Origin of the sequence: Tepidimonas fonticaldi, assembly GCF_001675355.1 — a bacterium.
GTDB classification, from domain to species: domain Bacteria; phylum Pseudomonadota; class Gammaproteobacteria; order Burkholderiales; family Burkholderiaceae_C; genus Tepidimonas; species Tepidimonas fonticaldi.
This window is the reverse complement of the sequence record NZ_LZDH01000045.1, coordinates 1-112,056: the sequence shown is the minus strand read 5'-3', so window position 1 is coordinate 112,056 and position 112,056 is coordinate 1. Positions and strand designations below refer to the sequence as shown.

Annotated in this window: 98 protein-coding genes and 4 pseudogenes; 58 read left to right on the top strand and 44 right to left on the bottom strand. The window is 70.9% G+C overall.

All coding sequences use genetic code 11. The annotated features are described in order from the left end of the window. Window positions 1–58: 58 nt before the first annotated feature. Window positions 59–2,467 (bottom strand): adenosylcobalamin-dependent ribonucleoside-diphosphate reductase, encoded by a 2,409-nt coding sequence (locus tag A9O67_RS04665; protein ID WP_068607836.1) that lies wholly within the window; start codon window positions 2,465–2,467, stop codon window positions 59–61. A gap of 134 nt (window positions 2,468–2,601) precedes the next feature. After that, window positions 2,602–3,588, bottom strand: coding sequence for a magnesium/cobalt transporter CorA (gene corA, locus A9O67_RS04660; RefSeq protein WP_068607835.1), 987 nt, complete (start codon window positions 3,586–3,588; stop codon window positions 2,602–2,604). Between the two features lie 363 nt (window positions 3,589–3,951). Between corA and hpf the strand changes: the two genes are divergently transcribed. The 3 genes from hpf (at window position 3,952) to hprK (ending at window position 5,875) form a co-directional block, all read left to right on the top strand. Further along, a complete protein-coding gene (hpf, locus tag A9O67_RS04655) occupies window positions 3,952–4,284 on the top strand; it encodes a ribosome hibernation-promoting factor, HPF/YfiA family (protein WP_068607832.1) in 333 nt (110 codons plus the stop codon). 132 nt (window positions 4,285–4,416) lie between these two features. Further along, window positions 4,417–4,887 carry a PTS IIA-like nitrogen regulatory protein PtsN gene (gene ptsN, locus A9O67_RS04650; RefSeq protein ID WP_068607829.1) on the top strand — a complete coding sequence of 157 codons (471 nt, stop codon included), beginning with the start codon at window positions 4,417–4,419 and terminating at the stop codon, window positions 4,885–4,887. Window positions 4,888–4,924: 37 nt separating this feature from the next. Then, window positions 4,925–5,875 carry an HPr(Ser) kinase/phosphatase gene (hprK, locus tag A9O67_RS04645; protein WP_068607827.1) on the top strand — a complete coding sequence of 317 codons (951 nt, stop codon included), beginning with the start codon at window positions 4,925–4,927 and terminating at the stop codon, window positions 5,873–5,875. Window positions 5,876–5,902: 27 nt separating this feature from the next. On the opposite strand, the gene fur is transcribed toward hprK, so the two are convergent. Next, window positions 5,903–6,343, bottom strand: a complete 441-nt coding sequence (gene fur / locus A9O67_RS04640; protein WP_068607825.1) for a ferric iron uptake transcriptional regulator — start codon at window positions 6,341–6,343, stop codon at window positions 5,903–5,905. A gap of 132 nt (window positions 6,344–6,475) precedes the next feature. Between fur and A9O67_RS13740 the strand changes: the two genes are divergently transcribed. From A9O67_RS13740 to A9O67_RS04620, 4 genes are all read left to right on the top strand, one after another. Beyond that, window positions 6,476–7,057, top strand: coding sequence for an outer membrane protein assembly factor BamE (locus tag A9O67_RS13740; RefSeq protein ID WP_068607823.1), 582 nt, complete (start codon window positions 6,476–6,478; stop codon window positions 7,055–7,057). A gap of 18 nt (window positions 7,058–7,075) precedes the next feature. Further along, a complete protein-coding gene (gene dapB, locus A9O67_RS13735; RefSeq protein ID WP_231960212.1) occupies window positions 7,076–7,891 on the top strand; it encodes a 4-hydroxy-tetrahydrodipicolinate reductase in 816 nt (271 codons plus the stop codon). A 99-nt stretch (window positions 7,892–7,990) separates the two neighbouring features. After that, window positions 7,991–10,693 carry a leucine--tRNA ligase gene (gene leuS, locus A9O67_RS04625; RefSeq protein ID WP_068607814.1) on the top strand — a complete coding sequence of 901 codons (2,703 nt, stop codon included), beginning with the start codon at window positions 7,991–7,993 and terminating at the stop codon, window positions 10,691–10,693. A gap of 2 nt (window positions 10,694–10,695) precedes the next feature. Beyond that, window positions 10,696–11,235, top strand: a complete 540-nt coding sequence (locus tag A9O67_RS04620) for an LPS-assembly lipoprotein LptE (protein ID WP_331711353.1) — start codon at window positions 10,696–10,698, stop codon at window positions 11,233–11,235. A 65-nt stretch (window positions 11,236–11,300) separates the two neighbouring features. Here A9O67_RS04620 and A9O67_RS14035 read toward each other — a convergent pair. Beyond that, a pseudogene (locus A9O67_RS14035) lies at window positions 11,301–12,113 on the bottom strand (ATP-binding protein); the annotation flags it as partial. 37 nt (window positions 12,114–12,150) lie between these two features. Then, window positions 12,151–13,107 carry an arginase gene (gene rocF, locus A9O67_RS04610; protein WP_068607808.1) on the bottom strand — a complete coding sequence of 319 codons (957 nt, stop codon included), beginning with the start codon at window positions 13,105–13,107 and terminating at the stop codon, window positions 12,151–12,153. A gap of 60 nt (window positions 13,108–13,167) precedes the next feature. On the opposite strand from rocF, the gene holA reads away from it, so the two are divergent. Together holA and A9O67_RS04600 are read left to right on the top strand one after the other, a co-directional pair. After that, window positions 13,168–14,223 (top strand): DNA polymerase III subunit delta, encoded by a 1,056-nt coding sequence (gene holA / locus A9O67_RS04605; protein ID WP_068607806.1) that lies wholly within the window; start codon window positions 13,168–13,170, stop codon window positions 14,221–14,223. A gap of 50 nt (window positions 14,224–14,273) precedes the next feature. Next, window positions 14,274–14,825 carry a C40 family peptidase gene (locus A9O67_RS04600; RefSeq protein WP_068607804.1) on the top strand — a complete coding sequence of 184 codons (552 nt, stop codon included), beginning with the start codon at window positions 14,274–14,276 and terminating at the stop codon, window positions 14,823–14,825. Window positions 14,826–14,831: 6 nt separating this feature from the next. Here A9O67_RS04600 and A9O67_RS04595 read toward each other — a convergent pair whose 3' ends face one another. Then, the gene (locus A9O67_RS04595) at window positions 14,832–15,425 is read right to left on the bottom strand and encodes a glutathione peroxidase (RefSeq protein WP_068607801.1); all 594 of its coding nucleotides are present in this window, start codon (window positions 15,423–15,425) and stop codon (window positions 14,832–14,834) included. 39 nt (window positions 15,426–15,464) lie between these two features. Then, window positions 15,465–18,254, bottom strand: a complete 2,790-nt coding sequence (glnE, locus tag A9O67_RS04590; protein ID WP_068607799.1) for a bifunctional [glutamate--ammonia ligase]-adenylyl-L-tyrosine phosphorylase/[glutamate--ammonia-ligase] adenylyltransferase — start codon at window positions 18,252–18,254, stop codon at window positions 15,465–15,467. An 11-nt stretch (window positions 18,255–18,265) separates the two neighbouring features. Between glnE and A9O67_RS04585 the strand changes: the two genes are divergently transcribed. Together A9O67_RS04585 and A9O67_RS04580 are read left to right on the top strand one after the other, a co-directional pair. Next, on the top strand, window positions 18,266–22,408 hold the full coding sequence (locus tag A9O67_RS04585; protein ID WP_082955366.1) for a YhdP family protein: 4,143 nt from the start codon (window positions 18,266–18,268) through the stop codon (window positions 22,406–22,408). Beyond that, window positions 22,405–23,211: a carbon-nitrogen hydrolase family protein gene (locus A9O67_RS04580; RefSeq protein ID WP_068607796.1), complete on the top strand. Its 807-nt coding sequence runs from the start codon at window positions 22,405–22,407 to the stop codon at window positions 23,209–23,211. Before A9O67_RS04585 ends, A9O67_RS04580 begins: the two co-directional genes overlap by 4 nt. A 30-nt stretch (window positions 23,212–23,241) precedes the next feature. On the opposite strand, the gene A9O67_RS13555 is transcribed toward A9O67_RS04580, so the two are convergent. Then, complete coding sequence (locus A9O67_RS13555; RefSeq protein WP_082955365.1) at window positions 23,242–23,430, bottom strand: hypothetical protein; 189 nt, start codon at window positions 23,428–23,430, stop codon at window positions 23,242–23,244. Between the two features lie 211 nt (window positions 23,431–23,641). Between A9O67_RS13555 and mltA the strand changes: the two genes are divergently transcribed. The 7 genes from mltA (at window position 23,642) to A9O67_RS04545 (ending at window position 31,678) form a co-directional block, all read left to right on the top strand. Then, a complete protein-coding gene (mltA, locus tag A9O67_RS04575; RefSeq protein ID WP_331711352.1) occupies window positions 23,642–24,739 on the top strand; it encodes a murein transglycosylase A in 1,098 nt (365 codons plus the stop codon). Between the two features lie 27 nt (window positions 24,740–24,766). Then, the gene (locus A9O67_RS04570; RefSeq protein WP_068608271.1) at window positions 24,767–25,873 is read left to right on the top strand and encodes a 6-phosphofructokinase; all 1,107 of its coding nucleotides are present in this window, start codon (window positions 24,767–24,769) and stop codon (window positions 25,871–25,873) included. Window positions 25,874–26,001: 128 nt separating this feature from the next. Continuing rightward, entirely contained in the window at window positions 26,002–27,573 is a 1,572-nt protein-coding gene (locus A9O67_RS04565) for an ABC transporter substrate-binding protein (RefSeq protein ID WP_068607792.1), read from the top strand. Between the two features lie 103 nt (window positions 27,574–27,676). Then, window positions 27,677–28,657, top strand: a complete 981-nt coding sequence (locus tag A9O67_RS04560) for an ABC transporter permease (protein ID WP_068607784.1) — start codon at window positions 27,677–27,679, stop codon at window positions 28,655–28,657. 36 nt (window positions 28,658–28,693) lie between these two features. Continuing rightward, complete coding sequence (locus A9O67_RS04555) at window positions 28,694–29,605, top strand: ABC transporter permease (RefSeq protein WP_068607780.1); 912 nt, start codon at window positions 28,694–28,696, stop codon at window positions 29,603–29,605. A gap of 16 nt (window positions 29,606–29,621) precedes the next feature. Beyond that, window positions 29,622–30,626, top strand: a complete 1,005-nt coding sequence (locus tag A9O67_RS04550) for an ABC transporter ATP-binding protein (protein WP_068607777.1) — start codon at window positions 29,622–29,624, stop codon at window positions 30,624–30,626. Further along, a complete protein-coding gene (locus A9O67_RS04545) occupies window positions 30,623–31,678 on the top strand; it encodes an ABC transporter ATP-binding protein (RefSeq protein ID WP_082955363.1) in 1,056 nt (351 codons plus the stop codon). The genes A9O67_RS04550 and A9O67_RS04545 overlap by 4 nt, the downstream gene beginning before the upstream one ends. 6 nt (window positions 31,679–31,684) lie before the next feature. On the opposite strand, the gene A9O67_RS04540 is transcribed toward A9O67_RS04545, so the two are convergent. From A9O67_RS04540 to tsaB, 3 genes are read right to left on the bottom strand one after another with little or no spacing between them, the layout of a single operon-like run. Next, window positions 31,685–32,578, bottom strand: coding sequence for a uracil-DNA glycosylase (locus tag A9O67_RS04540; protein WP_068607775.1), 894 nt, complete (start codon window positions 32,576–32,578; stop codon window positions 31,685–31,687). After that, the gene (locus tag A9O67_RS04535) at window positions 32,575–33,159 is read right to left on the bottom strand and encodes a GNAT family N-acetyltransferase (protein ID WP_082955362.1); all 585 of its coding nucleotides are present in this window, start codon (window positions 33,157–33,159) and stop codon (window positions 32,575–32,577) included. Before A9O67_RS04535 ends, A9O67_RS04540 begins: the two co-directional genes overlap by 4 nt. 11 nt (window positions 33,160–33,170) lie before the next feature. Continuing rightward, complete coding sequence (tsaB, locus tag A9O67_RS04530) at window positions 33,171–33,941, bottom strand: tRNA (adenosine(37)-N6)-threonylcarbamoyltransferase complex dimerization subunit type 1 TsaB (protein ID WP_068607774.1); 771 nt, start codon at window positions 33,939–33,941, stop codon at window positions 33,171–33,173. A 126-nt stretch (window positions 33,942–34,067) separates the two neighbouring features. Here tsaB and A9O67_RS04525 point away from each other — a divergent pair, with 126 nt between their 5' ends. The 5 genes from A9O67_RS04525 to dacB all read left to right on the top strand — a co-directional run bounded on the left by A9O67_RS04525 (window position 34,068) and on the right by dacB (window position 37,875). Beyond that, on the top strand, window positions 34,068–34,391 hold the full coding sequence (locus A9O67_RS04525; RefSeq protein ID WP_068607771.1) for a type II toxin-antitoxin system RelE/ParE family toxin: 324 nt from the start codon (window positions 34,068–34,070) through the stop codon (window positions 34,389–34,391). Then, a complete protein-coding gene (locus tag A9O67_RS04520) occupies window positions 34,384–34,674 on the top strand; it encodes a helix-turn-helix domain-containing protein (protein WP_068607768.1) in 291 nt (96 codons plus the stop codon). The genes A9O67_RS04525 and A9O67_RS04520 overlap by 8 nt, the downstream gene beginning before the upstream one ends. A gap of 135 nt (window positions 34,675–34,809) precedes the next feature. After that, window positions 34,810–35,271, top strand: a complete 462-nt coding sequence (locus tag A9O67_RS04515; RefSeq protein ID WP_390612501.1) for a phosphate-starvation-inducible PsiE family protein — start codon at window positions 34,810–34,812, stop codon at window positions 35,269–35,271. After that, the gene (locus A9O67_RS04510; protein ID WP_068607763.1) at window positions 35,261–36,427 is read left to right on the top strand and encodes a S1C family serine protease; all 1,167 of its coding nucleotides are present in this window, start codon (window positions 35,261–35,263) and stop codon (window positions 36,425–36,427) included. Before A9O67_RS04515 ends, A9O67_RS04510 begins: the two co-directional genes overlap by 11 nt. 5 nt (window positions 36,428–36,432) lie before the next feature. Beyond that, entirely contained in the window at window positions 36,433–37,875 is a 1,443-nt protein-coding gene (gene dacB, locus A9O67_RS04505) for a D-alanyl-D-alanine carboxypeptidase/D-alanyl-D-alanine endopeptidase (protein WP_068608266.1), read from the top strand. Between the two features lie 60 nt (window positions 37,876–37,935). Here the strand turns inward: dacB and A9O67_RS04500 are convergent, their stop codons facing one another. The 4 genes from A9O67_RS04500 to A9O67_RS04485 all read right to left on the bottom strand — a co-directional run bounded on the left by A9O67_RS04500 (window position 37,936) and on the right by A9O67_RS04485 (window position 41,728). After that, window positions 37,936–38,541 carry a diguanylate cyclase gene (locus tag A9O67_RS04500; protein WP_068607760.1) on the bottom strand — a complete coding sequence of 202 codons (606 nt, stop codon included), beginning with the start codon at window positions 38,539–38,541 and terminating at the stop codon, window positions 37,936–37,938. Window positions 38,542–38,626: 85 nt separating this feature from the next. Next, complete coding sequence (locus tag A9O67_RS04495) at window positions 38,627–39,346, bottom strand: fumarylacetoacetate hydrolase family protein (protein ID WP_068607757.1); 720 nt, start codon at window positions 39,344–39,346, stop codon at window positions 38,627–38,629. A 32-nt stretch (window positions 39,347–39,378) separates the two neighbouring features. After that, window positions 39,379–40,494: a cupin domain-containing protein gene (locus tag A9O67_RS04490; RefSeq protein WP_068607754.1), complete on the bottom strand. Its 1,116-nt coding sequence runs from the start codon at window positions 40,492–40,494 to the stop codon at window positions 39,379–39,381. A gap of 28 nt (window positions 40,495–40,522) precedes the next feature. After that, window positions 40,523–41,728 carry a 3-hydroxybenzoate 6-monooxygenase gene (locus A9O67_RS04485; protein WP_068607751.1) on the bottom strand — a complete coding sequence of 402 codons (1,206 nt, stop codon included), beginning with the start codon at window positions 41,726–41,728 and terminating at the stop codon, window positions 40,523–40,525. A 136-nt stretch (window positions 41,729–41,864) separates the two neighbouring features. Between A9O67_RS04485 and A9O67_RS04480 the strand changes: the two genes are divergently transcribed. From A9O67_RS04480 to mnmA, 3 genes are read left to right on the top strand one after another with little or no spacing between them, the layout of a single operon-like run. Next, window positions 41,865–42,347 (top strand): MarR family winged helix-turn-helix transcriptional regulator, encoded by a 483-nt coding sequence (locus tag A9O67_RS04480; protein ID WP_068607750.1) that lies wholly within the window; start codon window positions 41,865–41,867, stop codon window positions 42,345–42,347. Next, on the top strand, window positions 42,344–43,624 hold the full coding sequence (locus A9O67_RS04475; RefSeq protein ID WP_068607749.1) for a glutamate-5-semialdehyde dehydrogenase: 1,281 nt from the start codon (window positions 42,344–42,346) through the stop codon (window positions 43,622–43,624). The genes A9O67_RS04480 and A9O67_RS04475 overlap by 4 nt, the downstream gene beginning before the upstream one ends. Window positions 43,625–43,629: 5 nt before the next feature. Next, window positions 43,630–44,907, top strand: a complete 1,278-nt coding sequence (gene mnmA / locus A9O67_RS04470) for a tRNA 2-thiouridine(34) synthase MnmA (RefSeq protein ID WP_082955361.1) — start codon at window positions 43,630–43,632, stop codon at window positions 44,905–44,907. Between the two features lie 3 nt (window positions 44,908–44,910). Here the strand turns inward: mnmA and A9O67_RS04465 are convergent, their stop codons facing one another. The 5 genes from A9O67_RS04465 to rpe all read right to left on the bottom strand — a co-directional run bounded on the left by A9O67_RS04465 (window position 44,911) and on the right by rpe (window position 51,259). Beyond that, the gene (locus A9O67_RS04465; RefSeq protein ID WP_231960211.1) at window positions 44,911–46,128 is read right to left on the bottom strand and encodes a glycerophosphodiester phosphodiesterase; all 1,218 of its coding nucleotides are present in this window, start codon (window positions 46,126–46,128) and stop codon (window positions 44,911–44,913) included. Between the two features lie 53 nt (window positions 46,129–46,181). After that, complete coding sequence (locus tag A9O67_RS04460; RefSeq protein ID WP_068607745.1) at window positions 46,182–46,679, bottom strand: single-stranded DNA-binding protein; 498 nt, start codon at window positions 46,677–46,679, stop codon at window positions 46,182–46,184. Window positions 46,680–46,774: 95 nt separating this feature from the next. Further along, entirely contained in the window at window positions 46,775–47,968 is a 1,194-nt protein-coding gene (locus A9O67_RS04455; protein WP_068607744.1) for an MFS transporter, read from the bottom strand. A 138-nt stretch (window positions 47,969–48,106) separates the two neighbouring features. Next, entirely contained in the window at window positions 48,107–50,482 is a 2,376-nt protein-coding gene (locus tag A9O67_RS04450; RefSeq protein WP_082955360.1) for a methyl-accepting chemotaxis protein, read from the bottom strand. Window positions 50,483–50,581: 99 nt separating this feature from the next. Continuing rightward, window positions 50,582–51,259, bottom strand: coding sequence for a ribulose-phosphate 3-epimerase (gene rpe, locus A9O67_RS04445; RefSeq protein ID WP_068607740.1), 678 nt, complete (start codon window positions 51,257–51,259; stop codon window positions 50,582–50,584). A gap of 90 nt (window positions 51,260–51,349) precedes the next feature. Here rpe and A9O67_RS04440 point away from each other — a divergent pair, with 90 nt between their 5' ends. The 5 genes from A9O67_RS04440 to A9O67_RS04420 all read left to right on the top strand — a co-directional run bounded on the left by A9O67_RS04440 (window position 51,350) and on the right by A9O67_RS04420 (window position 56,382). Then, complete coding sequence (locus tag A9O67_RS04440; RefSeq protein WP_068607738.1) at window positions 51,350–53,353, top strand: site-specific recombinase; 2,004 nt, start codon at window positions 51,350–51,352, stop codon at window positions 53,351–53,353. Window positions 53,354–53,392: 39 nt separating this feature from the next. Beyond that, on the top strand, window positions 53,393–54,427 hold the full coding sequence (gene thiL, locus A9O67_RS04435) for a thiamine-phosphate kinase (protein WP_082955359.1): 1,035 nt from the start codon (window positions 53,393–53,395) through the stop codon (window positions 54,425–54,427). Further along, on the top strand, window positions 54,424–55,308 hold the full coding sequence (locus tag A9O67_RS04430) for an NUDIX hydrolase (protein ID WP_068607736.1): 885 nt from the start codon (window positions 54,424–54,426) through the stop codon (window positions 55,306–55,308). Before thiL ends, A9O67_RS04430 begins: the two co-directional genes overlap by 4 nt. 53 nt (window positions 55,309–55,361) lie before the next feature. After that, complete coding sequence (locus A9O67_RS04425; RefSeq protein WP_082955358.1) at window positions 55,362–55,847, top strand: phosphatidylglycerophosphatase A family protein; 486 nt, start codon at window positions 55,362–55,364, stop codon at window positions 55,845–55,847. A gap of 64 nt (window positions 55,848–55,911) precedes the next feature. Beyond that, complete coding sequence (locus tag A9O67_RS04420) at window positions 55,912–56,382, top strand: CinA family protein (RefSeq protein WP_408033409.1); 471 nt, start codon at window positions 55,912–55,914, stop codon at window positions 56,380–56,382. A gap of 15 nt (window positions 56,383–56,397) precedes the next feature. On the opposite strand, the gene A9O67_RS04415 is transcribed toward A9O67_RS04420, so the two are convergent. Further along, the gene (locus A9O67_RS04415; protein ID WP_068607731.1) at window positions 56,398–57,225 is read right to left on the bottom strand and encodes a YecA/YgfB family protein; all 828 of its coding nucleotides are present in this window, start codon (window positions 57,223–57,225) and stop codon (window positions 56,398–56,400) included. 699 nt (window positions 57,226–57,924) lie between these two features. On the opposite strand from A9O67_RS04415, the gene A9O67_RS04410 reads away from it, so the two are divergent. Continuing rightward, window positions 57,925–60,420 (top strand): Lon protease family protein, encoded by a 2,496-nt coding sequence (locus A9O67_RS04410; RefSeq protein ID WP_082955357.1) that lies wholly within the window; start codon window positions 57,925–57,927, stop codon window positions 60,418–60,420. Between the two features lie 34 nt (window positions 60,421–60,454). On the opposite strand, the gene A9O67_RS04405 is transcribed toward A9O67_RS04410, so the two are convergent. Next, window positions 60,455–61,588 (bottom strand): SGNH/GDSL hydrolase family protein, encoded by a 1,134-nt coding sequence (locus A9O67_RS04405; protein ID WP_068607729.1) that lies wholly within the window; start codon window positions 61,586–61,588, stop codon window positions 60,455–60,457. Window positions 61,589–62,040: 452 nt separating this feature from the next. Between A9O67_RS04405 and A9O67_RS04400 the strand changes: the two genes are divergently transcribed. The 4 genes from A9O67_RS04400 to A9O67_RS04385 all read left to right on the top strand — a co-directional run bounded on the left by A9O67_RS04400 (window position 62,041) and on the right by A9O67_RS04385 (window position 65,501). Continuing rightward, complete coding sequence (locus A9O67_RS04400; RefSeq protein WP_068608260.1) at window positions 62,041–63,546, top strand: methyl-accepting chemotaxis protein; 1,506 nt, start codon at window positions 62,041–62,043, stop codon at window positions 63,544–63,546. Window positions 63,547–63,715: 169 nt separating this feature from the next. Further along, the gene (locus tag A9O67_RS04395; protein ID WP_197484435.1) at window positions 63,716–64,411 is read left to right on the top strand and encodes a CsgG/HfaB family protein; all 696 of its coding nucleotides are present in this window, start codon (window positions 63,716–63,718) and stop codon (window positions 64,409–64,411) included. Window positions 64,412–64,423: 12 nt separating this feature from the next. Then, a complete protein-coding gene (locus A9O67_RS04390; protein ID WP_068607727.1) occupies window positions 64,424–64,801 on the top strand; it encodes a DUF4810 domain-containing protein in 378 nt (125 codons plus the stop codon). Between the two features lie 19 nt (window positions 64,802–64,820). Continuing rightward, entirely contained in the window at window positions 64,821–65,501 is a 681-nt protein-coding gene (locus A9O67_RS04385) for a GNA1162 family protein (protein ID WP_068607726.1), read from the top strand. A gap of 48 nt (window positions 65,502–65,549) precedes the next feature. Here the strand turns inward: A9O67_RS04385 and A9O67_RS04380 are convergent, their stop codons facing one another. Next, a complete protein-coding gene (locus A9O67_RS04380) occupies window positions 65,550–66,950 on the bottom strand; it encodes an aminopeptidase P N-terminal domain-containing protein (RefSeq protein ID WP_068607724.1) in 1,401 nt (466 codons plus the stop codon). 70 nt (window positions 66,951–67,020) lie between these two features. Continuing rightward, window positions 67,021–67,821, bottom strand: a complete 801-nt coding sequence (locus tag A9O67_RS04375) for a nucleotidyltransferase family protein (protein ID WP_068607722.1) — start codon at window positions 67,819–67,821, stop codon at window positions 67,021–67,023. 123 nt (window positions 67,822–67,944) lie between these two features. On the opposite strand from A9O67_RS04375, the gene A9O67_RS13550 reads away from it, so the two are divergent. Both A9O67_RS13550 and A9O67_RS04370 read left to right on the top strand, forming a co-directional pair. Beyond that, the gene (locus A9O67_RS13550) at window positions 67,945–68,088 is read left to right on the top strand and encodes a hypothetical protein (RefSeq protein WP_197484434.1); all 144 of its coding nucleotides are present in this window, start codon (window positions 67,945–67,947) and stop codon (window positions 68,086–68,088) included. A 416-nt stretch (window positions 68,089–68,504) separates the two neighbouring features. Beyond that, window positions 68,505–70,376, top strand: a complete 1,872-nt coding sequence (locus A9O67_RS04370) for a phosphoenolpyruvate carboxykinase (GTP) (protein WP_068607720.1) — start codon at window positions 68,505–68,507, stop codon at window positions 70,374–70,376. Between the two features lie 87 nt (window positions 70,377–70,463). Here A9O67_RS04370 and A9O67_RS04365 read toward each other — a convergent pair whose 3' ends face one another. Continuing rightward, window positions 70,464–71,009 carry a hypothetical protein gene (locus A9O67_RS04365; protein ID WP_068607717.1) on the bottom strand — a complete coding sequence of 182 codons (546 nt, stop codon included), beginning with the start codon at window positions 71,007–71,009 and terminating at the stop codon, window positions 70,464–70,466. Window positions 71,010–71,117: 108 nt separating this feature from the next. On the opposite strand from A9O67_RS04365, the gene A9O67_RS04360 reads away from it, so the two are divergent. From A9O67_RS04360 to A9O67_RS04350, 3 genes and pseudogenes are all read left to right on the top strand, one after another. After that, window positions 71,118–72,086, top strand: coding sequence for a LysR family transcriptional regulator (locus A9O67_RS04360; RefSeq protein ID WP_082955392.1), 969 nt, complete (start codon window positions 71,118–71,120; stop codon window positions 72,084–72,086). After that, window positions 72,086–73,012, top strand: coding sequence for a metallophosphoesterase (locus A9O67_RS04355; protein ID WP_068608256.1), 927 nt, complete (start codon window positions 72,086–72,088; stop codon window positions 73,010–73,012). Before A9O67_RS04360 ends, A9O67_RS04355 begins: the two co-directional genes overlap by 1 nt. Beyond that, window positions 73,006–74,243 (top strand): annotated as a pseudogene (locus A9O67_RS04350) (HD-GYP domain-containing protein). Before A9O67_RS04355 ends, A9O67_RS04350 begins: the two are co-directional and overlap by 7 nt. A gap of 23 nt (window positions 74,244–74,266) precedes the next feature. Here A9O67_RS04350 and A9O67_RS04345 read toward each other — a convergent pair. Further along, complete coding sequence (locus tag A9O67_RS04345; protein WP_068607714.1) at window positions 74,267–75,187, bottom strand: LysR family transcriptional regulator ArgP; 921 nt, start codon at window positions 75,185–75,187, stop codon at window positions 74,267–74,269. A gap of 143 nt (window positions 75,188–75,330) precedes the next feature. On the opposite strand from A9O67_RS04345, the gene A9O67_RS04340 reads away from it, so the two are divergent. The 3 genes from A9O67_RS04340 to A9O67_RS04330 all read left to right on the top strand — a co-directional run bounded on the left by A9O67_RS04340 (window position 75,331) and on the right by A9O67_RS04330 (window position 78,183). Continuing rightward, window positions 75,331–76,671, top strand: a complete 1,341-nt coding sequence (locus tag A9O67_RS04340) for a D-amino acid dehydrogenase (protein ID WP_068607711.1) — start codon at window positions 75,331–75,333, stop codon at window positions 76,669–76,671. Between the two features lie 121 nt (window positions 76,672–76,792). Continuing rightward, window positions 76,793–77,278: a flavin reductase family protein gene (locus A9O67_RS04335; protein ID WP_068607709.1), complete on the top strand. Its 486-nt coding sequence runs from the start codon at window positions 76,793–76,795 to the stop codon at window positions 77,276–77,278. Between the two features lie 14 nt (window positions 77,279–77,292). Continuing rightward, entirely contained in the window at window positions 77,293–78,183 is an 891-nt protein-coding gene (locus A9O67_RS04330) for a DMT family transporter (RefSeq protein WP_068608250.1), read from the top strand. Window positions 78,184–78,202: 19 nt separating this feature from the next. Here A9O67_RS04330 and A9O67_RS04325 read toward each other — a convergent pair whose 3' ends face one another. Both A9O67_RS04325 and A9O67_RS04320 read right to left on the bottom strand, forming a co-directional pair. Beyond that, window positions 78,203–79,072: an HDOD domain-containing protein gene (locus tag A9O67_RS04325; protein ID WP_068607707.1), complete on the bottom strand. Its 870-nt coding sequence runs from the start codon at window positions 79,070–79,072 to the stop codon at window positions 78,203–78,205. A gap of 45 nt (window positions 79,073–79,117) precedes the next feature. Beyond that, complete coding sequence (locus tag A9O67_RS04320; RefSeq protein ID WP_068607704.1) at window positions 79,118–81,211, bottom strand: acetoacetate--CoA ligase; 2,094 nt, start codon at window positions 81,209–81,211, stop codon at window positions 79,118–79,120. A gap of 229 nt (window positions 81,212–81,440) precedes the next feature. On the opposite strand from A9O67_RS04320, the gene A9O67_RS04315 reads away from it, so the two are divergent. Both A9O67_RS04315 and A9O67_RS04310 read left to right on the top strand, forming a co-directional pair. Beyond that, the gene (locus A9O67_RS04315) at window positions 81,441–82,727 is read left to right on the top strand and encodes a solute carrier family 23 protein (RefSeq protein ID WP_068607703.1); all 1,287 of its coding nucleotides are present in this window, start codon (window positions 81,441–81,443) and stop codon (window positions 82,725–82,727) included. Window positions 82,728–82,800: 73 nt separating this feature from the next. Beyond that, a complete protein-coding gene (locus A9O67_RS04310) occupies window positions 82,801–83,109 on the top strand; it encodes a flagellar basal body protein (RefSeq protein ID WP_068607701.1) in 309 nt (102 codons plus the stop codon). 265 nt (window positions 83,110–83,374) lie between these two features. Here the strand turns inward: A9O67_RS04310 and A9O67_RS04305 are convergent, their stop codons facing one another. Together A9O67_RS04305 and A9O67_RS04300 are read right to left on the bottom strand one after the other, a co-directional pair. Next, window positions 83,375–85,045, bottom strand: a complete 1,671-nt coding sequence (locus A9O67_RS04305) for a GMC family oxidoreductase (RefSeq protein WP_231960210.1) — start codon at window positions 85,043–85,045, stop codon at window positions 83,375–83,377. Beyond that, window positions 85,042–86,559, bottom strand: coding sequence for a CoA-acylating methylmalonate-semialdehyde dehydrogenase (locus A9O67_RS04300; RefSeq protein ID WP_068607699.1), 1,518 nt, complete (start codon window positions 86,557–86,559; stop codon window positions 85,042–85,044). The genes A9O67_RS04305 and A9O67_RS04300 overlap by 4 nt, the downstream gene beginning before the upstream one ends. Window positions 86,560–86,662: 103 nt before the next feature. Between A9O67_RS04300 and A9O67_RS04295 the strand changes: the two genes are divergently transcribed. Continuing rightward, window positions 86,663–87,571 carry a LysR family transcriptional regulator gene (locus A9O67_RS04295; RefSeq protein WP_068607697.1) on the top strand — a complete coding sequence of 303 codons (909 nt, stop codon included), beginning with the start codon at window positions 86,663–86,665 and terminating at the stop codon, window positions 87,569–87,571. Window positions 87,572–87,614: 43 nt separating this feature from the next. Here the strand turns inward: A9O67_RS04295 and A9O67_RS13420 are convergent, their stop codons facing one another. The 9 genes from A9O67_RS13420 to alr all read right to left on the bottom strand — a co-directional run bounded on the left by A9O67_RS13420 (window position 87,615) and on the right by alr (window position 97,394). Continuing rightward, window positions 87,615–87,782, bottom strand: coding sequence for a hypothetical protein (locus tag A9O67_RS13420; RefSeq protein ID WP_197484433.1), 168 nt, complete (start codon window positions 87,780–87,782; stop codon window positions 87,615–87,617). Window positions 87,783–87,839: 57 nt separating this feature from the next. Beyond that, the gene (locus A9O67_RS04290) at window positions 87,840–88,598 is read right to left on the bottom strand and encodes a sulfite exporter TauE/SafE family protein (RefSeq protein ID WP_082955354.1); all 759 of its coding nucleotides are present in this window, start codon (window positions 88,596–88,598) and stop codon (window positions 87,840–87,842) included. Further along, entirely contained in the window at window positions 88,595–89,011 is a 417-nt protein-coding gene (locus A9O67_RS04285; protein WP_068607693.1) for an EAL domain-containing protein, read from the bottom strand. Before A9O67_RS04285 ends, A9O67_RS04290 begins: the two co-directional genes overlap by 4 nt. 317 nt (window positions 89,012–89,328) lie before the next feature. After that, the gene (locus tag A9O67_RS04280; protein WP_068607691.1) at window positions 89,329–90,321 is read right to left on the bottom strand and encodes an EAL and HDOD domain-containing protein; all 993 of its coding nucleotides are present in this window, start codon (window positions 90,319–90,321) and stop codon (window positions 89,329–89,331) included. Window positions 90,322–90,410: 89 nt separating this feature from the next. Beyond that, window positions 90,411–91,430: an SLAC1 anion channel family protein gene (locus A9O67_RS04275; RefSeq protein WP_068607689.1), complete on the bottom strand. Its 1,020-nt coding sequence runs from the start codon at window positions 91,428–91,430 to the stop codon at window positions 90,411–90,413. Window positions 91,431–91,450: 20 nt separating this feature from the next. Beyond that, window positions 91,451–91,678 carry a YgaP family membrane protein gene (locus A9O67_RS04270; RefSeq protein ID WP_068607687.1) on the bottom strand — a complete coding sequence of 76 codons (228 nt, stop codon included), beginning with the start codon at window positions 91,676–91,678 and terminating at the stop codon, window positions 91,451–91,453. A 53-nt stretch (window positions 91,679–91,731) separates the two neighbouring features. Beyond that, window positions 91,732–95,028: an efflux RND transporter permease subunit gene (locus A9O67_RS04265; protein WP_068607685.1), complete on the bottom strand. Its 3,297-nt coding sequence runs from the start codon at window positions 95,026–95,028 to the stop codon at window positions 91,732–91,734. A gap of 40 nt (window positions 95,029–95,068) precedes the next feature. Further along, entirely contained in the window at window positions 95,069–96,172 is a 1,104-nt protein-coding gene (locus tag A9O67_RS04260; RefSeq protein ID WP_082955391.1) for an efflux RND transporter periplasmic adaptor subunit, read from the bottom strand. 55 nt (window positions 96,173–96,227) lie between these two features. Continuing rightward, window positions 96,228–97,394, bottom strand: coding sequence for an alanine racemase (gene alr, locus A9O67_RS04255; RefSeq protein WP_068607683.1), 1,167 nt, complete (start codon window positions 97,392–97,394; stop codon window positions 96,228–96,230). A gap of 148 nt (window positions 97,395–97,542) precedes the next feature. On the opposite strand from alr, the gene lplT reads away from it, so the two are divergent. Together lplT and A9O67_RS04245 are read left to right on the top strand one after the other, a co-directional pair. Continuing rightward, on the top strand, window positions 97,543–98,826 hold the full coding sequence (gene lplT, locus A9O67_RS04250) for a lysophospholipid transporter LplT (RefSeq protein WP_068607681.1): 1,284 nt from the start codon (window positions 97,543–97,545) through the stop codon (window positions 98,824–98,826). Window positions 98,827–98,879: 53 nt separating this feature from the next. Beyond that, the gene (locus tag A9O67_RS04245) at window positions 98,880–99,896 is read left to right on the top strand and encodes a Bug family tripartite tricarboxylate transporter substrate binding protein (protein ID WP_068607678.1); all 1,017 of its coding nucleotides are present in this window, start codon (window positions 98,880–98,882) and stop codon (window positions 99,894–99,896) included. Window positions 99,897–99,941: 45 nt separating this feature from the next. On the opposite strand, the pseudogene A9O67_RS13020 reads toward A9O67_RS04245, so the two are convergent. The 5 genes and pseudogenes from A9O67_RS13020 to A9O67_RS04220 all read right to left on the bottom strand — a co-directional run. Further along, window positions 99,942–100,542: pseudogene (locus A9O67_RS13020) on the bottom strand (LrgB family protein); the annotation flags it as partial. 97 nt (window positions 100,543–100,639) lie between these two features. After that, window positions 100,640–100,732: pseudogene (locus tag A9O67_RS13730) on the bottom strand (CidA/LrgA family protein); the annotation flags it as partial. Window positions 100,733–100,805: 73 nt separating this feature from the next. Next, window positions 100,806–102,080 (bottom strand): glycolate oxidase subunit GlcF, encoded by a 1,275-nt coding sequence (gene glcF / locus A9O67_RS04230; protein ID WP_068607672.1) that lies wholly within the window; start codon window positions 102,078–102,080, stop codon window positions 100,806–100,808. A 3-nt stretch (window positions 102,081–102,083) separates the two neighbouring features. Further along, window positions 102,084–103,235, bottom strand: a complete 1,152-nt coding sequence (gene glcE, locus A9O67_RS04225; RefSeq protein WP_082955353.1) for a glycolate oxidase subunit GlcE — start codon at window positions 103,233–103,235, stop codon at window positions 102,084–102,086. A gap of 111 nt (window positions 103,236–103,346) precedes the next feature. Continuing rightward, window positions 103,347–104,327: an SMP-30/gluconolactonase/LRE family protein gene (locus A9O67_RS04220; protein WP_231960208.1), complete on the bottom strand. Its 981-nt coding sequence runs from the start codon at window positions 104,325–104,327 to the stop codon at window positions 103,347–103,349. A gap of 58 nt (window positions 104,328–104,385) precedes the next feature. Here A9O67_RS04220 and A9O67_RS04215 point away from each other — a divergent pair, with 58 nt between their 5' ends. From A9O67_RS04215 to A9O67_RS04175, 9 genes are all read left to right on the top strand, one after another. Continuing rightward, window positions 104,386–104,814: a CopD family protein gene (locus A9O67_RS04215; RefSeq protein ID WP_068608240.1), complete on the top strand. Its 429-nt coding sequence runs from the start codon at window positions 104,386–104,388 to the stop codon at window positions 104,812–104,814. Between the two features lie 11 nt (window positions 104,815–104,825). Beyond that, window positions 104,826–105,968 carry a VanZ family protein gene (locus A9O67_RS04210; RefSeq protein WP_231960207.1) on the top strand — a complete coding sequence of 381 codons (1,143 nt, stop codon included), beginning with the start codon at window positions 104,826–104,828 and terminating at the stop codon, window positions 105,966–105,968. After that, entirely contained in the window at window positions 105,965–106,321 is a 357-nt protein-coding gene (locus A9O67_RS04205) for a (2Fe-2S) ferredoxin domain-containing protein (protein ID WP_068607668.1), read from the top strand. The genes A9O67_RS04210 and A9O67_RS04205 overlap by 4 nt, the downstream gene beginning before the upstream one ends. Before the next feature lie 21 nt (window positions 106,322–106,342). Then, window positions 106,343–106,978, top strand: coding sequence for an alpha/beta hydrolase (locus tag A9O67_RS04200; protein WP_068607666.1), 636 nt, complete (start codon window positions 106,343–106,345; stop codon window positions 106,976–106,978). A gap of 107 nt (window positions 106,979–107,085) precedes the next feature. After that, window positions 107,086–108,258 carry a D-alanyl-D-alanine carboxypeptidase family protein gene (locus A9O67_RS04195; RefSeq protein WP_185974476.1) on the top strand — a complete coding sequence of 391 codons (1,173 nt, stop codon included), beginning with the start codon at window positions 107,086–107,088 and terminating at the stop codon, window positions 108,256–108,258. Between the two features lie 104 nt (window positions 108,259–108,362). Then, window positions 108,363–108,740: a 30S ribosomal protein S12 gene (gene rpsL, locus A9O67_RS04190; RefSeq protein ID WP_068607664.1), complete on the top strand. Its 378-nt coding sequence runs from the start codon at window positions 108,363–108,365 to the stop codon at window positions 108,738–108,740. Between the two features lie 183 nt (window positions 108,741–108,923). Further along, the gene (rpsG, locus tag A9O67_RS04185) at window positions 108,924–109,394 is read left to right on the top strand and encodes a 30S ribosomal protein S7 (protein ID WP_068607662.1); all 471 of its coding nucleotides are present in this window, start codon (window positions 108,924–108,926) and stop codon (window positions 109,392–109,394) included. 96 nt (window positions 109,395–109,490) lie between these two features. Then, window positions 109,491–111,593: an elongation factor G gene (gene fusA, locus A9O67_RS04180; RefSeq protein WP_068607659.1), complete on the top strand. Its 2,103-nt coding sequence runs from the start codon at window positions 109,491–109,493 to the stop codon at window positions 111,591–111,593. Between the two features lie 117 nt (window positions 111,594–111,710). Beyond that, a partial coding sequence (locus A9O67_RS04175) for a GTP-binding protein (RefSeq protein ID WP_197484432.1) occupies window positions 111,711–112,056 on the top strand: 346 nt, incomplete at its 3' end.

Here is a 112,056-nt window from a genome sequence, read left to right as displayed (position 1 = left end):
GCTGTCAGTCGCCTATGTCACGGTCGGCAAAATGAAGTGGCAGGCTGAAGCCTCGCCCTCAACCGCACGCACCCAAATGCCCGCAGGCGGTGCAGTGGTCGCAACCATCGCGCCGGATGACGGCGCGCGCTCCGCACTCGGGGCATTTGCGGGCGGGCAGGGGTGCAGGCGCAGTGTCGGTTGCTGCGGGTATATCCGAAGGGATGGCCGGGCTGGCTTTGCGCTCGATGATCTGCTGGATCGCGTAGGCGATGGCGGCCACCTCCGAGTCGTGCCACAGGGGCACGCGGGCGCCGTCCTCGCGCACGCGCTCGCCCAGGCGCACCGGGCCGCGGTCCCACACCACTTTGCGCATGTCGGCCAGCGCCCGCTCCAGGAAGCCCCCGCGCGCCGCCAGCGACAGCAGCCGCATGCTGGCCGAGATCCACTGTTGCGACTCGCCGCTTTGGCCCACCGGCATGAAGAACTCGATGGCCCGGCTGCGCGGGGTGCCATCGGCCTGCGTCACCGGCAGGAACGACACCACCAGATACAGCGTCTTGGGGCCCTCGGCGGTCCAGTATTCGACTTTTTCGGCCACGGCCTCCAGCGCGCCGCGCGGACGTTTCTCGATCACCGCGCGCATCGGGTCGGTCGCCGTGGTCGCCGGTGCCGTCGCGGCGGGTTCTCCAGAGGTGCTCAGCACGGCGCCGACGATGGCGTTGGGCCGGTAGGTGGTCAGCCCCTTCAGCCCGGCGCGCCAGGCGTGCAGATACAGGTCGCGAAACGCCTCGTAGGGGCAGTCGGCCGGGACGTTGACGGTCTTGGAAATGGCCGAGTCGATGTAGGGCTGCACCGCCTCCATCATCGCCACATGGTCGGTGGGCGCGATCTCCAAGGCGCTGACGAAGGCCTCGGTCAAGGGGGTCTGCGGTCCATGCAGCGCCCGGTACAGACGCCAGGCGTGGTCCTGCACCTCGTAGACGCGCACGCTGCCGTCGGCCTCGCGCTTGCGGCGCGTGTAGGTCCACGCGAAGGCCGGCTCGACGCCGTTGGAGGCGTTGTCGGCGAACGCCAGGCTGACGGTGCCGGTGGGCGCGATCGACAGCAGGTGGCTGTTGCGCAGGCCATGGGCGCGGATGGCCGCCTTCAATTCGTCGGGCAAGCGGCTGGCGAAGGTGCCTTCGGCCAGCACGGCATCGGCGTCGAACAGGGGGTAGGCCCCTTTTTCGCGCGCCAGCGCCACCGAGGCGCGGTAGGCCGCGTCGCGCATCGTGCGCGCGATGCGGCTGGCCATCGCGCGGCCTTCGTCACGGTCATAGCGCAGCCCGAGCATGATCAGCGCATCGCCCAGCCCGGTGAAGCCGACGCCGATGCGGCGCTTGGCGCGCGCCTCGGCCTGCTGCTGCGGCAGCGGCCAGTGCGTCACGTCCAGCACATTGTCCAGCAGCCGCACCTGCACCGCCACCGCTTGCGCAAAAGCGTCGAAGTCGAACCGCGCCGACCCACCGTGTCCGAACGGCTGGCGCACGAAGCGCGGCAGGATCAGCGGCCCCAGGCAGCAGCAGCCGTAGGCGGGCAGGGGTTGCTCGCCGCAGGGATTGGTCGCCTCGATGTGCTCGACCGCACGCAAGTTGTTGTCGCGCTGGATGGTGTCGAGGAACAGAACGCCCGGCTCGGCAAAGTCGTAGGCCGAGCGCATGACGGTGTCCCACAGCTCGCGCGCCGGCAGGCGGCGGTACACCCACAGGCCATCGGCCTTTCGCGCCGCCCCGGCGGCTTTGAGTTCGTCGGACGGCTCGGCGCGGTGCACCAGCTCCCACTCGGCGTCGGCCTGCACGGCCTGGATGAAGGCATCCGGCACCGCGACCGAGACGTTGAAGTTGTTCCACCGACCCGGCGTGCGTTTGGCGGTGATGAAGTCGAGCACGTCGGGGTGGTCGATGCGCAACACCGCCATCTGCGCGCCGCGGCGGGCGCCGGCGCTTTCCACCGTTGCGCACGACTGGTCGAACACGTTGATGTAGCTGCACGGGCCGCTGGCGGTGGAGGCGGTGCCGCGCACCCGCGCCCCGCGCGGGCGAATGCGCGAGAAGTCGTACCCCACACCGCCGCCGCGGCGCATGGTCTCGGCCGCCTCGCGCAGCGCCTCGTAAATGCCGGGGTAGCCGTCGTCGTCCATGCCCTGGATGCAGTCGCCCACGGGCTGCACGAAGCAGTTGATGAGGGTGGCCTGGATGCCGGTGCCGGCGGCGCTCATGATGCGCCCGGCGCCAACCGCCCCCTGCGCCAGATGCTGACGAAAGCGCGCAGCCCACTGCGCCTGCTGCTCGGGAGCTTCGGGGGTGGCCAGGGCGTGCGCCACGCGGTCGAGCAGATCGTCCAGTCCCCGTTCGCCGGGCTTGAGGTATTTCTCCCGCAGCACGTCCTGGCTGATGGGCTGGGGCGGCAGCGGCGGCGTGGGGTCGGGGGGCAGACAGCGGTCCATGGCGATCGGGCGAGGTGCCGGTTGACGACAGGCCCTATTGGACACCCGCCGGCACGATCTGGCCACGCCGGCGCATCCTTCCGTTGGCCTACTTCCAACGGTGGATAGCGGCGGCGCCCGGCCCCCTCACCCGCTCACTTGAGCCAGCCGCGCTTGCGGAAGTACAGCATCGGCCCCACGGCGCTGGCCACCATCAGCACCAGCGCGGCCGGGTAGCCCCAGGGCTGGTTCAGCTCGGGCATGTACTGGAAGTTCATGCCGTAGATGCTGGCGATCAGCGTCGGCGGCAGCAGCGCGACCGACGCCACCGAGAAGATCTTGATGATCTTGTTCTGGTTGATGTTGATGAAGCCGATCGTGGCATCCATCAGGAAGTTGATCTTCTCGAACAGAAAGGCGGTGTGGCTGTCCAGCGAATCCAGGTCGCGCAGAATCTGGCGGGCGTCCTCGAACTGCTCGGCCGACAGCATGCGCGAGCGCATCATGAAGCTGACCGCGCGCCGCGTGTCCATCATGTTGCGGCGGATGCGGCCCGACATGTCCTCGTGGCGGGCGATGGCCGCCAGCACCTCGGTTGCGATGTCGTCCGTCACCTGCCCGGACAGCACTTTGGTGCTGATGCGCTCCAGGTCCTCGTAAATGTCCTCGAGCGTGTCGGCGCAGTACTCCGCGTCGGTGTCGTACAGGCTCAGCAGCACGTCCTTGGCGTCGTCGATCAGGCCCGGCATGCGCCGCGCCCGCAGCCGCAGCAGGCGAAAGACCGGCACGTCCTCGTCGTGGATGGAAAACAGCACCCCGTGGCTTTTGAGGTCCGGATTGCGGTCGTTCAGAATGAAGGCCACCCGCACATGGCGCGGATCGTCCTCGTCGTCGATGAGGAAGTCCGAGCGCACATGCAGCTCGCCGTTGTCCTCCTCGAAGAAGCGGGCCGACTCCTCGATGTCGTCGTCGATGGCGTCTTCGGGGATGGACAGGCCGAAGTGCTGCCGCACCCAGCGGCGCTCCTCGGAGGTGGGCGACTCCATGTCGACCCAGATGGGTTTGAAGCGGGCCAGATCCTCCAGGGAATCGATTTCTTCCTGGAACAGGCGGCCGTTGACGAGCGTGAAGACGTTGAGCATGGGGCGCTTCCGGCTGGGGGGTGGGGCGACGATGATCGGGGGGTGCTTTCGATCACCGGCCGCCGGCCCCGGTGCGGGCGCCCGTGCCACACAGGGTGGGGCGGTGCCTCAGGCCTGGCGCTCCGGCGTCGAAAGCACGCGACTAGGGCTGCTTTCCACGGCGGGGACTCCAACAAAAAAGTACGGCCCGGATTATCGCACCGTGCGCGCGGTGGGGACGGTGGCGGCGCGCTCGCAGGCCGGGAACTGCGCTTGTCACGCCCGCTTCAAACAGGCATAGTAGAGGCGAGGGGTCGGCCCGTCCGGCCCCGCCGTTCGGCCCTCGGCAGCCGAACCATCCCCCGGAGCGAAAGGAGGCTCTTCATGAACCTGACCATCAGCGGACACCACCTCGACGTCACCCCGGCACTGCGCAGCTACGTGGCGAGCAAGCTGGAGCGCATCTCGCGCCATTTCGATCAGGTGGTGGACATCCGCGTCCTGCTCACCGTCGACAAAATCAAGGACAAGGATCACCGTCAGAAGGCCGAGTGCAACATTCACGTCAAGGGCAAGGACATTTACGCCGAAAGCACGCACGCCGACCTGTACGCAGCGGTCGATGAGCTGGCCGACAAGCTCGATCGCCAGGTGCTGCGCTACAAGGACAAGGCGCAGGAGCATCACCACCTGCCGCTCAAGCGCGAAGTCGTCTGAGTGTTTTCCGGGCAGCCGCTGCTGCCCCGCCGCAAACCGCTTGGCTGCCGTCAAGCGGTTTGTCGTTTTCGGGCCACGGCAGTGCGGCGGCGATGGGGGCATAATGGCCCCCTCGTTTCGAGGCATACCCCGATGAACCGACTCTCTGCGATCCTGCCGCCCGAACACGTGCTCGTGGCCGTCGAGGCCACGAGCAAGAAGCGCGCGTTCGAGGAGGCCGGTCTGCTGTTCGAATCCCTGCACGGCCTCAACCGCGCGCTCGTCACCGACAGCCTGTTTGCCCGCGAGCGGCTGGGCTCCACCGGGCTGGGGCATGGCGTGGCCATCCCGCACGGGCGCATCAAGGGCCTGAAGCAACCCATGGCGGCGGTGTTTCAGCTGGCCCAGCCCATCGGCTTCGACGCGCCGGATGAGCAGCCCGTCAACCTGCTGATCTTTTTGCTCGTGCCCGAGGCGGCCACCCAGAAGCATCTGGAGATCCTGTCCGAAATCGCCGAGCTGTTGAGCGACGCCGCGTTGCGCGAGAAGCTGCGCAGCGCCGACAACGCCGCCACCTTGCACGGCCTGATCGCGGGCTGGCAGTCCGCGCACGCGGCCGCCTGATCGCGCGCGGCGGCCGCGCGCCGCCGGCAAGCCAACCATGAAGCCCAGCGCCGTCAGCGCCGACGTCCTGTTCGAGGACCACCGCGAGACCCTCAAATGGCAGTGGGTCGCGGGGCAGACGGCGTCCGAGCGGCGCTTTCACGACAAGGCGGTGTCCGAGGCCCGCTCGGGCGCCGATCTGGTCGGCCACCTCAACTACATCCACCCCTACCGCGCCCAGGTGCTGGGCGTGCGCGAGGTCGCCTACCTGCTCAATTCCACGGCGGAGGACTGCCGCCGCCGTGTCGCGCGCATCGTCACGCTGGAGCCGCCGCTGCTCGTCGTCGCCGACGACCAGACGCCGCCGGCCGAGCTGGTGGCGATGTGCGAGCGCGCGCACATCCCGCTGTTCGCCACGGCGGCGTCGGCGGCGTTCGTGATCGACGTGCTGCGCGCCTACCTGTCGCGCCACTTCGCCGAGCGGGCGACGATGCACGGCGTCTTCATGGACATTCTGGGGCTGGGCGTGCTGATCACCGGCGAATCCGGCCTGGGCAAGAGCGAGCTGGGCCTGGAGCTGATCTCGCGCGGCCACGGCTTGGTGGCCGATGACGCGGTCGATGTCTACCGCGTCAACCAGACCATCGTCGAAGGCCGCTGCCCCGATCTGCTGCAAAACCTGCTGGAAGTGCGCGGCATCGGCCTGCTGGACATCAAGGCCATCTTTGGCGAAACGGCGGTGCGCCGCAAGATGCGGCTGCGCCTGATCGTCCACCTGGTGCGCCAGGCGACGCTGGAGCGCGACTACGAGCGCCTGCCCAGCGAGCCCATCTACCAGGACGTGCTCGGTGTCGCCATCCGCAAGGCTGTCATTCCGGTGGTGGCGGGGCGCAACATCGCCGTGCTGGTCGAGGCCGCCGTGCGCAACGCCATTTTGCAGTTGCGCGGCATCGACACCTACCAGGAATTCGTGCAGCGCCAGCGCGCCGCCATGCTGCGCGACGATTGATCCAGGGGGGGCTGCCCGGTTGCCCCGTCAACCCCGCCGTGGCCGGCTGCGGTGGGGGCAGTCGGTCCGCTGGCAGTGGGCGTACAGCGACAGCGCGTGCTCCTGCAGGGCAAAGCCGCGTTCCTGCGCGATGGCCTGCTGGCGCCGCTCGATCTCGGCGTCGTAAAACTCCTCCACCCGGCCGCAATCCAGGCACACCAAATGGTCGTGGTGCTGGCCTTCGTTGAGCTCGTAGACCGCCTTGCCAGACTCGAAGTTGCTGCGCACCAGAATGCCGGCCTGCTCGAACTGCATCAACACCCGGTACACGGTGGCCAGGCCAATGTCGGACTGCTCGTCCAGCAGCACCTTGAAGACGTCCTCGGCCGTCATGTGGCGCTGGCGCCCCGACTGGAAGATCTCCAGGATCTTCAGTCGCGGCAACGTGGCCTTGAGCCCCGTGTTCTTGAGTTCTTCGATGCCGGTCATGCGTGCGGGGGGGGGGATGCGGGCGGCCCGGGGCGCGCGCCACTACAATGGGCCCGATGATATAACCTCGCGCCGAGTCCTGCGCGCCCGTGTGCCCATTCGTCCCACGCCATGAAACCTGCCGCCCCCCCGATGCCCTCGACCCCGCGGCGCCTGGTGCGCCGGGCTGTCTGGCTCGCCCCGCTGCTGGCCCTGGCCGGCTGCAGCGCCCTGGACGGGGCCGCGTCGCGGCTGTCCACCATCGGCGGTCTGGTCACCCCCTATCGCATGGACATCCTGCAGGGCAACGTGGTCGTGCGCGAGCAGGTGCAAGCCCTGCAGCCCGGCATGACGCGCGAGCAGGTGCAGGCCATTCTTGGCACGCCGCTGGTGGCCAGCGTCTTCCACGCGAACCGCTGGGATTACGTCTTCACCTTCCAGCGCCAGGGCCAGGCCCCGCAGCGCCGCGTGGTCAGCGTGTTCTTCCAGGGCGACCGGCTGGAGCGGGTGCAGGCCGATGAATTGCCCACCGAGGAGGAGTTCGTCTCTTCCCTGGACGTGCGCCGCAAGGCCGCACAGCCCCCGGTGCTCGAGGCGACCGAGGAGCAGCTCAAGGCCTTCGAGGCCAAGGCGCCCGCCCCCCGCACCGCCAGCCCCGTGCCCGCTGCCGCCGAACCCGCCGCCAGCCCCGCCCCCGCCGCGGCGCCGAGCTATCCGCCGCTCGAGCCGCGCTGAACGCCCCCGCCCGTTGCCATGACCGTTTCCACCCCCCACCGCGTTGCCATTGCCGGTGCCAGCGGCCGCATGGGCCGCATGCTGATCGAGGCCGTGCAAGCCGCCGACGACTGCGTGCTGTCCGCCGCGCTCGACCGCCCCGACAGCCCGGCCCTGGGGCAAGACGCCGCCGCTTTTTTGGGGCAGCCCGCGGGTGTGGCCATCGGGGCCGACGTGGATGCTGCCGTGGCCGCCAGCGATGTGTTGATCGACTTCACCCGCCCGGAGGGCACCCTGGCCCACCTGGCCGCGTGCGTGCGCCACGGCACGGCCATGGTCATCGGCACCACCGGGTTTACCGAGGCGCAAAAGACCACCATCGCCGAGGCCGCGCAGCGCATTCCCATCGTGCTGGCGCCCAACATGAGTGTTGGCGTCAACGTCACGCTCAAGCTGCTGGAGATGGCCGCGCGCGCCCTGTCCACCGGCTACGACATCGAAATCGTCGAGGCCCACCACCGCCACAAGGTGGATGCCCCCAGCGGCACGGCCCTGAAGATGGGTGAAGTCATCGCCCAGGCCCTGGGGCGGGACCTCAAGGACTGCGCCGTCTACGAGCGCCATGGCCACACCGGCGAGCGCGACCCGTCCACCATCGGTTTTGCCACGGTGCGCGGTGGCGACGTCGTGGGCGACCACACGGTGATGTTCCTGGGCACGGGCGAGCGCATCGAGATCACCCACAAATCCAGCAGCCGCGCCACCTACGCCCAGGGCAGCCTGCGCGCGGTGCGCTTCCTGGCCGGGCGGCGCCAGGGGCTGTTCGACATGGCGGACGTGCTCGGCTTGCGCTGAAGTGGCGCGGGCGCCGGCGGGGGCGCTCCACCTACAATGTCGCGCAACATTGGGCCGCGCACCGGGCGCGGTCCGCCCCCTCGTTGTCGATCCTGCGCCATGCAAGACACCTACTCCCCCCGCGACGTCGAGGCCGCCGCCCAGGCCCACTGGGCCGCGCGCGACGCCTACCGCGTTACCGAAGACGCGACCAAGCCCAAGTTCTACGCCTGCTCCATGCTGCCCTACCCCAGCGGCAAGCTGCACATGGGGCATGTGCGCAACTACACCATCAACGACATGATGGCGCGTCAGTTGCGCATGAAGGGCTGGAACGTCCTCATGCCGATGGGCTGGGACGCCTTCGGCCTGCCGGCCGAGAACGCCGCCATCAAAAACGGCGTGCCGCCGGCGCGCTGGACCTACGACAACATCGCCTATATGAAGCGGCAGATGCAGGCGATGGGGTTGGCCATCGACTGGAGCCGCGAAGTCGCCACCTGCGCGCCCGAGTACTACAAGTGGAACCAGTGGCTGTTCCTGAAGATGCTGGAAAAGGGCATCGCCTACCGCAAGACGCAGGTGGTCAACTGGGACCCGGTCGACCAGACCGTGCTGGCCAACGAGCAGGTCATCGACGGGCGCGGCTGGCGCACCGGCGCGCTGGTGGAAAAGCGCGAGATCCCCGGCTACTACCTGGCGATCACGAAGTACGCGGAGGAGCTGCTGTCGGCGGTGGCCAACCCGGACGATCCGAATTTCCTCGCCGGCTGGCCCGAGCGCGTGCGGCTGATGCAGGAGAACTGGATCGGCAAGAGCGAGGGCGTGCGCTTCGCCTTTCCGCACGACATCCGCGACGAGCAGGGTCAGCCGATCCAGGACGGGCGGCTGTGGGTGTTCACCACCCGCGCCGACACCATCATGGGCGTGACCTTCTGCGCCGTGGCGCCGGAGCACCCGCTGGCGGCGCACGCCGCGCGCGGCAACCCGGCGCTGGCGGCCTTCATCGAGCGCTGCAAGCTCGGCGGCACCACCGAGGCCGAGCTGGCGCTCAAAGAAAAGGAAGGCATGCCGACGGGCCTGACCGTCACGCATCCGCTCACCGGCGAGGCGGTGCCGGTGTGGGTCGGCAACTACGTGCTGATGGGCTACGGCGACGGCGCGGTGATGGGCGTGCCGGCGCACGACGAGCGCGACTTCGCGTTCGCCAAGAAGTACGGCCTGCCGATCAAGCCGGTCATTGCGGTGGAGGGGGAGACGTTCTCCGCCGACGCCTGGGCCGAGTGGTACGCCGACAAGCAACGGGGCCGCTGCGTCAACTCTGGCCCGCTCAACGGCTTGCCCTACCAGGCTGCGGTGGACAAAGCAGCCGAGCTGCTGGCTGCCCAGGGCCTGGGCGAGAAAAAAGTCACTTACCGCCTGCGCGACTGGGGCATCAGCCGCCAGCGCTACTGGGGCACGCCGATCCCGATCATCCACTGCGACGACTGCGGCCCGGTGCCGGTGCCCTATGAGGACCTGCCGGTCGTGCTGCCGGAAGACCTGATCCCCGACGGCAGCGGCAACCCGCTGGCCAAGTGCGAGGCGTTCCTGAAGGTCGATTGCCCGAAGTGCGGCAAGCCCGCGCGGCGCGAAACCGACACCATGGACACCTTCGTCGATTCGTCCTGGTACTTCATGCGCTATTGCGACCCGACCAATGCCGATGCGATGGTGGCCGACGGGACCCGCTACTGGATGCCGATGGACCAGTACATCGGCGGCATCGAGCACGCGATCCTGCACCTGCTGTACGCGCGCTTCTGGACCAAGGTGATGCGCGACCTGGGGCTGGTGCAGGTGGACGAGCCGTTCCAGCGCCTGCTCACACAGGGCATGGTGCTCAACCACATCTACAGCCGCCGCACCGCCAAGGGGGCCAAGGAGTACTTCTGGCCGCACGATGTGGAACATGTGCTGGATGAGGGCGGCAAGATCGTCGGCGCGCGCCTCAAGCGCGACGTGGCGAGCAGCGACGGCGTGCTGCCAGCCGGCACGCCGATCGACTACGAGGGCGTCGGCACGATGTCCAAGTCCAAGAACAACGGCGTCGACCCGCAGGACCTGATCGAGCGCTACGGCGCCGACACCGCGCGGCTCTACACCATGTTCACCGCGCCGCCGGAGGCGACGCTGGAGTGGAACGACGCCGCGGTGGAGGGCAGCTACCGCTTCCTCAAGCGCGTCTGGGCGTTTGGCCAGCGGCTCGCGCAGGCCGATTGGGCCGGCGCGGCACAGGCCGCGCAGGGCGCAGCATCGCTGGCTGATGTGGCCTATGGCAAGCGCGCCAAGGCGCTGCGCCACGAGATCCACACCGTGCTCAAGCAGGTGGACTACGACTACCAGCGCATGCAGTACAACACCGTGGTGTCGGGCTGCATGAAGATGCTCAACGCGCTGGAGGCGTTCGACCCGGCGGACGAGCCCGGCGGCGGCGTGGCGCTGATCGAGGGCTTCGGCATCTTGCTGCGCTGCCTGTACCCGGCCACGCCGCACCTGACGCACGCCCTGTGGCAGTCGCTGGGCTACGCCGGCGCGCTGGGTGATCTGCTGGATGCGCCGTGGCCACAGGCGGACGAGGCGGCGCTGCGCCGCGACGAGGTGGAGCTGGTGCTGCAGATCAACGGCAAGCTGCGCGGCAGCCTGACCGTCCCGGCCGATGCCGACCGGGCGGCCATCGAGGCGGCGGCGCTGGCCTCGCCGGAATTTGCCCGATTCAGCGACGGTCAGCCCGCCCGCAAGGTGGTGGTGGTGCCGGGCCGCCTGGTCAACGTGGTGGTCTGAGCGTGGCGACGCGGCGTGCCTGGATGCGCGGGCTGGCGGTCGGGGCCTTGGCGGCCACGGCCCTGGCTGGCTGCGGCTTCCAACTGCGGGGGACGGGCCTGCGCTTTGCGTTCCGCACGCTGCGGCTGCAGGCGGCCGCCGACTCCGACGTGCTGGAGAGCCTGCGCGCCCAGCTCCAGGCGGCCGGCGTGGGGGTGCTGGACACCTTGGTGCCATCCGCACCGGGGCCTGGGCCGGCGCTGGCTGCGGAGGTGGTGTTGCAGGTGCTGCAGGACCAGCGCGAGCGGGTCGTGGTCGGCACCACGGCCGCCGGCCAGGTGCGCGAGCTGGCGTTGCGGCGGCGTTTCCGGTTCGCCCTGCGCACACCGAGCGGGCGCGAGCTGATCCCCCCCACCGAGCTGTTGCAGGAGCGCGAGCTGAGTTTCTCCGAAACCGTGGTGCTCGGCAAAGAGGCCGAAGAGGCTTTGCTGTTCGACGATATGCGCGCGGCCGTCGTGCGCCAGTTGCTGGTGCGGTTGGCGGCCGTGGCGTCGCTGAACTGAGGGCGACCCGGATATCTGGCCAAGTCCGTCCAGGACCGGTCAGGCCGCCATGTGATTTCCGCCCCCTGCAGCCCGTCGGCGGTCTCCCAGACGAGGTCGACTTCCAGCCCGGTGCTGTCGCGCCAGAAGAACAGCGGCGTGGACCGGCCGCAGTGGGCGAACGCCTTGACGACCTCGGAGACGACCCAGGTCTCGAACAGCGCGCCGCGCAGCGCGTGGGTGTGCAGCTGGGCCGGCGCGCGGATGCCCGCCAGCCACGCCGCCAGCCCGGCGTCCAGAAAGTAGAGCTTGGGCGTCTTGACCAGCCGCTTGCCGATGTTCTGGTGGTAGGGCGGCAGCCGCAGCACCAGGTAGCTGGCCTCCAGCGCCGACAGTCACTGCCGCGCCGTGGTGGCCGACACGCCGCAGTCGGCCGCCAGCGCCGTCAGGTTGAGCGGCTGCCCGGTGCGCGCGGCGCACATGCGCACGAAGCGCTGGAACAGCGTCAGGTCGCGCACCTCCAGCCACTGGCGCACGTCGCGCTCGACGTAGGTGGCGACGTAGGCGGGCAGCCAGTCGGTCGGCTCCACCGGCCGGTCGTACAGGGGCGGGTATCCGCCGCGCCACAGCAGTTCCTCCAGCGACGCCGGCAGCCGGCCGGCCTGCCGCAGCTCGCCGGCCGACAGCGGCAGCAGCAGCTCCAGCCGGCCGACGCGCCCGGCCAGCGTCTGCGTCAGGCCGTGGGCCAGCTCGAACTGCCGCGAGCCGGTCAGGACGAAGTCGCCCATGCGCCGGCGCTCGTCCACCAGCCCCTGCAACCACGACAGCAGGGCCGGGCAGCGCTGGATCTCATCCAGCACCGCGCCGTCGGGAAAGCGGGCCAGAAAGCCGCGCGCCAGCCGCAGCAGCGTGGAGTGGGCGTTGCGCGGGATCAGTTTACGTTTGAAACGTGGATTTGCGCACCTGGTGCTCGCGCATCAAGGTGCTTTTGCCAAACAGGCTCTCGATCAAATCCACCGCCAGCAGCGCGGTGCGGTTGCGCACATCCAGCGCCGGGTTCAGCTCCATCACGTCCAGGCTGGCCAGGCGGCCGGTGTCCGCGATCATCTCCATGCACAGCTGGGCTTCGCGGTAGGTGGGGCCGCCGGGCACGGTCGTGCCTACGCCGGGCGCAATGTCGGGGTCCAGAAAATCGACGTCGAAGCTGACATGCAAGTGGGTGTCGGCGTCCAGGCCCGCCAGGGCTTGCTCCATCGTGTGGCGCATGCCCATTTCGTCGATGTAGCGCATGTCGTACACCTCCAGGCCCTGCTCGTGGACGAAGCGCTTCTCCCCCGCATCGACGCTGCGGATGCCAATCTGGCGCACCTGCTGCGGGTGCAGCGCCGGGCCCTCGCCACCCAGGCGCACCAGCGCCTCGGGGCCAAAGCCGCAGAGGCACGCCACCGGCATGCCGTGCAAATTGCCGCTGGGGGTGAGCGCCGAGGTGTTGAAGTCCGCGTGCGCGTCCAGCCAGAGCACGCGCAGCTTGCGGCCGGTGGCGCGGCAGTGGCGCGCCACGGCGCTGATGGAGCCCATGGCCAAGCAATGGTCGCCGCCCAGCAGGATGGGCAGGCGGCCCTTCGTCAGCTCGGCATACACGGCGTCGTGCACCGCGCGGTTCCACGCCACCACCTCGTCCAGGTGGCGGTAGCCGTCCACGGCGGGGCGCCAGGGGTTGGCCGGGCCGCTCAGGTTGCCGCGGTCTTCCACCTGCAGGCCGTGGGACTCGAGCGCCGCTTGCAGGCCGGCGACTCGCAGCGCTTCCGGGCCCATGGACGCGCCGCGCGCGCCGGCGCCAATGTCGGTGGGGGCGCCCACGAGGGCGACGGTGGGAAACGAAGTCGTGCTCATGGCGGGCGGTGTGGGTGGTGACGAAGCGAATAGTGTGGCATGCCGCCTAGAATCCCCGCCATGCAGATCGGCGCCGCCCAATTGCCCGCCCAGCTCCAGCGTGCGCTGGCGCCCTTGTATGTGGTGCATGGCGACGAGGCCCTGCTGGTGCAGGAGGCGGCGGACGCCATCCGCGCGGCCGCGCGCGCGGCGGGGCACGTCGAGCGCAGCGTGTTCACCGTGGCGGGCGCGCACACCGACTGGAGCGGCATCCTGGCTGCCGGCGGGGCCCTGAGCCTGTTTGCCGACAAGCGCCTGATCGAAGTGCGCATTCCGTCGGGCAAACCGGGCAAGGACGGGGCCGAGGCGCTGCAGCGCCTGGCCGAGTCCGCCGCCGCCTCGGCGGACACCGTCACCCTGGTGCTGCTGCCCCGGCTGGACGGTACCGCCCTCAAGAGCGCGTGGTGGGCGGCGCTATCGGCGCATGGCGTCGTGGTCCGCGTGGACGCGGTGGAGCGCGCGCAACTGCCTGACTGGATCGCGCAGCGCCTGCGGCAGCAGGGGCAGCATGTCGCTGCGGGGGAGGAGGGGCAGCGCACCCTCGCCTTCATGGCCGATCGGGTGGAGGGGAACCTGCTCGCGGCGCATCAGGAGGTCGCCAAGCTGGGCCTGCTGTATCCGCCGGGCGAGCTGTCGTTCGAGCAGGTGCGCACGGCGGTGCTGGACGTGGCGCGCTACGACCCCTTCCGGCTGCCCGAGGCGGTGCTGGACGGGGCGCTGCCGCGCGTGCAGCGCATGTTGGAAGGGCTGCGCGCCGAAGGGGTGGCGCCCGTGCCTGTGCACTGGGCGTTGGCCGAGGAGCTGCGCACCCTGCACCGGGTGCGGCTGGCGATGGACCGCCGGCAACCCCTGCCGCTGGTGCTGCGCGAACAGCGCGTCTGGGGCCCGCGCGAGAAGCGCTACGAGCGCCTGCTGCCCCGGCTGCGGGCGGCGCAGACCGGGCGCTGGCTGGCCGAGGCGCAGACGGTGGATGGCATCGTCAAGGGGTTGACCGCCCCCGACTGGCCGGCCGATCCGTGGCTGGCGTTGCAACGCCTGGCGTTTGCCGTGGCGGCCGGGTGTGCCGCCGCACGCTAAGCCGTGCGGTGCTCGGGGGGCGGTCGCGGCTTCTGTTAGCATCCGCGGTTATGCGTCGAATCGCCGCCTTCGTTCTGTCTGCGCTGCTGACCGTGGCCGCCCATGCCGCGCCCCCGGCGCCGGGCGCTCCCTTGGTCGGTGCGCCGGCCGCGGAGGGCCTGTTGGGCCAGCTGCAATCGGTCGGCACCGAAACGGGCCTGATGGCCAGCCAGCTGATGAACACCGCGCTGGGCCTGATCGGCGTGCCCTACCGCATGGGGGGCAGCACCGCCGAGACCGGTTTCGACTGCAGCGGCTTCGTGCGCTATGTGTATGCCAACACGCTCGGGCTGGTGCTGCCGCGGCGCGCGGCCGAGCAGGCGCAGGCCACCACCCCCATCGCCAAGGACGACCTGCGCCCCGGCGATCTGGTGTTTTTCAACACCATGCGCCGGGCGTTCAGCCATGTGGGCGTCTACCTGGGGGATGGCAAGTTCATCCACTCCCCCAGCAAGGGCGACAGCGTCAAGATCAGCGACATGAACGACCGCTACTGGGCGCGGCGCTTCAACGGCGCGCGCCGGGTGGATGCCGCGGAAACGTCGCTGCCGCTGGTCCGCTGATTCCGCTCAGGAGCCGAGCAGCCGCTCGATGTCCCGCCGCAGCGAGCCGCTGTCCGGCGCGGTGAGGCTGTTGTAGGCCAGCACGGTGCGGCCGTCGCGGCTGATCAGGTACTTGTAGAAGTTCCACTTCGGCGTCGTGCCGGTGCGTTCGGCCAGCTGCCGGAACAGGGCATTGGCCTGCGGGCCGCGCACGTGGCTCTTGGCAAACATCGGGAACTGCACGCCAAAGGTGTTCTCGCAGAACTCGGCGATCTGCTGGTTGCTGCCGGGCTCCTGTTGGCCAAAGTCGTTGGACGGAAAGCCCAGCACCACCAGCCCGCGGTCGCGGTAGCGGCGGTAGAGCTCTTCCAGCCCCTTGTACTGCTGCGTGAAGCCGCAGTAGCTGGCGGTGTTGACCACCAGCACCACCTGGCCGGCGTACTGGCACAGATCCTGCGGTTTTTCGTCCTGCAGCCGGTCGAAGCGGTGTTGCAGGATGGCGGGGCAGGAGGCGGTGGCGGGCGTGGCCGGGGCGGCGTGGCTGGGGGTGTTCATGGGTGCGAGGGCCGCGACGGCGAGCGCCGCGGCGGCCAGGGTGTGCAGGCGGGACCGGGTTTTCATGGGCGTCAGAGGCGTGGGTGGATCGGTGTGTTCCCCGGCCTAGCCCAGCACCTGCGCCCACAGCGCCAGCACGGCATCGCGCTCGCCGGCCACGTCTGCGGGGTCGATCTGGGTGCTGGCCTCGTCCAGCCGCGCGCGGTGCTGCAGCTGGCGCAGGTGGCGGTAGGCGTCGGCGGCGGCGTGGCCGACGCCCGCGGGCAGCAGGCCGGCGGCCTCGGCGCGTTGCAGCAGGGCGATGTTGCCGGCGTTGGCGCGCAGCGGCGGGTGCGCCGCGCTGTGCGCGAGCACCAGGTACTGCACGGCAAACTCCACGTCGATCATGCCGCCGGGGCTGTGCTTCAGGTCGAAGCGGCCGGCGCGCACCGGGTGCGCGCCGTAGAGGCGCTGGCGCATGGCGCGGATCTCGGCCGCGAGCGCCGCGGGGTCGCGCGGGGCGGTGATGACGGCCTCGCGCACGGCGTCGAAGCGCGCGCGCAGATCGGGGCTGCCGACCACGAAGCGCGCGCGCGTCATCGCCTGGTGCTCCCACGTCCAGGCGGTGTTGCTGCCGCGGTTTTGCTGGTAGTCGGCGTAGGCCTGGAAGGTGGTGACCAGCAGCCCGGAGTTGCCGTTGGGCCGCAGCGCGGTGTCGATCTCGAAAAGGTCGCCCTCGCCCGTCTTGACGGTGAGCCAGTTGATCAGCTTGCGCACGAAGGCGGCGTAGGCCTCGGGTGCGCGTTCGTCGTCGTCGTCGTAGACGAAGACGATGTCGAGATCGCTGCCGTAGCCGAGCTCCTTGCCGCCGAGCTTGCCGTAGCCGATGATGGCGTGGCGCGGCTCGTCACGGTGGCGCTGCTTCAAGCGCTGCCAGCACCAGCGACCGGTGACGTCCAGTACCGCGTCGGCCAGGGCGCTCAGGTCGTCGGCGACCTGCTCCACCGTCAGCAGCCCCTCGACGTCACGCGCCAGCGTGCGGAACACCTCGGCGTGGTGGGCGCGGCGCAGCAGGTCCAGCAGCGCCTCGTCGTCGTCCTCGCCGGTCTTGTGCAGCGACCAGCGCCGCGCCTCCAGCTCGGCGCTGAAGGCCGCGGGGTCGAAGCGGGTCTCGTACAGCTCGGCGCTGGCCAGCTCGTCGATCACGCCGGGGTGGCGCATCAGGTAGCGCGCCGGCCAGCGCGCCGCGCCCAGCACGCGCAGCAGCCGCTCGTGCACGGCGGGGCGCTCCTGCAGCAGCGCCAGGTAGCTCTCGCGGCGCAGCAGCGCCTCGATCCAGTCCGCCAGCCGCACGGCGGCGGTTTCGCTCACGCGGCCCGCCTCGATCCACGCCCCGGTGCGCTCCACCAGCCGCGCCAGGCGCACCCGCGCGTCCTCACGCAGCGCCAGCACGCGCGGATGGTCGCACCAAGTCGCCACGCGCTCGGCAAACCCGGCCGGCAACTGCGGCAGCACGGCCTGCAAATCTTCCACCGCCGAGCGGGACTGCCCGTGGCAGCCTTTGCCGTTGCAGCCCGTGCCGTGGCCGTCGCCGCCCAGCAGGGTGTCGAACTCCTGCGCCACCACCTCGCGGTGCGCATCCAGCGCGCGCAGAAAAGCCGGCGCGCCGTCGAAGCCCAGCGTCGCGGCGATCCAGGCCAGGTCGTCGTCGCGCGTGGGCAGCACATGGGTCTGCTGGTCGTCCAGGTACTGGATGCGGTGCTCCACCCGGCGCAAAAAGACGTAGGCGTCGGCGAGCTGCCGCGCCTTGTCGGCCGGCATCAGACCGGCCTGGGCCACGCGCTGCAAGGCCTGCAGCGTCGGGCGGGTGCGCAGCTCCGGAAACTGCCCGCCGCGCACCACCTGCAGCAGTTGCACGATGAACTCGATCTCGCGGATGCCGCCGCGCGAGAGCTTGACGTCGTTGGCGCGCTCCGGGTGACCGGCGGCGCGCCGCGCCGCATGTTCGCGGATCTGGCGGTGCAGCCGCCGCAGCGCCTCGAACACGCCGTAGTCCAGATAGCGGCGGAAGACGAACGGCAACACGATGGGCCGCAGCCACTGGCCGGTGCCATCGCGGCGCGCACCTTCGGCCGGGGCGACCACGCGGCTTTTCAGCCAGGCAAACCGCTCCCACTCCCGGCCCTGGACCTGGAAATAATCCTCCAGCGCGCCCAGCGACACGGCGGGCGGCCCGGAATTGCCGTTGGGCCGCAAGGCCAGATCCACCCGGAACACCTGGCCGTGCTCCGTCACGTCGCCCACCAGCGTGTGGATGCGTTTGACGACCTTGCCGAAATACTCGTGGTTGCTGATGCGGTTGCGCCCTTCGGCATTGCCGGCGGTCTCGCCCTCGCCTTCGTACACGTAGATCAGGTCGATGTCGCTGGAGACGTTGAGCTCGCGCGCGCCGAACTTGCCCATGCCGACGATCCACCACGCGCAGCGCCGCCCCTCGGGGGCCGCGCCCCCTTCGCTCCCGTCGCTCCCTTCGCCGGGAGGCAGGGGCCCTGGGGGCTCGCCGGGCGGTGCCATGGGCCGGCCGTGCAGTGCGTCCAGCTCGGCGCAGGCGGCCCGGGCGGCTTCGTCCAGCGCCAGTTCGGCCAGGGCGGTGACGCCGCGCGTGACCGCTTCCAGCGGGGCGGCCTGCTCGCAGTCCAGCACGGCCAGTCGTTCGAGCGTCAGGTGGCGCAGCACCCGCAGCGCGGCATCCAGCGCGTATCCGCGTTCGCGCAGGGCGCCCAGGGCCGTGCGCAAGGTGTCGGCGGTGGGGGCGCCCGGGGGCAGCAAGGCACGCTCGCCGTCGTAGCGGCGGCGCACGCGTTGCACGAAGCGGCTGTGGTCGGCGCGGGCCGAACCAACGCAAACGCTCGACATCATAATTTCGTGTGGCTCCAACCCCGACCCCTTCCCGCCCCCCGTGGCACCTGCGCACGCTGACGCTGGCGTCCCGTGTCGCGCTCGGGCTGGCGGTGGCGGTCTGGGCGTTGCTGATCGTGGCGTGGGGGGCTCTCCAATTCTGGATTGTGCCGCGCGCCGAAGCCTGGCGGCCGACCCTCGAATCGGTGGCCACACGCGCGCTGGGGGTGCGCGTGACTGTCGGAGCCATCGAGGCCGCGACCGCCGCCGGGGTCGCCACGTTGACCCTGCGCGATGTGCGCCTGCACGACGCGCGCGGCCACGAAGCCCTGCACCTGCCCCAAGTGCTGGCGGCGCTGTCGGTGACCTCGCTGTGGCGGCTGGGCTTCGACCAGATCGTGATCGACGGCCCGACGCTTGAGGTGCGCCGGCTGGCCGACGGGCGTCTGCAGGTCGCCGGGCTGGAGCTGGCGAGCACGGGCGGCCACAGTCCCGCGGCCGATTGGTTCTTTGGCCAGCGCGAATTTGCCCTGCGTGCCGGGGTGTTGCGCTGGATCGACGAGCAACGCCCGAACGCCCCCCCGTTGGCGCTCACGGCGGTGGATCTTGTGGTGCGCAACCCCGGCCTGCGGCACGAGTTTCGGCTCGACGCCACGCCCCCGGCGGAGTGGGGCGACCGTTTCAGCGTGCGGGGCCGCTTTGCCCGGCCGTTCTGGCAGACCCACCCTGGGCGCTGGCGCGAGTGGTCGGGCGAATTGTTCGTGCTGGCGCCGCGGCTGGATGCGCAGCGCCTGGGGGCGTATGTGGACACCGCCGCCCTGTGGGGGGTGCACGAGCTGCGCGCCACCGGCGCCCTGCGGCTGTGGGCCGATGTGCGCCGCGCGCAATGGCGCGCCGCCACCGCGGATGTGCAGTGGAGCGATGTCCATGTCGTCTGGGCGCCGAGTGCGCAGGCGCGGGTCGAGCCCTTGCGCGTCGCCCACCTGGGCGGGCGGCTGGGGCTGGAGCGCGATGGCGACACCACCGTCTGGACTACCCAGGGGCTGGCCATCACCACGGGCGACGGCAGCGACTGGCCGCGTGGGGATGTGCGTTTCGAGTACGCCCTGGCGCCGGACGGGGCGCTGCGGAGCTGGGCCTTGTCCTCCGACCGGCTGGACTTGGGCGTGGTCCAGCGCCTGGCGCGGGTGCTGCCCGTGGGCGAGGCGGTCAACCACTGGGCGGAGCAGACACAGCCGGCCGGCGTGGCCGAGGGGCTGGCGGTGCGCTGGAGCGCCCCGCCCAAGCCCGGCGCGTCCGAGCACTGGGAGGCGCGCGGGCGGGTGCGCGGGCTGGGCCTGCGGGCCGGCGCGGTGCCGGGGGAGACGGCTTTCGGCCGCCCGGGGCTGGAGGGGGCCGACGTCGAGTTTGCGCTGGATGAGCGGGGCGGCCGGGCGACGCTGGCGCTGCGCCACGGGGCGCTGGTCTTTCCCGGGGTGTTCGAAGACCCGCGCCTGACCTTCGACGAACTGTCGGCCGACGCCCGCTGGACTATCGAGGGCCCGGAGATCACGCTGGACGTCAGCCGCCTGAGCTTTGCCAATGCCGACGCCGCGGGCAGCGGCAGCGTGCGCTGGCGCACGGCCGACCCCGCCCACAGCGCCGCGCGCGACCGCTTCCCCGGGCGCATGACGCTGGACGTGCGCTTGACCCGTGCCGACGGCGCGCGCGTGGCACGCTACCTGCCGGTCACGGTGGGCGCCAGCGCGCGGCAGTATCTGCAGACCGCCATTCGCGCCGGGCGGGCGAGCAGCGCCACCTTCCGCATCGACGGGGATTTGTGGGACTTTCCCTTTGCCGACGCCCAGCAGGGCACGTTCGAGGTGCGGGCCCAGTTGCACGACGTGGCCTTCGACTACGCCCCGCGGCACCTGCTGCCGGCGGGCAGCGCCCCCTGGCCGGCGCTGGAGCGGGTGGCGGGCGAGCTGCTGATCGAGCGGCGACGCCTGCAAATCCTGCGCGCCGGGGGCAGTGTCGTGGGGCAGCCGGCGCTGCGGGCGCTGCAGGCCGAGGCCGTCATTCCCGACTACATGGCCGACGAGCCGCAGTTGCAGGTCAAGGGGCTGATCCGGGGGGCGGGCGACGATGCGCTGCGTTTCGTGGCCGCATCGCCGCTGCGCGACTTCACCGGTGGGGTGCTCGACACCGCGCGGGCGACCGGTGCGCTGGACGTGGCGTTGGATCTGCGCATGCCCCTGAACCACACCGACCGCACCCAGGTGCGCGGACAGGTGCGTTTTGCCGGCAACGATGTGCAGATGCGCCCGGACGTGCCCCCCCTGCAGGGCGTGCGCGGGACACTCGACTTCACGGAACAGGGCTTCGAGCTGGCGCAGGCGAGCGCGCGCGTGCTGGGCGGCGAGCTGCGCTTCAGCGGCGGCATGGGCCGGCGCGACGGTGCCGCGGTGGTGCGTTTTCAGGGGCAGGGGACGGTGAGCGCCGCCGGGCTGGCGGCCAGTCGCGAATGGGGCTGGGCCCGCTGGCTGGGCGCGCGCGCCCAGGGGGCCACCCGGTATGCGCTGGGCCTGGCGTTTGGGCCGGACGGCATGGATCTGCAGTTCGACAGCGATTTGCGGGGCTTGGGGGTGGCGCTGCCCGCGCCGCTGGCCAAGCCGGCGGACGCCGCCTGGCGCGTCCAGGTGGCGGTGGAGACCCGGCCGCGCCCCGACCCAGCGGCCGACGTCACCCGCGACCGCCTGCGCCTCACCGTCGAGCCCTCGGGCGACGCAGTGCCGCTGCGCGCCGAATACGAGCGCGAACACACTGGCCCGCGCACCGCCGTGCGCCGCGGGCGATTGGCGCTGGGCGCCGAGCTGCCGGACTGGCCCGCCGCCGGCGTGGCCGGCGTGGCGCGCCTGCGCGCGCTCGATGCCGATGCGTGGCTGGCCCTGCTGGAGCCGGACCCCACGCCGGTGAACCCGCGCGCCAGTGGCGCCAGTGGTGCCAGCGCGGCGGCGGGGCTGGACTGGCGCGGCAGCGACGCCTACTGGCCCAGCCGGCTGGGGGTCACGCTGGATCGGCTGGTGGTCGGGGGCCGATCGTTCGATGCGCTGACTGCCGGCGGCTCGCGCGAGGGCGATCTGTGGCGGCTGACGGTGGCGGCCCGCCAGTTGGATGGCTATCTGGAGTACCGGGGCGGCGCGCAGGAGCGGCTGCTGGCCCGGCTGGCCCGGCTGGAGCTGCCGCGCAGCGCTGCGGCCGATGTCGAGCGGCTGGCCAGCCAGCCCCGCTCGGTCCCCGCGCTGGATGTGGAGGTGGACGCCTTCGAGCTGGCCGGCCGCCCGCTGGGGCGGCTGGAGGTCCAGGCGGTCAACCGCGACGCCGGGCAGGGGGGCGAGGTGCTGCGCGAATGGCGGCTGCAATCGCTGCGCCTGACCGTGCCGGAGGCGCGCTTGAGCGCGTCGGGCAACTGGGCCCCCACCGCGGCCGTGACCGGCCCCGGGCAGGCGGCCAGCGCCCGCCGCACCGCCTTGCAAGTGCGGCTGGACATCGACGACGCGGGCGCGCTGCTGGAGCGTTTTGGGTTTGCCGGCACGCTGCGCGGCGGACGGGGGCGTCTGGAAGGCACGCTGGGCTGGCTGGGCTCGCCCCTGGGGTTGCACATGCCCAGCCTGTCGGGCGAGCTGCTGCTGGACGTGCAGCGCGGGCAGTTCCTCAAGGCCGACCCGGGCATCGCCAAGCTGCTCGGGGTGCTGAGCCTGCAATCCCTGCCGCGGCGGCTGACGCTGGATTTTCGCGATGTGTTCAGCGAGGGGTTCGCGTTCGATTTCGTGCGCGGCAACGCCCGCATCGCGCGCGGCGTGGCCAGCACCAACAACCTGCAAATGAAGGGTGTCAGCGCGGCCGTGCTCATCGAAGGTCAGGCCGATCTGGTGCGCGAGACCCAGGACCTGACGGTCGTGGTGGTGCCCGAGCTGAACGCGGGCACCGCCTCGCTGGTGGCGACCATGATCAACCCCGTCACCGGGCTGGGCACCTTTTTGGCGCAATGGCTGCTGCGCGAGCCGCTGCAGGCGGCGGCCACGCAGACCTTTCGCATCACCGGTGCGTGGGCCGACCCCCAGGTCGAGCGCATCCGGCGTACGATACCTGCCTCCGACCCTTCCGACGTCAACCCGGACCGCACCCCATGAAAGTCGCCGCCATTCAGATGGTGTCGGGCGCCAGCCTCGACTCCAACCTTGCCCAGGCCCACGCGCTGCTGGACCAGGCGCGCCACGCCGGCGCCGAGCTGGCGGTGTTACCGGAGTACTTCTGCCTGATGGGCCGGCGTGACACCGACAAGCTGCTGATCGCCGAGCCGCCGGGCCTGGGCACGATGCAGGACTTTCTGTCCGACACCGCGCGCGAGCTGGGGATGTGGATCGTCGGCGGCACCGTGCCGCTGGCCACCGACGATCCGCAGCATGCCGCCAACGCCTCGCTGGTCTACGACCCGCAGGGCCGCTGCGTGGCGCGCTACGACAAGATCCACCTGTTCCGCTTCCACGACGGCCAGCAGGGCTACGACGAGGCCGCGGTGCTCAAGGCCGGCGAGCAGCCGGTGACCTTCACGCTGACCGATCGCAGCGGCACCGCGTGGCGCGTGGGCCTGAGCGTGTGCTACGACCTGCGCTTTCCGGAGCTGTACCGCCAGCTGGCGGCCGACGTGCTGGTGGTGCCGGCGGCCTTCACCCACGTCACCGGCCAGGCGCACTGGGAGGTGCTGCTGCGCGCGCGCGCCATCGAGAACCAGGCCTACGTCATCGCCAGCGCGCAGGGCGGCGTGCACGAGAACGGCCGCCAGACCTGGGGCCAGAGCATGGTGATCGACCCCTGGGGCGTGGTGCTGGCGCAGCAGGCCACCGGCGCCGGTGTCGTCGTGGCCGAGCTGGACCGCGCCCGGCTGGAGGAGGTGCGCCGCCGCCTGCCGGCGCTGCAGCACCGCCGCCTGTGACGCGATGCGCGGGTGGGTGCGCGGGAGGGCTCAGCGCGGCGGTTCGCCCGGGCGGGGGGTGTCCGTGGCCGAGTGGGTGGGGCCGGCCGTGTCGCTGGGGGACGCGGGCTGGTCCGCATCCGCCGGTTCGCCGCGCTTGCGGCCGGCGAACATGGTCCACCACACGATGAAGACGAACAGCAGCAGCGCACCGAGCGCTTCGAGCAGCAACAGGGTCATGACGGCAACGAAATCGACGGGGATGGGATGGGGCGCCGGTCGGGTGGCCCGGCTGCTGGCCTGGGGGATTCTAGGCGCGCTGGCGGGTTGCGGCAGCGCGCCGCCAGCCGTACCCACGGGGGGCAGTTCGCCCGGTGCGCCTGTGGCCATGGAGGCGCCGGCACCCGCGCCGGTTCCCCCGGCCCCGCCATCGGGCTCGGTTGCCGCCCCGGTGCCCCTGGTCGACGGGCAGGGCCCGGCGGTGCTGACGCCCAGCGACGCCGCCTGGCAGGCGGCCGATGCCGCGCCGCTGCCCGCACCGGTGCGCCGAGGCGGGGCCTTGTGGCAGCCGGTGCGCTGGAGCGAGCTGCCCGGCTGGGGCCGGGACGCCTTGCACGAAGCCTGGAACGCCTGGCTGCGCAGTTGCGAGCGTCCGGCGCCGCCCTGGGGCCCCGTGTGTGCCGAGGTGCGCCGGTTGACCCTGGCCGACGCGCTGGAGCGCCACACCTGGATGATGCGGCGCCTGCAACCCTACCGGGTGCTGTCCCCCGACGGGGGCAACCGCCCGGGTCTGCTCACCGGCTACTACGAGCCGGAGCTGCAGGCCAGCCGCGTGCGCCAGGGGGCCTACCGCGTGCCGCTGTACGCCCCGCCGCCCGCCCTGGCGGCCGCGCCCGGCCGTCCCTGGTTCAGCCGCCAGCAGATCGACAGCGACCCCCAGGTCCAGGGCCATCTGGAGGGGCGTGTGCTGGTCTGGCTGGCCGATCCGCTGGACGCTTTGCTGTTGCAAATCCAGGGTTCGGGGCGGCTGCGCATCCTCGAGCCGGACGGGCGCATCACCCTGGCGCGGCTGGCCTATGCCGCGCACAACGGCCATCCGTACCAGAGCGTCGGGCGCTGGCTGCTGGAGCGGCGCGAGATCCGCGAGGGCACCTGGGAAGCGATCCGCGCCTGGGCGGCGGCCAATCCCCAGCGCATCGACGAGCTGCTGTGGACCAATCCGCGCGTGGTGTTCTTTCGCGAGGAGGCGCTGTCCGCCCTCGACACCCAGTTCGGCCCGCGGGGGGCGCAGGGGGTGGCGCTCACGCCGGCGCGCTCCGTCGCGGTGGACCGCGAGGCCATCCCCTACGGCACCCCGCTGTGGCTGGCCTCCAGCGGGCCGGTGGCGCAGTTGCAGCGCTTGGTGCTGGCGCAGGATACCGGCAACGCCATCGTCGGGGCGGTGCGGGCGGATTTTTTTGCGGGTTGGGGCGAAGGCGCCTATGCCTTGGCCGCCGGTCTGAAGCAGCCGCTGCAGCTCTGGGCGCTGTGGCCGCGCGAGCAGCCCTGAACCGATGAAGGAATGCGATCCATGAGTCTGCGCATCGGCATCCTGACCGGCGGGGGCGATTGCCCCGGCCTGAACGCCGTCATCCGCGCCGTCGTCAAGTCGCTGCTGCGGCAGTGCGGGGCGGAGGTGATCGGCATCCAAGACGGCTTTGGCGGCCTGATGGGCGAGGCGCCGCGCGTGCGCCCGCTGGATTGGGCGAGCGTGAGCGGCATCCTGATGCAGGGGGGGACGATCCTGGGCACCAGCAACCGGGCCAACCCCCTGCGCAGCGAGGCCGAGGCCGCGCGCGCCCTGGCCCACGCCCGGGCATTGGGGTTGCAGGCGCTGGTGGTGATCGGCGGCGACGGCAGCATGGCCATCGCGCACGGCCTCAGCCAGCGCGGCCTGCCCATCGTCGGCGTGCCCAAGACCATCGACAACGACATCCCCGGCTGTGAGCGCAGCTTCGGCTTCGACACCGCGGTGGCCACCGTCACCGAGGCGATCGAGCGTCTGCAGACCACCGCCCAGAGCCATGGGCGCGTGATGATCGTCGAGACCATGGGCCGCTATGCGGGCTGGATTGCGTTGGAGGCCGGGCTGGCCGGGGCGGCGGACGTCATCCTGCTGCCCGAGATCGACTTCGACATCGAGGCCGTCGCCGCGGTCTGCCGCGAGCGCGAGCGGCGCCAGCGCTACACTATCGTCTGCATCGGGGAGGGGGCCAAGCCCATCGGCGGCACGCTGACGGTGCAGCAGCGCATCGCGGACAGCCCCGACCCGATCCGGCTGGGCGGCGTCGCCCATGCGCTGGCGGCGGCGCTGCAGCCGCGGCTGGCGTCGGAGGTGCGGGCCACCGTGCTCGGCCATGTGCAGCGCGGCGGTTCACCCACGCCGTTCGACCGCGTGCTCGCCACCCAGTTTGGCAACGAGGCGGCCCAGCTCGTCATGCGCGGGGCGTTCGATCGCATGGTCACGTTGCAGGACGGGCGGCTGGGCAGCATTGCGCTGGCGGAGGTGGTGCACGGCAGCCGCCGCGTGCCGCTGGACCATCCCTTGCTGCGCGCCGCGCGGCAGATCGGCGTCTCGCTGGGCGAGGCGGGCCGCGTCGGCGGGACCGATGCCGGGGCGGGTATTGGGTCAGGTGTCGGCTGACCGACAGGTCCGTCGGCGGTTCGGCGCGCATCCCCCCATCGGCACCACGGTTGCGGGTAAACCCCGGCCGGAGGGCTGGCACGACTCGTGCATAGTTACGGCACGTTCCATCTTTTTAGGTGTCAAGCATGAAACTCAAGCTTCTCGCGCTCGGTGCAGTGCTCGCCCTCGGGGTGTCGGTGGCCCAGGCCAAGCCGTTCAAATGGGCCAGCGCCGGCGAAATCTCCACCTGGGACATTCACTCCCAAAACAACGCGCTGCAAAACGGCATCCATGCGGCGGTTTACGAGTCGCTGGTCTACTACAACAGCCGCACGTTCAAGATCGAGCCGGTGCTGGCCACGGCCTGGCGCGAGATCAGCCCGACCCAGTTGCGCATCACGCTGCGCGAAGGGGTCAAGTTCCACGACGGCACGCCGTTCACGGCCGACGACGCGGTCTTCTCCATCCAGCGCGCGATGGCCAAGACCTCCAACTTTGCCATCTACACGCAGGGCATCGACCGCGTGGTCAAGGTCAACGCCAACACGATCGACATCTTCACCAAGGGGCCCAACCCGGTGCTGCTCAACCAGCTCACCGAGCTGCGCATGATGAGCAAGGCTTGGGCGGAGAAGAACAAGTCGGTCGAGCCCAAGGACATCAAGGCCACCGAAGAAACGTTCGCCCACCGCAACGCGATGGGCACCGGCCCCTACATCCTCAAGGAATGGGTGCCCGACCAGCGCATGGTGTTCGAGCGCAACCCCAACTACTGGGGCAAGATCAACAGCAACGTCACCCAGATCGTCTACACCCCGATCAAGGCCGACGCCACCCGCATGGCCGCGCTGCTGTCGGGCGAGGTGGACTTCGTGCTCGACCCCACCCCGCAGGACCTGCCGCGCCTGCGCAACAACCCCAACCTGAAGGTCGTCGACGGGGTCGAAAACCGCACCATCTTCCTGGGCATGGACCAGCACCGCGACGAGCTGGTCGGCAGCAACATCAAGGGCAAGAACCCGCTGAAGGACGTGCGGGTGCGCAAGGCGCTGTACCAGGCGATCGACATCGACACCATCCACCGCGTCACCATGCGGGGGCTGAGCCAGCCCACCGGCGCGCTGGTGGCGCCGCAGGTCGCGGGCTGGAGCGAGTCGGTGCATAAGCGCTACCCGTATGACGTCGAGGCCGCCAAGCGGCTGCTGGCCGAAGCCGGCTACAAGGACGGCTTCGAGGTGGACTTCGCCTGCCCGAACAACCGCTACATCAACGACGAGCAGATCTGCCAGGCCATCACGTCCATGTGGGCCAAGGTGGGCGTCAAGGCCAAGCTGCGCACCCTGCCGCTGGTGACGTACTTCCCCATGATCCAGCGCTACGAGGCGAGCATCTACATGCTGGGCTGGGGCGTGCCGACGTTCGACGCGCTCTACAGCCTGCAGTCGCTGGTGCGCACCGTCGGCCAGGGCGGTGACGGCAACTACAATCTCGGCCGCTACAGCAACCCCAAGATGGACGCGATCATCGATCGCGCCAAGACCGAGACCGATCCCTTCATCCGTCCGCGGCTGTTGACCGAGGCGCTGCAGCTGCAAAACGACGATGTGGTGCACATCCCGCTGCACAACCAGATCATCCCCTGGGCGATGAAGAAGTCGATCGACGTGGTGCACCGCGCCGACAACCGCATCGACTGGCGTCTGGTCAAGGTCAACTGATCGTCCCCGGCGAGCGGCCCACGGCCTGACGCCGAGCGGTCGTGTCCGACGACAACCTGTGATGCGCGGGCGGCACGGCAGTGCCGCCCGCAGGAGTTTTTGCATGCTTGCCTTCATCTTGCGACGCCTGGCGCAGGCGGCGCTGGTCATGCTGGCCGTGGCCTTCGTCGCTTTCATGCTGTTCCAGTACGTGGGCGATCCGGTGCTGCAGATCCTGGGGCAGGACGCCACGCCCGAGCAGGTCGCCGCCGTGCGGGCCGAACTGGGGCTGGACCAACCCTTTTTCGTGCAGTTCTGGCAGTTCGTGGTGCACGCCGTGCAGGGCAACTTCGGCATGAGCATCCACCAGGGCGTGCCGGTGGCGCGGCTGATCGCCGAGCGCTTCCCCGCCACGCTGGAGCTGGCCTTGGTGGCGGCGGCGCTGGCGCTCGCGGTGGGCATCCCCATGGGGGTGTATGCCGCGCTGCGCCGCGGGACGTGGCTGGCCCAGGTGTTCATGACGCTGTCGCTGCTGGGCGTGTCGTTGCCGACCTTTCTGATCGGCATCGTGCTGATCCTGGTGTTTGCGGTGCATCTGGGGTGGTTCCCCAGCTTCGGCCGGGGGGAGGTGACGCATCTGGGCGGCTGGACCACGGGGCTGCTGACCGCCAAGGGCTGGCACCACCTGGTGCTGCCGGCGGTGACGCTGGCGATCTTCCAGCTCACGCTCATCATGCGCTTGGTGCGCGCCGAGATGCTGGAGGTGCTGCGCACCGACTACATCAAGTTCGCGCGCGCGCGCGGCCTGAGCGATCGCGTGGTGCACTTCGGCCATGCGCTGAAGAACACGCTGGTGCCGGTGATGACGATCACCGGGCTGCAGCTCGGCGGCCTGATCGCCTTTGCCATCATCACCGAGACGGTCTTTCAGTGGCCCGGCATGGGGCTGCTGTTCATCCAGGCCGTGACGTTTGCCGACATCCCCGTGATGGCGGCGTACCTGTGCCTGACCGCGCTGATCTTCGTGGTCATCAACCTGATCGTCGATCTGCTGTATTTCGCCGTCGATCCGCGCCTGCGCCTCGACAAGGCCGGCGGCCATTGACGGCGGACCCGTTCCCCAAAAAGGAAGGACACGCTCATGAAATCCTGGTGGATGCGCTGGTGGGACAGCGACATCGGCTACAGCTTTCGCGCGTCGCCCACGGCGATCGTCGCGGCGCTGATCGCGCTGGTGTGCGCGCTCGCCGCCCTGTTGGCGCCGTGGGTGGCGCCGCACAATCCGTTCGATCTGGCCAGCCTGGAGCTGGGCAATGCCCGGCTGCCGCCCGCGTGGTACGACGAGGGCCGATGGGCCTTTCCCCTGGGCACCGACGACCAGGGGCGCGACATTCTGTCGGCGCTGATCTACGGGGCCCGCATTTCGCTGTTCGTCGGGCTGGCGTCGGTGGTGCTGTCGGTGCTGCTGGGCGTCACGCTGGGGCTGCTGGCGGGCTTTCTGGGGGGCTGGGTGGACGCCCTGCTGATGCGCCTGTGCGACGTGATGCTGTCGTTTCCGGCCATTCTGATCGCGCTGCTGATCGCGGGCGTGGGGCGGGCGCTGTTCCCCAATGCGCACGAGACGCTGGCCTTCGGCGTGCTGATTTTGTCCATCACGCTGACCGGCTGGGTGCAGTATGCGCGCACGGTGCGCGGCTCCACGCTGGTGGAGCGGCAAAAGGAGTATGTGCAGGCCGCGCGCGTGATCGGCGTGGCGCCGCTGCGCATCATGCGCCGGCATGTGCTGCCCAATGTGCTGGGGCCGGTGCTGGTGCTGGCCACCATCCAAGTGGCCACCGCCATCATCACCGAGGCGACGCTGAGCTTTCTTGGCGTGGGGGCGCCGCCCACCTCGCCCTCGCTGGGCACGCTGATTCGCATCGGCAACGACTACCTGTTCTCCGGCGAGTGGTGGATCACCATCTTCCCCGGGGTGATGCTGGTCATCATCGCCCTGTCGGTCAACCTGTTGGGCGACTGGCTGCGCGACGCCCTCAACCCGCGCTTGCGCTGACCGAAAGGCCCCACCCATGGACAAACTGCTCGAAGTCAAGGACCTGGTGGTGGAGTTTCCCACCCGCCGCGGCGTGCTGCGCGCGCTCGACGGCGTCTCGTTCGACATCGCCCCCGGCGAGGTGCTGGGCGTGGTGGGCGAGTCGGGGGCCGGCAAGTCGCTCACCGGCGCGGCCATCATCGGCCTGCTGGAGCCCCCGGGGCGCATCGCCGGCGGCGAGATCCGCCTGCAGGGCGAGCGCATCGACCACCTGCCGCCGGCGCAGATGCGCCGCATCCGCGGCCGGCGCATCGGCGCGATCTTTCAGGATCCGCTGACCTCGCTCAACCCGCTGTACTCGATCGGTCGCCAGTTGACCGAGACCATCCTGACGCACCTGGACGTCTCGCCGGCCGAGGCGCGGCAGCGCGCCATCCAGTTGCTCAAGGACACCGGCATTCCGGCCGCGGAAGAGCGCATCGACCACTATCCGCACCAGTTCTCGGGCGGCATGCGCCAGCGCGTCGTCATCGCCTTGGCGCTGGCGGCCGAGCCGCAGCTGGTGGTGGCCGACGAGCCGACGACGGCGCTGGACGTCTCGATCCAGGCGCAGATCATCACGCTGCTCAAGCGCATCTGCCGCCAGCGCGGCGCGGCGGTGATGCTGGTCACGCACGACATGGGCGTGATCGCCGAGACCTGCGACCGCGTGGCCGTCATGTACGCGGGGCGGGTCGCTGAGATCGGTCCGGTGCACGAGGTCATCCACCGCCCCGCGCACCCCTACACCGCCGGTCTGATGAGCTGCATCCCCGACATGGAGATGGAGCGCGAGCGGCTGCACCAGATCGACGGCGCCATGCCGCGCCTCAACGAGATTCCGCGCGGTTGCGCCTTCCACCCGCGCTGCGAAAAAGTCATGCTGCGCTGCCACGACCAGCGCCCCGAACTGATGCCCGCCGGCGCCACCCGCGCCGCCTGCTGGCTGCATGCCGAGGCCCCCATCGCGCAGGTGCCGGCCACGGCGGAGGTCCCCCGATGAGTACCCCGGTCATCGACCCGGCGCGCACGGCGCCGTCCCACGCCGCGTCCCCGACCCCGGCCACCCCGCTGGTGGTGGTGGAAGATCTGGCCCGAACATTCGACGTGTCGGCGCCGTGGCTCAACCGCGTGCTGGAGCGCAAGCCGCGCCAATGGCTGCACGCCGTGGACGGGGTGAGCTTCGACATCCCGCGCGGTCAGACGCTGGCCCTGGTGGGCGAGTCGGGCTGTGGCAAGAGCACGGTCGCCCGCCTGCTGGTGGGGCTGTACCGCCCGACGCGCGGGCGCTTCGTCTTCGACGGGCAGGACGCGCACGCTGCCTATGGCAGCGCCCAGGGGCGGCAGTTGCGCCGGCGCATCCAGATGATCTTCCAGGACCCCTACGCCAGCCTCAATCCGCGCTGGCGGGTGGAGGACATCATCGCCGAGCCGCTGCGCGAGCACGGGCTGCTGAGTGACGCCGCGGCCCTGCGCGAGCGCGTCGGCGAGCTGCTGCGCTCGGTGGGCCTGAGCCCGCACGACATGGTCAAGTATCCGCACCAGTTTTCGGGTGGGCAGCGCCAGCGCATCTCGATCGCGCGGGCGCTGGCCACGAAGCCCGATTTTCTGGTCTGCGACGAACCGACCTCGGCGCTGGACGTGTCGGTGCAGGCGCAGGTGCTCAACATCATGAAGGACCTGCAGCGCCAGCAGGGGCTGACCTATCTGTTCATCAGCCACAACCTGGCAGTGGTGCGCCATGTCAGCGACCAGGTCGGCGTGATGTACCTGGGGCGGCTGGTGGAGCTGGCGGACAAGCGCACGCTGTTCGCGCAGCCGCGCCACCCCTACACCCGCATGCTGCTGGAGGCCATCCCCAAGCTGCACGCCACCGGCCAGGCGCGCACGCCGGTGCAGGGCGAGGTGCCCAACCCGCTCAACCCGCCCAGCGGTTGCGCCTTCCATCCGCGCTGCCCGCATGCGGATGCGCGCTGCAAGGCCGAGCGGCCGGCGCTGCAGACAATCGGCGGCGTGCGCGTGGCCTGCCACGCGGTGCAGGAGGGGCGGATTTGAGCCGCGTCAGGCCGGCGGTGCGCCCAGGGCAGCGCCGTCGGCCGATGCCAGCGTTTCTGCCGCCAGGCACAGGTCGGCCCACGCCTTGCCCTTGTCCACCGGGTTGCGCAGCAGGTAGGCCGGGTGGTAGGACACCACCACCGGCAGCGTGAGCTCCCCGAGGCGCGCCTGGAACACGCGTCCGCGCAGCCGGCCCAGCGGCGCACGCGCGGCTTCGGCCGGCGGCAGGCAGCCGCCTTCGGTGAGCAGCGTCTGCGCCGCAAAGCGCCCCAGCGCCAGCACGATGCGCGGCTGCAGCAGCGCGATCTGGCGCAGCAGGTACGGCGCGCAGCGCGCGATCTCCTCCGGCTCCGGGTTGCGGTTGCGCGGCGGGCGGCATTTCAGCACGTTGGCGATGTAAACGCCGTGGCCGCGCTGCAGGTCCAGCGCCGCCAGCATCCGGTCCAGCAGCCGCCCGGCGCGGCCGACGAACGGCTCGCCCTGGCGGTCCTCCTCCTCGCCCGGGGCCTCGCCGACGATCAGCCAGGTCGGCCGGCGGTCGCCGACGCCCGGCACCGCGCGCTGGCGGCACGCGGCCAGCCCGCAGCGCTGGCAGGCGTGGATCGCGGCCTCCAGTTCGGGCCAGTCGAGCGTGGCGATGTCGGCGTGGGTGGGTTCGGTGGCGGGTTGCTGAGTGACGGGGCGCTCGATCGGTACCGGAGCGGGCGCTTCCGGGGTCGGTATCTTGGGTAGGGGCGCCGTGCGGACAGGGAGGGCGGGCTCGACCGGTGGCGGGGCTTCAACCGGTGCCGCCGGGCGCGGCAGCAGCGCGCGCGGCTGCCACCACGCGGGCACGCCGATCTCGGCCAGCAGGGCTGAGCGGCGCTCGTCGAGCCAGGGCAGGGCGCGCGGCAGGTTCATCGGGTCGGGGCGGTGGCGTCGGGCGCGGGGCGCAGGTCGAGCCGCATGACGATGGCGTCCTCGCGGCGCTGCGCCGTGTCGGGATAGTACCCTTTGCGCACGCCGGCTTCCACCCAGCCGCAGCGGGCGTAGAGCGCGCGCGCGGCGGCGTTGCTGCGCCGCACCTCCAGCCACAGCTGCGCAAAGCCCTGCGCGCGGCCCCAGTCCGCCAGCGCCCGCAGCATCCAGCGGCCCCAGCCGTGGCGCTGGTGCACCGGCGCCACCGTGACGTCGAGCAGATGCCCTTCCTCCACCCCCGGCATCGCCACCAGGAAGCCGAGCAGCCAGTCGCCCTCGGGCGTGACCGGGGCGTGCACCCAGTGCGGCGGGTCGTGGCGCGGATCCGGGCGGCGCGCCAGCACGCGCGCCCAGTGCCCGGCGGCCAGCGAATCCTCGTAATGGCGCCGGCTCCACGGGTGCGCGTGCGCGGTCTTGGCCACCTCGGCCACCACGTCCAGGTCGGCGGCGGTCATCGGCCTCCAGACCGGCTCCGTGGCGTAGGCGGGGGCCGCCGGCCGGGTGTCGTCCGTCACGGGGTCCATCGCCCGCCCCGTCAACCGGCGGCGCGGCCGGCGCGCAGCGCGGCCTGTTCGTCCACCGTCAGCGCCACCTTGTCGCGCACGTAGAGCGGCTGCGTCCCGTGCGCGCCGACGCACTGCCCCGCCGCCACGCCCGCGGCCGCCAGGCGCAGCAGGGCGCGGGCGCACGGCAGCGTCGCGCCACCGGCCTCGGCGCGCCAGACGGGGGGCAACCGCTCGCCGTAGACGCCGGCGACGTTGCCGGCGTGCAGCGCGCCGTCCGCGTGCGGCAGGTCCTCGGGGCGGCGCAGGTGCGGCGCGGTCAGCTCGCGCCAGCCCTGCGCGGCATCCCACGCATAGCGGGCCACGTAGACCTCGTCCATGCGCGCGTCCAGCGCCGCGTGCACGGTCAGCTGCGGGACGGTTGGCGCGTGGCGCGCGCGCGCGGCCTCCGCCACCGCCAGCAGGGTGCTCAGCGGCAGCACCGGCACGCCGCCCGGCCGCGCCCCTGCGGCCAGCCCCTGCACCACCGCGCACGCGGTGCGCAGCCCGGTGAACGAGCCCGGCCCGTGGCCAAAGACAATGCCGTCCAGCTCCGCCAGCCGCCAGCCGGCGCGCTGCAGCAGCGCCATGATCGCGGGCAGCAAGGTGGCCGAGGCCTGCGCGCCGCCCTCGCCTTCGTGCCACGCGAGCGGCTCGGCGGCGCCGGCTGCGCCGACGGCCACGCTCAGCACCGAGGCGCTCGTGTCCAGCGCCAGCCAGCGCTGCAGGCCGGGGCGCGGGGGCGGGGTGGCGGCGTTGTCCATGCTGGTGATTATCCTTGGTGGGGCGGGCGCCGTGGCACCTGGCCGGGCTGAAGATCCGCGGCCGTCAGCGTTCCGGCCGTGGAAAGTCATGGGGGCGAGTATCCGCTTCTAGCGGATAATGTGACCATGGTGTTTGTGGGGCTCCCGATCTTCGTCCGCTGCGCAGCCGAACTGTTCTCGGATGAGGAGATGGCCGAGTTGCAGAACACCTTGCTGGAAAACCCGGCCGCCGGTGACCTGATCCCCGGTGGGCGGGGTTTGCGCAAGCTGCGTGTTGCGCTGCCGGGGCGTGGCAAGCGTGGCGGTGCCCGGGTGATCTACTACCACTGGGTCAGAAAGGAGCAGTGCTATCTGATCTACGCCTACGCGAAGAATGTCCGAGCGAACCTGACGCCGGATCAGCTGCGCCGGTTGGCCGAAGTGATGCAAGCGGAGATACGAGATGAATGACCACCAGTTCGATGAGTTGCTCAGCAGCGTGCGTGACATGGGCCGCCATATGCGTGGTGAGGCCGTGGCCGGTGTGCGTGTGCGGGAGTTCCCCGAGCCCGACGTCAAGGCGATCCGCGAGCGCACGGGGCTGTCGCAGAGTCGGTTTGCTTGCCTGATCGGCGTCAAGCCCAAGACGTTGCAGAACTGGGAGCAGCGCCGAGTGCGTCCTGCCGGGCCTGCTCGCGCCTTGCTCAAAATCGTCGAGGCCAACCCTGAGGTGCTTTCGGCGCTTCACGCCTGAAAATTTTGCGGGTTAACAGCAAACCCAACGCTGGCGCCCGCGCCGCCCCTTGCCCGAGGAGGAGCCATGTCCACCCCCCATGCCCCCGAGTCGCGTCGCCACCCCGCCGCGCCGACCCTGCGCGAGCGCTGGCCGATGATGACGCTGTACGAGCGCTTTGAGCAGGTCGTCGTGATCGTGCTGTCCGCGGTGATCGCCGTCATCGTCGTCACGTCGCTGGTGCAGCTCATCCGCGAGGTGTTCATGCTGCTGGTGCTGGACGCGTTCAACCCGCTGGACCACAAGATGTTCCAGACCGTCTTCGGCATGATCATGACGGTTCTGATCGCGATGGAGTTCAAGCACTCCATCGTGCGCGTGGTGATGGGGCAGGACAGCATCGTGCAGGTCAAGACGGTGGTGCTGATCGCGCTGATCGCGCTGTCGCGCAAGTTCGTGATCCTGGACCCCGAGACCTCGCCGGCCAAGGTCGCGGCGCTGTCGGGCGCGGCGCTGGCGCTGGGCATCGTGTACTGGCTGATGCGCGAGCGCGACCAGCGCGCGCTGGACGCCGAGCGGGCCGCGGCGGCCGCGCAGGGGGACCGCCATGCGCCCTGATCCATGGACCCCGCCTGCGCCCCGGCGCGGGGATGCCTTCGTGCGCCGGCTGCTGTGGCTGGCGCTGGTGGTGGCGGCGCTGATGGTGCTGTGGCAGTGGCTGCCGGCGCTGCAGGCGCGCTGGCTGGCGCCGAACAGTACCCCGGCGGTCGAGCGCACCGTCACGCCGCGCGGCGACCTGGCCGCCGACGAGCGCGCCACCATCGAGCTGTTCGAGAAGGCGCGTGACTCGGTGGTGTTCATCTCCACCGCGCAGGTGGTGCGCGACGCCTGGACGCGCAACGTCTGGGAGGTGCCGCGCGGCAACGGCTCCGGCTTCATCTGGGACGACGCCGGTCACGTCGTCACCAACTACCACGTCATCGAGGGGGCGTCGTCGGCCACCGTGCGGCTCGCGGACGGGCGCGACTACCGCGCCGCGCTGGTGGGGGCCTCGCCCGCGCACGACATCGCGGTGCTGCGCATCGGGGTGGGCTTCAAGCGCCCGCCGCCGGTGCCGGTCGGCACCAGTCATGACCTGAAGGTCGGGCAGAAGGTGTTCGCGATCGGCAACCCGTTCGGGCTGGACTGGACGCTGACCACCGGCATCGTCTCGGCGCTGGACCGCACGCTGGACGGCGGCCCCGGCAAGCCGCCGATCGAGCACCTGATCCAGACCGACGCGGCGATCAACCCCGGCAACTCCGGCGGGCCGCTGCTGGACTCCGCCGGGCGGCTGATCGGCATCAACACCGCGATCTACAGCCCGTCGGGCGCCTCGGCCGGCATCGGCTTTGCGGTGCCGGTGGACACGGTGGCGCGCGTGGTGCCGCAGCTCATCCAGCACGGCCGCTACGTGCGCCCGGCGCTGGGCATCGAGGTGGACGAGACGCTCAACCAGCGGCTGGCCGCCGCCACCGGGGTGGAGGGGGTCTACGTGCTGCGCGTGCAGCCGCGCGGCGCGGCGGAGCAGGCCGGGCTGCAGGGCGTGCGCATGACGCCGGAGGGGCTGGTGCCGGGCGACGTGATCCTGGCGGTGGAGGGCAAGCCGGTCGATGGGCCCGGCCGGCTGCTGGCGCGGCTGGACGACTTCCGCGTCGGCGACACCGTGCGCCTGAGCGTGCGCCGCGGCGAGCAGACGCGCGAGGTGACGGTGGCCCTGCAGCCGGGGGTGTGATGGGCATGCGCCGCTGGGTCCGGGCGGGGATCGCGGCGATGGGCGCCGTGGGCGCGCTCGCATCGGCGGCCGACACCCTGCCGCCGGCGGTCGAGCAGGCCCTGGCCCGTGCCCGCGTACCCGCCTCGGCGCTGGCCGTCTCCGTGGCGGACGCAGCGCCCGGGGGGCGGGTGCTCCTGGTGCACCGCGCCGATGTGCCGGTGAACCCCGCCTCGGTCATGAAGCTGGTGACCACCACGGCCGCGCTCGATCTGCTGGGGCCCGCCTACACCTGGCGCACGGCCGTCTATGCGGACGGGCCGGTGCGCGACGGCGTGCTGGCCGGCTCGCTCTATCTGCGCGGGGATGGGGACCCGAAGCTCGTCACCGAGCGCCTGTGGCTGCTGCTGCGGCGCGTGCAGGCGCTGGGCATCCGCCACATCGCGGGGGACATCGTGCTGGATCGCAGCGCTTTTGCCCTGCCGCCACACGATCCGGCCGCCTTCGATGGCGAGCCGCTGCGCCCTTACAACGCGGCGCCCGATGCCCTGCTGATCAACTTTCGCGCCCAGGTGCTGACCTTTGTGCCGGACGAGGGCGCGAGGGTGGCCCGGGTGGGGCTGGAGCCGCCGCTGGCCGAGGTGGCCGTGCCCGATACGGTACCCCTGGGCGACGGTCCGTGCAACGACTGGCGTGCCGCCCTGCAGGCCGATTGGTCGGATCCCCGCCGGCCGCGCTTCGCGGGGCGCTACCCTCTGGCGTGCGGCGAGCGCGTCTGGCCGATCGCCCACCCCGAGCCAGACCGACTGGCCGCGCGCGCGGTGGCCGGGGTGTGGGCGCAGTTGGGCGGCGGGCTGGGCGGCCGGGTGCGTGACGGCACGGTGCCGCCCGGGCTGGCGCCGCGGCTGCTGTTCGACTCCGTCCCGCTGGCGGATGTGGTGCGCGATGTCAACAAGTTCAGCAACAATGTGATGGCCCAGCACCTGCTGCTGACCCTGGCGCGCGCGCCCGGGCTGGCTTCGGCGGGGGCGGCGACGGCCGTGCCACCGGCCCCGGCGACGTTCGAGGCGGCGCGCACCGTGGTGCGGGACTGGTGGATGGCCCGGCTGGGGGCCGACGTGCCGCCGCCCGTGGTGGACAACGGCGCGGGCCTCAGCCGCGAGGCGCGGGTGACCGCCACCGCGCTGGTGCGCTTGCTGCAGTGGGTATATGCCAGCCCCTGGATGCCGGAGCTGATGGCGTCGCTGCCGGTCGCGGGGGTGGATGGCACGCTGCGCCGCAGCACCATGGGGCGCGGCTTGGCGCATCTGAAGACCGGCAGCCTGGCCGATGTGCAGGCGCTGGCGGGCTATGTGCACCTGCCCGATGGTCGGCGGCGGGTGTTGGTGGCAATCGTCAACCACCCGGAGGCGCGCGCCGCCCGCCCGGCGCTCGATGTCCTGGTGCAGTGGGCCGCCGGGCAGCCATAAGCGCGGTGCATGCCGCGGGTGTCGCGGGTGCCGCGGACGGGCACTGGCCCATGGGCGGGGTCAGGGTTCGATTTCGATGCGGCCGGGGCCGTTGGCGCCGGTGACCTCCAGCGCCCGCTGCGCGGCGATCACCATTTCGGCGGCCAGCTCGCGCAGATCTTGCCCGCCGCGCGGGGCGCGGCTGTGCATCCCGATGCTGACCGAGCGCGGCGCGTCGCCCGCACGCGCGGTGGGCCCGTCCGTGGCCGGGGCCGCGGCCAGTTGACGCAGATCGCCCGCCAGCACCAGGGCGCTGGGCACGTCCGCGTCGGGCAGCACGACCAGAAACTGCCCGGGCCCCCAGTGGGCCAAGACCTCGTGGGTGCGCAGGCGCGGCGCGAGCCGCCGCGCGACGTTGCGCTCCGCTTCGTCCAGCGCGGTGCGGGAGGCGGGTACCTCGTCCAGGGCGATGACCAGCACCGTGACGCTCAACCCCCGCCGCTCGGCCAGGGACAGCGCGCGCGGCAAGTGGTCCAGCGCAGCGGCGCGGTTGGGCAGACCCGTGCGCGCCTCGCGCAGCGGCAGATCGGCCGGGATCTGGCGGCGGGCCCAGCGGGCGCCCAGCAAGGCCCCCACCGCCAGCGCGAACACGGCGGTGGCGATCCAGGCGATCACGGGGGGCCACATGCCCCGTATCGTAGCGGGTTGCCCCGGGCCTATCGGTACCGGGGTTGACGCTGGGCGCGGGCGATCCGGCCCGTCACCCCGCCCATCACCCGGCCGATGCAGCCGACTCTGCCGGGCCGATGGTCAGGTGCACCTCGCCCACGCCGGCGACGCGGCCGTGCAGGCGGTCGCCCGGTTGCACGGGGCCCACCCCCTCGGGGGTGCCGGTGTAGATCACGTCGCCCGGTTGCAGGTGGTAGAACAGCGACAGGTCGGCGATCAGCTCGCGCAGGTTCCAGATCAGCAGGCCCAGGTCGGCGCGCTGGCGCACCGCGCCGTTGACTTCCAGCACGATTTCGCCCTGCTCCAGCACCGTCCCGGGCATGGGCAGCACCTCGCCGCAGACGGCCGAGCCCTCCACGTCCTTGCCCAGGCACCACGGGTGCCCCTTGTCGCGCAGGCGCAGTTGCACGTCGCGGCGGGTCATGTCCAGCCCCGCCGCGTAGCCGTAGATCAGTTCGTGCGCGCGCTCGGCCGGCACGCGAAAACCGCCCCGCCCCAGCACGGCCACCCATTCCATCTCGTAATGAAAGTTTTGGGTTTCCGGCGGATAGGGCACCGTGGCGCCGGAATCCACCAGGTGGACGGGGGATTTGGTGAAGTAAAACGGCCGCGCGGTGGCCTTGTCGACGCTGACGCCCATCTCCTGCGCATGGGCGTGGTAGTTGCGGCCGACGAAGAACAGGCGGTTGACGGGCAGGCGGGCATCGGTGCCGCGCACGGCCAGCGACGCGGGGGCGGGCGGGGTCCAGAGGTAAGCGGTCATGGGCAAAGCGTGGGATGGAAGGGGCCAGGGGCTCATTGTGCGCCGCGCGCGACGGCATCCAGTTCGGGCCGTGTCGCGTCGGGGCGCACCTCGTACAGCCCCAGCTTGCGGTGCAGCGGGCTTTCGTCGGCGATGAACAGAAAGGCCGGCTCGGTCGTCGAGCGGTTGGCCAGCGTCACCGGCGTGTAGCCGGGGATGGCGCAGGTGTCGGCCTCGTCCAGCGTGTAGGTCGTGGCCGCATGGGCCGCCCCTGCGGGGGCATCGATGTGCACGGTGCTGCCGCCGTCGATCTGGTGCAGCACCATCGCGGGCGAGCGCGCCGGCAGCGCCAGCGTCTGGCCGGGGCGCAGCATCAGCGCGTGAAAGCCCAGGATCTGCTCGGCGTCCGCGCCGGACTCGGGGTGGACGTAGGTGACTTGCACGGCCTCCAGCGTCGGCTGGCCGGCCGCCAGCGTTTGCAGGGCGGCGCGCGTTTCGGCCCAGGGGTAGCGCAGCAGCGGATAGCGGGCGTGGCGGCCTGCGGGCGCCGCAAACAGCGGGCGCGGGCTGATGCCGGCGCGCACGTGCGCTTGCTCGCCGTGCCGGCAATGCACCGGTTGGCGGGTGCCGTTTTCGTGGTAGCTGGCCTCCAGAAAATACACCAGCGGCAGGTCCAGCACGTCCAGCCAGACCACGGGGTCGCTGCCGTCGTGGCCATGTTCGTGCCACAGGCCGGTGGGGGTGAGGATCAGGTCGCCGCGCGCCATGGGGCACTGCTCGCCGTCCACCGTGGTCCAGGCGCCCGTGCCTTCGACCACCATGCGCACGGCGTTGGGCGTGTGGCGGTGGCTGGGGGCCCATTCGCCGGGCAGCAGCAGTTGCATGCCCAGATAGATGGCGGCGCTGGCCTGCATGGCGTCCAGCCCATGGCCGGGGTTGGCCAGCACCAGCACGCGGCGCTCGGCCTTCTCGATGGGGGTGAGCTCGCCCGCGCGCAACAGCAGCGGGCGGATGTCGCGGTACGCCCAGTGCGTGGGGCGGGTGCGCTGCGCCGGCCGGTGCGGCGGCAGCAGCGCGCGCAGGCTGGGCCACAGCGGCACCAGGTTGCGCGCGCTGAGCGCCTGCCGGTAGTCGGGCGGGAGTTCGTCCAGGGTTCCGAGGGCGTGCATGGTGCGGCTCCGATTCGGTGGGGGCGGTTCAGTGGGGGGCGGCCAGACAGGTGTCTACCGTCCAGCCGTAGAGCCATTCCAGCGCATCGTAGAAGCGCTGCGGCGAGCGGCCGCGCCACAGGTCGTTGCGCACCAGCCGCTCCACCCCCTTGGCGTGGTAGATGCGCCCCATCTCGCGGCTGGACAGGACGATGCGCGCGGTGCGCGCGATGCGCGAGCGCTGGTACAGGTCCAGCGCGCGGTCCCAGTCGCCGCCGTGCACGCGCAGGGCCTCGCCCAGCGTCACGGCGTCTTCCATCGCCATGCAGGCGCCCTGCGCCATGTACTGCGTGGTCGGGTGGGCGGCGTCGCCCAGCAGGGTGGCGCGGCCAAAGCTCCAGCGCTCGATCGGCTCGCGGTCGGCGGTGGCCCAGCGCTTCCAGCTCTGGGGCAGGTCGATCAGCTGGCGCGGCAGCGGATGGATGCCCTGGAAGTAGCTCTGCACCTCCTCCTTGCTGCCTTCGGTGACGCCCCATTCCTCCGGCTGGCGGCTGTGGAAGGTGACGACCACGTTGTACTGCTCGCCGCCGCGCAGCGGATAGTGCACCAGGTGGCAGTGCGGCCCGGCCCACAGGCTGGCGGCGTTCCATTGCAGGTCGCGCGGGAAGTCCGCCTTGTCCACCACCGCCCGGTAGACGACGTGGCCCGTGACGCGCGCCGGATCGCCCACGTACTGCGCGCGCACCACCGAGCGCACGCCGTCCGCGCCGATCAGCGCCTGGCCGCGCCAGCGCTGGCCGCGCTGGTCCTCCACCGTCACCCCGTGGCCGTCCTGCTCCACGCGCACGATGCGCGTGTCGGTGTGGAAGCGCACGCGGTCGCTGGCCTGCACCCCCTCCAGCAGCGAGGTGTGCACATCCACGCGGTGGATGACCGCATAGGGGTTGCCGTAGCGCTGGCGAAACGCCTGCCCCGTGGGCACCCGCCCCACCAGCGAGGCGTCCAGCGCGTCGTGCATGACGAGTTCGTCGATGTACACGGCGCGCGCGCGGGCGCGCTCGCCCACGCCCAGCGCATCCATCGCCGAAAAGGCGTTGGGCCCGAGCTGGATGCCGGCGCCGATCTCGCCGATCTGCGCGGCCTGCTCGAACACCAGCACCTCGTAGCCCTGATTGGCCAGCGCCAGCGCCGCCGCCAGCCCACCGATGCCGCCGCCGGCCACCAGCACCGGCTCTCGGGTCGTCGCATGTGTCATGGGGTTACCTCTGTGGGAAGTGGAGAGCAAATAATAAGTGCACTGACGATTAGTGTAGTCGTAAAATCGCTGGTGCCACTTCGGGTTTACCCGCAATCCGCAACCGGGCCACGGCCCCGGCCGAGACCCGCCACCCATGTCCGCGTCCGCCCCGCTCCTCGATGTCAACGCCCAGCCGGGCCACGCCATCCGCCGCCTGCACCAGATCGCCGTCGGCATCTTTTTGCAGGAGACGGCGGCGCACGGCATCACCCCGGTGCAGTACGCCGCGCTGCAGACGGTGCACAACGAGCCGGGTATCGACCAGCGCACCCTGGCCAGCCGCATCGCGCAGGACACCTCCACCACCGCCGGGGTGGTGGAGCGGTTGCAGGCGCGCGGCTGGTTGCAGCGCGAGCCGGATCCGGCCGATCGCCGCGCGCGCCGGCTGACGCTCACGCCCGAGGGGCAGGCGCGGCTGGCCGCCGTCGTGCCCGACATGCGGCGCGCGCAGGCGCGCATTCTGGCCCCCCTGGACCCGCAGGAGCAGGTGCAGTTCATGGCGCTGCTGCAGCGGCTGGTCGACGCCAACAACGAGCTCAGCCGCGCCCCGGGGTCGGTGCGACAATCGGGTGCATGAACGCGATCTCCGTTCCCGAACTGATGCAGCGGCTGGGCCAGCAGGCCCGCACCGCCTCGGCGGCGATGGCCCAGGCCAGTGCCGCGCGCAAAAATGCTGCCCTGCGCGGCTTGGCCGAACTGCTGCGGGCCAACGTCGCGGCCTTGCAGGCCGCCAACGCGCCGGATGTGGAGCGGGCCCGCGCCGCGGGCCTCAGCGAGCCGATGGTGGATCGGCTCAAGCTCACGCCCAAAATCCTCGAAACCTGCGCCCAGGGCTGCGAGCAGCTGGCCGCCATGCCCGACATCATCGGCGAGATCGTCGGCCTGCAGCAGCAGCCCAGCGGCATCCGCGTCGGGCAGATGCGCGTGCCGATCGGCGTCTTCGGCATGATTTATGAGAGCCGCCCCAACGTGACGATCGAGGCCGCCAGCCTTGCGATCAAGAGCGGCAACGCCTGCATCCTGCGCGGCGGCTCCGAGGCGCTGGACAGCAACCGGGCGCTGGCCGCGCTGGTGCAGCAGGCGCTGCAGCAGGCGGGCCTGCCACGCGAGGCGGTGCAGCTCGTGCCCACCACCGACCGCGAGGCGGTGGGCCGCCTGATCGCGATGCCGGAGTACGTGGACGTCATCATCCCGCGCGGCGGCAAAGGGCTGATCGAGCGCATCAGCCGCGAGGCGCGCGTGCCGGTCATCAAGCACCTGGACGGCAACTGCCACACCTACGTGGACGACCCGTGCGACCTGGATATGGCGGTGCACGTCACCGACAACGCCAAGACGCAGAAGTACAGCCCCTGCAACGCCACCGAAAGCCTGCTGGTGGCGCGCGGCGTGGCGGCGGCCTTTCTGCCGCGCATCGGCGCGGTGTTCGCCGCCAAGGGGGTGGAGATGCGCTGCTGCCCCGAGGCCAAGGCGATCTTGAGCACGGTGCCCGGCGCGGTGGTCAAGGACGCCACCGAGCAGGACTGGTTCGAGGAGTACCTGGCGCCGATCATCAGCATCAAGGTGGTGGCGGGGCTGGATGAGGCCATCGACTGGATCAACCGCTACGGCAGTCACCACACCGACGCGATCCTCACGACCGACCACCGGCACGCGCAGCGCTTTTTGCGCGAGGTGGATTCCAGCAGCGTGATGGTCAACGCCAGCACGCGCTTTGCCGACGGCTTCGAGTACGGGCTGGGGGCGGAGATCGGCATCTCCACCGACAAATTCCACGCCCGCGGCCCGGTGGGCGTCGCGGGGCTGACCTCGCTGAAGTACGTGGTGCTCGGCGAGGGCGAGGTGCGGAGCTGAGGGCCATGGCAAGCAAACACCGTGTCGTCGTGGGACTCTCGGGCGGGGTGGACTCCGCGGTCAGCGCCTGGCTGCTCAAGCAACAGGGGCACGAGGTCGTCGGCCTGTTCATGAAGAACTGGGAGGATGACGACGACGGCGAGCACTGCACCAGCCGGCAGGACTGGCTGGATGCGGCCAGCGTCGCCGACGTGATCGGCATCGACATCGAGCACGTCAACTTCGCCGCCGAGTACAAGGACCGGGTGTTCGCGGAGTTCCTGCGCGAGTACGAGGCCGGCCGCACGCCCAACCCCGACATCCTGTGCAACGCGGAGATCAAGTTCAAGGCCTTCCTGGACCACGCGCTGCGGCTCGGGGCGGAGAAGATCGCCACCGGGCACTACGCGCGCGTGCGCGCGGTGGAGGCCACGAGCGGCCGCGTGCTGGAAGACGATGCGGCTGAGCGCCTGCCGGCCGACGCCCTGCGGTACGAGCTGCTCAAGGGGGTGGATGCGGGCAAGGACCAGAGCTACTTTCTGCACCGGCTGACGCAGGCGCAGCTGGCGCGGGCGATGTTTCCGGTCGGCCACCTGCACAAGAGCGAGGTGCGGCGCCTGGCGGCCGAGATCGGCCTGCCCAACGCCCGCAAGAAGGATTCCACCGGCATCTGCTTCATCGGCGAGCGGCCGTTTCGCGAATTTCTGCAGCGCTATCTGCACGGCACGCCGGGGCCGATCGTCGACGACCAGGGGCGCGAGATCGGCCGCCACGTGGGCCTGAGCTTTTACACGCTGGGCCAGCGCCAGGGGCTGGGCATCGGCGGCGTGCGCGGGCGCGACGAGGCCGCGCACGGCGTGCACGCGCCGTGGTTCGTGGCGCGCAAGGACGTGCCGCGCAACGTGCTGTGGGCGGTGCAGGGCCACGAGCACCCGTGGCTGCAGTCGCACTGGCTGCGCGCCGAGGATGCGAGCTGGATCGCCGGTGCGCCGCCCGTACCGGGGCGCTATGCCGCCAAGACCCGCTACCGCCAGGCCGACGCGCCGTGCACGCTGGCGGCCACGGCAGGCGGCGCGGCCGCCTTCGAGCTGCGCTTCGAGGAGGCACAGTGGGCCGTCACGCCCGGGCAGAGCGCCGTGCTGTACGACGGCGAGGTGTGCCTGGGCGGCGGCGTCATCCACGCGGCCGAGGCCACCGAGCGGCCGCTGCCGGCCACGCCCACGGGGCGCTCCGCCGGTCGGGCTGCGACCGGGCCCCGCATTCGGCGAGGCCGCGTCGCCTCCCCCGACGCCCCGACCCGCTGAGCCTCACAAGCCGTTGACCGCTTCGACCCCGGTCGCGGGGAAATCGGTGAACACCCCGTCAACACCGAGACGCATGTAATATTGCATTTCGGCTTTGGGGTCGCTGAAACCGTAGCCGCTGGCATCGTTGCGGAATGTCCAGGTGTGAACAAACAGCCCTTTGGCGTGGGCGGCTTCAATCACTCCTGTGCTGCCGTCGACGCGGCGATCATTGATCGTGATTTTTCCATCACGATTGCGATCCACGCCATCGGCCACGGTGCGAACCAAGTAGGGTTTCCACGGGCCTACGCCATCCGCATAGGTTTTGACAAAGGCCAAACCCTCGGGTTTGAGTAAATCGGCAAAGGTGCGCGGATCGCCCCGGACGACAAAGTCGTAGGGCTTCTGGTACGGTGCGGCGAGTTTGAGCGTGCCATCGTCGTTGACGTCATCGGCATCGATGAGCTGCACCAGCTTCATCCGCGTCTGGCTGCGCAGGTATTGCAGGTTGCCAACCTCGAAAGACTGAATGAACACCGGCGCCGATGGGCTGTTGCCGTAGGCGGCGTGCAACACGGCCAGCAACTTTTCCTCGAAGACGTTGGGCCCGAATCCCGCCTCCCGTGCGTGAAAGGTGGAATGCTTCAGCTCGGGGTAAATGCAGATCGTGCGACCACGGCGTGCGCTTTCCTGCTTGGCCAGCGCCACGATCTCCTCAATGGTCGGAATGGTGTACAGACCGTTGTACTGCTGCGGGCGTGCCGCGCGTGGCTGTCGGGTCCGCAGCGTCTTGATTTCGGCCAGCGTGAAATCGCCCGCGAAGTAGGCCGTCACCGGTACACCATCCACGTTCATCGTCCGCTGGCGGGATGCGGGGAACTTCTGCGCCACATCCGTGGTGTCATCCAGCATCGGCTCGTGGCGGGCGATCAAATGGCCGTCCTTGGTCATGACCAGGTCGGGCTCGATGCACTGGGCCCCTTGCTCGATGGCGCGGGAGTAGCTCTCCAGCGTATGTTCCGGCAATTCTCCCGAAGCGCCGCGGTGGCCGATGACGATCGGCGCCCTCCCGTCCAGCGTTCGGTAGCGGGGCTCGTCATCCCCGCCACAGGCACTCAGTCCCAAAACCACAGCCGCTGCCCCCAGCCAGTATCCCGTGCGTACGGTGTTTGCCATCTCTTCTCCCGTTTCGGTGGATCCTTGCGCGCCCCCCCGCGGGTCACGCAAGCCGCCGATCATGGGAGAAGTGGATGACGCCAGTTTGACATCCTTGGGCAGTGGATCGGTCCGGCTCAGAACGGAATGTCGTCGTCCATGTCCTCGAAGCCGCTGGCCGCCGGCGCGGGGGCCGTCTGCGGCGCAGGGCGGCTGGCGGGGGGCGGCGCACTGCGCGGGGCGGACGGTGCGGCGGCGCGGGGCGCATAGCCGCCATCTTCCGACGGGGTGCCCATGCCCTCGCGGCTGCCCAGCAGCTGCAGCTCGGTGGCGATGATGTCCACCGTGTTGCGCTCGATGCCGTCCTGACCGGTGTATTTGCCGTATTTCAGCCGGCCCTCGACATACACGGGTCGGCCTTTCTTCAGGTACTCGCCGGCGATCTCGGCCAGGCGGTCATAAAACGTCACCCGGTGCCACTGGGTGTCGTCGACCAACTCGCCGGTGTTGCGGTCCTTGCGCCGGCTGGAAGTGGCGATGCTGACGCTGGCCACGGGTTGGCCGGACGGCAGGTAGCGGATTTCGGGGTCGCGGCCACAGTTGCCGACCAGGATGACTTTGTTCACCGATGCCATGGGGGTGTCCTCGTGGATGGGGCGATTGCCCAGGATGCGGCCGATTGTGCCCCAATCGCCCCGGCGATCCCATCCCCTGGGCGGGGGATGGGCGGTCAGGTTGGCCGCAGCGCCGAGGGCGCGGCCGGGGGCGGGCGCAGGCCCCAGCTGAGTGCCAGCCACAGCACGCACAGCGCGGCGCCAAGACCAAAGACGCCAGCCGCCCCCATGTGGCGCATCAGCCAGCCGCCCAGCGCGCCACCGGCAAACAGCCCCAGCGACTGCAGCGTGTTGTACACCCCCAGCGCAGCGCCCCGCACATGGGCCGGTGCCAACCGCGAAACCAGACTCGGCTGACTGGCCTCCAGCGTGTTAAAGCCCAAAAAGAACACCAGCAGCCAGACGGCGGTGATGAGTACGCTGCCGGCCTCGTGACTGGCGGCCCAGGCCAGCCCCCCTTGGGCCAGCACCAGCAAGCCGATGGCGCCACGCAGCACCGCGCCGAGGTGGCCGCGCCGCTCCAACCGGAACAGCAGCCCGCCCATGATCAGAAAGGAGGCCAGCAGCGCCGGTAGATAGATCTGCCAATGGTGCGCCTTGTCGATCCCGGCGCTGACCAGCAGGCCGGGCACGGCCATCCACATGGCCATCTGCACCGTGTGCAGGGTCAACACCCCCACGTCCAGCCGCAACAGGTCGCGGTGGCGCAGCACCGTCGCCAGCCCACCCGGCGCGGGTGCGGTCGATCGGAGGGGCTCCGCCGGCACCACCCAGACCACGACCGCCATGCCCGCCAGGGCCAGAGCGCCCGTGAGCCCAAACAGCCCCCCCAAGCCGATGGCGGCGGCCAAGGGAGGGGCCGCCACCAGCGACAGCGCAAAGACGAGCGCGATGCTCACGCCCACCAGGGCCATGGCCTTGGTGCGCACGGTATCGCGCGTCAGATCGGCCAGCAGCGCGGTCACGGCGGCCGAGATGGCCCCTGCCCCCTGCAGCGCGCGCGCCACGATCAGCATGTCCAGCGTCGAGGCGGTCGCCGCCAGTGCGCTGCCCAGGGCAAAGAGGGCCAGGCCCGCGAGGATGACGCGCTTGCGGCCCAGCCGGTCCGACGCCAGCCCGAGCGGAATCTGCAACAGTGCTTGCGCCAAGCCGTAGATGCCCATGGCCAAGCCGACGCGCGCCGGATCGTCGCCCCCGGGCAGCCGGGCCGCCTCCAGCGCAAAGACCGGCAGCACCAGGAACAAGCCCAGCATGCGCAGAGCGAAGATGCCCGCAAGCGCCAGGCTCGCGCGGCGCTCGCTCGGCCACATGCGATCGGGGGAGGACGGGGAGGGCGTGGAATCCACGTTGGCGGGGCGGGCAGCGACAAACCAGGAAAACCCGCGATTGTGCCGCACCCCGCTTCTGGGGTGATCGCCGGCGGGGTTTTTCGAGGGGCGGCCGGGGGGTCAGTCGTCCTGGCTGGAGGAGGCGGAGCGTTCGTCCGAGCCGGACCCGAGGGCGCTGCGATAAGCGCCACAGCCCAGCAGCAGCGCATCGCCCAGCGGCACGACGAAGGACGACTTGGCCCGCACCTGACCCGTGGTGGGGTTGACGATGTTGTATTCGATCCACCCCCCGCCCTGCTCGGCGCGGTACCAGGCGTCGGCCAGGAACTGTTCGGCGTTGATGCCCGGGGCATCGTGCACGCGCGTGCCCACCTTGGCGCGGTCCAGGCCCATGACGCGGTAGGTTCCCTCGCGATCGAGGACGAACACGTACAGGTCCCGATCGACGAAGGGGCCGCTCTTGTCGTGGAAGTCCTCCACCGCGCGCTCGTAGCCGACGGCGCGGATGTGCGCCAGCGCCTTTTGCACCAGCTCGTACGCTTCGTCGGCCGTGCCCTGGCGCAGCTTCATGTGGTGCACGGCCTCGTCCAGGTCGCGCATACGCTCCATCAGCCGGTTGGCGCGGTGCGTGGTGCGCTCCACCATCGCGGAGTTTTCGTAGGTGACCTTGTCGAGGTCGCCGACCGCGGCCACCACCTCCGCCAGCGCCGTGCTCTGCTGGCGGCTGGCGTCGGCCATCTCGCCGATGCGCGCGGCGATGTCGCGGATGCCGCGCACCAGCACCTCCATCGCCTCGTTGACGGAGCGGATCTCCTGCACCGTGCCCTGCACGCGCTCGGCCGATTCGGCGATCAGCTGGCGCACCTCGTTGGCCGCTTCCTGGCTGCGCTGCGCCAGCCGGCGCACTTCGGCGGCCACGACGGCAAAGCCCCGGCCGGCCTCGCCGGCGCGCGCGGCTTCCACCGCGGCGTTGAGCGCCAGGATGTTGGTCTGGAACGCGATGCCGTCGATGGTGCCGATGATCTCGGTCATGCGCTGCGAGGTGGCCTGCAGCGACCCCAGGCCGCCGACGGTGTGCTGCATCAGCTCGCTGGCGCGTTCGGTCTCGCGGTTGAGCTCGCCGGTCAGGCGGCGGATGTCCTGCGCGCTGTCGGCGTTGGTCTGCACGGTGTCGGCCACCGCACGCACGTTGCTGGTGGCCTGCTCCAGGCTGGCGGCCTGGCTCTGGGTGCGTTCGGCCAGTTGCTGGCTGTCCTGCACCAATTGCAGGCCGACGTGGCCCAGCACGGCGGCGGCGCTGCGCACGTCGGCCACCAGCTCCGACAGCGCCTGCAGCATGTGGCGCAGGCGCTGGCTCATGTCGGCCATCTCGTCGCGGCCGGGCAGCACGGCGTCGCTGGTCAGGTCGCCTTCGGCGGCGCGGTCGATGGCGTTGTTGAGGTGGTGCAGCCCGCCCACCGTGGCGCGGTAGAAGGCCACCAGGCCATAGGTCAGCACCAGCAGCACCAGCACGCAGCCCGCGGCGACGATGGCGATCTCGCGCTCGAGGGTGGCGCTGCGCTCGGCCCACTCGGCTTCCACGCCGTCGGCCAGCTCACGCTCCAGCGCGGCCAGTGCATCGATGGCGCGGGTGGCCTGCGCGTAAAACTCCATCTTGTCCACGGTCATCGCCGCGGTCTTGAGGTGGGCGGCGGTGGTGCGCACCAGCTCGTCGGTGGCGCTGCGGAAGGGGCTCCAGCCGGCCGGGACGGTGGCACCGCGGCGCTGCAGCGCATCGAGCCGCTCCTGCAAGGCGGGCAGCAAGGCCTCGATCTGGTCCGCCGCCGTGGCCTGCCGCACGATGTTGGAGATGGTGATCGCGTCGGTCATCGCGTCGGGGTGCGCCAGCATGGCCGTGGCGCGGCCGCGCAGCTGGCTGGCCAGCTCGCGCACCGGCGGCAAGCCTTCAAAGGCCAACGCGGCCCGGTGCGCCGTCAGGGCATCGGCGTCGCGCTGCACGCCCGTGGCGTCGCCGATCCAGCCGCTCAGGCGCTGCAGTCGCGCCAGGGCCTGCGTGGCATCGGCATGGCGGGCGGGTGCCGAACGCTGGGTGTCCTTGAGCAGGGCGTCGAGCTGTTCGCGCAGGGGATTCCACATGCCCCCGGTGTTCCACCCGGGGTGGGCCTGCAGCCGCTCGTGCACGGCGCCCAGTCCGGCGGCGGCCCGCTGCGCGGCCTGCTGCTGCGCGCTGCCCAGGGCGGCCACCCCGGCGGCCGCCACATCGGCGGTGTCGCGCCAATCCTGCAGCGCGTGGGCCAGGGCTTGCACTTCGCGCATGGCGGCCATGCCTTGGCGGGCTTCTTCGGTGGTTTGTAGGGCGCGCCAGTTGTCGGCCACCAGCAAAAAGGCCACGATCAGCATCGGCACCGCGACGAGGGCCGCCAGCCCGAACATCTTGACCGGCATCGACAGCCGCTGCAGCAAGGCCACCGCAGGGGTAAAGATGTGTTTACGCATGGGGTCGAGTATCGGTCAGAACGGCACCACGTCCGCTGCGAGAAAACACCAAGGTGACAGCCTTTTCGCTCCCCACCCAGGGGGCGCTGCCAGGGGCCGTCAGGCCAGTGCCGCGCGCATCTGGTCGATGACGGCCTGGTAGTCGGGCTTGCCGAAGATGGCGCTGCCCGCCACGAAGGTATCGGCCCCGGCATCGGCCACGCGGCGGATGTTGTCGGCCTTGATGCCGCCGTCCACCTCCAGCCGGATGTCCTTGCCGCAGGCGTCGATGCGCCGGCGCGCCTGCTCGACCTTGCGCAGCGCGCTGTCGATGAACGACTGGCCGCCAAAGCCCGGGTTGACGCTCATGATCAGGATCAGATCCAGATCGTCGATCACCCAGTCCAGCACGTCCAGCGGGGTGGCGGGGTTGAACACCAGCCCGACCTGGCAGCCGCGCGCCTTGATGGCCTGGATGCTGCGGTGCACATGCGTGCTGGCATCGGGGTGAAAGCTCACCAGATCGGCCCCCGCGTCGATGAAGGCACCGGCCAGCGCGTCCACCGGCTGGATCATCAGGTGCACGTCGATGGGCACGCGCTGCCCGTCGGCGGTGCGGGCGTGCGGCCGCAGGGCCTGGCACACCATCGGGCCGACGGTCAGGTTGGGCACGTAGTGGTTGTCCATCACGTCGAAGTGGATCCAGTCCGCCCCGGCGTCGATGACGGCGCGCACTTCATCGCCCAGGCGGGCGAAGTCGGCGGACAGGATGGACGGGGCGATGCGGTAGCGGTTCATGGCGGCGGTCGTGCGGGCGGGTCCCCTATTGTGGCGCGATTCCTGGCCGTGCCGCTACCATCCGGGCATCCCAAAACCGTGTGAGTGCCGATGACCGTTGCCGCCCCGCTGCCGCCTTCCGCCCTGCTGGCGCCCGATCCGCGTGTTGGCCGAGTCGCGCTGCGGGTGTGGTTGCGGGACTGGGTGCGCTGGCTGCGCGGACCGCAGGCCGAGGTGCGTGCCGTGTTGGCTCGGCTGGATGCCTGGCTGAGCGCGCTGGAGGCCGACCCCGCCGCCCGGAGCCGCCTGGTGCGGGCGTGGCAGGGCTGGTCGGCGCAGGGGTTGGACTGGGCGCCGCTGCTGGCCGACGAAGGCATTGCCCGCCGGCCCGAGTTCTGGGCGGAGTTTGGCCACCGACTGCGGCGTCGGCTGCTGCCGGTGTCGCCCGAGACGACCGATGTGTCGGAGTGGTTTGGCTGGGTGTTCGACGATCCCTTGGATGCGCGCTGGCTGGCGGCGATCCCGGCGCGGCAGGTGCAGCGCCTGGCCCGGTTGCTCGCGCCCGAGGACGGGCCGCCCCCTTCGGCGGCGACGGTGTGGTGGCCGGCCTTGCTCGATGCGTTGGGCATCTGCGTCGCCCAGGTGGCGGTGGCGGGGTTCGAGCCCGAGCTGCGGCAACGCATGTCGGCGTCGGCGCAGCGGGGACGCGCCTTCCACGATCTGGGCCGCCGGCTCGATGCGTTGCGCGATGCGCTGGCCGCGCATGGGCGGGATGCCCCCGCCACCCGCGATGCCTTGCAGGCCCTGCGCGACGGCTTGGACGAATGCCGCCGCGCCGCCTACACGGCCTATGCCCACCTGGATGAGTACGGCATTTCCACCGCCGTCGTGTTCCGCCTGCGCCAGTTGCGCGAGCGGGTGCTGCGCGCCAAGCGCTTGCTGGACGCGCTGGCCAGCCCCAACGGGGAGCGGGCCGCCCTGCACCTGCTGGCGCGTCTGGTGCGCGCCAGCCACGAGGCGCGCCGCATCGGCCCGCTGGTGGCGCGCACGTCGCAACAGTTGGCGCAGCGCGTAGCCGAGCGCAATGCCGAGACGGGCGAGCACTACATCAGCCGCAACCGCGCTGAGTACCGCGCCATGCTGCGTCGCGCGCTCGGCGGTGGCGCCGTGCTCGGCCTGACGACGTGGAGCAAGCTGGCGCTGACTTCGCTCGGTCTGACGGCGTTCTGGGGCGGGCTGGTGGCAGGCCTCAACTATGCCGCGTGGTTCGTGCTCATCATGCTGCTGCACTGGACGGTGGCGACCAAGCAGCCCGCCATGACGGCCCCGGCGCTGGCCGCGCGGCTCAAGCATCTGCACAGCCGCGAGGCGGTGCTGCGCTTCGTCGACGAGGTGGCGCATCTGCTGCGCTCGCAGGTGGCGGCCATTGCCGGTAACCTGCTGGCGGTCATTCCGACGGTGCTGCTGCTGGATGCGGCTGCGCGGCTGTGGCGCGGCGCCCCCCTGATCGGTGTGGCCAAGGCCGAGCAGATCCTGGCCGACCATCAGCTTTGGGGGCCGACCCTGCTGCTGGCGGCGGGCACGGGGGTGTTGCTGTTCGTGAGCAGCCTGATCGCCGGCTGGGCGGAGAACGCCTTCGTGCTGTACCGGTTGGACAGCGCGTTGGCGCACCACCCGGGATGGGTGCGTTGGTTGGGGCCGGCGCGCGCCCGGCGCTGGGCCGCCTGGCTGCGGGCGAACGTCTCGGGGTTGGCGGCGAATGTCTCGCTGGGCTTGCTGCTGGGGTTGGTGCCGGCGCTGTTGGGGTTTTTCGGCATCGGTTTCGACGTGCGCCATGTGACGCTGGTCACCGGGCAGCTCACCGCGGCGGTGGCGGCGCTCGGGCCCGACGCGCTGCTGCGCGGCGACGTCGCCTCGGCCGTGCTGGCGACGCTGCTCGTGGGCCCCGTCAACCTGGCGGTCAGCTTTTATCTGGCGTTCCGGCTGGCGCTCAAGGCGCAGGGCATCAATGCCGTCAACCGCCAGCGCATCCAGCAGGCGCTGGCGCACCGTTGGCGCAAGGCGCCGGGCAGCTTTTTGTGGCCGCCGGCGGACGGTGCGCCGCCGCGTGCCTGACGGCTGCGGGCCGGATCACCCCCCAAGGGCCGATGCGCGATGGGCGAATTCGATCTGATCCGCACCCACTTCTGGCGGGCCGCACCAGCGCGGCCCGATGGCAGTGGCGTGCGGCTGGGCAATGGCGACGACTGCGCGCTGCTGGTGCCCGCGCCGGGCATGGTGCTGGCGGTATCCACCGACATGCTGGTGGCGGGGCGCCACTTTCTGCCCGATGTGGACCCCGAGGCGCTGGGCCACAAGGCGCTGGCCGTCAACCTGAGCGATCTGGCGGCCATGGGCGCGCGTCCGCTGGCCTTCACGCTGGCGTTGGCGCTGCCGCGGGCCGATTCGGCCTGGCTGGCTGCGCTGGCGCGCGGTCTGTTTGCGCTGGCCGATGCGCATGGCTGCGCGCTGGTTGGCGGCGACACCACGGCCGGCCCGCTCAACCTGTGCCTGACCGTGTTTGGCGAGGTGCCGGCGCAGCAGGCCAGCCGGCGCGATGCCGCCCGGGTCGGGGACGACGTGTGGGTCAGCGGCACACTGGGCGACGCGCGGCTGGGCCTGGCGGTGCTGCTGGGCGAGCGCCCGGTACCCCTGGGTGCCGAGCATGCGCGCGCCCGGCTGGAGCGGCCCACGCCCCGGGTGGCGCTGGGCTTGGCGTTGCGCGGCATCATCCATGCGGCGGCGGATGTCAGCGACGGCCTGCTGGGCGATCTGGGGCACATCCTCGCCGCGTCCGGCGTGGCCGCGCGGCTGGATGTGGAAACGCTGCTCGGCTCGGGCGCGGTGCATCCGGAGGTGCGCGCCCTGCCCCTTGCGGAGGCGTTGCGCTGCGTGCTCGCGGGAGGCGACGACTACGAGCTGGTCTTTACCGCCCCGCCCGAGCGGCGCGCGGCCGTGCAGCGCGCGGCCGAACAGGCGGCCACCCCGGTGACGCGCATCGGCCACATCGTGGCCGGACCGCCCGCCACCCACGCGCTGGCCCCAGGGGCCGCGCGCGTGCACCTGTGCGATGCCAAGGGGCAGCCGTACCCGCTGCCGCCCGGCGTGGTGCTGGGGGGGTTCGACCACTTCGCTACCATGCCGGCATGAGCACCGCTGTCGCGTCCCCCTCCCCGTCCACCCCCGACGACGCCCCGCCGCGCGATGCGGCATCGGTCGTCCTCATCCGTGACGGGGCGCCGGGCTTGCAGGTGCTGCTGCTGCGGCGGCACCAGAACTCCCGCGTGCTGGGCGGGCTGTATGTGTTTCCCGGCGGCAAGGTGGATGCGGACGATGCCGCGCCCGAATGGGCCGCGCTGTTGGACCAGCCGCCTGCCGGACTGCCGGCGCGGCTGGGCGAGCCGGCGCTCACGCCGGCCGCCGCGCAGGCGCTGTTCGTGGCCGCCGCCCGCGAGCTGTGGGAGGAGGCCGGCGTGGCCCTGGTGGACGCCCCGTTGCCCCGCGCCACGGACGAACCCGCCGAGGCCGCCCACTCCTGGCGCACACGGCTGGCCCAGGCCGGCGCGCGGCTGACCACGGCGGCGCTGCGTCCCTGGTCGCGCTGGATCACCCCGCGCAATCCGCCGGTGGGCACGCCCCGCTTCGATACCCGCTTCTTCCTGGCCTGCCTGCCCCGGGGCGCGCAGGCCCGCCACGATGCCTTCGAGGCCAGCGACAGCGCCTGGATGACGCCGCGCGAGGCCCTGACCCGCTACTGGGCGCGCGAGATCGAGCTGATCCCGCCCCAACTCATGGGCTTGGCGCAGCTGGCCCGGCATACCGATGTCGCGTCGGCGTGGGCCGAGGCGGCCGACCGCGTGCCCCCGTGCATCCAGCCGGAGCAGTTCCGCGACGGGGAGCACCGCGCCATGTGCTACCCCGGCGACGAGCGCCACCCGGTGCGCGCGCGGGCGCTGCCCGGGCCGACCCGGCTGCGGCTGGTCGAGGGCCGGTTCGAGCCTTTTGACGGTTTCGAGGGGTGGTTCCGGTGAGCGCTCCCCCCCATACCGCTGCGGCCCCGCCCGCCGTGCCGTCTGCGCGCTTCATGTTCGCGCGGCTGTCGCACCTGATCGCGCTGGGCTTTGGGGCCGGTCTGTCGCGTTGGGCGCCGGGCACGGTCGGCACCCTGTGGGCGTGGGCGGCGTTTTTGCTCATCGATGCCTGGGCTGCCCCAGGGGATCGGGGGTGGGCGATCCTCATCGCCGCGGTCCTGCTGCTCGGGTGGTGGGCCAGCACCGCCACCGCACGCCGCGCGGGCGTGGCCGACCCCGGCTTCGTCGTCATCGACGAGGTGGTGGCCTTCTGGCTCGTGCTGTGGATGGCCGCGCCGCATGGGCTGCCGGGTCAGATCGTGTGTTTTGCGCTGTTCCGCTTTTTTGACGCGGCCAAGCCGGGGCCGGTCGCCTGGGCCGACCGCGTCTGCAAGGGCACCGGCTGGCGCGGGGGCTGGGGCATCATGTTCGACGATCTGGTGGCGGCCTTTTGTACCCTGCTCGTCATCGCGCTGTGGCGCTTTGTTTTCGGGGGGTGAGGCGGTGAGTGCGCCCGCGGTCCCCGCCTCCCCGCTGCTGTGGCTGCCCGCCACGGTTTGGCCGGTGCTCGCGGAGTTGTCGTCCGCGCTGCTGGCGCGCGGCTGGCGCCTGGCCACGGCCGAAAGCTGCACGGGCGGGATGGTGGCCGCTTGCTGCACGTCGCTGGCCGGCTCCAGCGACTGGTTCGAGCGCGGTTGGGTTACCTACTCCAACGCCGCCAAGGTGGCCGAGCTGGGGGTGGACGACCGCCTGATCGCCACCCACGGGGCGGTGAGCGAACCGGTCGCCCGGGCCATGGCGCGCGGTGCCGCGGCTGCGGCGCAGGTGCAGGCGGCGGTGGCCATCACCGGCATCGCGGGGCCCAGTGGGGGCAGCGCCGCCAAGCCGGTCGGCACGGTTTGGTTTGGCTGGTGTGTGGAGGGGCAGGTCCAGGCGCAGTGCCAGCGCTTCGACGGCGACCGCGCCGCGGTGCGGGCGGCCGCGGTCGAGCACGCGCTGGCCGGCTTGTGCACCCGGGTCGCCGCGGCGGGCTGACGCGCCCCCGGCGACTCAACCCGCTCCGCAGCAGCGCTTGTATTTTTTGCCGCTGCCGCAGGGGCAGGGGTCGTTGCGGCCGGGTTCGGCCGCCTTGCGCACCGTCTCGATCGGCGGGCCCAGCGAGCGCGCGATGTCGTGCAGGTCATACACCGCCCAGATGGCGTCGCCAAAGCGCTCGATCCGATCCGCGCTGACGGTGGGCGGTCCGTCGTCGCGCACGGGGTTGACCGACGGCTCGTCCTCGTCGGCCTCGAGCAGTGCGGCGATGGCCATCAGGGCGTCCTCCCATTCGCGCCCCAGCTCCCGATCGCGCGGCGTGCGCCAATCGTCGGGCCAGGCCTGCACCACATCCCAAAAGCCCACGGCCCAGTATTGCGCAAACGCCGGCAGCGGCTCGTCGCCAAAGGACGCTTGAAACCGCTCCTGCTCCTCGGGCGGCAGTTCGGCCAGCACCGTGCGCACGTCTGTCAGATAGGGTTGCAGCGTGCGCTCGTCGTCCAGCGTCTCGACAGGGGCCTGCAGCGCGGCGGCGATTTCGTTCCAGCGGCGCATCCACAGCGACAAAAAGTTGCGCAGTTGCGCTTCGTCCCGGAAGGATGCCTTGCCAAACCCCGCGGCATCCCCCGGTTCGCCGCCAAACAGCACGGGGAAGTACTCGCTGGGCGCAAGCAGGCGGCGTCCGCACAGCAGCGCGGTCAGAAAGCCGTCGCAGTACTCCCACGAGGAGGGGATGCCGTCGCTGCGCTCGGCCAAGTCGTCCAGAATGCTTTCCAGCCGCTCGAAGTCGTCGTCCGACAGCGGCTGCGCCAACGCCGGATCGGGGGTGTCGGGGGTGTTCATCCCGCAAGTGTAGGGCGCCGCGCGGTCGGCTAAACGGCCAGATCGATCTGTTGCAGCGCGCGCGCCGTGCCGGCTTCGGTCAGGTACAGACCGCTGCTGCGCAGGCGCCCCGCATCGCCCAGCGCAAACGGCGTGTCGATGCGGCCCAGATACAGCGCGCCGACGCCGGCTTGCCACCACCCGCCCGCTGGCCTGGAAGGCCAGGGACTGGGACTCGACGCGAATCTCGACCCGATCGTAAGCCAGCCCCCAGCCCACGGATGCGGGCGCTCCCCCGGCTGCCCCGTTCGGGCTGGCGGCAGTGGGTACCGCATTCGGAACCTCAGCCGTCCCTTCGGTGGAGGCGTCCGGCCAGTCTTTGGCCTGGAACACCCGCACGCGCAGGCCCGTCAGCGCCTCGATCATGCGCACCAGCGTGCGCAGACGCGGAAGACGCGGATCCAGCGAGGCGTGTTCCGCGGCGTCTTCCGCCGCGCTCGGCGCATCGGGGCCGTCGAGCGCATGGGAGGCTTGGGCCTGCCGGGCGGCTTGGGCGCGGGCCGCGCCACGCCTGCAGCCGCTCGTGCAGCACGGTGGCGCGGGTGTGCTGCGTCTGGCTGTGCAGGCGGATGGCGCTGTGGGCGATTTCCATGGACGGGATATCGGCCCTGTCGCGCCCGCGCTGCAGTCGCCGCCGACGAACGGCGCTAGACTGGCCGCATGGACCACCCTGCACCTGTCGCCGCAAATGCCGGTACCCCCGCCGGCGGTGCGCAGCGGCTGCCGGCGGATGCGCTTCGCCTGCGCATCGATCCGGCCACCCTGGGCTTCGAGGACACGACCGAGCTGGCGCACGAGCCGCTGCCCTGGATCGGGCAGGAGCGGGCGCAGACCGCCGCCCGCTTTGGCCTCGCCATCGACCAGCCGCACTACCACCTGTTCGTGCTGGGCGAGGTGGGGACGGGGCGCTCCACCCTGCTGCAGCAAGAGATGCGCGCCGCCGCGGCCGCCCGCCCGGTGCCGCCCGATCTGTGCTACCTGCACAACTTCGCCACCCCCGAGCGGCCGCGTGCGCTGCGGCTGCCCGCGGGCCAGGGGCGCGCGCTGCGCCAGCGCATGGTCGAGTTTTGCCGTGTCCTGCAGGCCGAGATCCCCAAGCGCCTCAACGAGCCCAGCTTCAAAGCCGCGCTGTCCGCGCTGGAAAAGACCTACAGCGACCGCGAGGCCGAAGCCTATGCCGCCCTGTCCGCGTTTGCGCGGGCGCGGCACTTCGCGCTGCGGCGCGACAGCGGGCAGCTCATCTTCACCCTCATCGACGAGCGCGGCGAGCCGTTGACCGCCGACGCCATGGCCGCGCTCGATCCGGCCCGCCGGGCCGCCTACGACGAGGGCGAGCGCGAGCTGCGCGCCGAAATCCTGCGCTTTCTGGAGGTGACCGGCCCGCTGGAGCGCGCGCTGCGCGACGGCGTGGAGTCGCTGCGCCGGCAGGCCGTGCGCCCGGTGCTGGACCGCGAGCTCGACGCCATCCGCCAAGGCCTGCGCAAGCAGTTCAAGGACACACGCAAGCTCGGCCAGTGGCTGGATGCGGTCGAGCAGGACGTGCTCGACCACCTGGAGCTGTTCGAGCCCGCCGACCCCGAGGACGAAGACGACCGCCGCGACGCGCTGGAGCGCCGGCTGCAGCGCTACCGCGTCAACCTCGTGGTGGACAACGCCGAGACGGTCGGCGCGCCGGTCATCATCGAGAACAACCCCCTGTACCGGCCGCTGTTCGGCAGCATCGAATACCAGACCGACAACGACGTGCTGGTGACCGACTTCAGCCGCATCCGCGCCGGCAGCCTGCTGCGTGCGCACGGCGGCTTTCTGATGCTGCACCTGCGCGACCTGTTTGCCGACGACCTGGTGTGGGAGAAGCTGCGCCGCTTCCTGCGCAGCGGCCGCCTGCAGATCGAAGAGCCGGGCACGATGTTTTCGGCGCTGGCCACCACCTCGCTCGAGCCCGAGGCGGTGGACGTGGACGTCAAGCTGGTGCTGATCGGCTCCAACGAGCAGTTCTACGCCCTGCAGGAGGGCGACCCGGAGTTTGCGCGGCACTTTCGCATCAAGGTGGACTTTGCCGAGACCTTCGGCGCCAGCGACGCCACGCGGCGCGCCACCGGCGTCTTCGTTGCGCACACGGGCGCGCGCCTGGGGTTGCCGCCCTTCAGCGCGGCGGCCGTGGCGCGTCTGATCGAGGACAGCCACCGCGAGGCCGAGGACCGCGCCCGCCAGAGCGCCGCCTTCGCGCGCACCGAAGCCCTCGTGGTCGAAGCCGCCGAAGTCGCCCGCCGCCGCGGCGCCCGGCGGGTGGAGCGCGAGGACGTCGCGGCGGCGATCGCGGCCCGCAACCGTCGCCACGACTACCCGGACGAACGTCTGCGCGAGGCCGTCGCCGATGGCGACCGTCTGGTCCACCTGCACGGCGCGCGCATCGGCCAGCTCAACGGCCTGTCGGTCATCGACCTGGGCGACTACCGCTTTGGTCTGCCCATCCGGGTCGCCGCCCGCACCCTGCCCGGCACCGAAGGGCTGCTCAACATCGAGCGCGAGGTCGCCCTCTCTGGCCCCATCCACGACAAGGCCGTGCTGGTGCTGCACAGCTACCTGTCGGCCCTGTTCGCTCCCCTGGCCCCGCTGGCGCTGACCGCCTCCATCATGTTCGAGCAGGAGTATGCGGGCATCGAGGGCGATTCCGCCTCCTGCGCCGAGTTCTACGCCCTGCTGTCCTCGCTGTCCGGCCTGCCGTTGCGGCAAGGCATCGCCGTCACCGGCGCCATCAACGCCTTCGGCGAGGTGCTGCCCATCGGCGGCGTCAACGAAAAAATCGAAGGCTTCTATCGCGTCTGCGCGGCGGCTGGGCTGGACGGCAGCCAGGGCGTCCTGATCCCCGCGCGCAACCGCCGCCATCTGATGCTCGCCGACGAGGTCTGCGAGGCCGTCGCCGCGGGGCGCTTCCACGTCTGGGCCGTGGACCATGTCGCCGACGGCATGGCCCTGCTGACCGGCGTGCCCTTCGGCGCCGAAGGGGCCCGGGCTGCGGGCGGCGGCGTGGCCCCGCCGGACGAAGCCTTCCCGCCCGACAGCGTGCTCGGCCGCGCCGCGGCCACGCTGGTCGCCTACCGCCGCGCCTGCCTGCGGGCGGGCAACCCGCGCGCGTGGCGGCGCAGGGGGTGAGGGTCTGCGGGCGGTTATACCCGCCCGGCGTCTGTTACATCCACCCCCGCGCGCGCAGCGTGTCGTTGACCAGATTGCCCATCAGCGCATTGGTGCGCGGTGTGCCGTGGAAGTTGTCCGAGAACACATAGCTGTTCCACCAACCCGTCCCGGCACCGGCCGGCGCGGCCGCGGTCAGCGACGCCTCGGTGCAGGTTTGGATGCTGTACGTCGGCAAACCCCGGGCATCGGTCCCCGTGGCAGGGCATGCGGGTGAGGTCGTGTTGGTCAGACCATAGGTTGCCGGCGAGGCCAGCCACTGATTCAGGGCGCCGAAGAAATCGACCACCGCCACCCGCGATTCCGCCGCAAAGCGCTGGGCCAGTCGGCTGTTGTACGCGCCCACCCAGGCGCGCGCCGTGGTCGCGATTTGCTCGGCCACGGCGGCCCCGGTGGCACCGCCGCCGCTGGATTGGGCGACAGCCGCCAGCAGTGCCAGGAAGCGCGGGGTGCGCGTCACGTCCGGCGCGTTGAGCACGACCACCCGTTTGGCCCCTTTGGCCAAGGCCTGTGCCTGCAGGGTATCGGCCAACTGATCGGCCAGCGCGGCCATATAGAGTCCGCCCGCCTGCGCGAGCCCGGCATTGCCCCCGGCCGCAGCCTGGGCGACTTGCGCGGGGCTGAGCAGCTCGCCCAACAGCGCCACATATGCCGCCCCACCGTCCGCCGAGGCGCCCAGATAGGCTCCGATCAGGTCGGCGGCGTCATTGCCACCTCCCACGACGAGCAGCACGTCCCGATCGCCGTAGGCGGTCGCCCCCAGATCGCGCAGTTGCTGCTGGATGGACAGCGGGGTGCTGTCCCCGGCCGTACCCGCGACATTGATGCGCGCACCCCCGACGGCATGGCTGGTGCAGTGGGCCGCCGCCGGGTTGGCAGCGACGGCATTCGGCCCGGTGGCCGTGTAGCGCGGGCACAGTGGGCTCACGTCCACGGCGTCCGCCACGTGATCGACCCAGATCCGCGTCTGGGCCAGTGTCGCACCCTGCACCGTGAACTTGAACCCGAATGTCCCGGCATCGGCGAGGCTGTCGCCGGCCACCTTGAGCGCCGTCACATCGGAGCCACTGCCGCAAGCGGTCAACACGGCGGCCACGGCAACGGCGGTCAGGCGATGCATCCAGCGCATGGGCAAACTCCTTCAAGGTTGGGGTGAGATACGTCCCATTGTAGGAATGCGTTGGTCGAGGTGAATATTCGGGTTGTCCCGCGTGGTTTGTCTGGCGCGCGACATTCGGCGCACGAATTGGGTGAAATACCCGGCGCGGTATTTGGCGTGGTCGCGATGGGCGGGATGTTGATCCAGGTCAAAAACGCTGACATCGCGATCGGCAAAATGCCTGGAGCACCTCAGCGGTGCACCAGGCATCTCGGGTGTTTCTTGTTCCGGGTTGTTTGGCTCGATTCCTCCCCGTTTTATCGACTCTTCTCATGTCCGCTACATTGGGTCAGCCCGTGGTATTGACCACCCCCGCCCAGCCGTCTTTCGGGCCGCGGTCCGTGGCGTTTCACCCGATTCTGTCGCCGGGCGTGCGGTGCTTTCAGCGTTTGCGTTTTGCGGGCAAGGCGCTGCTCATTTCCATGAGTTTTATGCTCCCGATGGTGGCGCTGATCCTGGGGCTGCTGGCCAATCAGGCACGGGAGGCCCGTCAGGCGCGCATGGACGCCACGCGCCAGCATGTCGAGGTGGCGCACGGGGTGCTGGTTTGGGCGCATGGCCTGGAGCAATCCGGTCAATTGAGCCGGGCGGCTGCGCAGGATTTGGCCAAGCGGACGGTGGCCGCATTGCGCTATGACGGCAGCGAGTATTTCTGGATCAACGACATGCAGCCTCGGGTCGTCATGCATCCGATCAACCCCAAGCTCGACGGGCAGCCCGCGGGTGACATTCGAGATCCCAACGGATTTGCCTTGTTTCAGGGGTTTGTGGATCAGGTCCGGCGCGCGGGCGAGGGGTTTGTTGCCTATCAATGGCCGCGCCCCGGCAGCAGCGAACCGGTGGACAAGCTCTCGTATGTGAAAGGCTTTGAACCGTGGGGGTGGGTGATTGGCTCAGGCATTTATGTCGATGATCTGCGCGCCGCCGAGTGGCAACGCTGGCAATGGGCGGGGGGGATTTCGCTGCTGGCCTTGATCGTGTCGGGGTATCTGTTTTTCAGCTTCTACTGCGTCATGGATGCCGGGTTGCGCGAAACCCGTGAGCATCTGCAGGCGATCGCGCGGGGCGATTTGACGCGCGCGCCCCAACCCCGTGGCAGCGACGAGACGGCGCAACTCCTGCTTGATCTGCGGACCATGCAGGATGCCCTGTGCCACATGGTGGAACGGGTGCGCGGGTCGAGTACCCAGATCGTTCAGGCCAGCGCCGAGATCGCGGCGGGGGCGCACGACCTGTCCGCGCGAACCGAAGCCACCGCCGCCAACCTGGAAGAGTCGGCGGCGTCGATGGAGCAGATTGTGGCGACCGTCCAGAGCGGCTCCGCCCTGCTGGGTGAGGCCGCCCAGACGGCCCGCGACAGCGCCCGCAGCGCCGGCGCCGGCGGGCAGGTCATGCAGGATGTGGAGCGGACAATGGCCGACATTCGCCAGTCGTCGCAGCGCATCGGCGAAATCATTGGCACGATCGATGGCATCGCGTTCCAGACCAACATTCTGGCGCTCAATGCGGCCGTCGAGGCCGCCCGAGCCGGCGAGCATGGGCGCGGCTTTGCCGTCGTGGCCGACGAAGTGCGCAGCCTGGCGCAGCGCAGCGCCGCGGCGGCGCGCGAGATCAAGGCCTTGATCGACGCCAGCATGGCGCAGGTGGGCGCGGGGGCGCAGGTCGTGGCCCAGGCTGGGCAGGCCATGCGCGACATCGTGGCTTCGGCGGAGCGGGTGGATCGGCTGCTCGATCAGGTGGCGCACGGTGCCGCGGAGCAGGATGCGGGCATCGCCCAGGTTGGGCAGTCGCTGCAGGAACTGGACCGCATGACGCAACAAAACGCCGCCATGGTCGAGCAGACCGCCGCCGCGGCAGCGTCCATGCGCCAGCTCGCGCAGTCGCTGGCGCAGGAGGTGGATCGTTTTGTGTTGCCGATGCGGGGGTGAGGGCATGGTCGTGAAAGACGTTCATGTCGCGCTCGTGCAACATGCGGTCGGGTTTCGGCGTGAACGATTGGGCGGTTGAATACACTTTGCCAGTGCCGCGGGTGAATGCGGCACTGATGACCAACAGCATGCAAGAAGGGAGGGGCATGTGAGCCAGCATTCGGTAGGGATGGCGATGACGGTCGGTGCGCGGATTGCACTGGCTTTGGGGGTCGGCGCAGGCGCGCTGGGTTTGGCGGGTTGCGCGACGGAGACCAACCGGGTCGTCGCCGCCACGCAAACCCAGGCGGCGATGTCGCAGGCCGTGAACCCGGTTCCGGCGCAACAGCGGGTTCCGGTATCCATCGGCAAATTTGAGAATCAAAGCGCGTTCATGCGCGGGGCCTTTTCGGATGGTGTGGATCGCGTGGGCAATCAGGCCAAGACGGCGCTGATCGCGCATTTGACGCAGACGGGGCGCTTCACGGTCATGGACCGGGAAAACATGAGCGAAATCCGACAAGAAGCGTCCATCGCCGGAGGGCAGCTCAATCTGAAAGGCGCCCGCTTTGTCGTCTCGGGGCATATCACCGAGATGGGCCGCAAGGAGGTTGGCGACAAGCAGCTGTTCGGCATTCTGGGCCGGGGCAAGGAGCAGGTCGCCTACGCCAAGGTGATGATCAATGTCACGGACGTCCAATCCGGTGCCGTGGTGGCCTCAGCGCAGGGCGCGGGCGAATACGCATTGGCGGCCCGCGAGGTGCTGGGTTTTGGTGGGACGGCCGGATATGACTCCACGCTGGTGGGCAAGGTCATTGACCTGGCGATTCGCCAGGCGGTGGATGATCTGGTCAAAGGGTTGGACGTTCGCCGTTGGGCCAACTGACCGGAGGGTGAGATGCGCGCTGGATTGAGCACGTGGGCCGTCATTGCGGCCACGGTGGTTCTTGCGGGTTGTGCGTCCGGGCCCAAACGGGCGCCCTTGTATGAGTGGGGCCAATATCCCACGATCTTGCACGAGGATCTAAAGCAAGCGTTGCCCCCTGATCAGCAATTGAAGGCGATGGAGCAGCAACGCGCGCTCATGCAAAAAGCTGGGACACCGATGCCACCGGGCATGGCGATGCACATGGCATTGCTGCACCAGCGGTTGGGTCAATATGAGCAGGCCCGGCAGTACCTGGAGCTCGAGGCCGAGCGGTATCCGTCGCTCAGGGGGTTCGTCACCTGGCTGCAAAAACAAAACAAGGAGGGCAAGGCGGATGAGAAGTCGTGATCGTTGGCTGGGAGGAGTCGTGCTGTCGGCGGCGTTGAGCCTGCTCGCGACTGCGGGGGTTCAAGCGCAGGGCATCGAGGCGAGCCACGGGCATCCCAACCGTTTGGTGTCGGCGACGCCCGAGTTTGCCGTCGAGAAACCTCGTTCGGTGGTGGTGCTGCCGCCGGTCAACCACGCCAAGGACCTGCGGGCGAGTGAGAGCGTCTACCCCCATGTCTATGTCGCCATGGCGTCCAAGGGTTATGAGGTCCCCGCGCCGACCTTGGTCCAGGCGGTGTTGCGGGACAACGGCGTGGCCGATTGGGGCTTGGTGCAGGAGATTCCGGTCGAGAAACTGGCCGAGGTGTTCGGCACGGACGCGGCGCTCTTTGTGGACATCCACGAATACGGGACCCACTACCAACTGGTGCGAACGGTGGCCCGGGTGGAGCTGCAAGGGCGGCTGGTCTCGCTCAAGACGGGACGCGTGCTCTGGGAGGGGCGCGCCAAATGGGAGGACGTGGATCAGGACACCAGCAGCGTGGCGGCGTTGCTCATCAACGCGTTGGTGTCGCAGGTCGTGCGTGACAGCAGCAACTTTGCCTATCGCGTCGCGGGGTCGGCGGCGTCGCACTTGATCTGGAGTCAAAAACTGCCGGCTGGGACATTGTGTCCGGAGGTCGGCAAGGATGGGACGGACTGCTATCGTCCCCTCCAGTGACCCCGTGGCTGCGCCCCAGGGCGTCTGTTGACGCCTTGGGGTTCCCCCTCACCCCCGCATTAACGCCTCGATCGCGTCGGGCTCCACCGGCACGTCGCGGGTGATCAGTTCGCAGCCGTGGTCGGTCACCACGGCGTCGTCCTCGATGCGGATGCCCAGGTTCCAAAAGTGTTCGGGCACACCGGCGGCGGGGCTGACGTACAGGCCGGGCTCGATGGTCAGCACCATGCCCGGGCGCAGGATGCGGCTGGGGCGGTCGCGGATGATCTCGCCGCTCAGCGGGTCGCGCCGCTCGCTCACCTGGCCCACCTCGGCCGGTTCGATGTAGCTGCCGACGTCGTGCACGTCCAGTCCCAGCCAGTGGCCGGTGCGGTGCATGTAGAAGCGGAAGTAGTGCCGCTTCTCGATCACGTCATCCAGGTGGCCGACGTCGTTCTTGTCCAGCAGGCCCAGGTCCAGCATGCCCTGCGCCAGCACCTTGACCGTCGCATCGTGCGCATCGACGAAGCGCGCCCCGGGGCGGGTCGCGTCGATGGCGGCCTGCTGCGAGGCCAGCACCAGTTCGTACAGGTCGCGCTGGGGCCCGCTGAAGCGGCCGTTCGCGGGGAAGGTGCGCGTGATGTCGGATGCGTAGCCGTCCAGCTCGCAGCCGGCGTCGATCAGCACCAGATCGCCGTTGCGCACCGGGGCGGCGTCGGCGCGGTAGTGCAGCACGCAGGCGTTGGCGCCGGCGGCGACGATGCTGCCGTAGGCCGGCGACTGCGAGCCGCTGCGGCGAAACTCGTGCAGCAGCTCCGCGTCTAGGTGGTATTCGCGCACCTCCTCGCCGGCGCGGATCATGGCCGCGCAGCGGCGCATGGCGCGGATGTGGGCCCGTGCGCTGATCTGCGCCGCGCGCCGCATCACGTCGAGCTCGTGCGCGTCCTTCACCAGGCGCATTTCGTCGAGCAGGGCGCACACGTCGCGCTGCGCATCGGGGCACAGCACCCCATAGCGCACCCGGGCGCGCACCTTGTGCAGCCAGCCGTCGATGCGCGCCTCCAGCCCGGCGTGGGTGGCAAACGGGTACCAAACGGCGCGGCGGTTTTCCAGCAGCTTGGGCAGGCGCGCATCCAGTTCGTCGACCGAGTGGGCCTCGTCCACCCCCAGCGCGCCGGGCGCGGCCGCCGGGCCCAGGCGGTAGCCGTCCCAGATTTCGCGCTCCAGGTCCTTGGGCTGGCAGAACAGGGTGGCGTGTCCCTCGGCCGTCAGCACCAGCCAGGCGCGGGGCTCGGTAAAGCCGGTCAGGTAGTAGAAGTAGCTGTCGAAGCGAAAGGGGTATTCGCTGTCGCGGTTGCGCACCCGCTCGGGCGCCGTGGGGATGATGGCGATGCCGCCGTCGCCGAGCTGGGCCGCCAGCCGGGCACGCCGCTGCGCATAGCGGGCTTGGTGGGGGATGGGGGTCGTCATGGCGGGGATGATACGGGGGGCGCGATCCCCCGCAGCGGGGGCGGGCCATGGCCGATCCATGGCCGTGCGCTCACCCGCCCTCGAGCGTCGGGTCTGCCGCCGTGCCCGCCGTCTCGGATGGCGCGTTCAGCGCGGCCCAGCGTTGCGGGGTACCCACGTCGGTCCAGGCGCCTGCCCAGACTTCGGCGGTGACGCGGCCGGCGGCCATGGCCCGGCGCAGCAGCGGGGCCAGCGGCGCGGCCATGCCATCGGGGTTGCCGGGGGGGATGTCGCACCACGGCGGCTCGAACAACGCGCGCCGCAGCAGCGCCACGGTGGAGTAGGTCCAGCGCGGGCGCGGGTCGTCGGCCGGCAGATCCAGCGCGAGGCCCTGCGCATCCAGCCCGAAATCGCCGCGCGGATGGTGTGGCGGGTTGGGCACCAGCCACAGGTGGGCCAGGTCCGGGCTGCAGGCAAAGCGCGCCCGCGCCGCCGGGTCGAAGCCAAAATCCGGCATGAAGACATCCCCCGCCGCCAGCCAGAACACATCCGCCAGCCGCGGCAGGGCGCGGGCGATGCCTCCGGCCGTTTCCAGGGCGCGGCCGAAGTCCCGGCCCTCCATCGAATAGGCCAGCGCCATGGGACCGTGCGGGCCATCGTGCGCGTCGCCCAAAGCCGTCGGGATTTGCTCGCCCAGCCACGCGGTGTTGATGAGCACGCGCTTCGCCCCCGCGCGGGCCAGCGCGTCCAGATGCCAGACCAGCAGCGGCCGGCCGCGCACGGGCAGCAGGGGCTTGGGGCACGAGTCGGTCAACGGGCGCATGCGCTCGCCGCGGCCGGCGGCCAGCAGCAGGGCCTCGGCGGGCGGTTCGTGCGGTTCTGGGCTGGCCATCGGCGGAATGGGCGTTGCGGTGGGCGGCGCGCTTGGCGGGTGATCGTGCATGGGGGCATTTTGTCTACAATCCAGCGGGCGGCCATCGCTGCCGCTCCGTCCCGACAACCCTGGAGATCCCGCATGGCACACGTTCCCTCGACCGAGCACAGCGCCGCCGCGGCCGACCCGGCCGAGGCCATCGTCCCCGTGATCCCCTGGTTGATTCCGGTGGCCGGCGCCATTTTGATGTTCCTGCTGGCCTTCATCGCCGTCTTCATGGCCTGATCGGGCTTCGCGCGGGGGCGCTTGCCCCGTCACCGCGCAGCCCTGCGTGAGTGACCCCGCCGGGTTGTGGCCTGGTGGGGTTTTGTCATTGGCGCGTGGGTGAGGTACCAGGTGCCGCGGCCGTCATCGGGGTGTCATGATTCCATGCATATTTTGCATGGTGTTTTCGACGAGCGCGCCCCGGCCCGCGGGGGCGCTACATACAATGCCCGCTCGACCCCGCCGGACCGGCATGGGCCCGGGCCATCCCGCGGGCCTCGTGTCGTTGCCGCCACCGCGATCCGTGTGACGATCGGCCGTGGGGTCCCCGACGGCCGGTGCGCGGCACCGGCTCGATGCCATTGAGTCGCCGGAGCGTGTCGGCCAGCATCCGCTGGGGCAGGCTCGGGCGCACCGCGATCCAGGGTTTCACCGCCATGAATGCTCCCGTGATGCAGGGACTCCAGCTCAACACCCCCGCGTACGTCAAACACGCCCGCCTGATCGCCTGGGTGGCCGACATGGCCGCCCTGTGCAAGCCCGACCGCATCGAATGGTGCGATGGCAGCCAGGCCGAATACGACCGCCTGTGCGAGCAGATGGTCGCGGCCGGCACGCTCAAGCGGCTGGATCCGGTCAAGCGCCCCAACTCGTATCTGGCCTGGACCGATCCGTCCGACGTCGCGCGCGTCGAGGACCGCACCTTCATTTGCAGCGAACGCGCCGAGGACGCCGGCCCCACCAACAACTGGATGGCCCCGGCCGAGATGCGGGCCATTCTGCAGCATGGGCGCGACGGCCAGCCGGGTCTGTTCGACGGCTGCATGCGCGGCCGCACCATGTACGTCATCCCGTTCAGCATGGGGCCGCTGGGCTCGCCCATCGCGCAGATCGGCGTGGAGCTGTCCGACAGCCCCTATGTGGTCGTGAACATGAAGCTCATGACCCGCATGGGCCGCGCCGTCTACGACGTGCTGGGCAGCGACGGGCATTTCGTGCCCTGCGTGCACACCGTGGGCGCGCCGCTGCAGCCGGGGCAGGCCGATGTCGCGTGGCCGTGCAACCCCACCACCAAGTACATCGTCCACTACCCCGAGACGCGCGAGATCTGGTCCTACGGCTCTGGCTACGGCGGCAACGCGCTGCTGGGCAAGAAGTGCCTGGCACTGCGCATCGCCTCGGTCATGGGGCGCGACCAGGGGTGGCTGGCCGAGCACATGCTCATCCTGGGCGTGACCAGCCCCGAGGGCAAGAAGTACCACGTCGCCGCAGCCTTCCCCAGCGCCTGCGGCAAGACCAACTTCGCCATGCTGATTCCGCCCCAGGGCTTCGAGGGCTGGAAGGTCACCACCATCGGCGACGACATCGCCTGGATCAAGCCGCATGCGGACGGCCGGCTCTATGCCATCAACCCCGAGGCCGGCTATTTTGGCGTCGCCCCGGGCACCAACACGCTGACCAACCCCAACTGCATGGCCAGCCTGACGCGCGACGTCATCTTCACCAACGTGGCGCTGACCGACGATGGCGATGTCTGGTGGGAGGGCATGGGCCCCGCGCCCGCGCACTGCCTGGACTGGCAAGGCCAGGACTGGACGCCCGCCGATGGCGCCGCCGGGCGCAAGGCCGCGCACCCCAACGCCCGCTTCACCGTCGCGGCGACCAACAACCCGGCGCTGGACGCCCAGTGGGACGATCCGGCCGGCGTGCCGATCGACGCCTTCATCTTTGGCGGGCGCCGCTCCAACACCGTGCCGCTGGTGACCGAGGCGCGCACCTGGATGGAGGGCGTTTACATGGCCGCCACCATGGGGTCCGAGACCACGGCCGCGGCCTTCGGCGCGCAGGGCGTGGTGCGCCGCGACCCGTTTGCCATGCTGCCCTTCTGCGGCTACCACATGAGCGACTACTTCCAGCACTGGCTGGACATGGAGCACCGGCTGAAAGAGGCGGGCCACACCCTGCCGCGCATCTTCTGCGTCAACTGGTTCCGCAAGGACGCGGACGGCCAGTTCATCTGGCCCGGCTACGGCGAGAACATGCGCGTGCTGCGCTGGATGATCGACCGGCTGGAAGGCCGCGTGTCGGGCGAGGACCATGCCTTTGGCATCAGCCCCACCTACGACGAGATCCACTGGGAGGGCCTGGACTTTGGCCCCGAGCAGTTCGCTGCCGTCACCGACATGAACCCCGCGGACTGGGCGCGCGAGCTGGAACTGCACCAGGAGCTCTTCGACAAGCTGGCGCACCACCTGCCGACCGAACTGGTGCAGACCAAGGCGCGCATGGTGCAGCGCATCCTGGGGTGAGCGCACGCTCCTTCCCAAGGCAAAGGCCCCGCGTTGCGGGGCCTTTGCACTGGTGATCGGGGCGATGGGCGAGCCGTCGCGCGCCGGTCAAACGTAGTAGAGGCTGTAGCGCCGGCCGTTGGGCCAAGTCATCTGTTCGGCCTGGCTGAGCGTCCATTCGTACACCGCGTGGGCGGCGCCGGTCGGCTCGGGCCCCAGCGGGCTGAGGGCGTGCGCCCAGGCCGCGTCGGGGGTTTCCATGCGCTGGCGCAGGGCGTTCAGCTCGGCCTGCAGGCGGGCGTCCCGGCGCGCCAGCGCGGCGGTGCGGGCTTCGGCGCGGGCGACGGCGCGGCGCAGCGCCCAGCCGTTCAGGCCGGCCATGACGCGCTGGGCCGCGTGGCGGGCGGGCGAGGCCAGCAGCAGACTGCCCAGAAAGACGACCGCCCACATCAGCACCCAGGCGGCCAGCAGGTGGCCGTCGGCCCAGGTGTCGATGAGGCGATCCGTCACCACTGCCAGCGCGGCCACACCCGCTGCCAGCAGCAAGGTGGCCAGCGCGCGCGGGGCGACCGCACGGCGGGCGGCTTCGACGTGGGAGGCACCGGCCCCCACGGCGGGGGCCGGGTTCGGGGTGTGGATCAGCGTGGTGCTCATGGTGTGACTCCTGAATGCTGCGTTGCAGCAATGCGATGGTTCGCATATTAGGGTTTGCCCTGATGAGTTGCAAATTAATTTTTAGAATGTCATATATTCACCGGGGTGATAAATCGACTCAATTTCCGCACCCTCGACCTGAACCTGCTGCGCGTTTTTGACGAGGTGATGGCCGAGCGCAATCTGACGCGCGCCGCGCACAACCTGGCTCTGTCGCAGCCGGCGGTCAGCAACGCCTTGCGACGGCTGCGCGAGCTGCTGGGCGATGACCTGGTGCGCCGCTCTGGCTACGGTGTAGAGCCCACACCCCTGGCCCTGCAGATCTGGCCGGCGGTGCGCGAGGCGCTGCAACGCCTGCGCGAGTCGTTGGCGCCGGGGCCGTTCGACCCCACGCAGGCGCAGGATGCGTTCGTGCTCGCCATGGCCGATGCCACCGCCTCCAAGATCGTCCCCGGGCTGGTGGCAATCCTGGACCGGGAGGCGCCGGGGGTGACGCTGCGCGTGCTGCCCCTGACCACGCGCGACCCGCGCCCGCTGCTGGAGGACGGCGGGGTGGATCTGGCCATCGGCTATTTTCCGGGGGTGTTGGCCGAGCTGGGCGCCACCCACCTGCAGGAGCAGGCGCCGCGCTTTTTGTCGCGCCGGCTGTACGAGGGGCATTACGTCGTCGTGATGCGCCGCGGGCATCCGCTTGCCCAGGGGCCGCTGACGCTGGACGACTACTGCGCCGCGCGGCATCTGCTGGTGAGCTTTTCCGGGCGGCCGTTCGGCTTCGTGGACGAGGCGCTGGCCGCTCTGTCCCGCCGGCGCCGCATCGTGTTGACGGTCAACCAGTTTTTTACCGCCGGGCAGGTGGTGGCCACGTCCGATCTGTTGACGGTGCTGCCGCACCATTTTTTGAGCAGCACGGGGCGCGCGGCCGAGCTGGCCGTGCAGCCGCTGCCCATCGATGTGCCCACGGTGCATGTGGACATGCTGTGGCACCGGCAAACCGAGCTGGGCAGCGCCCAGCGCTGGCTGCGCGAGACGGTGGTGCGCGCCGTGGCCGGCGCTCCTTCCCCCGACGAGGCATGCTGATGCGGGTGCAACTGCTGTCGGATCTGCATTTGGAGGCCAACACCGGTTTCGTCCCCACGCCGGCGGCGGACGCCGACCTGCTGGTCCTGGCCGGGGACGTGGGCTCGTACCAACGGCGCGCCGATGGGGGGCGGCTGGGGCTGCCCGACTGGGGCTTGCAGGCCTTCTCGCCCTTGCCGCAATACGGGGGCTGGCCCACGCCGGTGCTTTACGTGCCGGGCAATCACGAGTACGACGGCCTGGACTGGGACGAGGCCCACGCGGGCCTGCGCGCGGCGTGCGAGCGGTTGGGCATCGTATGGCTGGAGCGCGAGGTGGTCGTCATCGACGGGGTGCGCTTCGTGGGCACGACGCTGTGGAGCGACTTCGACGCGCTGGCTTCGGTGCCGCTGCAGCGCCGTGGCCGGCCGCGGCCCATCACCGACCCGCAGGCGCACCGGCTGCACCAGCGACAGCGGGCCTTTCGGGCCGCCAATTTCCATTTGACCCAGATGGCCACGCAGCGCGCGGGCCGGCTGTTCGACGCGGCGGCCATGCGCGACGAGGCCCTGCGTTGCCAGACGTGGCTGCGCGCGGCGCTGTCGGCCCCTTTCGACGGCCCCACCGTCGTCGTGACCCACTTTGCGCCGACGCTGCGCAGCGCCGATCCGCGCTACGGCATCCAGCCCAGCACGGCCGGTTTTTGCAACGCGCTGGACGACCTGCTGCCGCTGGCCGACCTGTGGCTGCATGGCCACCTGCACTGCCCGCACGACTACCGCGTCGGCCGCTGCCGCGTGGTGGCCAATCCGCTGGGGTATGCCGACAAGGGCGAGCAGGGCGCCTTTGCCCCGGCGGCGGTGGTGGCGGTGCCGTCGGGGGCGCCGGCCGTACCCCCGGGGGATGCGCGGCGGGATAATGGGGGGCAGGACACACAGGCATGTTGAAGCGCATCCACGTCGAAGACGTCCGGTTGGGTATGTTCATCCACGGCTTTGCGGGGTCGTGGCTGGATCACCCGTTCTGGCGCAACCGCTTTTTGTTGGAAGACCCGGCCGACTTGGCGCGCATCCGCGCCAGCGCCGTGCGCGAGGTGTGGATCGACGTCAGCCAGGGGGCCGATGTGCCCCCCGAGGCGCCGGTGGCCGAGGCGGTGGACGCGCCGCAGGACATCGCGCCGCTGCAGGCCTACGACGAGCGCGTGCAGCGCCTGCTGGAGCCGGTCAGCCAGTCGGTCGAGCTGCAGCGCGCCGCCCGCCTGCTGGCCAGCGCCCGCGGCGCGGTCAAGGACATGTTCCAGGACGCGCGCATGGGGCGTGCGATCGACCGACAGGTCATGCGTGCGGTGGCCGACGACATTGCCGACAGCGTCACGCGCAACGCGGGGGCGCTGATCAGCCTGGCGCGCGTCAAGACCGCCGACGAATACACCTACATGCACTCGGTGGCGGTGTGCGCGCTGATGGTCGCGCTGGCGCGTCAGCTCGGCCTGCCCGACGACGAGACCCGCGCGGCGGGCTTTGCCGGGCTGCTGCACGACGTTGGCAAGGCCGACATCCCGCTGGAGATCCTGAACAAGCCCGGCCGCCTGACCGACGAGGAGTTCGCGATCGTGCGCGAGCACCCGCGCAAGGGCTGGGAGCGGCTGCGCGCCGCGGGCATCGACGACGCGGTGGCGCTGGACGTCTGCCTGCACCACCACGAGCGCTACGACGGCACGGGCTACCCCGATCGCTTGGCGGGCGAGGGCATCTCGCTGGTGGCCCGTATGGGCGCCGTGTGCGACGTGTACGACGCCATCACCTCCAACCGCCCGTACAAGGCGGGCTGGGATCCGGCCGAGTCGCTCAAGCGCATGGCGAGCTGGAAGGGGCACTTTGACGAGCGTGTTTTTCAGGCCTTCGTGCGCAGCCTGGGCATCTACCCGGTCGGCTCGCTGGTGCGGCTGAGCAACGGGCGCTTGGCGGTCGTGGTCGAGCCCTCACCGCGCAGCCTGCTCAAGCCGGTGGTCAAGACGGTGTTTCCACCCGCAGCGGGGAGCGGGTCGTGCCCGAGCGCGTCGATCTGTCGGCGCCGGGCTGCACGGTGCAGGTGGTGCAGCGCGAGGATCCGGCGCAGTGGAAAATCCCGGACCTCGACGAGATCTGGTCGGGCATCCCGGGGCTGGGGCGCGGCTGAATCCGGCGCCGGCGGGCCGTGGCTCAGGCCATGGGCTCGAGCAGGGTCGCCGCGGCGTCGCGCAGCGCGTGGGTCAGGCGGGTGAGCACGTCGGAGTCCAGGTTCCAGCAGTGCCAGTACAGCGGCACGGCGTAGGCGCTGCCCGGCGCCACGTCCACCAGCGTGCCGGCCTGCAGGGCCGGCCCCGCCACCAGGCGCGGCACCACGGTCACGCCCCAGCCGGCCAGCGCCGCGCGCACCTGCCCCTCGGACGAGGGGACGTAGCACTGCTGCAGCACCACCTGGGGCAGCCCGAAGGTCTGGCAGACGAAGTCGCGCTGCAGATCGTCCTTGCGGTTGAAGGCGACGAAGGGCACGCGGTGGAAGTTGTGGCGCGTCAGCCGCCCCTCCAGCGCCGCGGCGGCGAAGGCGGGGCTGGCCACTGCGACGTAGGCCATGCGGCCCAGCGGCTCCAGCCGGCAGCCGCGCAGCGGCTGCGCCAGCGAGGTCACGCAGCCCATCACCTGGCCCTCGCGCAGCCATTCGTGGGTGAAGTCCTGGTCGTCGTGGATGATTTCCAGCGGCACGCCATCGCGCACCAGCGGCGTGACGGCCGGCAGCGCCCAGCTCGCGATGCTGTCGGCGTTGATCGCCACCGAAATGCGCCCCTCGTCGCGCGGGCGGCGCGCCAGCGTGGGCGCCAGGTCGCGCAGGTCGTGCTCCAGGTCGGCGCGCAGCAGCCGCATCATCTTGGCGTGCTTGATGAGCAGCTGCCCCGCCGGTGTCGGCTTGATCGGGCGGCTGCGCACCAGCAGCACGGTGCCCACCTGCGCCTCCAGCGCGCGCAGCCGCTGCGACACCGCCGACTGCGTGATGGACAGCCGCTGGGCCGCGCGTTCAAAACCGCCCTCCTCGACGATGGCGGCCAGGCATTCGAGGGCGTCGGGATCGAAGGTGGCGGTCATGGCGGTTGTGCATTAGTTTTTCTGATGTTACCGCCGTTTGGTGAATCCCGCTTCATCTTTGTCGCGCCATCGCGCACACTCCCGCCCGACAGGCGGTTGGCGATCCGCGCGCGGGCGCGGCGGGGCCGCTCAAGGAGACGGACATGCGAGTGGTGGTTCTGGGCGCAGGCATCATCGGCACCTCGACGGCGTGGCACCTGCTGCAGCGCGGGCACGAGGTGGTGCTGGTGGACCGCCAGCCCGATGCGGCGCTGGAGACCAGCTTTGCCAATGCGGCGCAGATTTCGGTGAGCTACTGCGAGCCGTGGGCCAACCCCCAGGCGCCGCTGAAGGCACTCAAATGGATGTTCGACAAGCAGGCCCCGCTGCTGTGGCGCCCGCAGTGGGATACCGCGCAGTGGCGCTGGCTGTTGCAGTTTCTGGGCCAGTGCACCGACCGCGCGTTCGAGCGCAACGTGGCGCAACTGGTGTCGCTGGGCGCCTTCAGCCACGCCACGCTCAAGCAGATGGTGGCCGAGACGGGGATCGAGTACCCGCGCAGCGAGCGCGGCATTGCCCACGTCTACACCGATGCCCAGGCCTTTGCCGAGGCGGGCGAGGCCGCCGAGCTGATGCGCCGCCATGGGGTGCAGCGCCGGGTGGTCTCGCGCGAGGAGCTGTTGCGCATCGAGCCGGCGCTGCAGCCTTTTGCCGAGCAGATCGCCGGGGGCACCTACACCCCCACCGATGAGCACGGCGATGCGCGCGTGTTCACCCAGGCGCTGGCCCGACGCTGCGCGGCCCAGGGGGCGCAGCTGCTGTTCGGGCACGACATCGAGCGGCTGGAGGTGGCGGGCCGCGCCGTGCAGCGCGTGCACCTGCGCTGCCGCGCCACCGGCCAGGCACGCGCCCTGCAGGCCGACGCCTTCGTGGTGGCCTGCGGTTCGTACACCACGCCGCTGCTGGCCACGGTGGGCATCCGCGTGCCCATCTACCCTGGCAAGGGCTACAGCGCCACGCTGGCCCTGCGCGATCCGGCGCGGGCGCCGCAGGTCAGTCTGCTCGACGATGGGCGCAAGATCGCCATCTCGCGCCTGGGCGACCGCCTGCGCGTGGCGGGCACGATCGAGCTGGGCGGCTTCGACCTGCGGCTGGACACGCCCGTGGCGCGGGCGCGCTGCCACATGCTGCTGGAGCGTATCGAGCAGCTCTTCCCCGGCGTGGCCGACACGCGCACGCCGGAGCAGGGCGGCGAGCCGCAATTCTGGTGCGGCTTGCGCCCAGCCACGCCCACCAATATCCCGTTGATCGGCCGGCTGCCGCTGGGGCGGCTGTGGATCAACGCCGGCCATGGTACCCTGGGCTGGACGCACGGCGCGGGCTCGGGCCGGGCGTTGGCCGAGCTGATCAGCGGCGAGCGGCCGGCGATCGCCATGGACTTCGTCGGCGTGGCGGGGGCGCGCGACCGCACCGCCCGCCCCGCCGCGGCGTCCGCCACGGCCTGAACCGCGGCCCAGGGCGCCCAACCCGCAAGCGCCCAGTGCCCAAACGCTCAAGCCCAGTGCGGGCCCGGGCATCGCGCCGCCCGGCCACGTGCCCGGCGGCGGCAAGGCACAATCGCGCCCCATGTTCGAACCGTCGCCCGAGCGGTTTCGGGCCGCCCTTGGGCGCTTTGCCACCGGCGTGACCATCGTCACCGCGCGTGCGGCGGATGGCGTACCGGTCGGCCTGACCGCCAACTCGTTCAACTCCGTCTCGCTGGAGCCGCCGCTGGTGCTCTGGAGCCTGGCGCTGCGCTCGCGCGCGCTGCCCGTCTTCGAGTCGGCGGCGCATTACGCCATCCATGTGCTGGGGGTGGAGCAGCAGGCCCTGGCCCAACGGTTCGCCAGCCGGCAGGCGGACCGCTGGGCCGGCGTGGCGTGGACGCCCAACGCCGACGGCGTGCCGCTGCTGCCGGACTGCGCAGCCGTCTTCGAGTGCCGCAGCCGCAGCCGGTATGTCGAGGGGGACCACGTGATCCTGGTGGCCGAGGTGCTGCGCTGCCGCCACGACGGCACGGCCTCGCCCCTCCTGTACCATGGCGGGCGGTTCTACACCGAGCATCCGCTGTGACGACCTCCGCCGCCCTGCCCCAACGCAAGGACCACCTCGACACGCTGGCCGTGTCGTTGCTGGTGGTGTGCTGCGCGTTCTGGGGGTTTCAGCAGATCCTGATCAAGTTTGCCGGGCGCGAGATCCCTCCGCTGTGGCAGGCGTCGCTGCGCATGTGGGGCGCCACGGCGCTGCTGTGGCTGTGGTGCCGCGGGCGCGGTGTGCCGCTGTTCCAGCGCGACGGCTCGCTGCCGGGGGGGCTGCTGGTCGGGCTGCTGTTCGCGGCGGAGTTCGTCTTCATCTATCTGGGGCTGCAGCACACCAGCGCCTCGCGGTTGACGGTCTTTCTCTACACCAGCCCGTTCTGGGTGGCGTTGCTGCTGCCGCGCTTCGTGTCGGCGGAGCGGCTGCGCCCCATTCAGTGGGCCGGTCTGTGTCTGGCCTTTGCAGCGGTGGCGGTGGCCTTCAGCGAGGCGTTTTTGCACGGCTCGACGCCCGGGCAGTGGAAGGGCGACGCCATGGGGCTGGCGGCCGGCCTGTTCTGGGGCCTGACCACGGTGGCCATCCGCACCACCCGCATCGCCACGGTCGCCGCCGAAAAATCGCTGTTCTACCAGCTGGGAGTCACCGCGGCCGTGACCCCGCTGCTGTCCCTGGCCCTGGGCGAGCGCTGGGCGCTGGACTATTCGGCGCTGGCGTGGGGGTCGGTGTTTTTGCAGACCGCGGTGGGGGCGTTTGCCAGCTACCTGGCCTGGATGTGGATGCTGCGCCACTATCCGGCGACCCGCATGGCGACGTTTACTTTTCTGACGCCGCTATTTGCGCTGGTGTTTGGCGTGCTGCTGCTGGGCGAGCCGCTGACGCTGCAGTTGCTGCTGGCGCTGGCCGGGGTGGCGGCCGGCATCGTGCTGGTCAGCCGGCGCTGAACGCGGGCTGAACGCGGGGTTAGGGGGCCTGCACCGCCTCGAAGGCCGGGTGCAGCTCGTCGATCCAGAGCTCCACCTCCGCCGCGCCGATTTGCAGATGCGCCAGCGCCGCCTGCCCGTGCCGCGCCCAGTCGGGCGACGGGGGCACCCCTTCGTGCTGTTGCACCAGATGGTCGGCGATCAGCCCCATGGCGACCAGGTGCCGCACGGTGTCCGAATAACGGGTGTCGCCCAGGCAGGTGAAGTCGTGGTGCAGCCGGATGGCCACCGCCACCGGGGGCGGCAGGCGCCAGGTGCGCGCGACGATGGCGCCCACCACCGCGTGATCGGTGCGGTGGTTGGCGTTTTCGGTCTGGGTGAAGGTGCGGTCCTTGCGGGCCAGCGCCTCGGTGATCGTGGCGGCATAGCCGCGCACGCCGCGCAGCAGCACCGGCATGCCGACGTGGCAAAACAGGCCAAAGCTGTACGCCAGCCCGGGGTCCATGTCGTAGAGCTGGCGGCCGATGTGTTCGCAGGCGATGGCGCGGCGCGTGGAGCTTTCCCAGAAATGCGCCAGCACCGGCGAATGCACCTGCAACGCGTTGCGCGTCAGAAAGCCCATGAGCAACTGCACCGCGGGCCGCACACCCAGCACCGTGAGGGCCTGCCCCACGGTGGCAACGGGCTGGCTCAGGCCATAGAGCGGGCTGTTGGCCTGCCGGATCAGGGCGGCGGCCATGGCCACGTCGCTGCTGGCGATGGTGTCCAGCACCGCGGGGTCGGGCTCGCCATGCGCGGTGGCATCTTGCAGCTGGCGCAGCAACTCCGGGCAGGGTGGGATGACGATGTCGCGCACGGGCCCGCGCGAACGGGCTTGGTCCAATTCGGCTTCGACGGAGCGGTCGGTCATGCGCCGATTGTGCCGCGAAGCGGCGACGGGTCGGCCGGTTTGGGGTCATGCCCCCGCGGGGGCTGGCGGGGTATCGCCTGGGGCATGGGCTTGGCGGGCCTGGGCATAGGCCACGTACCAGGCCAGGCAGTCCGGGTTGGCCATGGCGTCGCGGTTGACCACGCGCTCCAGCGGCTGGCCCAGCAGCAGTTTTTTGATCGGCAGCTCCTGCTTCTTGCCGCTGAGGGTGCGCGGGATGTCCGGCACCTGCTCGATGGCGTCGGGGACGAAGCGCGGCGACAGCGCGCGCCGGATGGCGTCGCGCAGCCGCTCGCGCAGGGGCTCGTCCAGCGTCAGCCCCGGGCGCAGCACCACGAACAGCGGCATGAAGCTCTCGCGGCCCAGGTACTCCAGATCCACCACCAGGCTGTCCAGCACCTCGGGCAGCGCTTCGACAGCGGCGTAGATCTCGCTCGTGCCCATGCGCAGGCCGTGGCGGTTGATGGTCGCGTCGGATCGGCCGTAGATGACGCAGCCGCCATCGGGGCGCACTTCCAGCCAGTCGCCGTGGCGCCAAACGCCGGGGTAGGTGTCGAAGTAGCTCGACAGGTAGCGCGCATCGCCCTCGTCGTTCCAAAAGTACAACGGCATGGAGGGGATGGGGCGCACGCAAACCAGCTCGCCCACCTGCCCGACGACGGCGCGCCCGTCGTCGTCCCAGGCCTCCACCGCGCAGCCCAGTTGCCGGCATTGCATCTGCCCCGGCACCTGCGGCAGGCCCCGGTGACCGCCAATGAAGGCGCCGCAAAAGTCCGTGCCGCCGGAGATGTTGCACCACCACACCGGCCCGCCAGGGCCGCCCGGCAGGGCGGCCGGATCGGCCGCGCGGCCCGCGAGCGCATAGACGCGCGCGAACTGCGCGCTGCCCCAGCGTTGCACCTCCTCGGGCAGGGGCGATCCGGTGGAGCCCAGCGCGCGGATGGTGGACAGATCGTGCCCGCCCGCTTGCAGGGCGGCCAGATCCACGCCCGCCTTCATGACGTTGCCATAAAAGGCCGCTCCCGCACCAAAGAACGTGACGCGGTGCCGGGCGGCAAAACGCCACAGCACGGTCCAGTCCGGCTCGTCCTTGCGTCCGCCCGGGCTGCCGTCGTAGAGCACGATGGTGGTCCCGCCGGTCAGCCCGGCGATCTGGGCGTTCCACATCACCCAGCCGGTGGAGCTGTACCAGTGAAAGCGCTCGCCCAGGCTGTTGGGGTCGTAGCTGGGGCCGATGTCGTTGTGCAGGACTTTGAGCGCCAGCGTGGTCAGCAGGATGCCGCCATGCCCGTGCACGATGGGCTTGGGCAGGCCCGTCGTGCCGCTGGAGTACACGATCCACAGCGGATGGTCGAACGGCAGCCACTCGGGCGCAAAGTCGCGCACGGCCGCATCGTCGCGATCGACCAGCGCGGCAAAGTCGTGCGTGTCGGTCAGGCGCTGCGCCGCGTATGGCGTGCGCAGCGTGACCACATGGGACAGCGTCGGCAGGCCGGCGCGCAGCTCGCGCACGGTGGCGCTGCGGTCCAGCGGCCGGCCCGCGTAGTGCACCCCGTCCGCGGCAATCAGCACGGTCGGCTCGATCTGGCGGAAGCGGTCCAGCACCGCCGCCGTGCCCATGTCCGGCGCGCACACGCTCCAGATCGCGCCCAGGCTGGCGCAGGCCAGAAAGGCCACCACCGTCTCGGCCCGGTTGGGCAAATAGGCGGCCACGCGGTCGCCGCGCCGCACCCCCAGCGCGCGCAGGCCCACCGCCAACGCGGCCACGTCGCGCTGCAGCTCGCGCCAGCCCACGGTGCGCACGCGGCCCAGTTCGTCCTCGGCGATGATGGCCGGCTGGCCCGCGGCCTCGGCCGGCTCCACATGGCGCCACACCTGGCGCGCATAGTTCACCTGCGCACCGGGGAACCAGCGCACATGCGGCATGGCCGCGCCTTCCAGCACGGCGCGGTGCGGCGTGGGCGACTCCAGGGCAAAGTAGTCCCACACGCTTTGCCAGAACGCCCCCAGGTCGGTGGTGGACCAGCGCCACAGCGCGTCGTAGTCGTCAAAGCCCAGGCCATGGCGCTGCCGCAGCCAGTCCTGGTAGCGGCCAATCTGGGGGGTGTAGGGGGCGGGCATCCGGTCTCCTTCGGCGCTTGGCGCGGTCGGCCGCGCACGGGGGGCGCATGGGCCGAATTATCGAGAGCGGCGCCGCGCGGCCCGTCGCGTCGGCGTCAGGCGAGCCGGCCCGAATCCTGCTTGCCCCGGCGCGGGCGCCCGCGACCTGACACGAGGCTTGCAGGGGCATGGCGCCCGCGGGCAGAATCACGCCCATTTACCCGAAACCACGCGAGGAGCGAGAACCATCATGTTCCAATGGACGGAAAAATCCGACGCCGCCCTGCAGGCCGGCGGCGTCATCGGGCCGGATGAGCGGCTGCCCTGGCCGCAGACCGCCATGCTGGGGGTGCAGCACCTGATCGCCATGTTTGGCGCGACGGTGCTGGCGCCCATCCTGATGGGCTTCGATCCCAACGTCGCCATCCTGATGAGCGGCATCGGCACGCTGCTGTTCTTCGTGGCCACGGGCGGCAAGGTGCCCAGCTACCTGGGGTCGAGCTTTGCGTTCATCGGTGTGGTGATCGCAGCCACGGGCTATGCCGGGCAGGGGCCCAACGCCAACATCGGCGTGGCGCTGGGCGGCATCATCGCGTGCGGGGCGCTGTACTTCGTCATCGGGGCCGTCGTGCAGGCGGTGGGTACCGGATGGATCGAGCGCCTGATGCCGCCGGTGGTTACGGGGGCAGTGGTGGCGGTGATCGGCCTGAACCTGGCGCACATTCCGGTCAAGAACATGGCGCCGACGCCGTTCGATGCCTGGATGCAGGCGGTGACCTTCGTCTGCGTGGGGCTGGTGGCGGTGTTCACACGCGGCATGGTGCAGCGGCTGTTGATCCTGATGGGCCTGATCGTGGCCAGTGTCGTGTATGCCGTGCTGGCCAACGGCCTGGGGTTGGGCAAGCCGCTCGACCTGTCGGGGGTGGCCAATGCCGCGTGGATTGGCATGCCCAACTTCAGCGCCCCCGTGTTCAGCGGCCATGCGATGCTGCTGATCGCGCCGGTGGCCGTGATTCTGGTGGCCGAAAACCTGGGCCACATCAAGGCCGTGACGGCGATGACGGGCAAGAACCTGGATGTGTACATGGGCCGCGCCTTCATGGGCGATGGCGTGGCGACCATGGTCGCCGGCAGCGCGGGCGGCACGGGCGTGACCACCTACGCCGAGAACATCGGCGTGATGGCGGCGACCAAGATCTACTCGACCGCGATCTTCGTCGTGGCGGGCCTGATGGCCATTCTGCTGGGCTTCAGCCCCAAGTTCGGCGCGCTGATCCAGGCCATTCCGCTGGCGGTGATGGGCGGGGTCTCGATCGTGGTGTTTGGCCTGATCGCGGTGGCGGGCGCCAAGATCTGGGTGGACAACCAGGTGGACTTTTCCGACAACAAGAACCTGCTGGTGGCGGCGATCACGCTGGTGCTGGGCACGGGCGACTTCACGCTGAAGTTTGGCGACTTTGCCCTGGGCGGCATCGGCACGGCGACTTTTGGCGCCATTGGTCTGTACGCGCTGCTCGACCGGCGCTCGGCGGGCTGACGCCCGCGCCCGGGGCGGGGCCGTTCGTCGCCGCGTTGGCACGAAGTCCCGCCCCGGCCGTACACTGCCGGGTATGGACGGCAGGATCAACAGCGCGGCGTTGTCCGGGATGCGCGCGGCGCAGACCCGGCTGAGCAGCGCGGCCAACAACATCGCCAACGCGCAAACCGACGGCTACCGCCGCGAGCAGGTGCGCAGCGAGGCCGAGCCCGCGCCGGGCGCGGGGGTGCGCACCCGCATCGACAAGCGGCCCGAGCCCGGGGCCGATCTGGCCGCCGACATGGTGGAGCAGAAAATGGCGGCCACCAGCTTTGCGGCCAATTTGCAGGTGTTCAAAGCGGCCGATCAGGCGATGGGGCGCTTGCTCGACACCCGCGCCTGAATCGACATGCGCGCCGCGCGCGCGGCAACAAAAAACACCGGGAGCGGGGCTGCCGGTGTCGTCGCAAGCCACCTGTGGCGGTGGCACCTGGATCGTCTCTGTCGGGGTTTACCCTCAAACGGGCGCTTGGCTGGCGTGCCGCGCCATCGATTTGTCTCCTCGGTCCTCTCAGAGCTGCCCGGCTGCGCGCAGGCGCCGGTGTCCGAGTACGGACATTCTAGGTGGCGTTGTCCCCGCTGCGGCTTGGGACAAACCCGCAGCGCGGTCATGCGCCGGCCAGGATCCAGCGCGCGGCCTTCTCGGCGATCATCAAGGTGGGGCTGTTGGTGTTGCCGCTGGTGATGGTGGGCATGATGCCGGCATCGACCACGCGCAGCCCGCCGATGCGCCCGCCGCGCCCGTCGCGCACGCGCAGGTGGGGGTCGGTGACCGCCATCGGGTCTCCGTCGCGCCCCATCGCCGTGGTGCCCACCGGGTGGAAGATGGTGGTGGCGATGTCGCCGGCCAGCCGCGCCAGTTCCTCGTCGGTCTGGTACTGCGGGCCGGGCCGGTATTCCTCGGGCCGGTAGGGGGCGAGCGCCGGCTGGGCGACGATGCGCCGGGTCAGACGCAGGCTGTCGGCCGCAACCTGGCGGTCCTGCGCCGTGGACAGGTACTGGGGCGCGATGGCGGGCGCGTCCTCGAAGCGCGGGCTGCGCAGATGCACCGTGCCGCGGCTGGTCGGGTTGAGGTTGCATACGCTGGCCGTAAACGCCGGGAAGGGGTGCAGCGGCTCGCCAAAGGCGTCCAGGCTGAGCGGCTGCACGTGGTATTCCACATTGGGCCAGTCGAAGCCGGGCCCGCTGCGCGTGAAGGCGCCCAACTGGCTGGGCGCCATGCTCATCGGCCCGCTGCGCGTCAGCAGGTATTGCAGCCCGATGTGGGCTTTGCCCCACCAGTGGCGGGCCAGGGTGTTGAGCGTCTCGGCCCCCTGCACCTTGAAGACGGCGCGGATTTGCAGGTGGTCTTGCAGGTTGGCGCCCACGCCCGGCAGGTCGGCCAGCACCTCGAGCCCCAGGGGCCGCAGCACGGCCGCCGGCCCGATGCCGGAGAGTTGCAGGATCTGCGGGCTGCCGATGGCGCCGGCGCTGAGCACCACCTCGCGCGCGGCCTGGGCGGTCACGCTGCCTTGGGCGGTCCAGACCTCCACCCCCCGGCAGTGCAGGGCGCCGTCCGCGCCGCGCTCGATCAGCAGCCGCTTGACCTGCGCGCCGGTCCACAGGGTGAAGTTGGGCCGCCGCTCGCAGGTCGGGCGCAAAAAGGCCTTGGCCGTGTTCCAGCGCCAGCCGCTTTTCTGGTTGACCTCGAAGTAGCCCACCCCTTCGTTGGTGCCGCGATTGAAGTCGTCCGTGGCCGGGATGCCGGCCTGCTGCGCCGCCTGCGCGAAGGCGTCCAGAATGTCCCAGCGCAGGCGCTGCTTTTCCACACGCCACTCGCCCGTGCTGCCGGTGCGCCGATGGCCGTGCAGGGCGGCGAATGCGGGGTCGGTGTCCGCATCCAGCCGGTAGTGGTCCTCGTGCGCCTTGAAGTCGGGCAGGCAGCGCTCCCACGTCCACTCGTCGTCGCCGGTGATCTGCGCCCACTGGTCGTAGTCGCGCGCCTGGCCGCGCATATAGATCATGCCGTTGATGCTGGAGCAGCCGCCCAGCACCTTGCCGCGCGGGTAGCGCAGTTGCCGGCCGTTGAGGCCCGCGTCCGGTTCCGTCTTGTACAGCCAGTCGGTGCGCGGGTTGCCGATGCAGTACAGGTAGCCCACCGGGATGTGCACCCAGTGGTAGTTGTCCTTCTGCCCAGCCTCGATGAGCAGCACGCGGTGGCGCGGGTTGGCCGACAGGCGGTTGGCCAGCAGGCTGCCGGCGGTGCCGCCGCCGACCACGATGTAGTCGAAGGTGTTCACTGCGACGTCGGCATCACGAACTCGGCGCCCTTGGGCGTGCTCTCGGGCCAGCGCTGCATGACGCTCTTTTGCGCGGTGTAGAAGCGCACGCCCTCCTCGCCATAGGCGTGCATGTCGCCGAACAGGCTCTTTTTCCAGCCGCCAAAGCCGTGCCAGGCCATCGGCACCGGGATCGGCACGTTGATGCCCACCATGCCGACCTGCACGCGGCGCGCAAACTCGCGCGCCACATGCCCGTCGCGGGTGAAGCAGGCCGTGCCGTTGCCGTAGGCGTGCTCGTTGATCAGCCGCACCGCGGTGGCAAAGTCCGGCACCCGCACGCACGACAGCACGGGGCCGAAGATCTCGTCGCGGTAGATCGACATCTCCGGCGTGACGTGGTCGAACAGCGTGCCGCCCAGCCAGAAGCCGTGGTCACAGCCCGGGCCGGCGCTGCGGCCGTCGAAGCCCCGGCCGTCCACCAGCAGCTGTGCCCCTTCGCGCACGCCGGCCTCGATGTAGCCGGTGATGCGCTGGCGCGCGGCGTCGGTGACGATGGGGCCCATCTCGGCCTGCCGGTTCATCCCGTCCAGCACCTTCAGCGCCCGCGTGCGTTCGACCAGCCGGGGCATGATCCGGTCGGCCACGTCGCCCACCAGCACGCCGACCGAGATGGCCATGCAGCGTTCGCCGGCCGAGCCGAAGGCCGCACCGATCAGCGCGTCGACCGCCTGGTCCAGATCTGCATCGGGCATGACGACCATGTGGTTCTTGGCCCCGCCCAGGGCCTGCACGCGCTTGCCGTGGCGCGCGCCGGTCTCGTAGATGGTGTTGGCGATCGGCGTCGAGCCGACGAAGCTGACCGCCCGCACATCGGGGTGATCCAGCAACGCGTCCACCGCCGCCTTGTCGCCCTGCACCACGTTGAACACGCCGTCGGGCAGGCCGGCCTGCTGCAGCAGCTCGGCGATGCGCAGCGACGGCGACGGGTCGATGGGGCTGGGCTTGAGCACGAAGGTGTTGCCGCAGGCCAGCGCGACCGGGAACATCCACATCGGCACCATGACGGGGAAGTTGAACGGCGTGATGCCCGCGACCACGCCCAGCGGCTGGCGCATGGTCCAGTTGTCGATGCCGGTGGAGACCTGCTCGGTGTAGTCACCCTTGAGCAGTTGCGGAATGCCGCAGGCGAATTCGACGATCTCGATGCCGCGGGTGACTTCGCCCTGCGCGTCGGTGAACACCTTGCCGTGCTCGGCGGTGATCATGGCGGCCAGCTCGTCGCGGTGCTGATTGAGCAGCTCCAGAAACCGGAACAGGATGCGCGCGCGGCGCAGCGGGGGCAGCTCGGCCCAGGCGGGGAAGGCCGCGCGTGCGGCCGCGACGGCGGCTTGCACCTCGGCCGCATCGGCCAGCGCGACGCGGCCGGTGATGGCGCCCGTCGCGGGGTTGAAGACGTCCTGCTGGCGGCCCGACTGGCCGGCGACGGGGCGGCCGCCGATGTGGTGGCCGATGGCGGTGGGGGTCAGGATCATGGTCTTAAATCCGGCTCATGCGAAAACCCCCACTGTAGAAGAGTGCAGCTCGCCTGACCAGCGAGTTTTTCAAAAGTCAGACATAAGGTGATCTAATACCCGGATGGACCACACCGCCCTGCGCGCCTTTGCCGCCGTGGCCCGCGAAGGCAGCCTGTCGCGGGCGGCGCAGCGCCTGCACCTGACGCAGCCGGCCTTGAGTCTGCAGCTCAAGGCCTTGCAGACGCGGCTGGGGGTGCGGCTGTTCGAGCGCACCCCGCGCGGCATGCGGCTGACCCCGGACGGTGCGGCCCTGTTGCCCCTGGCCGACCGGGTGCTGGCGGCGCAGCGCGAGTTCGACGGCGCCGCCCAGCGCCTGCGCCAGCAGGTGCGCGGGGAGCTGGCCATCGGCACCATCCTGGATCCGGAGTTCACCCGCCTGGGGGCCTTTTTGCGCGAGCTGGTGGAGACCGCCCCCTTCCTGCAGACGGCGTTGCGCCAGGGCATGAGCGGCGAGGTGCTGCAGCGCCTGGACGCGGGCGAGCACGACGTGGGCTTCTACCTCGGTGACCCGGACCAGGACCGCGGGACGGCCGGGCGCTACCGCGTGCGCACGCTCACCCCGTTCACCTACCGCGTGCTGGCGCCCGCCGGGTGGGGGCCGCAGGTGCAGGGGCGCGGCTGGGCCGAGCTCGCGGCCTTGCCGTGGATCGAGACGCCGCCCGAGTCGGCCCATCACCGCCTGCTGCGCCGCACCCTGCAGCCGCTGGGGTTGCAGGTGCGGCGTGTGGCCCTGGTGGATCAGGAGGCGTCGATGCTGGACCTGGTGCGCTCCGGCGTGGGCCTGAGCCTGGTGCGCGACGCGGTGGCCATCCGCGAGGTGCAGGCGCGCGGGCTGGTGGTGGCCGACCGGGTGGCGCTGGGGTGTGTGTTGAGCTTCGTCAGCCTGGCTGAGCGGCAGGGCGAGCCGGCCATCGAAGCCGCCTGGACAGCGCTGGATCGGGTCTGGGGCGGTGCCGAGGGCGGCGTCTAGGGCGGCGATGACGGCCGCGGATCGTCCGGGGACGGCGCTCGCGTCACCAGTGCTTGGGCAGCGGAATCTTGCTGTAACCGTTGATCGGTTTGCCACCGCCGGCGGTGAACTGCGGGTCGCGGTGCAACACCTGATCGCGCAGGCGGTCCCGGATGTGGGGGTAGGCGATTTGTTCGAGACGTCCGCTCAGGACGTCGGGCATGCGGTCCATGGCAGATACACGGTGGGGGGTGAAATACCGTGATCGTAGCGCAGTCCGAGGGTGGGTTCAGCCGCGCCAAAAGAACACGGCGCTCATCACGATCCCGGTGCCGATGACCACCGCCCGCACGGCGGCAGCGGGCAGCCGCCGCGCGCCGTGTGCGCCGGCGTAGCCCCCGGCGGTGGCGGCCGCCATCATCAGCACCGCCGGGCCCCAGGCGATGGCACCGGCGAGCGCGAACGTCGCCACCGACAGCAGCGACAACACCAGCGAATTGAGGTTTTTGAGCGCGTTGGCGGTGTGGATGCGCGACTCCCCCGTCACGGTGTACAGCGCCATGAGCAGGATGCCCAGCCCGCCGTTGAAATAGCCGCCGTACACGGACACGGCCAGCAGCCCCCAGGTTCGCGCGCTGCGGCCCGGGACGCCGCCGCGGTGCTCGGCCAACCAGCGCACGCACCGCGGCCCGGCCATGAAGACGACCGTGGCAAACAGCAGCAGCCACGGCACGATGGCGCGAAAGGCGCTGGCCGGGGTGATCAGCAACAGCAGGGCCCCCGCCACCCCGCCCGCCGCGGCGATGCCGGCCTCCATGCGCAGGCGGTGCGGCGGCACCCGGGCCAGCTCGTCGCGCATGCCCAGGGTGCTGCCCAGATAGCCCGGGCTGACCGCGACCGCGCTGGTGGCGTTGGCGACGATGGGGTTGACGCCCGTGAACACGAGCGCAGGGAACGTCAAAAAACTGCCGCCACCAGCGATGGCGTTGAGCACGCCCGCGGCAAAGGCGGCGCTGGCCAGCAGCAGGCCGTCGGTCAGGGTCATCATGAATGGGGGGGATCCAGAGACAGGCGCCGGTCTTGCCGCACCAGGGTTTCGAAGGTGTCCAGGTCCACCGGGGGGCTGAACAGAAAGCCCTGCAGTTGATCGCAGCCGAGCGCGCGCAGAAATTGCATCTGCTCGACGGTCTCGACCCCTTCCGCGACGATCTCCTGGCGCAACTGCTGCCCCACGGTCACGATCGCGCGGGCGATGGCGCCGTCGCTGATCTGGTGCGGAATGCCGGTGACGAAGGAGCGGTCGATTTTGAGCGTGCGAATCGGAAAGCGCTTGAGGTAGGCCAGGCTGGAGTAGCCCGTGCCAAAGTCGTCCAGCGCCAGGCTCACGCCCAGCGGCAGCGGGTGCCCCTCGCGGTCCCGCGCCGTGGCTTCGCCGTGCCAGTGGCCGTCGTCGCTGTGCATCAGCGCGTCCAGCGGGGGCGGGGCGGGGTCTGCCCACAGGACGGGCCAGAGGGGCGTCGTGGCGCCGCCGCAGCGTCATCCACAGACGTCGGGTCTGGCCGCTGGCATCCGGCCGCTCGACCAGCAGGCGCAGGGCCTCGCCGTCGTGGGGCAGGGTCACCAGCTGGGCGTGGGTCGGGTCTTGCCGGTCGTCGAGCAGCCAGGGCAGCGGCTGCCCCAGGACGGCGGAGGCCGGCAGGCCAAACAGGGCGACGGCCTGCGCGGGCCAGTGGGTTACGAAGCCGGCGGCATCGAGTTCGATGTCGACGGCCGTGCCATCATCCTGCGCATCGCTCACGCCCGGCTCCCGCCCCGATCAGGTCCAAAGTCCAGTGACAGGCCGCCAGGATGCAGGCTTGGAACCGGGGGCCCTCCATCCCCCAGGCCGGCCAGTGGCGGGTGACGTTGTCGAGCGCACGGGCCTCGACCGCTTGCCAGGTGCGCAGCAGGGCCCCGACGGGATGCGCGGTCTGGTCGGGGGCGAGCAGGGCATCGCGCAGGTCGTCGCCGATGGCCAGCGGGCGCAGCAGCTCGGGCAAGGGCTGCCCAAACAGCACATCCAGCCGCGAGAGCATGCCCGCCATGAAGGCCAGGTCTTGCCCTACGCGGTCCAGCCCGGCATCCTGCGCCAAGGCCTCCATGCCGCGTGCGCGCAGGGCCACGTCCATCTGCAGCATGGCGCTGCGGGCGTCGTCGTCGCCCGCGGCAAAGACCAGCAGGTGCAGCCAGCGCTTGAGGGGCTGGCGCCCCATCATCAGGATGGCCTGCCCGTAGCTGGTGATTTCGCGGCGCGCGCCAAACGCGGCGGAGTTGACCAGCCGCAGCAATTGGTAGGACAGGGCCGCGTCTTCGCGAAAAGCCGCCTCCAGCTCGTGCAGATCGGCGTCGGCATGCACCAGCTCCAGCAGGCGCAAGGCGCGCTGGCGCGACGCCGTGTGGGCGGTGTTGGGCCGGGCCGGTGGCCTCAGGTACCACGTCCCGGCAGTCCACCGCGGGCCGTGGCCGTCCGGGGGCTGTGTGTGGGACTCGGCGACCTCATTCGGTTGGCACGGCGGGATGGTGTCCGCCGCGGGCGCCAGATCTTCGCGTTGGCCGATCCAGCAGGTGGGCCACCGCTCGGCCAGGGTCACCACCTCGGCCGACTGCCACCATGTGGGTTCCACCCCCTGGGGGCAGGGCAGCACATGCCAGCGCAGTCCCGCCGGCTGACCGGTGGGGCTGGCCAGCCACTCGGGCAGGGCGAGGAGGCGGTCGGGCGCGGCGGCGTGCATGTCGGCTATGCTAACCGCTCGCTACCGCCCCGGGCCCCGGTATCGCCCGGCTTCCCGGCCGTGCCACGCGTGACGCCCCGGGGATGGGGTCAGGGCGTGGCCGGCACGATCGGCGCCACCGGCTCCGGCGCCAGCAGCGTGCCTTGCCGCAGGCCCTTGATCGTGGCCAGCGCCAGCGCCGCGATCACCACCGACACCAGCGCCAGCAGCCCCAGTGCCGCCAACTGCAGCCCGGGGTGCGCCAGCGCCACGGCCAACTTGAAGGTCAGGGCGGTGAACGCCGCCAGCGGGAACGACACGGCCCAGAACGGCAGCGCGAACGGCTGCGCGAAGTAGCGCCGCGCCTGCGTGCCGACCCACAGCAGCATGAACAGGCCCACGCCCCACACGGTGGCTGCCACCCCCGGCGGCCAGCCGAAGCGCAGCGCGCACAGCCCCACAACCGCCGCCGGCGCCAGCGAGATGAACCACGTTGGATGCAGTCGCGGCGGCATCGGCCCGTGCGCCAGCCGCCGCACCACCAGCAGCGTGAACACCACCGGCCAGAAGAACACCCCGATGCCGAAGTGCACCGCCGACCACAGGGCGTGCTCGAAGCCGACGCCGGCCAGCGGCGCGACGACGTTGCCGACCACCGGGATGTAGAGCACCGGGGTGACGCCGTTCCACAGCGACTGCGCGTTGGGTGCGTGCGCCGTGGTGGGCGCCAGCCACTTGCCCAGCGTCCACACCGTGACGGTCAGCTGACCGAGCGAACCCACCCACCACAGCGCGTGCGCCAGCGGCTGCGCCAGCGCCATGCTTTGCAGCCAGGTGGCCACCAGCAGCAGCGACACCGGCAACGCCGCGATGAACGCGTGGCGCACCGGGTGGCGCAGGTCCTCGGCCACGGCCTCGGGGTGGCGCCGCCAGCGCAGCAGTGAGCCGATCAGCACGGCGACGAACACCGCCGCGGCCAGCGCGCCGATGACCAGCGCCGCCCCCTCGGCCCAGGGGCCGAGCACGGGGCCGGCGGCGTGCCACGCCAGTGCCAGGCCGCTCAGGCCCATCACCAGCGTGAACCAGCCCGGGTGCAGGAACTTCAGCGGGGTGGGATGGGCACCGTTCATCGCGGCCTCCGCCTCGCGCCTCAGCAGGCCTTGCAGGGGATGGCGGCCTCGGGCACGCCCAGCTTCTTCAGGATGATGGCCAGCGGGCAGAAGTTGGTGAAACCAAACTGGAACAGGTTCAGCCCGACGAAGGCGGTGAAGGCCAGGAACCACTCGCTGACGAACAGGGGGCTGGCGGGCGCGCCCAGCGCCACCGACAGGAACACGAACAGGCCCGCGATCACACGGATCCAGCGCTCGACGGTCATGATGTTCTCCTCACTTGCAAGGGGGTTGGGACAGGGTTGCGGAAAAACCGGGTTCAGGCGGGGCGCGGCGCACCCGGCGCCTCGTGGCAGCGCCGGTACACGGCGTAGTACAGCACCGGGATGACCACCAGCGTCAGCAAGGTGGAGACCGCGATGCCAAAAACCAACGACACGGCCAGCCCATTGAAGATCGGGTCGTCGAGAATGAAAAACGCCCCCAGCATGGCCGCCAGCGCCGTCAGCGCGATGGGTTGCGCACGCACCGCGGCGGACTGGATCACGGCCTCCTTGAACGGCATGCCGCGCGCGGTCTCCAGCTCGATGAAGTCCACCAGCAGGATCGAGTTGCGCACGATGATGCCGGCCAGCGCGATCATGCCGATCATGCTGGTGGCGGTGAACTGCGCGCCCAGCAGCGCGTGCCCTGGCATGATGCCGATCATCGTCAGCGGAATCGGCGCCATGATGATCAGCGGCGTCAGGTAGCTGCGGAATTGCGCCACCACCAGCAGGTAGATCAGCACCAGACCGACCGCGTAGGCCGCCCCCATGTCGCGGAACGTCTCGTAGGTGACCTGCCACTCGCCGTCCCACTTGATGGCGTAGCCGCGCCAGGGGTCTTCGGGCTGGCGGATCCAGTATTCGCCCAGCGGCCCGGCCTCGGGCAGCGCGGCCTCGGCCAGCCGGCTGCGGATGGCGAACATGCCGTACAGCGGCGAGTCGGTGCGCCCGGCCATGTCGCCCAGCACGTACACCACCGGCAGCAGGTCCTTGGTGAAGCGCGGCTGGTCGATGACGCCGTGCTCCACGCGCACCAGCTCCGACAGCGGCACCATGCGGCCGTCGGCGGCTTTGAGCGGCAGCGCCAGCACCGCGTCCAGCCCGACCTGACGCTCGCGCGGCAGCTGCAGCCGCACCGGCACCGCGTATTTGGCGTAGCCGTCGTGCAGGTAGGCCGCATCGCTGCCTGAGAGCGCCGTGTAAACCGTCTGCGCGATCACCTGCGCCGGGATGCCCAGCCGCTCGGCGCGCGCGCGCTCGATGCGCAGGAAGACGCGCGGCACCTCCTCTTTGAGCGTGGTGTCGATGCCGACGATGTCGGGCGTGTCGGCAAACGCTTTGGCCACGCGGCGCGCGAGCTCGGCGCGGCCGACCTCGTCCGGGCCGTACACCTCGGCCACGATGGGCGACAGCACCGGCGGCCCTGGCGGCACCTCGACCACCTTGATGCGCCCGCCGTGCGCCTGGGCGATGGCCTCCAGCCCCGGGCGCAGCCGCTGCGCGATGGCGTGGCTTTGCTCCTTGCGGTGCTTGGTGTCAACCAAGTTGACCTGCAGGTCACCCTGCTCGGCGTCGGCGCGTAGGTAGTACTGCCGCACCAGGCCGTTGAAGGTGATCGGGCTGGCGGTGCCGGCGTAGCCCTGCACATGGGTGACTTCGGGCTGCTGCGCCAAAAACGCCGTCATGTCCTGCAGCGCCGCGGCGGTGTCTTCCAGCGCCGTGCCGGCGGGCATTTCCAGCACCACCTGGAACTCGCTCTTGTTGTCAAACGGCAGCATCTTGAGGATCACCGCCTGCACCACCGCCAGTCCGATCGACAGGAACAGGCCCGCCAGCACGCCCAGCGCCAGCAGCCAGCGGTGACGGGCGTTTTCCAGAAACGGCGTCAGCACGCGCGTAAACAGGGTCTGCAGTCCGCGCGTCAGCCTGGACGGCCCGTGCGCCGCGTGGCCGGCAGCGCCATGCGCGCCCATCAGCTTCCACGCCAGCCACGGCGTGATGGTGAACGCCACCGCCAGCGAGATCGCCATGCCCATGCTGGCGTTGATCGGGATCGGGCTCATGTACGGCCCCATCAGGCCGGTGACGAAGGCCATCGGCAGCAGCGCCGCGATCACCGTCAGGGTGGCCAGGATCGTCGGCCCGCCGACCTCGTCCACCGCGCGCGGGATGATCTCGCGCAGCGGTGCCTCGGGCGTGAGCAGGCGGTGGCGGTGGATGTTTTCCACCACGACGATGGCGTCGTCCACCAGGATGCCGATCGAAAAAATCAGCGCGAACAGCGACACGCGGTTGAGCGTGAAGCCCCACGCCCACGAGGCAAACAGCGTCGCGGTCAACGTCAGGATCACCGCGACGCCGACGATGACCGCCTCGCGCCGGCCCAGCGCCAGCCCGACCAGCACGATCACGCTGCCGGTGGCGAAGATCAGCTTGCTGATCAGCTTGTTGGCCTTGTCGGCGGCGGTGGCGCCGTAGTCGCGGCTGATCGTCACCTCCACGCCCTCGGGGATCAGCGTGTTGTGCAGGCGCTCCAGCTGCTGCGTCGCGGCGCGCGCGACGTCCACGGCGTTCTCACCCGGCTTCTTGGTCACGATGACCGTGACGGCGGGGTAGGCCTGGCCGGGCTGCGCGCCCTGCGGCAGCGTCGCGGCCGGCCCCGGCGTGTGCCAGACGTAGCGGCGCGGCAGCTGCGCACCTTCCTCGATGCCCGCCACCTCGCGCAGGTACACCGGGCGGCCCTGGTGCACGCCGACCACGATGTCGCCGACGTCCTGCACGCTTTTCAGGAACTCGCCGGTTTCCACCGTCAGCAGGCCCGGCTCGCCGGGCTGCTGGCGCGGCTGCGCCACGGTGCCGGACGGCATGGCCTGGTTGGCGGCGGCGATCGCCTGGTGGATGGCCTGCAGCGGCACGCCGCGCGCGCGCAGCCGCTCCGGCTCGATCCAGACGTGGATAGCGCGGCCCGGGCCGCCGATGGTCTGCACCTCGCGCGTGCCGGGCACGCGCTTGAGCTCGGTCTCGATGGCGTGCGCGACGCGCTCGATCTCCCACGCGCTCGTGCCCGCGGGGCTCCAGAGCGTGGCGGCCAGCACCGGCACGTCGTCGATGCCCTTGGGCTTGACGATCGGCGGCAGCACGCCCAGGCCCTGCGGCAGCCAGTCCTGGTTGGCGTTGAGCACGTCGTACAGGCGCACCAGCGCCTCGGTGCGCGGCACGCCGACCTTGAACTGCACCGTCAGCACCGCCACGCCGGGGCGCGAGACGCTGTAGGTGTGCTCGATGCCTTGGATCTGCGACAGCACGTGCTCGGCGGGCTGCGCCACCATCTTTTCCACGTCCGCGGCGGAGGCGCCGGGGAATGGGATCAGCACGTTGGCCATCGTGACGTTGATCTGCGGCTCCTCCTCGCGCGGCGTGACCAGCACCGCAAAGAGGCCCAGCAGCAGCGCCACCAGCGCCAGCAGCGGCGTGATGGCGTTGGCCTGGAAGGCGCGCGCGATCACGCCGGAGATGCCCAGCCGTTCGGTCTGGGTACCGGTGGGGGTAGTTTGGGGTTCGGCGTTCATCGGCCGTTCTCCTGCGTGCGGGGAGGGGGACGATGGCCGATCACTGCGCCGGCTGCGCACCGCGCAGCCCCGCGCGCACCGGATCGAGCGCCACGCGCTCGCCCGGCTGCAGGCCCGACAGGATCTCGACCCCGGCCTCGCCGTGGTCGGCACCGGTGCGCACCGCACGCAGCACGAAGCCCGCGGGCGCCCCGGCCGGTGCCGCCACATAGGCTGCGGTCAGCTCGCCCCGGCGCAGCAGGGCGCTGGCCGGCACCACCAGCCGCTCGTCGCTGCCGGCGGCAAAACGCACCTTGACCGCCTGACCGGGCAGCACACCCTGTGCATCGGCGGCCGCGAGCGGCAGGCGCCACTCCACTGTCTGCGCCACGGGATCGGCGGCCGGCAGGCGGCTGCGGCCGCTGGGCTGCACCCAGCGCCCATCGGGCAGGCGCACCTCGACGCGCTGGGCGCGCTCCGCCAGCGCCGACTGCGACGCCGGCACATACACGGTGGCGCGCAGTGGCTGCGGCGCGTAGACCGTCAGCACCGGGCGGCCCGGCGCGGCCAGGTCGCCGGCCTCGGCGTGCGTGGCCAGCACGAAGCCGTCGAACGGCGCGGTCAACCGCGTGAAACCCTGCGCCAGCGTGGCCTGCGACTGCGCGGCCTTGGCCTGCTGCAGCGCGGCGCGTGCGGCGGCGGCCTGGGCCTCGGCGGTGTCCAGCGCCGCCTGTGACACGAAGCCCTGCGCGCGCAGCTCGCGCGTGCGCTTGGCGTGGGCCTCGGCGTTGCGCAGCTCGGCTTCGACCTGTGCCACCGCGCCGCCGGCGCGCTGCACGCCGGCCGTGGTCTCGCGGTCGTCGATCACCGCCAGCACCTGCCCGGCGCGCACGCGGTCACCGGCCTTGACGTGCAGCTGCACGATGCGGCCGCTGGCCTGGGCCGCCAGCGTGGCCTGCTGTTGCGCTTCGATGGTGGCGTCCAGCAACAGCGCCTGGCCGACCGGGCGGCGGGTGGCTTCGGCCACCGGCACGCGTGGGCCGGCCGCCTCGGGCTGGGCCCAGGTCAGGGGGGGCAGCGCGCCGCCGAGCAGCGCGGTGGCAACGGCCGCGCCGAGCCAGCGCCGGCGGGCCAGCAGGGGGAGGGGCGTCGTGCGTCGATCCATGGCTTGATCCTCCATTGGACGCGAGTATAGCGCCATACCCCCAGGAGTACAAGAGCTACGGCGTGTCGGCCTCGTCGACGGCGAACGGCACGCGCGCCGCCACCGCGCACAGCAGCTCGTAGGCGATGGTGCCGGCGGCCTGCGCCACCTCGTCCACCGGCAGCACCGCGCCGCTGCCGCTGCGGCCCCACAGCACCACTTCGTCGCCGAGGTGGCACGGGCCGCCGGCGGCCTCCACCGGGGTCAGGTCCACCGCCAGCATATCCATACTGACGCGCCCGACCAAGTGGGTGCGCACGCCGCGCACCAGCACCGGCGCGCCGGGGGCTTGCGACAGGCTGGCGTGGCGCGGGTAGCCGTCGGCGTAGCCGCAGGCGACGATGCCGACGCGCAGGTCGCGCGGTGCGGTGAAGGCGGAGCCATAGCCGACCGTCTCGCCGGCGGCCACCGGCTGGATGGCGATCAGCCGGCTGGCCAGCGTCATCGTCGGCTGCAGGTCCCAGTCGGCGGCGGCGTGCGCCGGGTGGTCCGGCGCGCTGCCGTAGAGGGCGATGCCGGCGCGCACCCAGTCCGCGGCCAGCGCCCCGCCGCCGTCGCCCAGGCGCAGCCGCAGCGCGTGGCGCAGCGTGGCGGCGCTGTTGCACAGGCTGCGCTCGCCGGGCAGGTCGCGCGTGGCGCGCACGAACGCCTCCACCTGGTGCAGCACGCCCTCGCGCCCGTGGCGCAGCCCGTCGGCGTCGGAAAAGTGCGTCATCAGCCCGATCTCACCCACCTGCGGCAGCGCCTGCAGCCGCGCCCAGGCGGCGCGGTAGGCCTCGGGGCGAAAGCCGAGCCGGTTCATGCCGGAGTTCATCTTCAGGAACACGTGGTGCGGCTGGTGGGTCTTGTGCGCCGCCAGCCAGTCGATCTGCTCCTCGGTGTGCACCACGTGCCACAGGTCCAGGCGCGAGCAGGTCTCCAGGTCGCGCGGCTCGAAGCAGCCCTCCAGCAGCAGGATCGGGCCGCGCCAGCCCAGCGCGCGCAGCCGCTCGGCCTCGGCCAGATCCAGCAGCGCGAAGCCATCGGCGCCGCGCAGCGCCGGCCAGACGCGCTCGATGCCGTGGCCATAGGCGTTGGCCTTGACGACCGCCCACACGCGCGCGTCGCCGGCGGCGGCGCGGCAGCGGTGCAGGTTGTGGCGCAGGGCATCCAGATGCACGGTGGCGAGGATCGGGCGAGGCATGGCAAGCAAAGGGAAAAGGGGAACTGGCGGACAGAGGACGGCGCAGGCGCATGCTATAAACCGCGCACCCTGCGCCAGACGCGACTTTCGCACAGGCGGGCGGTGCGCGCCCCCCGATTCGAGGCTTTCTTTCGGATATTTCGCCCCCATGAAGCGCGGCTTCTACACCATCATGACGGCGCAGTTCTGCAGCTCGTTGGCCGACAACGCGCTGTTCGTGGTGGCGGTGGAGCTGCTGCGCAGCCGCGGCGCGCCGGAGTGGCAGGCCGCCGCGCTGGTGCCGATGTTCGCGCTGTTCTACGTGCTGCTGGCGCCGTGGGTCGGGGCGTTCGCGGACTCGCGGCCGAAGGGGCAGGTCATGTTTATCAGCAACGCCATCAAGGTGGTGGGCTGCGTGCTGATGCTGACCCCCGTGCATCCGCTGCTGGCCTACAGCTTGGTGGGGCTGGGCGCGGCGGCGTATTCGCCGGCCAAGTACGGCATCCTCACCGAGCTGCTGCCGCCGTCGCAGCTGGTCAAGGCCAATGGCTGGATCGAGGGGCTGACGATCGCCTCCATCATCCTCGGCGTCGTGCTGGGCGGGCAGCTCGTCTCGCCGGCAGTGGCGGCGTGGCTGGCTGCGCACGAGGCGGCGTGGCTGCGCGCCTGGCTGCCGACGGCGGCGGAGCTGGCCATCGTCGGCCTGGTGGCGGTGTACGGGCTCGCGGCGGCGTTCAACCTGCGCATCCCGCGCACCACGGCGCCGCTGCGCCACCTGCCGCCCAACCCGCTGGCGCTGCTGCCGGACTTCTGGCGCTGCAACCTGCGCCTGTGGCGCGACCATCTGGGCCAGATCTCGCTGGCCACGACGACGCTGTTCTGGGGCGTCAGCGGCAACCTGCGCTACATCGTGCTGGCCTGGGCCGCCGCGGCGCTGGGCTACAACACCACGCAGGCCTCCAGCCTGGTCGGCGTGGTGGCGGTCGGCACGGCGGTGGGGGCGGTGGTGGCCTCGGTGCGCATGCGCATCGACCAGGCCCCGCGCGTGATGCCGCTGGGCGTGGCGATGGGGCTGCTGGTGGTGCTGATGGTGGTCATCCGCGACGTCTGGGTGGCTGCGCCGTTCCTGGTGCTGCTGGGGGCGCTGGGCGGCTTTCTGGTGGTGCCGATGAACGCGCTGCTGCAGCACCGCGGCCACAACCTGATGGGCGCGGGCCGCTCGATCGCGGTGCAGAACTTCAACGAACAGACCTGCATTCTGGGGCTGGGATTTCTCTACAGCGCCGCCACCGGCGCGGGGCTGTCGGCGTTCGGTGCCATCACCGCGTTCGGCCTGCTGGTGGCCGGGGTGATGGTGCTGATCACGCGCTGGCACCGGCACAATTTGCGCCACCATTCGCACGAGCTGGCCCGCTTGTTCGAGATCGCCCGCCGCGACGACCTGCACGGATGAGCAGCCCCGGGCACGGTCGCAGACGCCACCACCGCATCCGAGGAGACTCTGCCATGGTTCCACCCCGTTCGTCGTCCCATCCGTCGGTATCGTTGTCCCGCCGCGCCTGGCTGCACACGGCCGCGCTGGGGGTGGCCGCGCTCGCCGTGCCGGCCGCAGGCTCCGCCCAGACCGGCGGCTGGCCGTCGCGGCCGTTGCGCCTGTTGGTCGGTTTTCCGCCCGGCTCGTCGCCCGACCTGACCGCACGCACCCTGGCCGAGCCGCTGGCCCAGGTGCTCGGCCAGCCGGTGGTGGTGGAAAACCGCCCGGGCGCGGGCGGCAACATCGCCGCGGAGCAGGTGGCGCGCGCCAACGATGGCCACACCTTGGGTCTGATGATCAACGGCAATCTGACCATCGCCAAGATCCTCAACCCCGCCACGCCCTACGATCCGCTGACCGATCTGGCGCCGGTGTCGCTGGTCGGCACCGCGCCGCTGGTGCTGACGGCCTCGAACCGGTTGCCGGCCGAGCCTGCCGCCGTCCTGGCGGCGGGGCGCGAGGCGGGCGACCGCTGGAATTACGGCACCCCGGGGGCGGGCACGGTCGCCCACATCGGGATGGAGATGCTCAAGGCCGCCGCGGGCTGGCGCGCCGTGCATGTGCCGTATCCGGGCAATCCGCAGGTGGTGACGGCCATGATCCAGGGCGATGTGCAGGTGGCCCTGCTGCCGCCCGGCGTGGCGCTGCCGCAGGTGCAGGCGGGCCGGCTGCGCGCGGTGGGGTTGACCTCCCCCGGGCGCAGCACGCTGGCCCCGCAGGTGCCCAGCCTGGCGGAGTTGGGCCTGCGCGGCTTCGATCTGGAAATCTGGAACGCCGTCGCCGCGCCGGTGACCTGGCCCGCGGCCCAAATCCAGCGCGTGGCCGCGGCGCTGGCCGAGATCGTGCGGCGGCCCGAGGTGCGCCAAAAGCTGTTTGCCCAGGGCTGGCAGGTGGCCGGCACGGCACCCGAGGGGCTGGCCCAGCGCATGCGCACGGACACCGCGCGCATGAAGGCAATCATCGAGCGCAACGGCATCCGCGCGCAGTGAGCGCGTCGGGGCGAGGCGCGCCGCCGCGCCCGGACGTCCCCCGTTTCAGCGGGCCAGCAGCGCCAGCAGGCCCTGCATCAGCCAGGGCAAGGCCAGGGCGTTGAATAGGGCGGCCAGCCCCATGGCCAGTCCGGCGAAGGCGCCCATCGTGGGGCTGACCTGAAAGGCCCGCGCGGTGCCGATGCCGTGGGCCGTGACGCCCAGGGCAAAGCCGCGCACCAAGGGGTCGGCGATGTCCAGCCGTTCGAACAGCCAGCGCGCCGTCGCCGCGCCCAAGATGCCGGTGACCACGACCAGCACCGCGGTCAAGGACGGCAGCCCCCCCCAGGCGCTCGGCGATGCCCATCGCCACCGGCGTGGTCACCGACTTGGGGGCCAGCGAGGCCAGCGTCTGCGGGCTGGCCCCCAGCAGCCAGCCCAGCGCCACGGCGCTGACCGCCGCGGCCAGCGCCCCGGTCACCAGCCCTGCGACCAGCGGTGCCCAGGTGCGCCGCAGCAGCGGCCACTGCGCGTGCAGGGCGACGGCGAGCGCCACCGTCGCCGGACCGAGCAGAAAGTGCACGAACTGCGCCCCTTCGAAATAGGTGGCGTAGGGCGTGCCGGTCAGGGTCAACAGCCCGCCGATCAGCGCGACGGCGATGGCCACGGCCTCGTCTCCCAGCCGCTGCAGGTGTTGCACCCCCCCCCACCCCGGCCGGCACAAACAGCAGCGACAGATGCTGCAGCAGGCCCTGGGTGGTGGGCTGCAAGGCGTCGCGCCAGGCCGGGCGCGCCATCAGCAGCGCCAGCAACAGCGCCATGCCCAGCACCGGCCCGGGGATGGGCAGGCCCAGCATCCGCACCAGCACCTCCCCGGCCAGTTGCAAGGTCAACAGGGCGGTCAGAGCGGGCAGCATGGCGGGCGATGCGCTAGGCTGGGGTCCGTGCAGGGCTGGCGGCCAGGGCCTCGTCCACCACCTCCACCCAGTGGCGCACCGGGGTGGCGGTGCCGCTTTGCAGGTGGGTGATGCAGCCGATGTTGGCCGACACAATCGTCTGGGGGGCGGCGGCTTCCAGGTGCCCCAGCTTGCGGTCGCGCAACTGGCGGCTCAGCGTCGGCTGCAGCACGCTGTAGGTGCCGGCCGATCCGCAGCACAGGTGCGACTCCTGCCGTGCCAGCGTGACCTCGAAGCCCAGCTCGCCCAGGTGCCGCTCCACGCCGCCGCGCAGCTTCTGGCCGTGCTGCAGCGTGCAGGGGGGGTGAAACACCAGCCGCCGGGGCACCGACGCGGGCAGGCCGTCGCCCAGCCGCTGCCGCCAGGCGGGCACCAGGTCGGGCAGCAGCTCGCTCAGGTCGCGCGTCAGGTCGCTAATCCGGCGCGCCTTGTCGGCATAGGCCGGGTCGTGCCGCAGCGCGTGCGCGTAGTCCTTCACCATCACGCCGCAGCCCGAGGCGTTCATGACGATGGCCTCGACGCCGGGGCTGCCATCGGTGGGTTCGATCCAGGGCCACCAGGCGTCGATGTTGGCGCGCATGTCGTCCAGCGCCCCGACCTGGTCGTCCAGGTGGAAGCGGATGGCACCGCAGCAGCCGGCCTTGGGCGCCACCACGGTCTGGATGCCTGCGGCATCCAGCACGCGCGCTGTCGCGGCGTTGATGGTGGGCATCATCGCCGGCTGCACGCAACCGGCCAGCATCAGCACGCGGCGTGGCCGCGGGGCCTGCGGCCATGCGCCGGCCTCGCGCCGGGCCGGCACCTTGGCCCGCAGCGGGGCGGGCAGCACATCGCGCACGGCCTGCCCCAGCCGCATCGCCGGGCCGAACAGCGGCGAGGTCAACCCTTCGCGCAGCAGCCAGCGCACCGCCCGCTCGCCCGCCGGGCGCTGCACGCGCGCTTCGACCACCTTGCGCCCGATGTCCAGCAGATGGCCGTACTCCACCCCGCTCGGGCAGGTGCTTTCGCAGTTGCGGCAGGTCAGGCAGCGGTCCAGGTGTTGCTGCGTCGCCCGGGTGGGCTCGGCGCCTTCCAGCACCTGCTTGATCAGATAGATGCGTCCCCGCGGTCCGTCCAGCTCATCGCCCAGCAGTTGATAGGTCGGGCAGGTGGCGGTGCAGAAGCCGCAGTGCACGCAGCGCCGCAGGATGGCGTCGGCCGTCTGGCCGTCGGGTGTGCTCAAAAACTCGGCTGCGAGTCGGGTTTGCATGGATCAAAATCCCCAGACGCCCGGCTGAAAGAGGCCGTGCGGATCGAACGCGGCCCGCACGCGCTGCTGCAGCGCGCGCAACGGGCCCTCGGGCGGCGTGAAGCGGCCGCGTGCCTGCGGCGTCGCGGCCGGGGCGCGAAACAGCGTCGCATGCCCGCCCGCTTGCCGGGCCATGGTGCGCAGGGTGTCCGCGGCATCCAGCGGCGCCCACACCCAGCGCTGGCCGCCAAACCACTCGACCAGCGTCGGCCCGGGCAGCGCCAGCACGGGGGCGGTGGGCGCCACCGACAGCCGCCACAGCCCATGGGCGGGTGACGGCGGGTTGGCAAAGAAGGGCAGCGTCTGCTCGCGCGTGGCCTCCCACTCGCGCTGGGCGGTGGCGGGGTCCAGCCGATCCCCCCCCACCTCGGCCAGCAGCCGTTGGCAGGCCGTCTCGACCGCGGCGGCCGCACCGCGCAGCCGCAACAGCAGGGTGCCGCCCGCGTCGTCCTGCCATCGGCTGGCGTTGAGCGGCAGCGGCTGGGCGCGCCAGCGCGCCAGTTGCTGCAGCGCCGCGTCGGCGGACAGCGGCAGCCGCAGGGTGGCCTCACCGGCCGGCCGGGGCAGGACCTTGAGGGATACCTCCGTGATCAGCCCCAGCGTGCCGAGGCTGCCGGCCAGCGCCCGGCTGACGTCGTAGCCGGCGACGTTTTTCATCACCTGGCCGCCAAAGACCAAGTCCTCGCCCCGGCCATTGAGCAGCCGCGCCCCCAGCACATAGTCGCGCACGCCCCCCACAGCGGCACGCGCCGGGCCGGCCAGGCCGGCCGCCACCATGCCCCCGACGGTCGCCCCGTCGCCCAAGTGCGGCGGCTCGAAGGGCAGATACTGGGCGTGGCGGCCGAGGGCGGCCTCCAGTTCGCTCAACGGGGTGCCGCAGCGGGCCGTGATCACCAGCTCGGTCGGCTCGTGGCTCAGGATCCCGGTGTATGCGCGCGTGTCCACGACCTCGGCTTCGGCGGAGACGGGGTCGCCATAGAACGCCTTGGTGCCGCCGCCGCGCAGACGCAAGGGGCGGCGATCGGCGGCCGCGGCGCGGATGCGCTCGGCCCATGCGCGCAGCACGTCATCCGCTGCGCCGTCGCCGGGGGGCAAAAAGGGGGTATCGTCGGCCATGGGCGGCAATGGTAGCCCGCGCGGGCACCGCTGGCGTGAACTTTTTGAACGGCCGGCTTGAGCCGGTCTGCGCCGGCCGGGGGTGCCTTGGCACCGGCTCCTCCGGCCCCGTCAGTCCCAGTACGTCGCCGGCGGCAGGCCGGGGGTGGCCACCCGGCGCGCGAACACGGCACCGCTGTGCGGGTAGTGTGCCAGCTCGGCGGCCGAGCGGCGTTGCCGCGCCGTGGTGACGAACAGGGTGCGCAGGTCCGGCCCGCCAAAACACACCATGGTCGGACATTGGGCCGGTACCGGCCAGTCGGCCAGAATCTGCCCGCTGGGGCTCAGGCACAGCACCCGCGCCCCTTCGAACATTGCCACCCAGTAGTTGCCCGCGCTGTCGATGGCGGCGCCATCCGGACGGCCCCCGTACCCCTGGCCCAGGTCCTGCTCGAAGCGCCAGTCCGCCGGGCGCGCATCGAACCGCTTGAGCAACAACCGCATGCCCAGCACCGGCGGCCATTGGCCGGCCGATACCATCGGCAGGGTGTACACCGCGTGGCCGTGGGAATCGGCCCAATACAGCAACTTGCCGTCGGGCGCCCAGGCCAGCCCGTTGGAGGTGTACACGCCGGATTGGATCAGCGCGAGTTCCGGCCGCTGCCGGTCGCGTGCGCGCAGGCAGTACAGCGCGGCGTCGGGCCGGTCGCGGGCATCGACACTGCTGCCCACCCAAAAGCGCCCCCAGGGGTCGCACTTGCCGTCGTTGAAGCACACCCGGCGCGCGTCGTAGGGCGCGTCGGCGATGCGCTCCAGCGGCAGGGTCCAGTCCGACAGGTGGTAGATGCCGTCGCGCAGCGCGATCAGCCAGCCCCCGCGGCGGCAGGGCACCAGGGCCCCGGGCGCCTGGGGCAGCTCCCGGAACTCGCTGCGGCCGCTGGGCACATGCAGCCGCCACAGCCGCTGCAAGCCGGCGTCGATCCAGTACAGCCGATCCTCCAGCCCGCGCCAGACGGGCGATTCGCCATGGGCGCAGACGGGCGGCGTCAGGCAGGTCCAGCCGCCCATCCCGGCGGCATCGCCGTCGGCATCGGGGGGAGGGGTCGTGGCCATGCACCGATCTTATGCCATGCGCTGCGGGCGGCGCAGCCCCTGGCATACACTGCGGACCATGTTGTGGGTCAAAACCTTTCACATCGTTTTCATCGCCAGTTGGTTTGCCGGGCTGTTCTACCTGCCGCGCATCTTCGTCAACCTGGCGATGGTGCCGGCCGACAGCCCGGCCGAGCGCGAGCGGTTGCTGCTGATGGCGCGCAAGCTGTTGCGCTTCATGACGCTGCTGGCGGTGCCCGCGCTGGCGCTGGGTTTGTGGCTGTGGCTGGGCTATGGCATCGGTCTGGGGCCGGGCAACGGCTGGATGCACGCCAAGCTGGCGATCGTGGTGCTGCTCATCGGCTACCACCACGCTTGCGCGCGGCTGTTGCGCCGCTTCGAGACGGGCACCAACCGCCATGGCCACCGGTGGTACCGCTGGTTCAATGAGGTGCCGGTGCTGCTGATGCTGGTGGCGGTGGCGCTGGTGGTCGTCAAGCCCTTCTGAGCCGGGTGGCGGTGAGGCCGACTTCCGCGCCCCAGCCCGGTGCGCGCAGTTTGTCGCTGGCCTGGCCCTTGCTGGGCTGCTACACGGTGCTGGTCGTCTATGCCAGCCTGTTTCCGTTCGAGGGCTGGCGGGCGCAAGGGGTGGCGCCATGGGCCTTTCTGACCGCGCCCTGGCCGCGGTACTGGACCCGTTTCGACGTCGTCGCCAACCTGTTGGGTTATGTGCCGCTCGGGGCCCTGCTCACGGTGGCCCTGGCCCGCGCCGGGTGGCCGCGGGGGGCGCCCGTGCTGGGCGTCGTCGGGCCGGCGCTGCTGTCCCTGGCCATGGAGGCCACCCAGACCTACCTGCCGCAGCGGGTGCCGTCGCAAGCCGACGCCCTGCTCAACGCCATCGGCGCTCTGATCGGCGCGGTCGGGGCCACGGTGCTGCTGCGCTGGCGGGTGCTCGGGTCGTGGGCGCAATTTCGCGCCCGCTGGCAGCAGCCGGGTGGGCAGTGGGCATGGGCGGTGTTGCTGCTGTGGCCCCTGGCCGTGCTGTACCCCACGCCCGTGCCGTTTGGCACCGGCCAGTTCTGGCCGCGGCTGGAGGCGGCGCTGTGGCGGGCCGCGGAGGGCTCGCCGCTGCAGGCGTGGCTGCCGCAAAGCCCGCCCCTGGCTGCGCCCAGTCCCCTGACCGAAGCGCTGCTGGTCGCCTTGAGCCTTTGGCTGCCCGTGCTGCTGGGCTATGCCAGCGTGCGCCACATTGGGCAGCGCAGCGTCTTTGCCCTGCTGTTCGGCGCGGTGGCCTGGGGCAGCGGGGCCTTGTCGGCCGTGCTGTCTTTCGGCCCGCTGCACGCCTGGGCGTGGCTCACGCCGCCCACGCAGTTGGGCTTGGCCGCAGCCGGGGCGATGTCGCTGTTTGCCCTGCCGCTCGGCTCGCGTGCGGCGGCGCTGCTGGCCGTGCTCGCCGGGGGGCTGATGCTGGGCTTGCTCAACCGCGTGCCCGACCCCGCCTATCTGGGGGAGTGGTTGCAGACCTGGGAGCAGGGGCGCTTCAGCCGCTTTCACGGTCTGTCCCAGTGGCTGGGTTGGCTCTGGCCCTGGGCCGCCCTGGCCGCGGCGGCCCGGCTGGCCCTGCGCCGCAGCGAAGGGGCGTCCTACAATCGCCGCCCATGACCGATGCCACGAACGACGCGGCCACGCCGCCTTACTACCGCCGCCACATCTTCTTCTGCCTGAACGACCGGGCCAACGGCGAGGCCTGCTGCGCCCGCCACGGCGCCCAGCAGGCGTTCGAGCACTGCAAGGCGCAGGTGCGCGCCCTCGGTCTTGCCGGTCCGGGGCAGGTGCGGGTCAACAAGGCGGGCTGCCTGGACCGCTGTGCCGGCGGGCCGGTGGCGGTCGTGTACCCGGACGGGGTCTGGTACACCTATGTGGACCTCGCCGACATCGACGAGATCGTCACCTCGCACCTGCGCGACGGGGTTGCCGTCGAGCGCTTGCGCCTGCCGCCCGACGTGGGGCGCTGACGCCGCGGTGCGGCCCTGCCGATGAACGCCCACACCGAGTCGTCCTTCATCCCCGGGCCGGCCGGCCCGCTGGAGCTGGCGATCGATCGCCCCACCGTGCCCCGCCCGGACGGCGGGGTGGCGGTGATCGCCCATCCGCACCCCTTGTTTGGCGGCACCCTGCACAACAAAGTGGTGCAGATGCTCGCCCGCGCCTTCGTGCAGCAGGGCTGGGTAGCGGTGCGCTTCCATTTCCGCGGTGTGGGGGGCAGCGCGGGCGTGCACGACCACGGCGTGGGCGAGCTCGATGACCTGCTCGCGGTGGTGGGGGCGTGCGCGGCCGAGCCCGTCCCGCTGGCGCTGGCCGGGTTTTCGTTCGGCGGCTATGTGGCGGCGGCTGCGGCCGCCCGCCTGGGGGCGCAGCGGCCCGTGCAGGCCTTGGTGCTGGTGGCCCCGGCCGCCAGCCGCTTCACCCTCCCCGTGCTGGATGCGGAACTCCACGAGCGCACCCTGGTCGTTCATGGGGAGGTCGACGACACCGTGCCGCTGGCCGCGGTGCTCGACTGGGCGCGCCCGCAGGGGCTGCCCATCACCGTGGTGCCCGGGGGGGAACACTTCTTCCACGGGCGTCTGCCGTTGCTCAAGTCCTTGGTCGTGCGCCATCTGCGCGCGCTGTGATCCGCCGCCCCCGCCGCGGGTGGCCTGGAGGGTTTTCCGTCGTGTCCGTCGTTGCGTTGTTTTTGCCGTTCGCTGCCATCCGTGCCGGTCTGCACCGGCTGCGTCGCCTGGGTGGGGGCGCCCTCGTCGCGCTGTGCGCCTGGGCGCTGGGCGTGGGGCTGGCGCAGGCCCAGGCGCCCCAGCCGCCGGAGGTGGCCGCGCGGGCGTGGCTGCTGCTGGACGCCACCAGCGGTCAGGTGCTCGCCGCCAAGGACCCGGACGAAGCGGTCGAGCCGGCCTCGCTGACCAAACTGATGACGGCGTATCTGGTGTTCGATGCGCTCAAGTCGCGCAAGCTGGCCCTGGACCAAAAGCTCGTCGTCAGCGAGCGGGCGTGGCGCATGCCCGGCTCGCGCATGTTCATCACCCCCAATGCCCAGATTCCGGTGGAGGATCTGCTCAAAGGCATGATCGTGCAGTCGGGCAACGATGCCACCGTGGTGCTGGCCGAAGGTGTCGGGGGCACGGTGGAGCATTTCGTCGAGCTGATGAACCGGCAGGCCAAGGCCCTGGGGCTGACGCGCACCCAGTTCCAGAACCCGGAGGGGCTCACCGCCCCGGGCCACACCACGACCGCGCGCGATTTGGCCACCCTGGCCATGCGTCTGATGCGCGACTTTCCCGAGTACGTGGGGTACTACGCCATTCAGCGCTACCGCTACCCCGGCACGCCCGCGGCCAACGACACCAACCGCAACCTGCTGCTGTTTCGCGATCCCACGGTGGACGGGCTCAAGACCGGGCACACCGCCGCGGCGGGCTACTGCCTCGTGGCTACGGCGCGCCGGCCCGTGCCGGGCCTGGGCGAGGGGGCAGCTGGGCAGCGCCGCCTGATCAGCGTCGTGCTGGGGGCGGCCAGCGAAAACGCCCGCGCCGCCGAAAGCCAGAAGCTGCTCAACTGGGGCTACACCGCGTTCGAGGCCGTGCGGCTGTCGGCGCCGGGCCAGCCCGTCGCCACCCCCACGGTCTGGAAGGGCCGTGCCAGCGAGGTCAAGCTCGGCCGCCCGGAGGGCGTGGTGGTGACCGTACCGGCCGGCATGGCCAAAGGACTGCGCACCGAGGTGGTGCGCCCCGACCCGCTGGTCGCGCCGCTGCAAAAAGGCCAGCCACTGGGCACGCTGCGGGTGCTCTCCGCAGGGGGCGAGCCCGTCGCCGAAGTGCCGCTGGTCGTGCTGGAGACCGTCGACGAGGCTGGGCTGTTGGGGCGGCTGTGGGGCGCACTGCGCCTGTGGATCCGCTGAACGCGTCGTCCGGCCATTGCGCCCAACCCCGGCGCGTGTTACAGTAGCGGGCTTTTCGGATTCGTCCGAAGGGCGAATCGTTTTCTTTGACGTTTAGGGACGTTATGCCAACCATCAACCAACTCGTGCGCCACGGGCGGACGGTCGAGAAGACCAAGTCCAAGAGCCCGGCGATGGAGAACTGCCCCCAGCGGCGGGGCGTGTGCACCCGCGTCTACACCACGACGCCCAAGAAGCCGAACTCGGCGCTGCGTAAGGTCGCCAAGGTGCGCCTGACCAACGGCTTCGAGGTCATCTCGTACATCGGCGGTGAAGGCCACAACCTGCAAGAGCACTCGGTGGTGCTCGTGCGCGGCGGCCGTGTGAAGGACCTGCCCGGCGTGCGCTACCACATCGTGCGCGGCTCGCTGGACCTGCAGGGCGTCAAGGACCGCAAGCAAGCCCGCTCCAAGTACGGCGCCAAGCGGCCCAAGAAGGCCTGATCGGCGCATGCCACGCGTGTGCGGCCGTCATGCGGCTGTCACGCATCGGTGTCGGAATGCCTAGCTGGCGGGCCTCCGGCAGTGTGACCGCGGCAACCCCAGGGGTGCCGGTGGTCGAGTAAGTGAGGGTCCCGATGGCCCTCGTGGCACTTGGGTGCCAACTGAAGCAAAAAGGATCGAACCATGCCACGTCGTCGCGAAGTCCCTAAACGCGAAATCCTGCCGGATCCCAAGTTCGGCAATGTCGAGCTCTCCAAGTTCATGAACGTCGTCATGGAGAGCGGCAAAAAGGCGGTCGCCGAGCGCATCGTTTACGGCGCGCTGGAGCACATCGAGAAAAAGACCGGCAAAGACCCGCTGGAGGTCTTCTCGACCGCGCTCAACAACGTCAAGCCCCTCGTCGAGGTCAAGTCCCGCCGCGTCGGTGGCGCCAACTACCAGGTGCCGGTCGAAGTGCGTCCGGTGCGCCGCCAGGCCCTGGCCATGCGCTGGGTCAAGCAGGCCGCGCGCAAGCGCAGCGAAAAATCGATGGCGCTGCGTCTGGCCAACGAGCTGATCGAGGCCACCGAAGGCCGCGGCGGCGCCATGAAGAAGCGCGACGAGGTCCACCGCATGGCCGAGGCCAACAAGGCGTTCAGCCACTTCCGCTTCTGACGCCGTCCGAGCGCCAGGCCGCGACCTCAACCCCAAGCCCGCCACCGCACTGCACGAGGTCGGCGGGCTTCGCCCATCCAAAATCGGAGTTTTCTCATGGCACGTACCACGCCCATCGAGCGTTACCGCAACATCGGCATTTCGGCGCACATCGATGCCGGCAAGACCACCACGACCGAGCGCATCCTGTTCTACACCGGCGTGAACCACAAGCTCGGTGAGGTGCACGATGGCGCCGCCACCATGGACTGGATGGAGCAGGAGCAAGAGCGCGGCATCACCATCACGTCCGCCGCGACCACTTGCTACTGGCGCGGCATGGACCTCAATTTCCCCGAGCACCGCTTCAACATCATCGACACCCCGGGCCACGTGGACTTCACCATCGAGGTGGAGCGCTCCATGCGCGTGCTCGACGGCGCCTGCATGGTGTACTGCGCGGTCGGTGGCGTGCAGCCGCAGTCGGAGACCGTCTGGCGTCAGGCCAACAAGTACAAGGTGCCCCGTCTGGCCTTCGTCAACAAGATGGACCGCACCGGCGCCAACTTCTTCAAGGTCTACGAGCAGATGAAGCTGCGCCTGAAGGCCAACCCGGTGCCCATCGTCATCCCCATCGGCGCCGAGGACAACTTCCAGGGCGTGGTGGACCTCATCAAGATGAAGGCCATCATCTGGGACGAGGCTTCCCAGGGTATGAAGTTCGAGTACCGCGAGATCCCGGCCGAGCTGGTGGATCAGGCCAACGAATGGCGCGAAAAAATGGTCGAAGCCGCGGCCGAGGCCAGCGAAGAGCTGATGAACAAGTACCTCGAGACCGGTGAGCTGACCGAGGACGAGATCATCGCCGGCCTGCGCCAGCGCACCATCGCGGTGGAAATCCAGCCCATGCTGTGCGGCACCGCCTTCAAGAACAAGGGCGTGCAGCGCATGCTGGATGCGGTCATTCAGTTCCTGCCCTCGCCGGTGGACATCCCGCCGGTGGCTGGCACCGACGACAACGAGCAGCCCGCTTCCCGTCAGGCCAGCGACGAGGAAAAGCTCTCCGCCCTGGCGTTCAAGCTGATGAGCGACCCGTTCGTGGGTCAGCTCACCTTCGTGCGCGTCTACTCGGGCGTGCTGCGCAAGGGCGACACCGTGCTCAACTCGGTCAAGGGCAAGAAGGAGCGCATCGGCCGCATCGTGCAGATGCACGCCAACAACCGCCAAGAGATCGAAGAAATCCGTGCTGGCGACATCGCCGCCTGCGTGGGCCTCAAGGAAGTCACCACCGGCGAGACGCTGTGCGACCCGGCGGCGCCGATCGTGCTGGAGCGCATGGTGTTCCCCGAGCCGGTAATCCGGCAGGCGGTCGAACCCAAGGCCAAGGCCGACCAGGAGAAGATGGGCATCGCGCTGTCGCGCCTGGCCGCCGAGGATCCGTCGCTGCGCGTCTACACCGACGAAGAATCCGGCCAAACCATCATCGCCGGTATGGGCGAGCTGCACCTGGAGATCATTGTCGACCGCATGAAGCGCGAGTTCGGCGTCGAGGCCAACGTGGGCAAGCCGCAGGTCGCCTACCGCGAAACCATCCGCGGCACGGTGGAAGAGGCCGAAGGCAAGTTCGTGCGCCAGTCCGGCGGTAAGGGCCAGTACGGTCACGTCGTCTTCAAGATCGAGCCCAACGAAGCTGGCAAGGGCTTCGAATTCATCGACGCCATCAAGGGTGGCGTGGTGCCGCGCGAGTACATCCCGGCGGTGCAAAAGGGTGTCGAAGAGGCGCTGCAGACCGGCGTGCTGGCCGGCTACCCGGTCGTCGACGTCAAGGTCACGCTGCACTTCGGTTCGTACCACGAGGTGGACTCGTCCGAACAGGCGTTCAAGATGGCCGCCATCTTCGGCTTCAAGGAAGGCTGCAAGAAGGCCCAGCCCGTCATCCTCGAGCCCATGATGGCCGTGGAAGTCGAGACGCCGGAGGAATACGCCGGTAACGTCATGGGCGACCTGTCGTCCCGCCGCGGCATGGTGCAAGGCATGGACGACCTGCCCGGCGGTGGCAAGGTCATCAAGGCCGAGGTGCCGCTGTCCGAGATGTTCGGCTACTCCACCACGCTGCGCTCCATGTCGCAGGGCCGCGCGACCTACACGATGGAGTTCAAGCACTACAGCGAAGCCCCGCGCAACGTGCAGGAAGCCATCATCGCCGCGCGCGCGAAGTAATCCACCCTTCTGGTCTTGGGCACCCCGCTCGCGGGGGAGGTCCCGCTGCCCGTGGCGGGACCGTGCCCCAGACGTTAAACCCGCACGGGCACCGTTCTTTGATGCAAGGAAACTGCAATGGCAAAGGAAAAATTCGAGCGGACCAAGCCGCACGTCAACGTGGGCACGATTGGTCACGTGGACCATGGCAAGACGACGCTGACGGCGGCGATCACGACGGTGCTGGCGGCCAAGTACGGCGGGCAGGCCAAGGCGTATGACCAGATCGACGCGGCGCCCGAAGAAAAGGCGCGCGGCATCACGATCAACACCGCGCACGTCGAGTACGAGACGGCCAACCGCCACTACGCGCACGTCGACTGCCCGGGCCACGCCGACTACGTCAAGAACATGATCACCGGTGCGGCCCAGATGGATGGCGCGATCCTGGTGGTCTCCGCTGCCGACGGCCCCATGCCCCAGA

Excerpts from the sequence above, each read along its gene's own strand:
- A9O67_RS04345 (WP_068607714.1), bottom strand. The coding sequence starts at position 75,187 with ATGACCGCCACCTTCGATCCCGACGCCCTCGAATGCCTGGCCGCCATC.
- ptsN (WP_068607829.1), top strand. The coding sequence starts at position 4,417 with ATGAACCGACTCTCTGCGATCCTGCCGCCCGAACACGTGCTCGTGGCC.
- holA (WP_068607806.1), top strand. The coding sequence starts at position 13,168 with ATGCAGATCGGCGCCGCCCAATTGCCCGCCCAGCTCCAGCGTGCGCTG.
- A9O67_RS04300 (WP_068607699.1), bottom strand. The coding sequence starts at position 86,559 with ATGATCCTGACCCCCACCGCCATCGGCCACCACATCGGCGGCCGCCCC.
- dapB (WP_231960212.1), top strand. The coding sequence starts at position 7,076 with ATGACCGTTTCCACCCCCCACCGCGTTGCCATTGCCGGTGCCAGCGGC.
- A9O67_RS04280 (WP_068607691.1), bottom strand. The coding sequence starts at position 90,321 with ATGCACGCCGCCGCGCCCGACCGCCTCCTCGCCCTGCCCGAGTGGCTG.
- rpsG (WP_068607662.1), top strand. The coding sequence starts at position 108,924 with ATGCCACGTCGTCGCGAAGTCCCTAAACGCGAAATCCTGCCGGATCCC.
- A9O67_RS04220 (WP_231960208.1), bottom strand. The coding sequence starts at position 104,327 with ATGGCCACGACCCCTCCCCCCGATGCCGACGGCGATGCCGCCGGGATG.
- A9O67_RS04405 (WP_068607729.1), bottom strand. The coding sequence starts at position 61,588 with ATGCGCTGGATGCATCGCCTGACCGCCGTTGCCGTGGCCGCCGTGTTG.
- lplT (WP_068607681.1), top strand. The coding sequence starts at position 97,543 with ATGAAGCGCGGCTTCTACACCATCATGACGGCGCAGTTCTGCAGCTCG.
- glcF (WP_068607672.1), bottom strand. The coding sequence starts at position 102,080 with ATGCAAACCCGACTCGCAGCCGAGTTTTTGAGCACACCCGACGGCCAG.
- rpsL (WP_068607664.1), top strand. The coding sequence starts at position 108,363 with ATGCCAACCATCAACCAACTCGTGCGCCACGGGCGGACGGTCGAGAAG.
- A9O67_RS04375 (WP_068607722.1), bottom strand. The coding sequence starts at position 67,821 with ATGGCCAGCCCAGAACCGCACGAACCGCCCGCCGAGGCCCTGCTGCTG.
- A9O67_RS04665 (WP_068607836.1), bottom strand. The coding sequence starts at position 2,467 with ATGGACCGCTGTCTGCCCCCCGACCCCACGCCGCCGCTGCCGCCCCAG.
- A9O67_RS13420 (WP_197484433.1), bottom strand. The coding sequence starts at position 87,782 with ATGGACCGCATGCCCGACGTCCTGAGCGGACGTCTCGAACAAATCGCC.
- A9O67_RS04565 (WP_068607792.1), top strand. The coding sequence starts at position 26,002 with ATGAAACTCAAGCTTCTCGCGCTCGGTGCAGTGCTCGCCCTCGGGGTG.
- A9O67_RS04490 (WP_068607754.1), bottom strand. The coding sequence starts at position 40,494 with ATGCACGCCCTCGGAACCCTGGACGAACTCCCGCCCGACTACCGGCAG.
- A9O67_RS04410 (WP_082955357.1), top strand. The coding sequence starts at position 57,925 with ATGGACCACCCTGCACCTGTCGCCGCAAATGCCGGTACCCCCGCCGGC.
- A9O67_RS04400 (WP_068608260.1), top strand. The coding sequence starts at position 62,041 with ATGAGTTTTATGCTCCCGATGGTGGCGCTGATCCTGGGGCTGCTGGCC.
- A9O67_RS04580 (WP_068607796.1), top strand. The coding sequence starts at position 22,405 with ATGAAAGTCGCCGCCATTCAGATGGTGTCGGGCGCCAGCCTCGACTCC.
- A9O67_RS13740 (WP_068607823.1), top strand. The coding sequence starts at position 6,476 with ATGCCCTCGACCCCGCGGCGCCTGGTGCGCCGGGCTGTCTGGCTCGCC.
- fur (WP_068607825.1), bottom strand. The coding sequence starts at position 6,343 with ATGACCGGCATCGAAGAACTCAAGAACACGGGGCTCAAGGCCACGTTG.
- A9O67_RS04415 (WP_068607731.1), bottom strand. The coding sequence starts at position 57,225 with ATGAACACCCCCGACACCCCCGATCCGGCGTTGGCGCAGCCGCTGTCG.
- A9O67_RS04275 (WP_068607689.1), bottom strand. The coding sequence starts at position 91,430 with ATGAACGGTGCCCATCCCACCCCGCTGAAGTTCCTGCACCCGGGCTGG.
- A9O67_RS04430 (WP_068607736.1), top strand. The coding sequence starts at position 54,424 with ATGAGCACCGCTGTCGCGTCCCCCTCCCCGTCCACCCCCGACGACGCC.
- A9O67_RS04460 (WP_068607745.1), bottom strand. The coding sequence starts at position 46,679 with ATGGCATCGGTGAACAAAGTCATCCTGGTCGGCAACTGTGGCCGCGAC.
- A9O67_RS04500 (WP_068607760.1), bottom strand. The coding sequence starts at position 38,541 with ATGTGGCCCCCCGTGATCGCCTGGATCGCCACCGCCGTGTTCGCGCTG.
- A9O67_RS04450 (WP_082955360.1), bottom strand. The coding sequence starts at position 50,482 with ATGCGTAAACACATCTTTACCCCTGCGGTGGCCTTGCTGCAGCGGCTG.
- hpf (WP_068607832.1), top strand. The coding sequence starts at position 3,952 with ATGAACCTGACCATCAGCGGACACCACCTCGACGTCACCCCGGCACTG.
- A9O67_RS04555 (WP_068607780.1), top strand. The coding sequence starts at position 28,694 with ATGAAATCCTGGTGGATGCGCTGGTGGGACAGCGACATCGGCTACAGC.
- A9O67_RS04540 (WP_068607775.1), bottom strand. The coding sequence starts at position 32,578 with ATGAACCTGCCGCGCGCCCTGCCCTGGCTCGACGAGCGCCGCTCAGCC.
- A9O67_RS04485 (WP_068607751.1), bottom strand. The coding sequence starts at position 41,728 with ATGACACATGCGACGACCCGAGAGCCGGTGCTGGTGGCCGGCGGCGGC.
- hprK (WP_068607827.1), top strand. The coding sequence starts at position 4,925 with ATGAAGCCCAGCGCCGTCAGCGCCGACGTCCTGTTCGAGGACCACCGC.
- tsaB (WP_068607774.1), bottom strand. The coding sequence starts at position 33,941 with ATGGACAACGCCGCCACCCCGCCCCCGCGCCCCGGCCTGCAGCGCTGG.
- A9O67_RS04535 (WP_082955362.1), bottom strand. The coding sequence starts at position 33,159 with ATGGACCCCGTGACGGACGACACCCGGCCGGCGGCCCCCGCCTACGCC.
- A9O67_RS04245 (WP_068607678.1), top strand. The coding sequence starts at position 98,880 with ATGGTTCCACCCCGTTCGTCGTCCCATCCGTCGGTATCGTTGTCCCGC.
- fusA (WP_068607659.1), top strand. The coding sequence starts at position 109,491 with ATGGCACGTACCACGCCCATCGAGCGTTACCGCAACATCGGCATTTCG.
- A9O67_RS04205 (WP_068607668.1), top strand. The coding sequence starts at position 105,965 with ATGACCGATGCCACGAACGACGCGGCCACGCCGCCTTACTACCGCCGC.
- A9O67_RS04515 (WP_390612501.1), top strand. The coding sequence starts at position 34,810 with ATGATGACGCTGTACGAGCGCTTTGAGCAGGTCGTCGTGATCGTGCTG.
- A9O67_RS04550 (WP_068607777.1), top strand. The coding sequence starts at position 29,622 with ATGGACAAACTGCTCGAAGTCAAGGACCTGGTGGTGGAGTTTCCCACC.
- A9O67_RS13555 (WP_082955365.1), bottom strand. The coding sequence starts at position 23,430 with ATGACCCTGTTGCTGCTCGAAGCGCTCGGTGCGCTGCTGCTGTTCGTC.
- leuS (WP_068607814.1), top strand. The coding sequence starts at position 7,991 with ATGCAAGACACCTACTCCCCCCGCGACGTCGAGGCCGCCGCCCAGGCC.
- A9O67_RS13550 (WP_197484434.1), top strand. The coding sequence starts at position 67,945 with ATGGCACACGTTCCCTCGACCGAGCACAGCGCCGCCGCGGCCGACCCG.
- A9O67_RS04600 (WP_068607804.1), top strand. The coding sequence starts at position 14,274 with ATGCGTCGAATCGCCGCCTTCGTTCTGTCTGCGCTGCTGACCGTGGCC.
- A9O67_RS04200 (WP_068607666.1), top strand. The coding sequence starts at position 106,343 with ATGAACGCCCACACCGAGTCGTCCTTCATCCCCGGGCCGGCCGGCCCG.
- A9O67_RS04365 (WP_068607717.1), bottom strand. The coding sequence starts at position 71,009 with ATGAGCACCACGCTGATCCACACCCCGAACCCGGCCCCCGCCGTGGGG.
- A9O67_RS04295 (WP_068607697.1), top strand. The coding sequence starts at position 86,663 with ATGGACCACACCGCCCTGCGCGCCTTTGCCGCCGTGGCCCGCGAAGGC.
- A9O67_RS04595 (WP_068607801.1), bottom strand. The coding sequence starts at position 15,425 with ATGAAAACCCGGTCCCGCCTGCACACCCTGGCCGCCGCGGCGCTCGCC.
- A9O67_RS04465 (WP_231960211.1), bottom strand. The coding sequence starts at position 46,128 with ATGATCGGCGGCTTGCGTGACCCGCGGGGGGGCGCGCAAGGATCCACC.
- A9O67_RS04265 (WP_068607685.1), bottom strand. The coding sequence starts at position 95,028 with ATGAACGCCGAACCCCAAACTACCCCCACCGGTACCCAGACCGAACGG.
- A9O67_RS04390 (WP_068607727.1), top strand. The coding sequence starts at position 64,424 with ATGCGCGCTGGATTGAGCACGTGGGCCGTCATTGCGGCCACGGTGGTT.
- A9O67_RS04340 (WP_068607711.1), top strand. The coding sequence starts at position 75,331 with ATGCGAGTGGTGGTTCTGGGCGCAGGCATCATCGGCACCTCGACGGCG.
- A9O67_RS04520 (WP_068607768.1), top strand. The coding sequence starts at position 34,384 with ATGAATGACCACCAGTTCGATGAGTTGCTCAGCAGCGTGCGTGACATG.
- corA (WP_068607835.1), bottom strand. The coding sequence starts at position 3,588 with ATGCTCAACGTCTTCACGCTCGTCAACGGCCGCCTGTTCCAGGAAGAA.
- A9O67_RS04545 (WP_082955363.1), top strand. The coding sequence starts at position 30,623 with ATGAGTACCCCGGTCATCGACCCGGCGCGCACGGCGCCGTCCCACGCC.
- A9O67_RS04215 (WP_068608240.1), top strand. The coding sequence starts at position 104,386 with ATGTTGTGGGTCAAAACCTTTCACATCGTTTTCATCGCCAGTTGGTTT.
- A9O67_RS04310 (WP_068607701.1), top strand. The coding sequence starts at position 82,801 with ATGGACGGCAGGATCAACAGCGCGGCGTTGTCCGGGATGCGCGCGGCG.
- A9O67_RS04320 (WP_068607704.1), bottom strand. The coding sequence starts at position 81,211 with ATGCCCGCCCCCTACACCCCCCAGATTGGCCGCTACCAGGACTGGCTG.
- A9O67_RS04525 (WP_068607771.1), top strand. The coding sequence starts at position 34,068 with ATGGTGTTTGTGGGGCTCCCGATCTTCGTCCGCTGCGCAGCCGAACTG.
- A9O67_RS04440 (WP_068607738.1), top strand. The coding sequence starts at position 51,350 with ATGACCGTTGCCGCCCCGCTGCCGCCTTCCGCCCTGCTGGCGCCCGAT.
- A9O67_RS04425 (WP_082955358.1), top strand. The coding sequence starts at position 55,362 with ATGTTCGCGCGGCTGTCGCACCTGATCGCGCTGGGCTTTGGGGCCGGT.
- A9O67_RS04380 (WP_068607724.1), bottom strand. The coding sequence starts at position 66,950 with ATGACGACCCCCATCCCCCACCAAGCCCGCTATGCGCAGCGGCGTGCC.
- A9O67_RS04325 (WP_068607707.1), bottom strand. The coding sequence starts at position 79,072 with ATGACCGACCGCTCCGTCGAAGCCGAATTGGACCAAGCCCGTTCGCGC.
- A9O67_RS04395 (WP_197484435.1), top strand. The coding sequence starts at position 63,716 with ATGGCGATGACGGTCGGTGCGCGGATTGCACTGGCTTTGGGGGTCGGC.
- dacB (WP_068608266.1), top strand. The coding sequence starts at position 36,433 with ATGCGCCGCTGGGTCCGGGCGGGGATCGCGGCGATGGGCGCCGTGGGC.
- thiL (WP_082955359.1), top strand. The coding sequence starts at position 53,393 with ATGGGCGAATTCGATCTGATCCGCACCCACTTCTGGCGGGCCGCACCA.
- A9O67_RS04495 (WP_068607757.1), bottom strand. The coding sequence starts at position 39,346 with ATGACCGCTTACCTCTGGACCCCGCCCGCCCCCGCGTCGCTGGCCGTG.
- A9O67_RS04285 (WP_068607693.1), bottom strand. The coding sequence starts at position 89,011 with ATGCACAGCGACGACGGCCACTGGCACGGCGAAGCCACGGCGCGGGAC.
- A9O67_RS04335 (WP_068607709.1), top strand. The coding sequence starts at position 76,793 with ATGTTCGAACCGTCGCCCGAGCGGTTTCGGGCCGCCCTTGGGCGCTTT.
- A9O67_RS04510 (WP_068607763.1), top strand. The coding sequence starts at position 35,261 with ATGCGCCCTGATCCATGGACCCCGCCTGCGCCCCGGCGCGGGGATGCC.
- A9O67_RS04260 (WP_082955391.1), bottom strand. The coding sequence starts at position 96,172 with ATGGATCGACGCACGACGCCCCTCCCCCTGCTGGCCCGCCGGCGCTGG.
- mnmA (WP_082955361.1), top strand. The coding sequence starts at position 43,630 with ATGGCAAGCAAACACCGTGTCGTCGTGGGACTCTCGGGCGGGGTGGAC.
- glnE (WP_068607799.1), bottom strand. The coding sequence starts at position 18,254 with ATGTCGAGCGTTTGCGTTGGTTCGGCCCGCGCCGACCACAGCCGCTTC.
- A9O67_RS04290 (WP_082955354.1), bottom strand. The coding sequence starts at position 88,598 with ATGATGACCCTGACCGACGGCCTGCTGCTGGCCAGCGCCGCCTTTGCC.
- A9O67_RS04370 (WP_068607720.1), top strand. The coding sequence starts at position 68,505 with ATGAATGCTCCCGTGATGCAGGGACTCCAGCTCAACACCCCCGCGTAC.
- A9O67_RS04475 (WP_068607749.1), top strand. The coding sequence starts at position 42,344 with ATGAACGCGATCTCCGTTCCCGAACTGATGCAGCGGCTGGGCCAGCAG.
- alr (WP_068607683.1), bottom strand. The coding sequence starts at position 97,394 with ATGCCTCGCCCGATCCTCGCCACCGTGCATCTGGATGCCCTGCGCCAC.
- A9O67_RS04560 (WP_068607784.1), top strand. The coding sequence starts at position 27,677 with ATGCTTGCCTTCATCTTGCGACGCCTGGCGCAGGCGGCGCTGGTCATG.
- A9O67_RS04355 (WP_068608256.1), top strand. The coding sequence starts at position 72,086 with ATGCGGGTGCAACTGCTGTCGGATCTGCATTTGGAGGCCAACACCGGT.
- A9O67_RS04480 (WP_068607750.1), top strand. The coding sequence starts at position 41,865 with ATGTCCGCGTCCGCCCCGCTCCTCGATGTCAACGCCCAGCCGGGCCAC.
- rpe (WP_068607740.1), bottom strand. The coding sequence starts at position 51,259 with ATGAACCGCTACCGCATCGCCCCGTCCATCCTGTCCGCCGACTTCGCC.
- A9O67_RS04455 (WP_068607744.1), bottom strand. The coding sequence starts at position 47,968 with ATGTGGCCGAGCGAGCGCCGCGCGAGCCTGGCGCTTGCGGGCATCTTC.
- glcE (WP_082955353.1), bottom strand. The coding sequence starts at position 103,235 with ATGGCCGACGATACCCCCTTTTTGCCCCCCGGCGACGGCGCAGCGGAT.
- rocF (WP_068607808.1), bottom strand. The coding sequence starts at position 13,107 with ATGAGCACGACTTCGTTTCCCACCGTCGCCCTCGTGGGCGCCCCCACC.
- A9O67_RS04315 (WP_068607703.1), top strand. The coding sequence starts at position 81,441 with ATGTTCCAATGGACGGAAAAATCCGACGCCGCCCTGCAGGCCGGCGGC.
- A9O67_RS04270 (WP_068607687.1), bottom strand. The coding sequence starts at position 91,678 with ATGACCGTCGAGCGCTGGATCCGTGTGATCGCGGGCCTGTTCGTGTTC.